The sequence below is a fragment of the Umezawaea endophytica genome (assembly GCF_025061645.1).
GTDB classification, from domain to species: domain Bacteria; phylum Actinomycetota; class Actinomycetes; order Mycobacteriales; family Pseudonocardiaceae; genus Umezawaea; species Umezawaea endophytica.
The window spans coordinates 56679-172021 of record NZ_JANYMP010000013.1; the positions used below are offsets into that span (position 1 = coordinate 56679).

The window sequence follows — 115343 nt, forward strand, 5'->3', positions numbered from 1 at the left end:
TGACCCACGCGCACCCGCGGAACCCCGGTTCCCGGAACCACGTCCCGAGCCAGTCGAACACGGCGAGGATCCGGTCGCGGGGATCGCCGACCCCCGCCACGTGCGCCGAGAGCGACCCGCGCCAGCGGACGTCCCGCCGCCGCAGGTACGCCTCCACGAGCTGCTCCTTGGCCGGGTACAGGGCGTAGAGGCGTTTGAGCGAGAGCCCGGAGCCCTCGCGGAGGTCGTCCATCCCGACGGCTTGGACGCCGCGCGAGTAGAAGAGCTCCTCGGCCGTGTCGAGCAGCCGGGTGCGCGCGGAGGTGGCGTCGAGGGGCATGGGCCGTCCTTGGGGCTTGCCGGGAGAACGTGCGTTCTCTACGCTACCTGGAGAACGCACGTTCTCAACCACCGAGAGGCCGACCATGAGCGACCGACCGCCCCTGCCCCCGTTCACGGAGGAGACCGCGCTGCGAAAGGTGAGGGCGGCCGAGGACGCCTGGAACACCCGCGACCCGGCGAAGGTCTCGCTCGCCTACAGCGAGGACTCCGTGTGGCGCAACCGGGACGCGTTCGTCCGGGGCCGCGCGGAGATCGTGGCGCTGCTGACCGCGAAGTGGGAGCGCGAACTGGACTACGCGCTGCGCAAGTCCCTGTGGACGTTCACGGGCAACCGCATCGCCGTCCGGTTCCAGTACGAGTACCGCGACGCGGCGGGCACCTGGTACCGCAGCTACGGCAACGAGAACTGGGAGTTCGACGAGCACGGCCTGATGACCCGCCGCGAGGCGAGCATCAACGACGTGGTGATCCAGGAGTCCGAGCGCCGCATCTTCGGACCGCGCACCGACGACGAGCCCGACCTGCCCCTCCGGTAGCTAGGGCTGGACGAACTCCGGCTGGTCCAGCAGCCGCAGCCAGCTCCCGTCCGGCTGTCGGCGGACGACCTGCGCGCGGGCGCCCGCCCCGTCCCTCGGCGGGGTCGACGTGAGGGCGATGTCGCCGCTCACCAGCGTGGGCAGCGGCTCCTCCTGCTCGAAGCGCGGCCCGTTGGCCAGCACCCGCTCCCACAGCACCTGGATCGCCGCGCGCCCGACGGTCCGGCTGCCGGGCGGGTAGGCCAGCACGGCGTCCTCCTCGTACAGGGCCGCGACCCCCGCGGCGTCGCCCGCGTTGGAGCGTTCGACGAACAGCCGGGTGATGTCCTCTGGTTTGAACGCCTTCTCGGTCATGGCGTCCAGCCTGGTAGCGGCTCGACCAGAAGTCCAACAGCTAGTTCTTCTGGGAACTAGTATCTGCGTTCATGGACCTGAGGCAGCTCGAGTACTTCGTCGCGGTCGCCGAGGAGCGCAACTTCACCAGGGCCGCCGAACGCGTGCACATCAGCCAGTCCGGTGTGAGCGCCCAGATCCGGCAGCTCGAACGGGAACTCGGCGCGGAGCTGTTCGACCGGTCCTCCCGCACCGCGACCCTCACCGTCGCGGGCAAGGCCGCGCTCGACCACGCCCGAGCGGCGCTGGCCTCCGCGAACGCGGTCAGCCAGGCGGTGGGCGAGGTGACCGACCTGATCAGGGGCAGGCTCACCGTCGGCATGGTCATCGGCTGCACCGTCACGCCGCTGTTCGACGCGCTCGCCTCGTTCCACCGCGCCCACCCCGGCGTGGAGGTGTCGCTGCTGGAGGACAACTCCGACCGGCTGGTCCAGGCCCTGCGCGACGGCTCGACCGACCTCGCGCTGGTCGGCACGGCCACGACCGCGCCGCCGGGCCTCGAAGCCGTGACGATCATCAGCGAGCGCCTGGTCGCCGCCGTGCCCCCGGACCACCCGCTGACGGCCCGCCGCCGGGTCGCCCTGCGCGACCTGTGCGCCCACCCGCTCGTGTGCATGCCGCCGGGCACCGGCCTGCGCACGGTGTTCGACCAGGCGTGCGCCGCGCAGGACCTGCACCCCGTCATCGGCCTGCGGGCGAGCGCCCCCGACGCCATCGCCGACCTCGCCGCCCGCGGCCTCGGCGTCGCCGTGCTCAGCGAGTCGATGGCCGCGCACTACCGCGACCGCCTGACGGCCCTCCCGATCGCCGACGTCACCGCGCACGCCCTGCTCTGCCTGGTGTGGCGCGACTCCCCCGGCCCGGCCCTGCGCGCGCTGCTCACCCACGCCCGCCGCGCGTTCGGGACGACGCGCTGACGTCGACCAGGACGTCGGGCGGCACGGACTGGGCGAACCGGAAGAAGTTCTCCGGGTCGTAGGCGACCTTGACCGCGCGCAGCCGATCGGCGTTGCCGCCGTAGTAGGCGGACATCCAGTCGCCGAGCGCGGGGTCGGGGAAGTTCGCGTAGGCGCCGCCGGTGCCCCACGGGTGGACGACCGCCCAGCTCCGGGCGAGCCAGTCCTCCGCCTCCCGCCCCCGCCGGGCCGCGCCGACCGGTCCCACGAGGACGGTGTGCTTGACCAGGTAGGTCGCGTCCCGGTGCGGGAAAGCGGTGGCGTGCGGGGAAACTCGGCCGTACGCGCCGCGCCACGGGGTGAAGGCGACCTCGCGGAGTTCGCCGGGTGTGCGGCCCGCGACGAGGTTGGCCAGCAGCCCGTGCACGGCGTCGTCCGGCAGCGCGCGGTCGAAGAAGCCGGTCTTGGCCGTGCACATGCCGGGCCGGTCGTGCACGAGCGGGAGGTCGACCGCGTCGTGGGCGACGGCCGAGGCCGGGGTCGCCTGGAGCAGCACCGCCTCCGCGGCGCTCAGGTGCTCGACCTCCACCAGCCGGGGTTCGGCGACCCCGTCGAGGAACTCCCGGAGCGCGTCCACGGGGGCCGCGCCGACCAGGAAGACCTCCGCCTCGCCGTCCGGGTGGTCCGGGACGAGCAGCACCAGCTCCAGCGACACCTCGTCCTCCGCGAACGGCGCCCAGCCCAGCCAGCGGCGGATCAGCTCGGGCGCGTCCCGCCACGGCCAGGCCAGCCGGACGTGGGTGCGCGCCACCGCGGGCACGGTCGCGAAGGTGGCCTTCGTGACCACGCCGAAGTTCCCGCCGCCCGCGCCGCGCAGCGCCCAGAACAGGTCGGGCTCGCGGTCGGCGTCCGCGACGACCACCCGGCCGTTCGCCAGCACGACCTCCGCGGCCACGAGCCGGTCGCAGGTCAGGCCGTGCGCCCGGCCGTGGCTGCCGAACCCGCCGCCGAGCGCCGACCCGACCAGGCCGACCGACGGGCAGGAACCGCCGGGCACCAGGCGCCGCGTCGACGCCAGCCGGGCGGCCAACCGTCCAATCCGGACACCCGCGCCGACCGTGACCCGCCTGCGGTGCACCGCGATGGAGTCGGCGGGCGAGAGGTCCAGCACCAGCCCCTCGGTGCTGGAGTGGCAGGCGTTGCTGTGGCCGCCGCCGCGCACCGCGAACGGCCAGCCGTTGCGCCGGGCCGTCGCCAGCGCCTCGACCACGTCGTCCGCGTCGGCGCAGCGGGCGACCGCGCGGGGCAGGACCTCGACCGGGCGGCCGATGAACTGGTTGCGCGACAACGAGTACCGCCGGTCCTCCGGGCCAACCAGCTCAAGCATCGGCGTACATCCTGGCCTGGAGGTCGTGGAGTTCCGCGTACCGGCCGCCGAGCGCCATCAGCTCGGCGTGCGTGCCCTGTTCGACGAGTTCCCCCTCGTGCAGCAGGAAGATGCGGTCGGCGTGGCGCACGCTGGCCAGCCGGTGGGTGATCAGCACGACCGTCCGGTCCTCGGCCAGCGCCCGCAGCGACTCGTAGACGGCGAACTCGGCCTTGGCGTCCAGCGGAGCGGTCGGCTCGTCCCAGATCAGCAGCGGCGCGTCCCGGTAGAGCCCGCGGGCGACGGCCAGCCGCTGCCACTGCCCGCCGGACAGCTCCTGCCCACCGCGGAACTGCTTGGACAGCACCGTGTCCCACCCGTCCGGGAGCCGGTCGACGACTTCGTCGGCACCCGCCTGGAGCGCGGCACCGCCCAGCGCCGTCCCGGCCGGGTCGACGCGGTCGTGCCTGCCGACGCGGACGTTGGCGCGGGCCGTGTGCGGCCACCGGATCGGGTCCTGGAACACCATCATCACCCGCTCGGCCACCCCGGCCCGGTCCAGCAGGCGCACGTCGCGGCCGTCCCAGCGGACCCGGCCGGACGTCGGCTCGTACAGGCCCGCGATGAGCTTGGCGAGGGTGGTCTTGCCGGAGCCGTTCTCCCCCACCAGCGCGATGGTCTGGCCGCGTTCCACGGTCAGCGACACGTCGTGGACCGCCGGTCGGGTGTCCGGGCTCTCGGGGTAGCTGAAGGCGACCGCGTCGAGCTGCACCCGGCGCGGCTCGTCGACGACCCCCTCCGCCCGCGGCGGCACGGCGGCCGACTCCAGGAACGCCAGGTAGTCGCCGACGTACAAACCCTGCTCCACCAACTGGTTCGCCGCGAGGACGAACCGGTTCAGCGCCGTGGTCGCGGCCCGGATGGAGATCACCGCCGTGCCCGCGACGGCGAGCGGCACCCACGAGGCGTGCACCAGCAGCCCGAGCACGACGTACGTGGCGGCGAGCCCCGCGCCCGCCAGCGCCCGGCCGATCCCGCGCACCCGCGCCTGCGCCACGCCGCGGCGGACGTCCTCGTCCCGCAACGGATCCGCGACGACCCGGTACTCCCGCAGCACGAACGGCTCGGCCTGGCACGCCCGGATCTCGGCGGCGGACTCCCGTTCGGTCGCGAGCTGCGACACCATCTGCACCCGCCGGTCCAGCACCACGGCCCGCGCCATGCTCGTGTACGCCAGCAGGGCCGCCCGCTGCACCGCCCAGCCGTCGGGCAGCACGGCCAGCAGCAGCACCGGCAGCAGGACCGGGTGCAGCACGCCGAGGCTGCCGACCGCCGCGGCGATGCCGAACACCGACCCCGTCAGCTCGACCAGGTTGTCCGTAGCCCGCTCCAGGAAGAACAGCCCCCGGTCGCGGGCGCGGTGCAGGCGGTCGTAGAACCCGGCGTCGTCGAACGCCGCCAGGTCGGCGCCGAGGCTGGCCGCGTACAGCCGTTCCTCGGCCAGTCGGCGCACGGCGGGCGTGATCCGGGCGTGCGCGTGCGCCACCCCGATGTCCATCGCCCCGCGCACCGCGTACGCCGAGCCGACGAGCAGCAGCGACGGCAGCGCCGCCACCACCCGGTCCGCGGTGGGCCCGGCGGCCAGCAGCTCCGTCAGCACCCCGGCCGTGGCGAACAGCCCGAACGCCGCCGCCAGGCCGGAGCACACCTGCATCACCGCGATCACCGCCGCGGGCCCCGGCGCCGCGTCCCGGATCATCCGCACCACCGGCCAGGTGACCGCGGGAAGCCTGCGGACCACGTGCCGCGGTGCGTCGGGCGGGCCGCCGTCGAGCTGCCAGTGCGGGGTCTCCAGCGCGTCGTCGCGCGGATCGGGCTCGGCGGTCACGAGTCCGCCCCACCGAGCAGCAGCACCGACGGCAGGTCGCACTCGGGGTGCATGCGGAGCAACTGGTAGGCCACACCGCCGGAACCGGACATCAGGCTCGGCGAGTACACCTCGCGCGCCAGCCCGGTCGTCACGCCGTGCTCCTCGACCCCGCCGAGCACCACCGCGTCCAGGCTCTCCCGGTCGTGGCCGGGAGCCGCGCCCGATTCCCGGCACGCCGAGGTGGTGAGCAGCTCCCACACCCCCAGGTCGCCGTGGCACAGGGTGTGCGTCCAGCCGAACCCGTCGCGCGGCGCGCTCGCCACGGCCCGGCGCAGCACGTCGGCGTGCCGGTCGGCGGCCGACGGGCGGTCCCTGGCCAGCAGGTCGGCCGCGGCCAGCCCGACGCCGACCGCGCCGTGGCACCACGCGGCCACCAGCGACGTCGGCTCACGGGGGTCGCGCCAGCCCTCGCGGTCGGCGTCGTACCAGGTCTCCTCGAACGCGGCCGCCGCGTCGGACAGCACGGCGAACCTGTGCTCGCCGGTGGCGACGGCGAGCCGGGCGAGCGCCCAGCCGATGCCGGTGGACCCGTGCGCGAAGCCGCCGATCCCTCCCGACCAGTTCGCCACCGACCAGGAGGCCTGGCCTGGCGCGGGCCGCAGCGCGTCGGCGACCAGCTTGTCGCCGACCCGCACGGCGAGGTCCGTCCAGCGGTCGTCACCGGTGCGCTCGGCCAGCAGGAGCAGCGGCACGATCGCGCCCGCGTGGCCGACGACGAGGTCGGGACCCTCGCTCGCGTCGATCGCGGCGGGGAGCTGGTCGGCCAGGAACAGGGCGTCGTCCAGGGAGTCCACGCCGAGGCGGTCCAGCGTCAGCCAGCACCACACCTGCGAGCCCAGCCCGATGTACCCACCGGCCGGATCGGGGCGGCGACGGGTGTGGGTGGCCTGCTCCGCCCACCACCGCTGGGTGAGGCGGGCCGTCCACAGCGTCCCGTCGAGCACGTCCGCGACGCCGTCGACGGTGTCGGCCCGGCCCGCCGCGACCTCGTGCAGGTACCCCGCCAGCAGCACGGCGACGCCGAGCGTGCCGCCGTACAGGTCCGGGGTGAGGGGCGTGGTCTGCCAGCCGTCGCGGTCCAGGACCGGCGCGAACCACGTGACCGTGCCGTCCCGGCCGCGCACCGACTCGGCCCGCACCTCGCGGACGAGGTTCGCGGCCAGCGCCCGGCGCCGCTCGTCCAGCTTCGACGGGTCCGGCCGCGGCAGGGTCATCCGGCCGAGGTCGGGTTCGGTGCCCTGGTTCAGGTACGCGCTGACCAGGGCGGCCCGCGTGACCCGGCGTTCCAGGCCGAAGTCGGCCTCGCGCCACCGCCGCAGCGCCGCCGCGACCTGGTCGACCCGCGGCCCGCACACCGTGCCCGCGGGGGTGTGCAGCCAGCCCTCGGCGGGGGTCGTGGTGAAGACCGGGATGTCACCGTCGAGCAGGTCGGCGACCTCGGCGGCGTGCACGGCCGCCTCGGCGGGGCCCCTGGTGTTCATCGAGTGCCTGGCCAGCAGCGCCACGGCCTTGCGCTCGGCCGCGACGTGGTCGTGCAGGCCCACCGGGTGCCACAGCATCCTGGCGAGCTCGGTGTAGGACTCGGAGTCGCGGACGACGACCCGGACCACGCAGTGCGCGAACCCCGCGAGCAGCGGCTCCAACTCGCCCGCGTGGTCCAGCGCGGAGATCCGCGAGGCCATCTCGTCGAAGCCGGCGAGCACTCCGCCCCAGTGCCGCCCGAGCTGGGGGCTCTCAGCAGGAAGGTTCTGCGTCGGCCGGAGCTGCTGCGGCACGATCTCGATCCGCGCCTCGTCGGTGCCCGCGCCCACCAGCTCGGGCAGCCCGACGTCGGGCTGCTGGTCGGGCAGCATCCCCATGGCCGACCCGTCCACGCCCCGCCAGCCGAGGCCCGCGCCCCGTCCGGGCAGCAGCCCGGTCCGCAGCACGGTGCCGGTCAACTGCTCGGCGACCAGGTCGGTGGCCTCGCCCGCGCCGGTCGGCGGGTGCGGCGGCAGCGGCGTGAACACGCTCTCGCAGTCCACGACCACCGGGACCGGGCCGCAGGCGATGATGTTCTCCGCGTGCAGGTCGGTGCCCGACACCAGCCTCATCACCGCGAGCCAGTGGCCGAGACCGCGGTAGAACGCGGTCAGCTCGCCCTCGTCCGCGCAGTACCGGTGGGCGACGTGCTCCGCCCAGCCGTAGGAGTCGCGGACCAGGGCCCTCGGCACTCGGATCGGGGTCCGGTCCCCGGCCGTCAGCACCTCCAGCAGCGCCGCCAGCTCGGCGTCGACCTCCATCGGCCGGGGCTTGTGGACCACGGTCCCGCCCGCGCACCGCAGCAGCGCGACCGTGTGGCCGCCGCGGTGGCTGTCACCGGCGCCGATGTCGACTGCCAGCAGCTCGCCGACGTCCCCGCCGACGAGGTCGCGGAGGTCGTCGCGGTCCGCGGCGAACCGGACGGCGAGCGCTAGCGCCGCGGCGCACCGGTTGTCGACGACGACCCGCAGCCGGTCGAGCAGCGTCGGGTAGTGCTCGGTCAGGCCGGTCCAGAACGCGGGCCCGGACGCGGTGCGGACGAACTCCTCCCACCGCCCGGCCGGGTCGGGCGCGGTGAGCCGCCCGGTGACGCGGGCGGCGTTCAGCTCCAGGACGAGCAGCCGGTTCACCTTGCGCCGCACGGCGTCCAGCACGACCGCGCGGGTGGCCTCGACGAGCACGACCGCCTCCGCGCCGTCGAGGTCGGCGATCCCGGCCAGGCTGTCGGCCAGTCGGTCCAGCGCGGGGCCGATGAGGCCTTCCAGGGTTCGGTCGAGCGCGCCGACCTCGACGGTGGTCATCACGGGTGGTCAGCAGCAGACGACCGGGCGTGACGCCGTGCACGCCGAACAACGGCTGCCGGGCGGGTTGCAGGCGACGATGTCGCCTTCGGCGAACTCACCGCTCGCGAACAGCGGACCCGCCGGGCTGTCGTCGAGACCGGCCCTCCAGCGGGCGACGGTCTCCTCGGCTTCGAGCAGGGCTGTGGCGGTCATTCGGTTCTCCTTTCCTCGTGGGAGACGGGAGGGTAGGCACGCGGCGCATACACCGGCGCATACAGACCTCAGCCGTCCGCGCCCGTGTGCCGGATCGGGTCGAGCAGCTCCGCCGTCGCCGGGCTCGGCCGGACCCCCAGCTCGACGTCGAGCACCAGGGAGAGCTGCCGGTAGGCGTCCAGCGCCTCGCTCCGACGGCCGGTCGCGACGAGCGCGAGCAGCAACTGGTGCCACAGCCGCTCCCGCAGCGGGTGCTCGACCACGAGCCCCTTGAGCACCGGGACGAGGTGGTGCTGGTGCCCGAGCGCGAGCCGGACGTCGACCAGTTCCTCCGTCGCGCACATCCGCAGGTCGTCCAGCACGATCGCCCGCGACTGGAGGGCCGCAGGGACCGACACCCCCTCCATCAGGTCGCCGCGCCACAGCCTCAGCGCCTCGGCGAGCAGGCGCGCCGCGTCGACGTCCTCACCGCTCCCGCGTCGGTGGCGACCCTCGCGCACGAGGTGCTCGAACCACAGCGCGTCGACGCCGGTACGGCCGGTGACCAGCGCGTATCCGTCTTCCAGCGTCTCGATGCCCGGCCCGGCCGCGGACGGCAGGAGCCTGCGCAGCGCGGCGACGTGGGACCGCACGTTCGCCGCGGCGGACGCGGGCGGGTGGTCCGGCCACAGCCCGTCGATGATCCACTCGACGGGCAGCCGCCGGTTCGGGCGCAGCGCCATCATCCCCAGCAGCACGCGCGCCATGCGCCGGGCCGGGCGGAGCACGCCGCCACCCGCCCGGACCGAAGGCCGACCCAGGACGAGCACAGCCATCCCCATCTCCTTGTCAGTCCACTGTGGACATAACCTCGCGTGCCCCTCACGCTGCTATGAGAGCCCCCGGCGGCGGCAGATACAGCGTTTCCGAAACCCGCTCCGGGATCACGCGGAGGTTGCGAAGAACGCGAGCGGCGAAAATTGTCGGTGCTCGTGGTTACCCTCCGGCTCGTCACCTAGAAAACCGATTCGCAGGAGGAACCGTGGGCTGGCTCGACGCCGCGTCCGGGTACCAGGTGCGGCTCGCGGAGAACGGCAAAGTCCAGTGCCGCAACGGCAAGGGCAAGCTGCTCTCCTCGACGCCCGCGTCCATCAAGGACGATCCGCAGGTGGTGCAGTTGCGCCAACTCGCCGAGTGGCTGACACGCCACGAGGCAGAGTGCCTGTCCGCCGTGGACGGATGGATGGTCCGCTCACTGCCCGTGCCCACGACGTTGCTCACCGAGGTGTGGGCCGACGCCGCGTGGGCCGCCGCTCTGCGTGACCTCGTGGTCACGGCGGACGGCGAAACCGGGTTCCTGCGCGATGTCGACGCGGAGAAGGGCCTCGGCGTCGTCACCCTCGACGGCGACACCGTGCGGATGAAGCCCGAGGTGGTGTCGATTCCGCACCCGGTGCTGCTGGAGGACCTGGAGGAGCTGCGCGAGTTCGGCGCGGAGCTGGGCGTCGAGCAGAAGGCGCAGCAGCTCTTCCGCCAGACGTTCGCCCGGCCGGAGGCGCTCCCGGCGACCAAGAACTCGGTCGACGACTACTCGGGCGGCAAGTTCGAGCAGCTCAACCACGCGCTCGGCCGGTGCCGCACGCTCGGCTACCCGGTGCGCGGCGGTGACGCGGTGTACTCCGCGTTCGAGGACGGGCGGGTCGTGGAGGCCCGCTACTGGATCGGCTCGGACTACCCCGAGGGCGAGACGTGGACCGGTGAACTGCGCTGGACGCTGGAGAACGGAACCACCGTCCCCCTGTCCGACGTCGGACCGGTCGCGTGGTCCGAGGGAATGCGCATGGCCTCGGCGATCCACGCCGGCCGCGTCGTCGAGGAAGCGGTGGTAGCACCATGAGCAAGGCACTGATCGCCGCCGGGGCCGTCCTGCCCGGCACCCGGGCCGCGGGGGAAGACCGCGACACCATCACCGCCCGGCACTACACGCACCCCGGTCTCGGCGACCGCGTGGTCGTGCGGCTGGTGCCCGCCGTGCTCGGCCGCGCCGAAGACCTGACCAGCGAGTACCTCGGGTTCGGCGCTCCCGTGCGCACCGCGGAGGTGGGCACGGGCAGACGCAGCGCGCTCGGCTTCCCGGCGTGGGCGCTGGTGAACGACCCGGCCAACGCCCACCACGCGCTCAACCTGGTGAAGGACGTCGAGCGCCTGGCCCGCACCGCCCGGTCGCGCGCCGGTGCCGCGAAGGACGGCTTCACCAGCCTGGGCGTGATGCTCGGCCGTTCCGCGCCGCACTTCCTGCCGACGTTCTACGAGCAGGCGGGCCGGATCTTCCTGGAGCACGGCAACCCGACGTACGCGGCGAGCATGTTCGGCAAGGCGAGGGAAGCGGAGGAGGTGCACGACCTCAAGGTCGACCCGGAGCGCACCCGTGACGTGTTCCTGGAGTTCGCGTTCGCCGGGGCGCTGACCGCGAAGGCCCTGTCGGCGCACGCCAAGGGGTTGGCGCGCAAGCACGACGGCGGCTCCGCGTACGAGCTGTTCCTGACCCTGTGCGTCGAGCGCACCCGAGGCGGCCTGCCGCCGTACACCGGCATGCCGGAGGACCTGCGGCGGCTGGCGAAGGTGGCGAAGCTCGACGTCGCCGCCGAGGACGAGCGGCTGCTGCGCGCCATCCTGGACAGCTCCGCGGTCAACCGCGCGGGCGTCGGGTTCTGGAAGTCCTACCGCGACGCGTTGATCTCGCTGGCGAAGCGCGACACCGAGATCCGCCACCTGCTGCTGACGTTCGTGCCCGCCTCCGCGAGCGCGCTGGACACCTGGTTCGGCATCCTGGAGGCCTGCGGCGCCACCAGCGGTCTGACCGGGCCCGCTGGCGAGGTCCCGACCGTGCCCGCCCAGTGGCTGTCGTCGGTGCTCGCGGTCCGCGCCTCGGAGTGGCGTTCCGTCGGCCGGTCGACCGTGCTGCTGGACCTGGTGGAGGCGATGGCGGGCAGGCTCGCCGCGGACGCCGTGCCCGTCGCGGCGCTGCGCGGCTGGCGGCAGGGCGAACTCGACGTGCTGGACCTGCTCGCCGCCCACGACGTCCCGTTGGGCGCGCCCGACCGCGACGACCAGCAGTACGACGTCTCCGGCTGGCTGTCCGACGACCTCCCCGGCCGCCGCGACCTGACGGCGCTCGCCGCGTCCGAGGCGTTCTGCCCCGGCCTCGGCGGCGGGGTCGTCGCCCACCTCCGCTCCAGCGCCCGGCACGGCGTGGCCGACACCGAGGTGCTGCTGGGCGTGCTCGCCGTGCCCGGTCTGCGGACGGCGCTGCGCCACTGGGTCGCCGGTAGCGCCGCCAAGATCGCCGCCACCGGTCTGCCCGGCCTGGCGCACACGCTCGAAGCGCTGTCCGTGGTGCGGCTGCCCGAGGCGTTCGCGGACGTGCCGGAGGCGGCCGAGACGATCGCCGCCACCGACGTCGCCGCCGCGCTGCACACCACGCTGCGCACCGGCCTGTTCGACGAGATCGGCTGGCCCGCGCTGGAGGAGGCCTACGCCAAGCTGTCCTCCGCGGGCAACAAGGACGACGGCATCACCGTGTGCGGCGAGGGCTGGCCCGCGCTCGTGCTCAGCCGCGGCGGCACGTTCATCGTGGTCGGCCCGGACGGGATCCTCGCCGAGCACGTCTCGCGCGTCCCCGCCGACACGAAGGTCACCTGGTCGTCCACTCCCGTCGCGTCGTGGTTCGACGGCGTGCTCCTGGTGCGCTGGCGGACGTCCGAGGGTGAGCGGGCGTACTGGAGCGACGCCCCGGAGCGGATCTTCGCCCCCACGAGCGAGTACCGCGGGTACTACAACAACGACGTCGACGCCCCGTCGATCGCGCTGCCGGACGGCGCCCGGTTCAGCGGGCAGCGGGCCGTGCACCGCGGCGACACGCAGATCCCGAACCCGGTGAAGGCGTTCGGCGACGGCGTGACGGTGTGGACCGGGGCCCGGCAGAACCAGAAGTGGTGGTGGCACGAGGTCGACCCGGCCACCGGCGAACTGGGCCGCGCCAGCCTGCCGCGCTTCCTGGAGGAGTTCACCGAGGACGGCACCAAGCTCGCGCTGCAGACCTGCGACCTGCGTCCCGCGGCCGCGGGCACCGAGTCCAGCCCGCTCGGCGCGGCCAACGGCCTGCACGGCTGGCGGATGCGCGTGGAGGCCGACGGCTCCGCGCTCGGCGAGGGGATCGACGGCCGCCGGGTCCGGCTGCCCAAGTTGACCGGCTACCCCCAGGGCATCATCGGCCTGCCGGGCGGCGGGCGGCTCGTGTTCTCCGAGTCGTACCGGAGCGTCGACCTGAGGGACGACACCGGCCTGCTGCTGGGCAACCTGAACACCAGGGAGTCGCACGCGCCGTACGCGGCGGGCACCCCGTTCCTGGTCCCCGCGGCCTGGTGGCACTCGTTCAAGGTCCGCGACGAGGCCGGGTCGACGGCGCTGCGCGGGATCACCCGCCGTGCCGTGGACGACGTGCTCGCCGTCGCGCTGGCCGAGCTGGGCCGCGAGGACCACAAGGAGCGCTCGCTGCGCGGCAGGCTCTCGTCGCTGCTGCGCGGGGAGCGCGACGACCTCGCGCGCGCCGTCGTCAAGGCGCTGCCCGGTCTCACCCACCCCGGTCTGATCGCGGGCGTCCTGGACGTGGTCCGCCGGGCCGCCAAGCAGCTCCACACGTTCCGGAGCTTCGGCGAGGTCGCCGCGGCGGCGAAGACCGTCGACCTCGCCGCGCTGGCCCCGACCGGTCCCGTGGTGACGGAGGAGGACCTGAACTCCGCGCTCGGCTGGTTCGGCGGGTACCGGTCCGGCAACAACCACGGCGCCAAGGCGACCGCGCTGCCGGAGCTGGTCTCCGCGCTCGCGGGCGTCGCGGCCGAGTCGAAGCCCGCGGGTCGCGCGCTGCCCGAGTCGTCCACCCCGGACTGGTTCGACCACCTGCCGCACCTCGGCGCGCTGGCCCACCGCGCGGCGTCGCCGCTCGTGCCGGAGGAGCACCGCACCGCGCTGGTGCTGCTGCTCCGGTCGCTCGCCGAGAGCGGCCTCGCCGACGGCACGGGCCAGTGGCGCACCGTCGGCGTGGTCGTGCCGAACGGCTCCGCCAAGCCGCTGCACCGCGTGGTGCCGGTGAGCGACGGGTTCATCGCCGTGTTCGAGGAGAACTGGCGGCACTCCCAGCACAACCTGTTCGACGGTGTCCAGTTCAGCCGGACGCCGGGCAAGTTCGCCCTGCCGGACGGCTGGTTGCTGGAGACGTCGGAGGAGGTGCGCTCGCCGTTCGACACCGAGCGGATCACCCGGTTCCTGGAGGTGCTCGCCGAGCGCGGGCCCGCGCCGTGGTTCCCCGAGGCGGTGCCCGCGCTGGTCGAGCGCACCGGTCTGGGCAGCGCGGAGGCGACGGTGCTGCTGGCGGGGCTGCCCGGCGTCGACCGGTGGGACTCGAACTACCTCAGCACGGCCGAGCGGCGGTCGCTCGACCTGTCGGCGACCGGCGCGAAGGCCGCCAAGGAACGGCTCCGGCGGCTGGGCGGCGCCTACCGCCTCCGGCTGATCGCCGCCGCCGTGCCGGACGACCCGGCCGACCTGTGGACAACCGGCCCGGCCGTGGAGGCCGTCGCGGCGGTGTGGATCGCCGCGCACGGCGTCCGCTCGCCCGTGCCGGACGACGTGCTGGTCGACGCCGCGAAGCTGCTGCCGCTGTCGCAGTCGGCCGAGTTCGTGACCGGTGTCGTCAACCCCGAGAGCACCACGTGGCTCACGACGGACGCCGACATGCGGCTGGACGGCACGGCCCTCCAGACCCAGCACACCGACGGGTTCACCGGGGCGACCCTCGTGGCCGTGCCGCAGGTGCTGCTGTGGCTGGCCCAGCGGCTCCCCGCGGGCTCGCCGCTGCGGGCCCGGCTGCCGGAGGCGCTGGACCTGGCCCGGCAGCGGGTCGCGAACCCGACGTTCGCCCTGGAGATGGGTAGCTGGCTGTCGCGGACCGACGTGGGCTCGCTGATCGGCGTCGAGATGCCTGACGCGGGTCAGGTCCTGCACCACCGCCCGTGGCTGACCGTGATCGGCGTGTCGGACCAGTACTGCCGGGTCGTCGTGAGGCCCGGCCTGCTCGGCGCGGCGGACGGCGAACTGCTGGCGGCGCTGGTGGAGCTGACGTACGCGCACAACGTGTTCCAGTCCCTCCGCCTGCTGGCGGACGAGGGCCTCACCGCGGCGTGCTCCGCGACCGCGCCCGATGGCGTCGACCCGTCGACGTACTTCCAGGACCCGACGGTGTCGGTGCCCCACCTGGTGGCGGAGGCGGCGGCGAGGTTCGGCCTGGACGAGGACGCGGCGGCGCTGTACCTGCAACTGCTGGCGCTGCCCGACCCGACGGACTCGAACGTGGCGCGGTGGACCGGGTGGAAGCCCGCCAGGCTGAAGAAGGCCCGCGCCGCGCTCGGGGCGACCGACCTGGTGCTGACGGCGAAGCGCGCCAGGGCCGGGCGCTCGCTGTTCCTGCCCGGCGGGTGGCTGCCGCTCGGCTCGCCGCACCTGCCGGTCGAGTCGTGGAAGTCGCCGATGTTCGGCTTCACCACGAACCACCCCAACGGGCTGATCGCGCCCCGCGAACCCGTCGCCGCCCTGTTCGCCCGCGCGTGGCAGCGCGTGCTCGACGGCGACGCCCCCGCCTACGAAGAGCTCAAGACCGGAGGACGCAGGTGACCGCCGTCGCCCCCAGGCAGGTAGAACCGGCCGAGGACGCCCACCACGCCGAACTGGCGTTCCTCGCCGCGTACGACGACGGTCCCCGGCCGCCCGGCTGGCGGCTCACCCCGCGCGCCGTCGTCACGTACATCGTCGGCAGCGGCGACCCGTTGGCGCTGCCCAAGGGCGTCACGGTGGACGGCGTGCCGTCGCGCATGGTGATCAGCGCGAAGTTCGTCGGGGAGCGCGCGCTCGTGGAGCGGGCCGTCGTGACGCTCGCGGGTGAACGCGGCCTGCTGCTCGTCGGCGAGCCCGGCACCGCGAAGTCGATGCTCTCGGAACTGCTGGCCGCCGCCGTGTGCGGCAGCAGCCAGTTGGTCGTGCAGGGCACGGCGGGCACGACCGAGGACCAGTTGCGGTACGGCTGGAACTACGCGCTGCTGCTGGCCGAGGGGCCCAGTCCGCGAGCGCTGGTCCCGTCGCCCGTGCTGACCGCGATGCGCACCGGCGGGGTCGTGCGGGTGGAGGAGGTCACCCGCTGCCTGCCGGAGGTCCAGGACGCGCTGGTGTCGATCCTGTCGGACCGGCGGATCGCCGTGCCGGAGCTGTCCGGCACCGCGGACGCCACCGTGCACGCCTCGCCCGGCTTCACCGTGATCGCGACGGCGAACCTCCGCGACCGCGGTGTCTCGGAGATGTCCGCCGCCCTCAAGCGGCGCTTCAACTTCGAGGCGGTCGGCCCGATCGGCGACCTCAGCGCCGAGATCGCCCTGGTCCGCAGGCAGGCCAGTGCGGCGCTGGACCGGGTCAAGGCCCCGTTCGCGGTGGACGACGTGGTCCTGGAGGCGCTCGTCACCGCGTTCCGCGACCTCCGCAACGGCGTCTCGGAGGAGGGCTGGGCCGTGGAGCGCCCGTCGACCGTCATGAGCACCGCCGAGGCGGTCTCGGTCGCCACGTCGCTCGGGTTGGCGAGCACCTACTTCCCCGGCGACCGCGACCCGCTCTCCCTGCTGCCGGGCCACCTGCTGGGCGTCGTCCGCAAGGACGACCCCGGCGACGCCGCGAGGCTGCTCGGCTACTGGGACGGCGCCGTCCGCCGCCGAGCCGAGTCGGGCTCCCGCACCTGGCGCCGCATGTGGGAACTCCGTGACGTCCTCGACGCCTGACACGTCACCGCTGGTGGGCGGGGGGGGGGGGCCCCCCCGCCCCCCCACCACGGGCCCCACCCCACTCCCCAGCACGCCCGAGGTCCCCACATGCCCTACCCGCCCGACCCCGGCCACCACGCCCCGTCTCGCACGCGGCACACGACACCGACCCGGCCGCGATCCGGAGCCACCCGCCTGAGCATCCGGATCTTTCCCTTGCTCGATAGCACTTCCGCGTCGTCCGACCGCTCCCGGCTCGGCTTCGTGGCCGAGCCGCTCCCCACCCAGCCCGAGGTGCTCACGTGACCTCCACCCCGCTCGCCACCGATCCCGCGGTGGTCGACCGGCTCGCCGACCACCGCGTCCCGCACCTGATCGGCGTCCGCCACCACTCCCCGGCGCTGGCCGCCCTGATGCCCGCCATGCTGGAGGCCGCCGACCCCGAGGTGCTGCTGGTCGAACTCCCGGAAGAGCTGGGGTCGTGGTTGCCCCACCTGGCCGATCCCGGTCTGACGGCGCCGGTCGCGCTGTCCGGCGCGGCCCGTGACGGTGGCAGTCTGGCGTTCTACCCGTTCGCCGACTTCTCCCCCGAACTGGCAGCGGTGCGCTGGGCGCACCGCAACGGCGTCGAGGTCCGTCCCTGCGACCTGCCGCTGGCGTTGCGCGGCACCGGTCACACCCGTGGTGGAGCCGGGCCGTCGCCGTTGACGGACGCGTTGCGCCGCACCATCAGCGGTCGGGACGGCGAGGACCTGTGGGACCGGCTGGTGGAGGCGGCGGCGCCCGGTCAGACCGCCGAGGCCGTGCGGCGCGCGGCGCTGCTGGTCGGCTGGGCGATGCGCAGCGACGCGGCTGGTACCGCCATCGATCCGTACGACCTGCGCCGGGAAGCCTGGATGCGGCGGGCGGTCGCGCGTGTGGACGGCAGGCGCTGTGCGGCGGTGGTCGGGTCGTTCCACGCGGCCGCCCTGCTGGACGGGCCGGAGGCCGACCCGGTCGAGGAGGTCCCGACGAGCGACGACGTGGTCACCTCGCTGGTGCCGTACGGGTTCGCGCTGCTGGACGAGCGGTCCGGCTACCCGGCGGGCATCCGCGACCCCGAGTGGCAGCAGGCGGTGCTGGAGGCGGAGGGTGATCCGGCGGCCGTGGAAGCCGCCGCGGCGGCGGTGATCGTGCGGATCTGTTCCCGTGTCAGGGAACTGGGTCATCCCGCCGGTCCCGGCGAGGCCCGCGAGACGCTGCGCCTGGCCGTCGACCTGGCCCGGCTGCGCGGTCTTCCCGCTCCCGGCCGGGGTGAGGTCGTGGAAGCGGTGCAGACCGTCCTGACGCACGCCGAACCGCTGGGCCGAGGCCGGGTCGTGGCCCGCGCGGCGGGTGACGTCCTGGTGGGCCACCGGACCGGCGTCCTGGCCCCCGGCACCCCGCGCTCGGGCCTCGCGCCCGCCGTGGAGGCGCTGTTGGCCGACCTCAGGCTCCCCGGACCGGGCAGCCGCGAACCGGCGGTGCTCAGGCTCGACCCGCTGCGGTCCACTTTGGACGCCCGCCGCGAAGTCGCGCTGCGCCAACTCTCCGTCCTCGGTGTGACGTACGCCGAGTCCACCGCGACCACGGGCGTCGGCGGCGGTGACGCGCTCACCACCCGCTGGACGGCGACGTGGACCCCGTCGACCGCCGCGACCCTGCCGGTCGCGGGCCTGTGGGGCGCGACCCTGCCGCTGGCGGCATCGGGCAGGCTGCGCGCCCGCCGGGCCGAACGGGAGGGCAAGGGCGGTCACACGCCCGCCGACGTGCTGGCCGACCTCGCCGCCGCGGCCGGGTGCGGTCTGCCGGACCTGGTCGGCGACCTGCTGGCCGACGCCGCGACCGTGCTCCCGGCCTCCGGCACCCTGCCGGACCTGCTGGCCGCGCTGGACCTGCTCGACCGCCTGCGCGCGGGCCACCTGCCCGGCACCCCCGGCACCGTCCTGGACGCCCATCCCCTGCTGGTGCGGGAGTTGGAGACCGCGGCCGTCGCGCAGCTCGACGGCCTGGCGGGGTCCGAGAACGTCGCGGACGCGCACGCGCTGGTCGAACTGGGCCAGCGCCACGACCAGCACGGCACCGGCCTGCGGCTGGCCGCGACCCTGAAGCGGCTGGCCGACGACGCGTCGCCGCTGATCGCGGGGGCGGCGGGCGCGACGCGCGTGCTGCTCGACCTCATCCCGCCGGAGGAGCTGGGCGAACGCGTGGCGTCGTGGATCGACAACGCGACCACGCCGGACCGCCGCGGCGTCCTGCGCCAGGGCCTGACCGGTGTGCTGGCGGCAGCGGCGTCTCTCCTGGAGACACCGGAGACCCTGGCACCGCTGCTGGACCGCGTGGAGAACCTGGCCGACCGCGGTTTCCTCGACCGGCTGCCCGCGCTGCGCGGCGCGTTCACGTCGATCGGCCCCACCGCGCGGGCCCGTGTCCTCGCCGTGGTCGAGGAGCGCACGGGCGACCGCGTCGAGGCGACCGGCGCCCCGGACCCGGAACTGCTGGCGATGTGGCTGAACGCCGAGCACGCCGCGCTGGCCACCCTGCGCGAGCACGGGCTGAGCCGTCCGGAAAGCCCTGTCCCACAAGTGGAATCGCCGCACGACGAGCCCAAGTCCACTGTGGACAAAGCCGAGGCGGGCTCGCTCCCCGCCGCCATCCGCTGGCGGCTGGTGCTCGGCGCCCGAGGCGACCGGCCGCAGGGCGGGGCCCGGTACGCGGCGGCCCTCGACGAGCTGTATGGCCAGGACCGGGGTGAGGGCGCGCTGCGCGGTGACGCGGGCGCCGACCGCTCCGATCCCTTCCCCGACGTGCGGGAGTGGTCGGAGGAGCTGCGCGACCTGTTCGGCGACCACGTCCGCGAGGAGGTGCTGGCGGCCGCCGCCGAGGGCGGCAGGCTGGAGGCCGCGCTGGAGATCGACCCCGGCTCGGTGCGCCCGTCCGTCGAACTCCTCCGCAGCGTCCTGTCGCTGGCGGGCGGCCTGTCCGAGGCGTCGCTGGCCCGCCTGCGCCCGCTCGTGGCGAGGCTGGTGAGGGAGCTGACCGCGCAACTCGCCACACGGGTGCGCCCGGCGCTGACCGGGATGCAACTCCCGACGCCGACCCGCAGACCGGGCGGAAAGCTGGACCTCCCGCGCACCCTGCGGGCGAACCTCGCCACCGCCCGCCGGGACTCCACCGGCCGGGTCGTGGTCGTGCCGGAGCGGCCGGTGTTCCGCACCCGCGGCCGGAAGTCGAGCGACTGGCGGCTGGTGCTCGTGGTGGACGTGTCCGGCTCGATGGAGGCGTCCACGGTGTGGTCGGCGCTCACGGCGGCGGTGTTCGCCGGGGTGCCGTCGCTGTCGACGCACTTCCTCGCGTTCTCCACCGAGGTCGTGGACCTGACGGACCGGGTGTCCGACCCGCTGTCGCTGCTGCTGGAGGTGCGGGTCGGCGGTGGCACGCACATCGCGGGCGCGCTGCGGCACGCCCGTTCCCTCGTGACCGTTCCGGAAAGGACGATGGTGGTGCTGGTCAGCGACTTCGAGGAGGGCGGCCCGCTGGCGCCGCTCGTCGCGCAGGTGCGGGAGTTGGTGACCTCGGGCGTGACGGTGCTGGGCTGCGCGAGCCTCGACGACAGCGGCAACGCCCGCTACTCGACGTCGGTCGCGGGCTCGCTGGTCGCGGCCGGGATGCCGGTGGCGGCCCTCAGCCCGCAGGCGCTGGCCCGCTGGGTGGGCGAGAAGGTGCGCGGATGATCCCCGTCGCACCCGCGGTCGTGGCGGACGTGCTCGACGCGCTCCCGCCCCGCCTGCGCAAACGGGTCGACACGGCGCTGGACCGCGCCGCCGGGTGGGAGGTGACCGTCGACGGCGACACGGCCACCGCCGTGCTCGACGGCGACACGACCCTCACCTGGACGCTGCACGGCGGCGCCCTCACCTCGGCGGCCGACCTGGTGTGCAGTTGCCTGCTCGCGCCGAAGTGCCTGCACCGCGGCATCGCCGTCGCCGCGGCCGACATCGCCGAAGAAGGCGTCAGCGAGGAGACCACCGCCGAAGGGGGCGCTCAGGAGACCACCGTCGTCGTCGCCCCGACGGCGGAGGTCCGCGAGGACGAGCGCACGGCCGCGACCGCGCTGTGGAACGCGTGCTCGACGGTGCTGCGCAGCGGCGCGACCGGCAGCGGCGCCGTCGTGCGGGCCGAACTCCTGCGGGCGGTGCACGTCGCACGGGTCGCGGGCCTGCACCGCGCGTCGGCGGGCGGCCTGCGCATCGCCGCCGCGCTCGCCGCGGCCCGCGCGGGCGACTCGTCGTTCGACCGCGAGGTGCTCACCGCCGAACTGGTCGACCTCCTGCTGCTGTGCCACGACCTGCGCGCGGGCACGGCCACGGCGGACCCGGCCGAACTGCGCGGCACGGCCCGCCGCGAGTACTCCCCCGTCGGCGCGTTGCGCCTGTACGGCCTGTGCACCGAGACCGTCCTGACCACGTCCGGCTACAGCGGTGTCGTCACGCACCTCGTGGACGACTCGGGGGTGCTCTGGACCGTCCCGGCGATCATGCCGGGCGGCTCGGAGCGGATCGCCGCCGCCGCGAGCGGGGCCGTGGCGATCGGCGAGTCCGGTCTCAGCCAGCGCGACCTCGGCCGAGGGGGGCTCCTGCTGTCCGGCGGGACGGCGTCACCGGACCGCAGGCTCGGCGCGGGCAAGGCCGTGCGGGCGGTCGCCGCGTCCGGCACGCCGTGGACCAGCGCACCGCTGGCGCCCCTGTGGGCGCAGCCGCTGGCCGAGCAGGTGGCCCGCGCGTTCCACGCCGACACCAGACCCGCGACGCACCGCCCGGCGGGCGCCGACCTGGTGTTCCTCGACGGTGCCGTGCAGGGCGCCGCCAGTGGCGCGCTGCGCGTGACCAGCGGGAACGCCCACCTGGACCTGGTCGGCGATGGCAGCCGGGCGCGGGAGAACCTGCGGGTGCTCGCGGGCGCGGGCGGCCTGCGGCTCCAGGTCGTCGCCCGGCTCCTCCCGGACCGGCCCGGCACGGCCGTGGCGCTGGCGGTCTCCGGCGAGGACCTGGCGCTGCCCGCCGACCTGCGCCACCACGTGGACCTGGGGCTGGACCGGATCCAGCGCTCGCACGTGGCGGGCGACAGCACCCGCGAACTGCCTCAACGCCCGGAGCCGACCGGCCGGGTCCCGCAGCCGGTCCGGCCGCTGGAGAACGTGCTGCACCGGGTGGCGCTCGGCGGTCGCGCCGTGGCCGCCATCGCGTCGGCGAACCGCGACGTGGCGACCCTGACCCGCACCGGCCTCACCACCACCGCGGGCCTCCTCGCCGACCTGGCGGGCACGTCCCGCGACCGGGAACGCGACGCGTTCGGCCGGGTCATCCGCGACGCGGGCGACGCCTTCCCGTTCGCCTGGCTACGGGCGGGCGTCCACGTCCGCGAGTTCACCAGGGCCGCCGCCCGCCACGCCTGGCTGGAGGTGGTCGGCTCCTGAGATCACCAACGGCGCCGAGACGGGCCTCATCGTCGAGGTGAACTCCAGCCCGGCCGGGACCACCGCGCGGCCGACGACCCGGCCCGCGGTGATCCCCACCCGGTCGAGGCCGCTCCCGAACGAGCCGTCGAGGTGCAGGACCTCGGCGGCCAGCGTCAGGTCGGTCAGGTTCGGCACGCGCCGCGGTACCTGCTCGAACCCCCAGGGGGTCGGCGGCAGGTCGGTCAGGCTCAGGCTCCGCACCTGCGGGCACGTCGCGTCGCCGGCCACGCTGAACGCCGCGCCACGGGCGACGCGCACCCGGAGCGTGCGCAGCGCGGGCATCCGGGCGAACGGGGCCAGGGCGTCGGGGCCGAACGCGCAGGCGCGGTGCTCCACGACGGCGAGGGCGGGCAGGGTGGGCAGCCCGGCCACGACGGCGGCGTCGAGATCCGCTGTCACCAGGTCGAGGAAGACCACCTCACCGGCGAACGTGGCGAGCCGGTCGACGTCCGCCCGCGTCCAGCACTCGGCGCGGTGGTGGACGCTGAACCGCCGCTCACCACCGGGCGGCAGGGTCGGGCCGACGGGGTGGAACGGCGCCAGGTCGGGGTTCGGCCCGTAGGACGACCGCCCGTCGGCGGTGAAGCGCCCCGCGGCGACGACCTCGACCACGGTCCGGTCACCGGTCTCGTCGACCACCGCGAGGTTGATCCACTCGGGGACCGCCCCGTCGCGCCACAGCGTGTCGACGACGGTGTCCGCGTCCACCGAGCGCAGGGCGAACGCCAGCGCCTCGGAGCCGTCCTCGGGGTACACCAGCCCACCCGGCCGCGGCGGGTTCCCGTCGTACGAGCTGTTCAGCCGGACCCGGAACACCCGGTCGGCGGGCAGCGCCTCCACCAGGAACTTCGCCGCGGAGGCGACGCAGCGGTCGGTCGCCTCCGCGAAACGGGCTTCGAAGGCTCCCCTGTCCACCCGCGAACGGTAGTGGACGGGGAGCGGCCGTCAGAAGTGGTCGGCCTCGGTCAGTTCGCGTTCGAACGCGTCCGCCTTCGCCACGACCAACTGGAGGGGCCGGTCGAACTCCTCCAGGACGCTCAGGTCCTCCAGGGGCACGGTGTGCTTGAGCAGGGCCACGCCGTCGACCACCGCCGCTCCGCCCACCAGCGCCTCGCCCGACAGGTCGAGCAGCCTGCGCAGGTCGATCTTGTCCGCCCGGCCGACCGGCGAGGAGATCTCCAGCCAGGCAGCGCCGTCGGCGTCGGGCACGTGGTGCACCGACACCTGCTGGGTGCGGTCGTCCGCCAGGTCGAGGCGGAAGCGCAACCAGCTCTCCGTCTCCTCCAGCACCTCGTACCGCAGCCGCACAAAGTTGATCACTTCGGTCCAGGTGGTCACCGTGTTTGTCGCCTCTCGCCCTGACCGGTCCTCACGTGGGCGAAAGCATCTCACGGCCACCAGGCGGAAGCCCGGCGGTCCGGGAACATCGGCAGGTCGAATCCGTCCGCGCCACGGGGTCGCACCGTGAGCGAGACGTCGGTCACGGTGCGCGCACGCACTCGGCGAATCGGCCTCCCACCGGCATGTCTACCGGCCGCGGACCACGCTTCGCGGGACGATTCCCACCGGCGCGGGGCGCACTTCCCCGGCTGACTAGGGTGGTCCCGGTCCGTGCTGAGCCCGCGCACCGGACGACCAAGAACCTCGGGAGGCCCTCACCGTGTCCGGCGATTCGTTCGTCCACCTGCACGTCCACACCGAGTACTCGATGCTCGACGGCGCGGCGAAGGTGGCCCCGCTGTTCGAGGAGGCTCAGCGGCTGGGCATGCCCGCGGTCGGCATGACGGACCACGGCAACATGTACGGGGCCGACGAGTTCTACCAGACGGCCACGAAGTTCGGGATCAAGCCGATCATCGGCATCGAGGCCTACGTGGCGCCGCACAACCGCCTGCACAAGAAGCCGGTGTTCTGGGGCGACCCCGGTCAGCGCTCCGACGACCTCGCCGGTGCGGGCGCGTACACCCACATGACGATGCTCGCGGGCAACGCGACAGGCCTGCGGAACCTGTTCAAGCTGCACACGCGGGCCAGCATGGAGGGCTACTACCGCAAGCCCCGGATGGACCGCGAGCTGATCGCCGAGCACGCCGAGGGCATCATCGCCACGACCGGCTGCCCGTCCGGCGAGGTGCAGACCCGGCTGCGGCTCGGCCACGAGGCCGAGGCGATCCAGGCCGCCTCGGACTACCGCGACATCTTCGGCGCCGAGAACTTCTACCTCGAACTCATGGACCACGGCCTGAGCATCGAGCGGCGGGTCCGCGAGGGCCTGCTCATGATCGGCAAGAAGCTCGGCATCCCGCCGCTGGCGACGAACGACAGCCACTACGTGACCAAGGAGCAGGCGAGCACGCACGAGGCGCTGCTCTGCGTGCAGTCCGGCAAGATGCTGTCCGACCCGGCGCGGTTCAAGTTCGACGGCGACGGCTACTACCTGAAGTCGGCGCAGGACATGCGCGAGCTGTGGGACGCCGAGGTGCCGGGCGCGACGGACTCGACCCTGGTGATCGCCGAGCGCGTCGAGTCGTACGAGGACGTCTGGGCCCACCACGACCGCATCCCGAACTTCGACGTCCCCGACGGCGAGACGCAGGAGTCGTGGTTCCGCCACGAGGTGATGGCCGGTCTGGAGCGCCGGTTCCCGAACGGCATCCCGGACGGCTACGTCGAGCGCGCCGAGTTCGAGCTCAAGGTCATCATCGACAAGGGCTTCCCCGCGTACTTCCTCATCGTCGGCGACCTCATCCGCCACGCGCGCGACATCGGCATCCGGGTCGGCCCCGGCCGCGGGTCCGCCGCGGGCGCGCTGGTCGCGTACGCGATGGGCATCACGAACATCGACCCGATCCCCCACGGCCTGCTGTTCGAGCGGTTCCTGAACCCCGAGCGCACCGCCATGCCCGACATCGACATCGACTTCGACGACCGCCGTCGGGGCGAGATGATCAGGTACGCGTCGGACAAGTACGGCAACGACCGGGTCGCCCAGGTGATCACGTTCGGCACCATTAAGACCAAGGCGGCGCTGAAGGACTCGGCGCGCGTGCACTTCGGCCAGCCGGGCTTCGGCATCGCCGACCGCATCTCCAAGGCGCTGCCGCCACCGATCATGGCGAAGGACATCCCGCTCTACGGCATCGTCGACAAGAGCCACCCGCGCTACGGCGAGGCCGCCGAGGTCCGGGCGCTGGTCGAGACCGACGAGCAGGTCAAGACGATCTTCGACACGGCTCGCGGCCTGGAGGGCCTGATCCGCAACGCGGGCGTCCACGCCTGCGCGGTGATCATGTCGCGCGACCCGCTGTCGGACTCCGTGCCGCTGTGGATGCGCGACGACGGCTCCATCATCACCGGCTGGGACTACCCGTCCTGCGAGAACATCGGCCTGTTGAAGATGGACTTCCTCGGCCTGCGCAACCTCACGGTCATGGGCGACGCCATCGACAACATCGAGGCGAACCGGGGCAAGGAGACCATCCCGGACTTCGACAACCTCGCGCTGGACGACCCCGAGACCTACGCGCTGCTCAGCCGCGGTGACACGCTCGGCGTGTTCCAGCTCGACGGCGGGCCCATGCGCGACCTGCTGCGCCGGATGCAGCCGACGGCGTTCGAGGACATCGTCGCGGTCGGCGCGCTGTACCGCCCCGGTCCGATGGGCATGAACGCGCACAACGACTACGCGGACCGCAAGAACGGCCGCCAGGAGGTGACGCCGATCCACCCGGAGCTGGCGGAGCCCCTGAAGGACATCCTGGGCGAGACCTACGGTCTGATCGTCTACCAGGAACAGATCATGTTCATCGCCCAGAAGGTCGCGAACTACTCGATGGGTCGAGCGGACGTGCTCCGCAAGGCGATGGGCAAGAAGAAGGCCGAGGTGCTGGCCAAGGAGTTCGAGGGCTTCCGCGACGGCATGCGGAACCACGAGCTGAAGTTCTCCGACGAGGCCATCAAAGCCCTGTGGGACACCATCCTCCCGTTCGCGGGCTACGCGTTCAACAAGTCGCACGCCGCCGCGTACGGGCTGATCTCGTACTGGACCGCCTACCTCAAGGCGAACTTCCGCGCGGAGTACATGGCCGCGCTGCTGACCTCGGTGGCGGACAACAAGGACAAGTCGGCCGTCTACCTCGCCGAGTGCCGCCGCCTGGGCATCAAGGTGCTGCCGCCGGACGTCAACGAGTCCGCGCTGCGCTTCGGTGCGGTCGGCACGGACATCCGCTTCGGCCTGGGCGCCATCCGCAACGTCGGCGCGAACGTGGTCGACTCGATCGTCGCCACCCGGCAGAAACGCGGCTCCTACGGGTCGTTCACGGACTTCATGGACAAGTCCGAACTGGTGGTGTGCAACAAGAGGGTCGTCGAGTCGCTGATCAAGGCGGGCGCGTTCGACTCGTTCGACCACACGCGACTCTCGCTGATCCAGGTGCACGAGGACGCGGTCGACATCGTCGTCCCGATCAAGCGCAAGGAGGCGGACGGCCAGTTCGACCTCTTCGGCGGCGGTGACGACGACGGCGAGAAGGACGACGACAGCTCGGCACTGGCGCACCTCAAGATCAGCACCGAGGAGTGGCCGCGCAAGCAGATGCTCTCGCTGGAGAAGGAGATGCTGGGCCTGTACGTGTCGGCCCACCCGCTGGACGGCACCGAGCGGATCCTGCGCAAGTACGCGCCGCGCCCGATCGCCGTCGTGCTGGACGACCCGCCCAAGGAGGGCGAGCTGATCGTCTCCGGGATGATCTCCGCGATGGAGCGCCGGGTCAACAAGAACGGCGAGCCGTGGGCGATCGTGACGATCGAGGACCTGGACGCGGCCGTGGAGGTCCTGTTCTTCCCCAAGTCGTACTCCGTCCTCTACGGCGACCTGGAACTCGACTCGGCGGTGTGCGTCAAGGGCCGGGTGAACTGGCGCGAGGACAAGATGTCCATCTTCGGCAGCGACGTCGTGCCGCTGGACATCTCCGACGCCGAGAACAACCCCGGTGTCGCCCCGCCGATCGTCCTGGGCCTGAGCACCAAGACCCTGACGCCGGAACTGGTCGAGGAGCTGAAGCAGACGCTCGCCTCGCACACGGGCGACGTGCCGGTGCACCTCAACGTGCAGCGCCGCGACCGCACCAAGGAGCTGTACGTGGTGGACAACTTCCGCGTGGCCACCACGCCGTCCTTCTTCGGTGACCTCAAGACGCTGCCGGGTGTCCTGATCGAACGCTAGCCCCGGTCGAAGGCGCCGCACCCGAGGTCGGGGTGCGGCGCCTTCGTCGTTTTCGGACGATCCAGCGGCGTGGGTCACACCGTCGACAAAATAGTTGCACCCTGGGTTTGAGTTACATAGACTCAAACCATGTTCACGAGGGCAGAGGCGCTGGAGCGGGTGGAGTCGGCCGGATCGGCCGCGGGGCTCTTCGGGCCTCCCACCGGCGATCCGGCCAAGCGCAAGGAGGCGCGGCGGCTGTACCGGGCGCTGGCCTCGGTCCTGCACCCGGACGTGACCGGTGCGGGGGACGTGCGGGCGCACGCGGCGTCCGCGGAACTGACCAGGATGCACCACGAGTGGACGCACGGGACGACCGTCGAGCTGCGCACCGCGACCGGCACCTACCGGATCGGCGAACCGTTCGCCGTCGGCAGCGTGGCGAACGTGTACGAGTCCGACGGCCCGCACGTGGTCAAGGTGGTGCGCAACCCGGCGCTGAACCCGTTGCTGCACGGCGAGTGGGACGCGCTGCGGGCGTTGGAGCGGTTCACCAACCAGAACCGCTGGCTCCAGCCCTACTACCCGCGACTGCTCGACACCTCCGGTGATGTCGGCCGGGGCGAGCGGGCGTTCACGGTGCTCGACCCGCTGGTCGACGGGTTCGTGACGCTGGCCGACGTGCGGCGGGCGTTCCCGCACGGGCTGGACGGGCGCGACTACGCGTGGATGCACCGCAGGCTGCTCAAGGCACTGGCCGGAGCGCACCGGATCGGCCTGGTGCACGGGGCCGTCACCGCCGAGAACGTGCTGGTGCACCCCGAGAAGCACGGGATCGTGCTGGCCGGGTGGTCGTTCGCCGTCGAGGCGGGACAACGGCTCCTCGCCACCAGCAAGACCATCACCTACCCGCCGGAGGTCCACACCGGACAGCCGGTCACCACCGCCACCGACGTCCACATGGCGCACACGCTGATGCTGGACCTGCTGGCGCCGAACGAGAAGCGGCAGATCACGTTCGCCCGCGGGTGCGTCCAGGACCGGCCGTCCCGACGACCGGACGCCGTCGACCTGCTCGGCGAGTACGACGACCTGCTCGAAGACCTCTACGGCAAGCGGGTTTTCCGCCCGTTCGCCCTCCCGAACCAGACAGGAGCCTGACCATGGGACACGGACGTTGGGACGACAACGCCTACGCGGCGGCCAAGACCTTCCGCGCGGCCAAGGGGATCGCCGACTTCGGCTACACCGCGGCGACGAAGGGCAAGCCGTCGTCGAGCTGGAAGGCCGCTCCCTCGATGGACCCGCTGAACGTGGCGGCCCGCGAGTGCCGCGACTCACCGGACCACGCCGACTCGACGCCGATCGCGGTGCTGTTCGACGTGACCGGGTCGATGGGCAGCGTCCCGAAGATCATGCAGGGCAAGCTCGGCAAGCTGCACGGCCTGTTGCAGCGCAAGGGCTACCTGGCCGACCCGCAGCTCATGTTCGGCGGGATCGGTGACGCCGACAGCGACCGCGTGCCGCTCCAGGTCGGCCAGTTCGAGTCGGACAACCGGATGGACGACCAGCTCCGCGACATCTTCCTGGAGGGCAACGGGGGCGGGCAGAAGAGCGAGTCCTACGAGCTGGCCGCGTACTTCGTGGCCCGGCACGTGGTCACCGACGCGTGGCAGAAGCGCGGCCGCAAGGGTTACCTGTTCCTCATCGGCGACGAGCTGAACAAGCCCCGGCTGGAGGCGCGGCACATCCGCCGGATCATCGGCGACGACATCGCGCAGGACATCGACCCCGTGTCGGTGTACCGCGAACTGGCCCGCAAGTGGAACGTCTACTTCATCCTGCCCAACCAGTCGTCGTACTACAACGACGACGCGATCGGCGAGCACTGGCGCCAGATCCTCGGCCAGAACTTCCTCAAGCTGGACGACCCCGGCGCGGTGTGCGAGCTGATCGCGGCGACGATCGGCGTGGAGGAGCGCGTGGTCGACCTGGACCAGGCGCTGGTGGACCTGGCCGAGATCGGGTCGGTCGCCGAGAGCAGGGCGGTCGGCAAGGCGCTGGTCTCGGTCGGTGCGAACGCGAGGTCGCTGACGAAGTCGGCCGCCCCGCTGGGCATCGACGGCCCCGACGACGTGGCGCTGAGCTGACGTGAGCACCGGGGAGCACGTGGTCGTCGTCGGGTTGGGGTTCGGCGACGAGGGCAAGGGAGCGGTGGTCGACGCGCTGTGCGCGGACGGCTCGGTGTCGACGGTGGTGCGGTTCAACGGGGGTGCCCAGGCCGCGCACAACGTGGTCGTGGGCGGGAAGCACCACACGTTCAGCCAGTTCGGGTCCGGCACGCTCGCGGGTGTGCCGACCTGGCTGTCCCGCCACGTGCTGGTGGAGCCGATCGCGCTGGCGGCGGAGTCGCGGGAGCTGGCGGCGCTCGGCGTCGACGACCCGTTGGGGCTGGTGTCGATCGACGCCGACGCGCTGCTCACGACCCCGTTCCACGTCGCCGCGAACCGGGCGAGGGAGGACGCCAGGGGTGTCGACCGGCACGGGTCGTGCGGCAAGGGGATCGGCGAGACGGCCTGGTACGCGCTGCTCGCCGAGCGGGGGGCCGCGCCGGGCGACGTGGTGGAGGGCCAGGAGGTGCCGGGCCCGCCCGGCCCGGCACCGACGGTGGGCGACTGCGCGAACCCGGTCGCGTTGCGGCGCAAGCTCGACGTGCTCGCCCGGTGCTACGAGCCGCTGATCGGGGACGGCGTCGCCGTCGACGACCTGGTGGTGCTCTACCGGGCGTTCGCGGACGCCGTGCGGATCACGACCGGTGACGAGGCGGGTCGGCTGGCCGACGCCGGACGGCTGGTCTTCGAGGGCGCGCAAGGGGTTCTCCTCGACGAGACGCACGGCTTCCACCCGCACACCACGTGGTCCACGGTCACGCCGCGCAACGCGAGGGCGCTGCTCGCGGGCCGGGCCGCGCGGGTGCTGGGCGTGACGCGGACCTACCAGACGCGGCACGGCGCGGGCCCGCTGCCGACCGAGGACCGCGGTGTCGCGGACCGGTTCGCCGAACGCCACAACGGCACCGGCGAGTACCAGGGCGCGTGGCGGGCGGGCCACCTGGACACCGTGCTGCTGCGGTACGCCGTGGCCGCGTGCGGCGGCGTCGACGGCCTCGCCGTGACGCACCTGGACGCGCGGGACCTGATGGCCGCCACGTCCTACCGGACCGCCGCGGGCGGGCTCACCGAACTGGGGCCCCGCCCGGACCTCACGGAGTTCGTGGCGGGCTGCGAGCCGGTCCTGGAGGCGCTGGCCGACCCGGTGGGGTCGCTGGAGGACCTGCTCGGCGTCCCGGTGCTCGTCACCGGCTCGGGCCCCGCCCGGACCGACTACGCCGTGCGGACCCCGGTCCGCCACTGAGGTGCGGGAGAATCCCACCATGATCGAGTCGACGCTGGTCTCGGTGGACGTGGTCGTGCTGCGGTTCGACCAGACCGCGCGCGCGGTGCTCCTGGGGGTAGCACCGCGCGCGCTGGCCCCGTTCGCGGGCGACCTGGCACTGCCGGGTGTGCTGCTGGGCAAGGGCGAACGCTTGCGCGACGCGTCCCGGCGGGCCGTCACCGGCAAGCTGGGCGTGCCGGACGGGGCCGTGACCGCGACCGGCCAGCTCGCGATGTTCGACGAGCCGTCCCGCGACCCCCGCGGCCCGACGCTGTCGATCGCCCTGTGGGCCACCGTCGACCCCGCCCGCCTGGACGACGGCGGCCCCACGTGGACGCCGCTGGCCACCGTGCCGCCCCTGGCGTTCGACCACAACAGGATCGTCGCGGACTGCCGTCCCCTGCTGGCCGACAAGCTGTGGCGCGACACGGCGTTCACCGCCGGTCTGCTGGGCCAGGAGTTCACCACCGCGCAAGCGCTCGACGTCACCGAGTCCCTCACCGGCGACCGGCCCTACCCGGCCAACCTCGGCCGCACGATGGACCGCGTCCCCGGCCTCGAACGCACCGCCCAGCACGCCGCCGCCCTGCCGAAGGGCGGCCGTCCGCCGCTGGTGTGGCGGTGGAACCCCTAGCCCGGTTCAAGATCCGCGAGCCGTCGGCGCCCGTTAGGATCCCGAGCGAGTTCCCAGCGACGTCCCGTCAGGAAGGCGCGCGAATGGCCACACCGGTCGAAGGCCTGGAAGACGCCCACCTGCCGGGGTTGTTCGACTCGGCGGACAGGACGTCGCTGCTGGGGCAGAAGCAGTACGGGCGCACCGTGAAGCTCAGCCTCGTCTTCGCCGTCGTCGCCGCGGCCACGGGGATCTTCTCCTGGAAGGTCGGCGCGACCGGGATCGACTTCGCCGCGATCGGCACCGCGGCCGCGCTGGTCGCCATCCTCCTGCTCGAGGTCACGGTGAACTCCAGCAGGCCCGAGGACCGCTGGTACGACGGCCGCGCGCTCGCCGAGTCCGCCAAGAGCCTCGCGTGGCGCTTCAGCGTCGGCGCCCTCCCGTTCCCGATGGGGGAAGACGAGGCCAAGGCCGAGCAGCGGTTCGTCGACCAGGTGTCGCGCCTGCTCGAAGACGCCCCGACGACGGCCATACCGCCGTCGGACCGGCCGGTGATCACCGAGCGGATGTCGGCGATCCGGGCGAGCGACCTGGCCACCCGCAAGGCCGTCTACCTGGAGTCCCGGATCGCCGACCAGCAGAGGTGGTACTCCGGCAAGGCCGCGTTCAACGGCAAGCGCGCGGGCCAGTACCGGGTGGCGCTGGTCGTCATCGAACTGCTGGGCATCGGCGCGGCACTGGCGAAGGCGTTCGGCTACGTCAGCCTGGACCTCGCGGGGGTCGTCGCCGCGGTCATCGCCGCGGGGACGGCGTGGATGAACCTCAAGCAGTTCTCCACCCTCGCCCGCGCCTACTCGTTCGCGGCGGCGGAACTGACCATCGCCCGCGCCCGCCTCGAACGCGTCGAGGACGAGGCGACGTGGTCCGCCGAGGTCGCCGATTCGGAGGAAGCCGTGAGCCGGGAGCACACCATGTGGCGCGCCTCCCGGTCACGGGCGTCGAGCTAGCCACTCCTCGACCTGGCGGGCGTACTGCGGCGCCCATTCCGGGGACCAGCGCAGGAAGTAGACGTGCATGGACAGCGCGTGCAGCACGTGCCCGAGGTCGATCCGCCACTCCCAGTCGTCCGGCACCGGGCACGCCGCCGCGTAGAACTCCAGGAAGACGGCCCGGCCCGCCGGGAACGCGTCGAAGACGTGCTCGTCGAGCTTGCCGAAGTCGCGGAACCGGTCCGCGTGCACCGCGTGCTCGAAGTCCAGGACGCAGGTGATCCGCCCATCGCGCACCAGCAGGTTCGGCAGCCACAGGTCGCCGTGCACCAGCGCCGGGACGCTCGCCGAGTCGTCCAGCCGCGCCACCGCCGCCGTGATCGCGGTCCGCACGGCCGCGCCGTCGCCGAACGCGTCGGTTCGACCGAGCAGCGACCCCACCTCCGCCTCGACCGACTCCCGCAGCGTCGCCGCGCCACCATCGCCGAACGTCGACCCCTTGATGCCGTGCACCAGCCCGACGACGTCGCCGAGGTCCCGGCACAGCACCTTCCGCCGCTCCTCGTCGAGCGACTCCCACACGTCCCCCGCCGCGTCGCCCTCCTGGAACTCCTGGACGAGCACGGGCCCGTCGACCGCCGGGTCGTGCTCCACCAGACGCCGGTACCGCACCACGGGGACTCCGTGCTCGGCGGCCAGCCGCGTGGTGGCGACCAACCGCCGGAAGTGCTCGGGGTCCCGGTTCCGCAGCGGCACCTTGACCAGCAGCGCGCCCTGGTCCGTGTCCGCGACCCACTGGTCGCTCGTGTACCCCGCGTCGAGCGGCCGCAACGCCTCCACGCGCACGTCGGGACACGCCCGTTCCAGTACCTGCCGGATCGTGGTCTCGGTCTCCGCCGCCATCGTTCGGGATCCCCCTCCTGCGCCGGGGATCGACCCTACCGGCGAAGGCTTCGGCTTCCCGCACAGCGGTGATCGGCGTCCGCTTCACCCGCCTGGCAAGGGGTTTTCCCGCCGCGCACGGCCGACAGGACGTCCCGCCGCGGCGCCGGGTGGTCCGACTGGCCCCTGGCGAGATCCGCGAATCCCCTGCCACGCTCTGGTGCCGCCGCGACCGAAGACCCGTGCAGATTCGTCCGCCCACTGGAGGAATTCACATGACGTCATCCCCTGCCCACCGGCGATTAGCCGTTCTCGGCGCCGCCGTCCTCACGCTGTCCGTCGTCACCGCGGGCCCCGCTTCCGCGGCCCCGGAGGGCACGGTCGGCCAGGCGGTCGGCGCGACCGCGGTGCCGGACCGGTACGTGGTGGTGCTCAAGGACACCGCCACCGCGAAGTCCGAGACCCGGCAGACCGCGGACGGGCTCGCGAAGCGCTACGGCGGCACGGTCCAGGTGACGTGGCGGCACGCGCTGCGGGGGTTCGCGATCAGCACGAGCGCGGCGAACGCGCGCAAGCTCGCCGCCGACCCGGCCGTCGCGTCGGTCAGCCAGGACGCGGAGGTGCACGCGGTCGACACCCAGCCGAACCCGCCGTCGTGGGGCCTGGACCGGATCGACCAGCGGGACCTGCCGCTGAACGCCAGCTTCACCTACCCGACGACCGCGGCGAACGTGCGCGCGTACATCATCGACACCGGCATCCGCACGACGCACAGCACGTTCGGCGGGCGGGCGACCTGGGGTTTCAACGCGGTCGACACGAACAACACCGACTGCAACGGCCACGGCACGCACGTCGCGGGCACCGTCGGCGGCGCCGAGTACGGCGTGGCGAAGTCGGTGCGGCTGGTCGCGGTCAAGGTGTTGAACTGCGCGGGTTCCGGCACGTTCGCCCAGGTGATCACCGGCGTCGACTGGGTCACCGCCAACGCCGTGAAGCCCGCCGTCGCGAACATGAGCCTCGGGGGCACCGCCTCCGCCGCCACCGCGCCGCTGGAAGCGGCCGTCCGCGCGTCCATCGCCAGCGGCGTCACCTACGCCGTCGCGTCGGGCAACTCCAACTCCAACGCCTGCGGGTTCAGCCCCGCGCTGGTCGCCGAGGCGATCACGGTCAACGCCTCCGACATCACCGACCGGCGGGCGTCGTTCTCCAACTACGGCACCTGCACCGACCTGTTCGCGCCGGGCGTGAACATCACGTCGGCGTGGATCGGCAGCGACAGCGCCACGAACACCATCAGCGGCACGTCGATGGCCAGCCCGCACACGGCCGGCGTCGCGGCCGTCTACCTGGCCACCCACCCCGGTGACACACCCGCGGCCGTGCAGAGCGCGCTGATCGCGGACTCGACGCCCGACCGGATCACCGATCCCGGCCCCGGCTCGCCGAACCGCCTGCTGTACCTGGGTTCCGGCCCCGGCGGTCCGTCCACCGTGGACGTCTCGCGCTACTACAACGGCCGCGACCACCTGACCTCGACCACGGGCGCCCCCGGCGGCTACACCCGTGAGGGCAGCCTCGGCCGCGCGTACTCGACGCAGGTCGCGGGCACCCACCCGCTCTACCAGTGCCGCGTCGGCTCCGACTACTTCACCTCGGTCGACGCGGGGTGCGAGGGTCAGGTCGGGGCGGGCGTGATCGGGTACTTCCTCGACAGCGCCACGGACACGAGCGGCCCGATCCGCCGCTGCATCGTGCACGGCAGCGGTGACCACATGGACTCCAGCGACCTCAACTGCGAGGGCCAGATCATCGAGGGCATCCTCGGCTACACCCTGCGCTGACCCCTTCGGACACCGTGGGCGGGTTTCGGGGCCCGCCCACGGTGTCAGAGGTTGGCGTAGGCCGTGACGACCGACTGCTCGGCGTTGGCGTCGCGGAAGTCGAACGCCGAACCGTCGGTGAACTCGACGCGCACGAACCACTCCGGCCTGACCTGCCTGCCCAGCGGCACGGCGCGGAACCTCGCGGTCACCGGCGACTCCCACCACGTGACCAGCGGTGGCGTTTCCCGGCCCTGGCCGAGGATCCGCACCCGGCCCCGCAGTCCGGCCACCGGCGCGGGTTCGGTGAACGCTCCCTCGACGACGAGCGCGAGGCGTCGGTTGCTCAGCAGCAGCCAGCACTCGTCCCGACCGACGGCGAAGAGGTCCGCCCAGGTACCCGCGGTCGCGGAACCCGTCGCCCAGCCCCACATCGCCGGGTCGTGCACCCACTCGTCCCGCCGGAACCGGCCGCTGCCAACGGCTTCCGTCGGCAGCGGCCAGTCCGGTTCCGGCACGACGACGGAGGGAACCCGTCCACCGGGCTGGTGCGGCGCCCCGGTCGCGGAACCGACGTGCCCCTGGGCGTTGACCGCCCAGACGATCTGCTCGCCCGCGCCCGCCCAGTGCTTCTGGGCGATCTCGGCCAGCTTCGTCCTGCTCTTCGGCACTGACCCCTCACCTCTGGCCGTTGGCCATGTCGAGCAGCCGCCGCGCGTGCTCGGGCTCGGGCCCACCGACGAACTCCACACCCGACCCGTCCGCCAACGTCACCCTGAGCACGTGCACCGTCCGGGTGGAGTAGTCGTACGGCAACTTGCGCTCCGCCGTGGTGACCGACGCGATCATCCCGCGCGGCGCCTCCACGACCGGCACGACGTCAACCGTCTCGATCGGACGGTGCGCGGGGTACGGGCTCCTGCCGGCCAACGAGTCCCGCGCGTTCTTGGCGAACCCCTTGACCTGATCGAAGAAGGACCCCTCCGGTTCGGGCTCCGGCAGCTCTTCGACGGTCCTCACCCAGGCGAGCCGACGCTGGGTCAGCACGCACCACAGCAGAGCGGTGTCAGGCAGGTCCGCGAACACCGAGGCGGAGCCGAACACCACGAGCGACGGCGCCGATTGCCCCTGCTCGCGCGGACCACCGGCCGCCACCGCCGCGGTCGCCGTTCCCAACGCCCGCAACGCCTTCCCGCCCAGCCCGCGTTCGGTCTTGCCGAACCAGTCCAGCCCGGCGACGTCGAACCCGATGCCCGCGCGACCGCTCGACGCGCACAGCAGCACGTCCTCGTCCGGCAGGCACCAGGACGTCCGCAGCGCGAGGACGCCGTCGAGCTTGGGCGTCACCAGTCGAACCCGCGGTCCTGGGCGGCTCGGCGCTCCTCTTCGGACGGTGCGTTGCGAGCGGCCTGGTCGGCGGCCTGCGCGCCGAACTTGATCCCGCCGTCCACCGCCGTGTCCGCGCCCGCGCTGAAGACCGCGCCACCGACCCTGGTCTGCCCGCCCAGCGCGCCGGTCAGCACGGTCTGGGCGATGTTGCCCGCCAGCGCGCCCTCGCCCGTCACGCCCTGCATGAACCGGTTGGCCGTGGTCGAGGCGAGCGTCGTGCCGTCCGCCCTGGTCACGATGTTGACCAGCGGGTTGGCCCCGAGCTGCCTGCCCGCGAACTGCTGGGCCATGTTGCCGCCGCGCAGGGTGTTCATCCGCTGGATGACCTGGCGCAGCGGGCCGCGCACGACGCGTTCCAGCAGCTTCTCCAGCTTCTGCACCAGCTTGAACAACTGCATCTGCAACTTGCTCACCCGCATGGTGATCCGCATGCCCGTGCTGCCGACCTGCACCGTCGTCGTCGCGCCCGCCGCGGCGACGGAGCCGCCCGCCGTGATCCACGACGCGGCCAGCGCCGCCAGCCACTGGACGATCAAGCCGATGATCAGCTCGGTGAGGATCTGGATCACGAACTCGACGAACATGTCGAACAGCTCGGCGATCATGTCGAGGGTCTGCTTCAGCCCCCGGACGTCCTCGGCGAGCGCGGACACACCGCCGCTGAACTCGCCGACCTGCTTGCGGAACGCGTCACCCGCCTCGCCGACCCACAGCCCGGCCGTGGCCTCGCCGCGCTTCGCCTCGGACTCCGCGACCCCGTCCAGCCACTGGGCGACCTCCTCCCAGCCCTGACCGGTCGCGCGCATCTGCTCCGGGTCGCCGATCGCCCACTCGGCCAGCTCGATCAGCGGGCTCAGCACGATGGACACCAGGAAGCCCAGCCCGTTGTCCATCAGGGCCTGGCCGGGGCTCGCCAGCGTCTGGAGGAGTTCCAGCCTGCCGGAGACCGTGGCCGCCGTCATCTGCGGCGCGGTCGTGGCGTCGGCGAGGTCCTGCATCGCGCCGACGCCGGAGCTGCCGCGGCCCGCGGCCTGCTCGAACCAGTTCTTCCGGTCGCCGTCGTTGAGGTCGGCGAACGTGCCGGGGGCGCTCACTTCCCGCCACCGATCTGGCCAAACGCGTCGGCCACACCGGTGTCGATCCCGCGGTACACCTCGAAGCTCGCGTCGAGCTGTTCGCCGGTCTGCTTGAGGAAGTCCCTGGCGTCGTTGGCCAGCGTCCGGCACTCGTCGAGGCTGGAGAAGTAACCGCTGCTCAGCCCGACCGCGTCCCCGATGGGCCCGAAGCACTGGTCGTCCACCCGCGCCTGCTCCAGCAGGCCCGCCAGAGCCCCGAACTTCTCCGCCAGGCTGTCGCTGCCACGGGCGAAGGCGGTCAGCGCCTCCGGCATCACCTGGAAAGTCACGTGCGTCCCCCTAGGACAAGAACGAGTTGGGCGGTTCCTCGTCTCCGACGTCGATCTTCGGTGGACGGTTCCCCTGAGGTGGCGCGGCCGGGGCGGGCGCGGCGGACGGCATGATCGGCTCGACGCCGGAGGCCGCCATGCCCTGCTTGAACTCCGCGAGCCGGTCCCCCAGGATCGGCGCGACGGCGGCGTCGAGCTGCTGCGCGGCGTTCTGCGTGGCCAGCCGGATCGCGTCGAGGATCTCCTGCTGCAACGCCACGTGCGACCGGTCCATCGCGCCGGGCAGCAACTGGAGCCCCAGCACCGCCCCGGACGGCGCGGTCGTCACCGTGACGGACCCGTCCCGGTTCCGGCCGGTCCCCCGCAGGTCCTTCATCACCTGCTGGAGCTCGGCGGCCTTGCCCGCCTGCTCCTGGAAGGACTTCATCATGCTCTGCAACCGCTCTTGCCGGTCGACCACGCAACTCACCCCAAGAAGATCGACTCTGGTCGGTGCCAACACCGTACAACGAGGCCACGCCCGTCCGTGGCGGTTCACCTCACACCACCCCGACCGAACCGCCGAGCCCGCTGAACCGTATTGAAGGCATGAGCCCCGTCACACGCCGCACCCTGCTCGTCGGCGGCCTGGCCCTGACGACGCTGAGCGCGGCGTCGTCACGCCCGGTGGACCCGTTCACGCTCGGCGTGGCCTCGGGCGACCCGACGCCCGACAGCGTGCTCCTGTGGACCCGCCTGGCCCCCGTTCCACTGGCCGAGGACGGCTCGGGCGGCATGCCGCCACGACCGGTGGAGGTCGCGTGGGAACTCGCGCACGACGACCGGTTCCGCCACATCGCCCGACGCGGCACCGAGTGGGCCAGACCGGAACTGGGCCACAGCGTCCACGTGGACGTCACCGGCCTCTCCCCCGGCCGCGAGTACTTCTACCGCTTCGCCACCAACAACCACCTCTCCCGCACCGGCCGCACCCGCACGACACCACAACCGTGGACCCTGACCACCCCGCTGACCATGGCCTTCGCCTCGTGCGCCCAGTACGAACACGGCTACTTCACCGCGTACCGACGACTGGCCGAGGACGAACCGGACCTGGTGCTGCACCTGGGCGACTACCAGTACGAGTACGAATCGGGCGTCCACGTGGCCCCCAACGGCAACGTCCGCGGCGTGGAAGGCCCCAGAACCGTCACCTTGGCCAACTACCGCCAGCGCTACGCGCAGTACAAATCGGACGCCGACCTCCAAGCGGCACACGCGGTGGCCCCGTGGTCGGTCGTCTGGGACGACCACGAGATCGACGACAACTGGGCAGGCGAGATCTACGGAAAGCCGGAGAAGCCACAACCCGACTTCATGACGAGGCGCAAGGCCGCTTTCCAGGCCTACTACGAGAACATGCCGATCCGCCAAGCACCACGAGGCGTGGGCCTACAGCTCTACCGACGCGTCCACTGGGGCCAACTGGCCACCTTCCACATGCTGGACACCCGCCAGTACCGCGACGACCAGGCGTGCGGCGACGGCATAAAACCCTGCGACGAACGCCTGAACCCCACCAGGACCATCCTCGGACCAGACCAGGAATCCTGGCTGCTCAAGGGTTTCCAGGACTCGACAGCAAGATGGGACGTACTGGGCCAACAGGTGTTCTTCTCCCAGTACGACCACACCAGCGGCCCCGTACAGGAAACCAACCTCGACGCCTGGGACGGCTACGCAGCAGACCGCGACCGCGTGGTCACCGGCTTCAAGGACACCAGGAACGCGGTAGTACTGACCGGCGACGTACACGCCTCCTGGGGAGTCGACATCAAGGAACGATGGGACGACCCAACTTCAAGAACAGTAGCCACCGAGCTAGCAGGAAGCTCCATCACCTCAGGCGGCGACGGCTCAGAGGACTACCCGGAAACACCACAGTGGCTAGCAGAAAACCCACACATCAAGTACTTCAACAACCGCAGAGGCTACGTACGAACACACCTAACCCCCACCACCTTCCAAGCAGACTTCAGAGGCCTGAACCACGTCTCCACCCCCGGCGCAACAGCAACCACCAAAGCAACTTTCCTAATAGAAGACCGCAACCCAGGCCTAAACCGCCTTTAAAGCAACCCGCACCCCACCCACCGCCACGACCCCACCCACCGCCACGACCCCACCCACCCGACCCGACACACAACTCCCCCGCCGCCCCGATCCGAAGCGCCCTCATCGCCGAACTTGTTTGTCAAGGCATCTTTCCCGCCTTGACAAACAAGTTCGGCGATGGAGACAATCGCGCGAGCGGGGTGTCGGGGGCCCACCCCCAACACACCCCCCGATGCGAAGCGAGCCACCCCCACCGCGCCGCAGCCACCCCCCACCGTCACCTCGCCGCAGCCTCCCTCCCCACCGGCTCCGGATGCCCCAGATACGTCAACCACCCCCGCACCACCCGATGCAAAGCCTCAGCCCCCACGATCTCCCCAGGCGCGGGCAAATCCGCCGGGTACACCAAGAACCCCCGCGACTGCCCCCCTCCCAACCCCCCGTGCGACCCCACGTGCACCTCAAACGGTGAAGCATCATCCGTAACCGCGCTATACCGCGAATTGATCAACAAATCCGGACAGTGCAAGAACCCATCAGTCCTCCGGATCAACGCAGCCGCGTGTTCCCCATACCCAGCAAGCGGATCCTCCCCCCGAACCTCCCCACTCTCCAGCCACAACACCCCATCCCGCCCCAACACCACCGGCCCATCACCACTCCTGACCAATACAAACCCCACCCCAGGATGATCGACCAGAGCTGGCAACAACTCCGGGAACTCCGCCTCGACGGTCTCCAACCCCACCCGCCCGCCATGCTCGGTGAACGACACCATCGCCACATGCCCGGACACCACCACGACAACCCCCGGAGCCACCCTCGCCACCGCCCCAGGACCCCCCTCCGGAGTCCGATGACGATCAGACGTCCCAGCCCTCACCCGCAACGCCCGACCGATCGGCCCACCAGCCTCCGCCAAGGCAGCGTCCAACTGCCACCCATTGGCCGGCCCCGCCTTCTCCCGACCTTCCCGCCCCTCCCCACCCCCAGACGCCCCACCACACAACCGCCCCACCAACGCCTCAACCGACTCCCCGAACCGATCCGCGAACGCCCACCCCTGCGTAACCCCGTGATCCGACAACACCACCAACCGGTACCTCCGAGGCGCCAACCGAGCCGCGCGGTGCAACCTCCCGATCTGCTGGTCGATCGCCCGCACCACCGCCAACGCGTCGTACCGCTCGATCCCCGTGTGGTGCGCGACCTCGTCGTACCCGAGGAAGTCCGCGTACACCACCGGCCGCCCGGCCAACATGTCCCCGATGATCGACGACACCACCAGGTCCCGCGTGATCACCGTCGTCGCGGCACGGGCGAACGGGTACACCCCACCGCGCTTCACCCTGGGCCGCACCCCGGCCCGCCGCTGCCGCACCGAGGCCGTCACCTCCCGCAGGACGTCCACGACAGCGGCTCCGACGGTCCGCACCAGGTTCACCGGGTTGGCGAAGTACACGTAGTACCCGGCCGCGTTGCGCGACCGCCCCCGCCGAGCGGGCGTGAGCAGCGGCACCGCGCTCATCGTCATGCTGGTGTGGTCGGCGTCCCCGGTGAACAGCCCGCTGCGCGCGGCCCCTCCCCCGGCCAGCAGCCCGCGCCCGTCCGAGTGCCGCCTCTCGATCTCCGCCGCGTCGGCCGGGTGCGCGCACGCCATCACGTGGTCGCGGTCCTTCTCGTACCAGCGGAACCCGAGGATGTCCTCGTTCGACCCGTGCAGCAGCCCGCACACGCTCGCCCCGGTCTGCGAACTCCAGTCGCAGTGCCAGTCCGTCACCACGTGGCTGCCCTCGACCAGCCACCCGGCCATCGTGGGCAGGTCCCCGTCGCGCACGGCCCGGCGCACCGTGTCGTACCCGAGCCCGTCGATCTGGAGCAGCAACACTCCCGGCGGTTCGGACTCGTCACCGCCGCCCGCCCGGCGGAACCGCCGCGCGGCCCGGCGGAAGAACAACTCGTCCTCGTCGATCGCCAGCACGCTGCTCACCAGCGCGCCGACGGCCGACACCGCCACCACGACCAGCACGGCCGTGCGCAGGTTCGCGACCACCACCCCCGGCACCACGAACGACAGCGCCAACAGTCCCGCGCCCAGCAGCAGGAACGACCCGATCCCCAGCGTGAACACCGCGACCGGCAGCGCCACGCGCAGCACCAGCGGCCACACGACCGCGCTCAGCACGCCGTAGAGCAGCGCGAACACTGTCGGCTGCCACCACTCCGGCAGCGCGAAGTCGGCGAGCATCCCGTCCAGCACGTGCAGCACGACGGCGACGAGCACCCACACCAGGAACAGCCGCGCGACGACCCGTCCGCCCCGCAGCAGCCGTCCGCTCTCCTCCTCCGTCACGACGGCCTCCGCTCTCGGCGTTTCGCGACCAGCGCCGACACGGCGGTGACGACGAGCACCAGGACGGTCGCGATCACCGTGGCCACGACGGGGTGGTCGAACAGGCCGCCGCTGACCACGCCGAGCGCCGAGTAGGCCACCGACCACAGCAGGCACGCCCCGGCCGCTGCGGGCACCAGGCGGCGCCACGGGTAGCCGAGCGCGCCCGCGGCCAGCAGCGCCGGGATGCGGCCCGCGGGCACCATCCGGCCGATCACGACCACCTGCCACCCGCGCGCGGCGAACTTCTCGCGCGCCGACTCCAGCCTCTCCGCCGACTGGCGCCGGGAGAACCAGCGCACCACCGCCGTCCGCCCACCGCTAGCGGCCGCGAACGTCACCAGGTCGCCGATCAGCGAGCCGATGGTCGCCACCAGCACCACCCACACCAGGTCCAGCCGGTCCGTGCTCGTGGCGATGGCCGCGGCGGCCCCCACCACCGCACCCGTCGGCACGACCGGCACCACCGATCCCAGCAGCACCCCGCCGAACAGCACCGGGTACCCGATGCTCGACGGGTCGGCCCAGTCCACCGCCAGCGCGGTCACCCGACCTCACCCCGGCGCAACGCCACGTCCGTCCCCGGCTCGGTGACCAGCACCCGAGTGGCCGAGCCCGCCTCACGCACCGCGGCGGCGAACTCCCGCGGCGGATCCACCAGCAGCCGCCTCATCCGCGCACCGACCCGGCCGGGCGCCTTCACCAGCCCCGGCAGCGCCAACGTCCCCCAGTGCACCGGCACGGCGACCCGCGGCCGCAGCACCCGCACCGCCTCGGCCGCCCGTTCCGGCGTGAGGTGCCCAGGCCCCAGCGTCGGCCCCCACCCCCACACCGGCAGCAGGGCGACGTCCACGTCGGCCAGCGCGCTCATCCCGTCGAACAGGTCCGTGTCCCCGGCCGCGTACACCCGCACCCCGCCGCCCTCGATGACGTGCCCCATGGCCACCGCCTGCGGCCCGCGCGTCGACCGCGGCCCCCACCGATGCCCGGAGTGCTCGGCCGCCACTCCAACGACCCGCAGGTCCCCGTCCACCAACTCCTCACCGGGCGCCAACTCCTCCACCCGCCGAATCCCCCTGGCCCGCAACCACGCCCCGGCCCCGCGCGGCACGACCACCCGGACATGACCACCCAGCAGCCGCAACGACGGCAGGTGCAGGTGATCACCGTGCAGGTGCGACAACAGCACCAGGTCGACGTCCGCCCGATCACCGGCGGTGCACGACGGAGCCACCCGACTCAACACCGACACCCGATCGGTCAACACCGGATCGGTGAGCACCACCCGCCCGGCCAACTCCACGCGCACGGTGGAGTGCCCGACGAACCGCAGACCAAGACCGTTCACGCCCGCCAGTATCACCGCCGCCGACGATCACGGCCGGGCGTGACGACCACGGGGACTCGGCTCACATGCGGTCGGCGCCCTTCCTGATCGCGGTGCGGATGCGGGAGTACGTGCCGCAGCGGCAGATGTTGCGGAGGCCGTCGAGGTCGGCGTCGGTGATCTGCCTGCCCTCGGCCTTGGTCTTGCGGACCAGTGCCACGGCGGCCATGATCTGGCCCGGCTGGCAGTAGCCGCACTGCGACACGTCCTCCTCCAGCCACGCCTCCTGCATCGGGTGCAGGTCGCGGCCGACGGTCGCGGGCAGGCCCTCGATGGTGGTGATCTCGTCGGATTCCTTGATCTTCGAGACGGGCACCGAGCAGGGGTTGAAGGCCTTGCCGTTGATGTGGGACGTGCAGGACTTGCAGACGTTCAGGCCGCAGCCGTACTTCGGGCCGGTGACGCCGAGGATGTCGCGCAGCACCCACAGGAGCCGCACGTCGTCGGCGACCTCCACCGTCACCCTGCTGCCGTTGAGAACGAAAGTGTGCTGTGACAAGGGAAGGCTCCTCAGAACGCGCTGTCGAGGCCGTTGGTCGGCGAGGCGGGCGTTGACGGCTGGAGCGGGAACGGCTCGAAGCCGAGTTCGCCGTGGTTGATCGGGAACGTGGTCGGCGTCGTGCCGGTCGCCCTGGCGTACGCGCAGGCGACGGCGGCGAACGACGGCGCCACGGCGATCTCACCGGCGCCGCTGGGGGTCCCGGTCGTCGGCGGCAGGACGACCACCCGCACGTCCGGCGGTGTGTTCCACTGCCGGGTGTAGAAGTAGTTGTCCCAGCTACCTTCCAGCGGGATGCCGTCCTTGATGTGCAGGCTCGACGTGAGCGCCAGTGCGATGCCGTCGTTGAGCCCGCCGATCATCTGCGCCTCCAGCCCGCGCGGGTTGAGCGGCAGGCCCGCGTCGATCACGATCGTCGCCTTCGTGACGCGCGGACCCGTGACGCCGTCGGAGATAGGCCGGTTCACGGTCTCCGGGCGGCAGTCGACCTCCACGAGCACCGCGACCGCGCCGCGGTACTCGGCGTGCAGCCCGATCCCCTGCGCCACTCCCTTCGGCAGCGGCCGCCCCCACCGGCCTTCGACGACGACCTCCTCCATCACCGCGCGCAGCCGGTCGTCCTTGAGGAACTCGCGGCGGAACGCGACGGGGTCCTTGCCCAGCTTCGCCGCCAGCTTGTCGACGACCAGCTCCTGCGCGCAGACCACGTTCGGCGAGTAGATGTTGCGCATGCTGCCGGTGTTGAACTTCAGCGGGATCTCGTTGAGCAACTGCGTGACGACGCCGAAGTTGTACGGCACGGACTGGCTGAGCAGGAAGATCGTCTGGGCGAAGGTGTAGTTGCCCGCGATCGGCAGCTCCGCGGCGGTCGACGTGATCATCTCGCCGAGGCCGTGGCTGAAGCTGGTCTCCGAGCTGGTGTGCCGCTGCTCGTAGGTCAGCACGTTGCCCAGCAGGTGCGTGGCGCGCACCCGTGACACGCACATCGGGTGCGCGCGGCCCTGGCGGAAGTCGTCGGTGCGGGACCACGACAGCTTGACCGGCTTGCCCATCTTCTGCGAGATCTCCGCGGCCTCCGCGGCGACGTCGTGGAACAGGTGCCTGCCGAACGAGCCGCCGCCGGTCACGACGTGGACGACGACCTTGTCCACGGGCAGGCCGAGCTGCCGCGCGATGTCCTGCCGCGCGATGTCCTGCCGCGCGTCGATCGGGACCTTCAGCGTGGACCAGATCTCCGCGCGGTCGGGCCGCACGTCGGCGATGGCGTTGTCCGGTTCCAGCGGCGCGTTGCTGGCGAACGCGAAGGTGAACTCAGCCTCCACGGACAGCGCGCCCAGCGGTGGCACGGCGAGCGGCAGCCGCGCCTTCCTCAGCTTCGCGAGCACGGTCGCGTCCGACTCGCCGTCGACCGTGCCTGGGTTCCAGTCCACGTCCAGCGCCCGCAGCCCGTCGACGCACTGGCCGAACGTCTCGCCGCGCACGGCGACCCCGTACCTGATCACGGCGACGTCGGTGATGCCCGGCATCGCCTTGACGGCGTCCGCGTTGCGCACGGCCCTCACCGTGCCGTTGATCGTCGGCGGCCTGCGCACCATGCAGGGCTTGGCGCCCGGCACCTGGATGTCCATGCCGAACCGCTTGCGGCCGGTGACGATGTCGAGCGCGTCGATCCGGTTCTGCGGCTTGCCGAGCACCCGGAAGTCCTCGACGGCCTTGAGGGACACGGAGACCTGGACCGTGCGGTCGCTCGCCGCGACTTTCGCCAGCGAGCCGTAGGTCGCGGACTTCCCGCTGCGGTGCGAGAGCACGCCGTCCCGCGTGGCGACCTCGTCCTCCGGCACGTCCCACCGCGCGGCGGCCGTGCGGACGAGCTGCTGCCGGGCGAGGGCGGACGCGGTCCGGACGGGGGTGAAGATGCTCCGTACCGAGTTGGAGCCGCCGGTGAGCTGGTTCATCAGCAGTTCGGGGCGGGCGTCGGCGAGGGTGATCCGCACCTTGTCGATCGGCAGGTCCAGTTCCTCGGCGATCATCATGGCGACCGCGGTAGTGATGCCCTGGCCGACTTCGGTGCGGTGCAGCGCGAACGACGCCGTGCCGTCCTCGTCGACCTGCACGCTGATCAGTCCGGACGTGGGCAGCGCGGCCAGGTTTTGCAGGTCGCCGAGGTCGAAGAGGTCCTCGGGCTGGGGCAGCGACGGGATGGACGCCTCGGCCTCGTCGGCGCCGAGGGCGGCGTCGGCCCACGTCACCCCGACGGCGAGCGTCGGGGCGGCGAGCAGGTAGCCGAGGAAGCGGCGGCGGGTCGGGTCTTCCGGCGAACGACGGTGTTCGGCCATGGGTGTTCCTCGCAGGCGCACTCTGAGTGGTGGTGTGGTGGCGTAGCGCAGTTCGAGCCCGGAGTGTGCCACGTCACATCCCCCAGGAGAAGGAACGCCTGCCTGCTTCTGGCCTACCGCCGCCGTGCCGGGTGCGCGGCGGTCGCCCGGCCGAACACCCGATGACCTGGATTCTTGATTGATTCCAGAAAGCAGGGCAGACTCCGGGGCGTGCCATCGCCAACGGACTTCGAGCGCCTGCTGCGAGGGGCCGCCCTGCGCGTGACCCGCCCTCGGCTCGCGGTGCTGTCCGCTGTGCACGACCACCCGCACGCCGACACGGATTCGATCATCGGTATCGTTCGTGAAGGACTCGGCGGGGTGTCCCACCAGGCCGTTTACGACGTCCTGCGGGCCCTGACCACGGCAGGCCTGCTGCGCCGCATCGAGCCCCAGGGCTCCGTGGCGCGCTACGAGGCGCGTGTCGGGGACAACCACCACCACGTCGTGTGCCGGTCGTGCGGCGCCATCGCCGACGTCGACTGCGCCGTCGGCGAAGCCCCCTGCCTGACCGCTTCCGACGACCACGGCTTCCTGGTCGAGGAGGCCGAGGTCATCTACTGGGGCCTGTGCCCCGAGTGCACCACCACTGCCGGTTAGTTCCTTTTGATCCTGGAGAATCCCGTGTCTGACAGTCCTGACGCCGTCGTTGGAGAGATGAACGAGGAGAGCGCGGGCGGCTGCCCCGTCTCCGCCGGGCGCCTCAACCACCCGACCGAGGGTGGCAGCAACCGGAGCTGGTGGCCGAACCAGCTCAACCTGTCGATCCTCCGCAAGCACTCCGCCGCGTCCGACCCCATGGGCGGTGACTTCGACTACGCCGCCGCGTTCGCCACCCTCGACCTCGACGCCCTCGCGCGCGACGTCGACGAGGTGCTGACGTCGTCGCAGGAGTGGTGGCCCGCCGACTTCGGCCACTACGGCCCGTTCATGATCCGGATGGCGTGGCACAGCGCGGGCACGTACCGCGTCGAGGACGGCCGCGGTGGCGCCGGTGCGGGCATGCAGCGCTTCGCGCCGCTGAATAGCTGGCCGGACAACGGCAACCTGGACAAGGCGCGCAGGCTGCTGTGGCCGGTCAAGAAGAAGTACGGCCGCACGATCTCGTGGGCCGACCTGATGATCTTCACGGGCAACCGCGCCCTGGAGACCATGGGGTTCAAGACCTTCGGCTTCGCAGGCGGCCGCGCGGACGTGTGGGAGCCCGACGAGGACGTGTACTGGGGCCCGGAGCGCACCTGGCTCGGCGACGAGCGCTACACCGGTGACCGCGAGCTGGAGAGCCCGCTCGCGGCCGTCCAGATGGGACTCATCTACGTCAACCCCGAGGGCCCCAACGCGAACCCGGACCCGCTGGCCTCGGCCCGCGACATCCGCGAGACCTTCGGGCGCATGGCGATGAACGACGAGGAGACCGTCGCGCTGATCGCGGGCGGCCACACGTTCGGCAAGACCCACGGCGCGGCGGACCCCGACCAGTACGTCGGCGCCGAGCCCGAGGGCGCGGCCATCGAGGAGCAGGGCCTCGGCTGGAAGAACACGTTCGGCAGCGGCAAGGGCCGCGACTCCATCACCAGCGGCCTCGAGGTCACCTGGACCGGGACGCCGACCCAGTGGGGTAACGGCTTCTTCGACAGCCTGTTCGGCTACGAGTGGGAGCTGTCCAAGAGCCCCGCGGGCGCCAACCAGTGGGTGGCGAAGGACGGCGCGGGCGCGAACACCATCCCGGACCCCGAGGACGGCACGCTCAACCGCCCGCCGACCATGCTGACGACCGACCTCGCGCTCCGGATCGACCCGGTGTACGAGCAGATCTCGCGGCGCTTCCACCAGAACCCCGACCAGTTCGCGGACGCGTTCGCCAGGGCGTGGTTCAAGCTGACGCACCGCGACATGGGCCCGATCCAGCGCTACCTCGGGCCGCTGGTCCCGCAGGAGACGCTCATCTGGCAGGACCCGGTGCCCGCCGTCGACCACGAACTGGTCGACGCGGACGACGTCGCCGCCCTCAAGGCGAAAATCCTCGACTCCGGCCTGTCGATCGCGCAGCTCGTCTCCACCGCGTGGGCGTCGGCCTCGACGTTCCGCGGCAGCGACAAGCGCGGCGGCGCGAACGGCGCCCGCATCCGCCTGGAGCCCCAGCGGAGCTGGGAGGTCAACGAGCCCGACACGCTCGCGCAGGTGCTGCGCGCGCTGGAGGGCGTGCAGGAGTCGTTCAACAGCGCCCAGACCGGCGGCAAGAAGGTCTCGCTGGCCGACCTCATCGTGCTCGGCGGCACCGCCGCCGTGGAGAAGGCCGCGAAGAACGCGGGCCACAACCTCCAGGTCCCGTTCACGGCCGGTCGCACCGACGCCACGCAGGAGCAGACCGACGCCGAGTCGTTCGCCCCGCTGGAGCCGACCATCGACGGGTTCCGCAACTACCGGGGCAAGGGCCACCGCCTCCCCTCGGAGTACCTGCTCGTCGATCGCGCGAACCTCCTCACCCTGACCGCGCCGGAGCTGACGGTCCTCGTGGGCGGCCTGCGCGTGCTGAACGCGAACCACCAGGGGTCCCAGGCGGGTGTCCTCACCACGACGCCCGAGTCGCTGACCAACGACTTCTTCGCGAACCTGCTCGACATGGGCGTCGAGTGGAAGGCGACGTCGGAGGACGCGGAGACCTTCGAGGGCCGCGACCGCGTCACCGGCGAGGTCCGGTGGACCGGGACCCGCGCCGACCTGGTCTTCGGCTCGAACTCCGAACTCCGCGCCGTCGCCGAGGTCTACGCGAGCGACGACTCGAAGGAGAAGTTCGCCCGTGACTTCGTCGCGGCGTGGACGAAGGTCATGGACCTCGACCGGTACGACCTGGTCTGATCCCCCGAGGTGGCCGGGTCGCCCCGGCCACCTCGACCCCCGTGGAGCAGCGGGCACGCCCGTCTAGATAATTGCCGTCGCTAGACATGTCTAGCGACGTGCGACATGCTAGACAGGCGTGCCCACCACTCCACGGAGGAACAATGCCCCGCGACAACGCCGCGCCCGTCACCCCGGACCTGCTCACCGCGGTCACCGCGTTGGCCGAGGCCGAGCGGAACCTGACGGCTCAGCTCGACGCGCTGGCCGTCGCCAGGACGGTCCGCCACGACGCCCACGCCCACCGCGACGCCCTGATCCACGCCGAACTGGACCGCAACGTCCCCGTCGTGGAGCTGTGCAAGGTGACGGGCCTGACCCGCGCCCGGATCTACCAGATCCGCGAGAACCGCCCCTGACGGCTCACCCGGCGGGAGGCGGGCACTCGGCGGCCAGCGCGGCGTCGACGTGGTCGTGGGCGGCGGCCGTCGTGAGCGCTCCGGTGAGCCACCGGTTGCTCAGCCCCTCGACCAGCGCGGTGAGCCGTTCCGCGGTCGAGTGGGGGTCGACGCCGGGGCGGATACCGCCGTCGGCCAGCCCACGGGTGATGCCGTCCGCGACAGCGGTGTTCCAGTGCTCGGTCGCGGTCCTCGCGATGGCGCGGAGGTCGGCTTCGAACACGGCCGACGCGCGGAACTCGTTCCACACCGCGGAGTTGTCCCGCACCTCGTCGGTGTCCTGGAACTCGCCGACCAACTCGTACCGCAACCGCTCCCTGCCGGTCAGTCCCGGCGGCGCGGTCGTGTACTCGTCGGCGCGGTCGCTGACGAACCGCATCGTCGCGGCCAGCAGGCCCGCCCGGCTGCCGAAGTAGTGGTACAGCAACGTGGTCGACACCCCGGCCCGGTCCGCGACCTCGTCCACCCGCAGGCCGCGCACGCCTCGCCGCGCGATGACGTGGCAGGTCGCGCGCAGCAGCGACGCCTTCCGCTCGGCGGGGCTCATCCGGGTCCTCACGCGACGGGCTCCTGCTGGGTCGCGCAGTGGATCCCGCCCCCGCCCTCGGCCAGCACGTCGATCCGCACCTGCACGACCGCCCGTCCGGGGTGGAGCGCCCCCAGCACGTCGGCGGCGTCCCGATCCGCCGCGACATCACCGAAAGCGGGCGCGATGACGGCGCCGTTGACCACGTAGTAGTTGATGTAGGAGGCGAGGAAGTCGTCCCCGCGCGGACCGAGCGCGTCCAGGTCCGGGTCGACGAGGTCGACCACGTCGAGTCCGTGGGCGGCGCAGACCTCCTTCATCGCCAGGTGGAGCGCGGTGTCCTCCGGCCTCGCCCACGGCCCCGGATCGGCGAGCACCACGGCACCGGGACCGGTGAACCGGACGAAGCCGTCGATGTGCCCGTCGGTGATGTCGGCCCCGCGAACGCCGGGGAACCAGATCACCTCCGAGACGCCCAGCAGGGCCTTCAGGTCGGCTTCCAGCTCGGCACGGGTCCGGCCGGGGTTGCGGTTGTCGTTGACGATCGAGCTCTCGGTGGCGATCAGCGCGCCCCGGCCGTCGACCTCCAGGCTGCCGCCCTCGGTCACCAGCGGCGCGACGATCCGCGGAACTCCTTGGTGCTCAAGGATTCGACGCGCGACCCGGCCGTCGGCGCGACACGCCTGCTTGCCGCCCCACCCGGTGAAGTTGGTGTCCACCCCCGCCAAGCCACCGGGCGTGCGCACGAACGTCGGCCCGGTGTCCCGCATCCACAGGTCGTCGACCGGGATCGGCAGCACCTCGACCGCGCCACCGCACACCCGACGCGCGCCGCTCACGTCCGCCGGGTCGACCACGAGCACGACCGGCTCGAAGTCGGCGACCGCCCGCGCGATCCCGGCGACGTCCCGCCGCACGGCGGCCAGGTCGGCTCCCCACGGCCCGCTCCGCGACGGCCACGCCATGAAGGTACGGGCGTGCGGCTCACCTTCCGCGGGCATCCACGACGGCACGTCCGGCCCGAGGCCCTGGGGCACCACTACCTCCGTTGTTTACTGAATTTTCAGTAAGTAAGGCCACCGTACGGCATCCGCGGGAGCCCGTCCCCCTGCGGCGAGGACCTGGCAGGCACCGGCTATGAGCCTTGTCACACCACGCGCGGCCCTATAACGTGACCCCGTGCCGCTCGACTGAAACGTTTCAATCCATCGGACGGCGCGCCACGACGGAGGAGAAGTGCGATGCGATCTCGGGTGGCTGGAGCACTGGTCGTGCTGGCGGTCGTGCTGACCGCACCGGTGCTGGCGACGGCTCCGGGCCTGGCCACCGGTGGTCACGTCGGCAGGTCCACCGGGCTGGAGGTCGGGCACCTCGCGGTCGAGCACCAGGAGAACCCCCTCGGCGTCGACGCGGCCGTGCCCCGGTTGAGCTGGGTGTCGAAATCGGACGACGTCGGCGCGCGGCAGTCGGCGTACCAGGTGCAGGTGTCGTCGTCGCCGAACGGCGGCGGCGACGTGTGGGACAGCGGCCGGGTGTCGTCGGCGAAGTCGTTCGACGTCGAGTACGCCGGGCCCGACCTGCGCTCGCGCACCCGGTACCACTGGCGCGTCCGCGTCTGGGACGCGAACCGGCGGGCGTCGGCGTGGAGCGGGGCGGCCTGGTTCGAGACCGCTTTCCTGAAGCAGCAGGACTTCCACGGCGACTGGATCGGCGCACGCGCGGAGCGGGCCACCGTCTCGCTCCAGGGCGCGAACTGGATCTGGTACCCCCAGGGCAATCCCGCCGAGTCCGCCCCGGTCGGCACCCGGTACTTCCGGCGGACGTTCGACCTGCCCGCCAACGCCGTCGTCACCGCGGCGAACTTCCAGCTCACCGCCGACGACAGCTTCTCCCTCCACGTCAACGGAACGGACGCCGCGCGCTCGCCGCAGGTCAACGACTCGTGGCGGTCGGCTGTCGACGTCGACCTCACGGCCGCACTGCGGCCGGGGCGCAACACCATCGCCGTCCAGGCCGCCAACGCCCAACCCGGCCCGTCCGGGCTCGTCGGCAAGCTCCACGTCGAACTCTCGGGCGCGAACCCGGTCGACATCGTCACCGACGCCGCGTGGAAGTCGTCCGAAGTGGACGAAGCGGGGTGGCGGCAGGCGGACTTCGACGACTCGGCGTGGCCACCGGCACTGGTCGCCGCGGCGTACGGATCGGGCCCCTGGGGGAACTCCGTCACGACGGCGCCTCCGGCGGAACCGCTGCTGCGCAAAGACTTCACGGCGGTGAAGCGGATCAGGTCCGCCCGCGCCTACGTCATCGGCCTCGGCTACTACAAGCTCTACCTCAACGGCAGGCGGGTGGGTGACCACGAGCTCGACCCGGCGTTCACCGTCTACGACAAGACCGGCCTCTACGCGACGTACGACGTGACCAAGGAGCTGCGGGCCGGGGGCAACGCGATCGGCGTGAGCCTGGGTCGCGGCTACTACGCCATGACGAACCCGGACGAGTGGCTGACCTCGCCGTGGAGCGGCGAGCCGAAGCTGAAGCTCCAACTCGACATCACCTACGTGGACGGCACGAGCGCACAGGTCGTCAGCGACGGGAGCTGGAAGACCGCCGACGGCCCCACCACGTCGGAATCGCTGTGGTTCGGCGAGACCCACGACGCCCGCCTCGACCAGCCGGGCTGGAACCGGGCCGGGTTCGACGACTCCGCCTGGCGCCCCGCCCGGCTCGTCCCCGCGCTCGCGGGTGAGCTGAAGGCCCAGTCGTTCCCGCCGATCAAGGTCACCGACACGCTGAAAGCCGGGAAGGTCACCACCCCCGCCACCGGAACGACGGTCCACGACTACGGCACCCCGACGGCGGGGTGGGCGGGCGTCGCCGTGAACGGCCCGGCGGGCTCGCAGGTGACGATCACCTACGGCGAGAAGCTGAAGGCCGACGGCACGGTCGACAACGTCGGCGGCTTCGGCATGCAGCTCCAGAAGTACACCTACGTCCTGAAGGGCGGCGGCCCGGAGTCGTTCACGCCGAGCTACACCTACGCCGGGTTCCAGTACGTCCAGGTCACCGCGCCCGCGGAGGTCGCCGTCACGTCGGTGACCGCGCAGCGCGTCCACACGGCGGTCGCCAAGACCGGTGACTTCACCAGTTCGAGCGACCTGCTCAACCGCTACCACGTCGCGCAGGCGAACACGATCCTCAACAACCTGCACTCGGTGCCGACCGACACCCCGATGTACGAGAAGCGGCCCTACACCGCCGACGGCCTGCTGGCCGCCGACTCGGCCATCGCGAGCTTCGACATGCGGGACTTCTACGAGAACTGGATGCGCGCCCACCGGGACGACCAGACGCCCGAGGGGAACATCGGCCAGACCGTGCCGGGGACCGTGGGGGCGAAGGAGGTCGTCGACCCGGTGTGGACCGCGAGCTTCGTGCTCGTCAACCGCGACCTCTACTGGTACTACGGCGACATCCGGCCGCTGCGGGACAACTACGAGTCGATGAAGGCGTGGCTCGGGTTCTTCGAGGGGAAGATCGCGGGCACCGGCTACGTCTACACCGGCGGCAGCTACGCCGACTGGCTCTCACCGGGTTTCGCCATGCCACCCGAGGGCGCGCGGCTCGCGGGCACGGCGTACCTCCACAAGACCACCACGGCGATGGCGGAGATCGCCCGCGCCCTCGGGCGCGACGCCGACGCGACGCGCTTCGACGGCTTGGCCACCACGATCGCCAACGCCTTCAACGCCACGTTCTTCGACGCGGCGAAGGGCGCGTACTACGACGACCCCGCGGCGGGGTACCGCCAGACCTCCAACCTGCTGCCGCTGAGCCTCGGCATCGTCCGGGAGGAGAACCACGCCGCCGTGGTCGCGAACCTCGTCGCCGACGTCAACGGCCGTGGCGTCCACCTGAACACCGGCGCGCTGGGCACCAAGCTCATCCTCCCGGTCCTCACCGACACCGGGAACTCCGACCTCGCCTACCGCGTCGCGACGAACCCGACGTACCCCGGCTGGGGCCACTGGTTCCAGGCCCTGGGCGCCACCACCATGTGGGAGGAGTGGCCCGCCGGGTCGCGTTCCCGGCAGCACGCTTTCATGGGCACCGTCGACGACTGGCTGTACCAGCGCGTCGCGGGCATCGAGCCCGCGGCACCGGGCTACACCGCGGTCAAGGTCCAGCCCTTCCCCGTCGGCGACCTGAAGCGCGCCTCCGCCGAGGTCACGTCCCCGCTGGGCCAGGTGCGCTCGTCGTGGACCCGTGACAGGGGCCTGTTCACCTTGCGGGTGACCATTCCCGTCGGCGCGACGGGCGAGGTCCTCGTGCCGGTCCGCGACGGGCAGCGGGTCACCGCTCCGGCCGGTGCGGCGTTCGTCGAGAAGCAGAACGGCTACGCCGCCTACCGGGTGGGCTCCGGGTCCTACGAGTTCAAGTCCTCTTAGGACACCCGCTCGGCGGCGGCCATCGCGACCAGTGCCGAGGACCGCGCTTCCTCCACCGCGAGGGGATTGGCCCCCGCGGTGAGGACGACGAGCGTCCCCTCGTAGAGCAGGTGCAGGTGAGCACCAAGGGCGGCGTCGCCCGCGAGGGTGTCGAACAGGGTGCGCATCCACGCCTTCTCGGCGCGGATGACGGGCACGGCCGGGTGGTCGCCGTCGCCGAGTTCGGCGTAGGCGTTGACGAAGGCGCACCCGCGCCGCTGCGTCCCCATCCACGTCCGCACCACGTCGAAGACCAGCAGCACCTGCTCGCCGCGGTCCGCCGCGTCCGCGTCGGCGAGCCGGGCCAGCAGGTGCTCGCGCCACCGGTGGGCCCGCCGCAGCAGGTACAGCGCGACGAGGGTGTCCTTGGAGCCGAACCTGTCGTAGAGGGTCTTCTTGGTGGTCCCGGCGGTCTCGGCGATCAGGTCCACGCCGACGGCGCGCACCCCGCGGTCGTAGAACAGGTCGCTGGCCGCGTCCAGCAGCCGCGTGCCCGCGTCGGTCATCGCGGGCAGCGGCCGCAACACCGGGCGCAGCGCGGCGGGCGTGGTCTCGTCGAGCGTGGTCGGCATCAACGGCACGGGTCCTCCTCGGTCGGTGCACTGCGAGTATACCAACCGGTATGGTTACCTGGCGGCCATGGACACGACACCCCGAGGACGAGGGACCGCCCCGCTGCGCGGTGCCGCCCTGGTCGTGGTGTGGAGCTCGGGCTTCATCGGCGCCGAGCTGGGCGCCCGGCACGCCCCACCGGACACCCTGCTGACCTGGCGCTGCCTGGCGACGGCCGTCGTCCTGCTCCCCTGGGCGGTGCGCGCGGCCACCCGCCTGAGCCGACGGGACTGGCTGCGCCAAGCCGTGTTGGCCCTGCTGTGCCAGTGCTTCTACCTGGGAGGCGTCTTCTGGGCCGCCGCCGCGGGGGTCCCCGCGGGCACGTCCGCCCTGATCGCCTCCCTGCAACCCGCCCTGGTGCTCACCGCCGCCGTCCTGCTCGACTCGCGGCGGGTGCGGCCGGTCCACCTCGCGGGCCTGGCACTCGGCACGACCGGCGTCGCACTGACCGCGGCCGGGGACCTCAGCTCGGGGGTCACCGCCGCGGCGCTGTTCCTCCCGCTGGCGGCCATGCTGTCCCTGACCGCCGGAACGCTGCTGCGCGAGCGCTGGCCCACCCCACCCCTGATGCAGACCCTGGCCGTCCAGTCCGCCTTCACCGCGGTCTTCTTCACCACCGGCACGGCCGCGGCGGGCCACCTCGCTCCCCCACCGACCACCGGCTTCTGGACGGCGGTGGCCTGGGCGACCGTGGCGGGCATCGGCAGCTACGGCCTCTACTACCTGGTCACCACCCACGACGGGGCGACCCGCGCCAGCACCCTCCTCTACCTGACCCCGGCCGCCACCGCCCTGTGGGCGGCACCGATGTTCACCCAGCCCGTCCGCACCACGACGGTGGTCGGCCTGCTCATCAGCGCGGTCGCGGTCACCCTCCTCCGCACGCCCCCGTCCGGACGGGAGGAGGCGGGTGGACCAGACCCGGTTCGTCCTGGGCGCGCCGCGGGAACGGGCGCCTGACCGTCCTCAGGAGAGCGGCCAAGTGCTCAGGGCGGCGTCGGCCATGTCCTGGAGTTCGTCGCGGCCGACCCCACTGGCGGCTTGCACGGCGATGCCGAACGACAACGTGGTGATGTAGCGGGCGAGCAGCGCCGGACTGGCCCCCGGAGGCAGGTCGCCCTCGTCGACGGCCCGTTGGAACCGCTCGCGGATGCTGGAGAAACCGTTGTCGCGCCAGGCGATCAGGACGTCCCGGACCTCACTCCCGGAGTCGCTGGTGGCCAGGGCGCCCTGGACGCCGAGGCACCCGTGGGGATTCGCCGGGAGCGTGGTGGTCCGCACGGTGCCCGCCAGGATCGCGGTGGCGACGCCGAGCGAGGTCGACTCCTCCAGCGCTTCGGCCAGGTACGCGCTGGGGCCCTCGGTGTAGCGCTCCAGCACCTTGCGGAACAACGCCTCCTTGTTGCCGAAGGTCGCGTACATGCTGGTGGTGGAGATGCCCATCGCCTCGGTCAGCGCGGCCAGGCTCGCGCCCTCGTAGCCGTGCTGCCAGAACACCAGCATGGCGCGCTCGAGGGCCTCGTCGGCGTCGAACCCCCGCGGTCGACCGGTCGGACGGCGCTGGTTGGTCTCCACGCCGTCAGCCTACGCTTCCGCAGCGATCGATGCGGAACGTGCTGCCGAGCGCCGTGCGGCCGGTGGCACGCACGTGGTCGTCACCGAAGAGCGCTCCGACGCCCTCTTCGACATCGACGAACATCAGCCCCGCGGCCGGTACGAGTCGTTGACGGCCACGACTGCGGCGCCGCCGCCCGCGGTCCCACCGCCGGGGACGTAGATCGTGTCGCCCACGGCCACGGCCGCGGTGCCGTGGCGGGGAACGGGCATCGGGGCGAGCCGCTGCCAGCGGTCGTGAGCGGTGTCGTAGGCCTCGTTCTCGGCGAACACGCTGCCCGACCCCGGCGCGGGGTTGCCCTCGCCGCCGAGCGCGTAGATCTTCGTGCCGACGACGGCGGTCGCGATGCCCCCGCGGGCGGTGGGCATCGGCGCGCGTTCGGTCCACCGGCGGGTGGCCAGGTCGAGCGCGTAGACGGTGTCCCGGACGTTGACCTGACCGCGGTCCCGGCCGCCGAGCACGTAGAGGGCACCACCGATGACGGCGCCGCCGACGTGGTCCCTGGCCTGGGGCAGGCTGGGCAGGGTCTCCCAGCGGCCGGTCAGCACGTCGTAGGACGACACGGTGTCGACCGTGTCCTGCACACCGCCGGGTCCGGGGGTCAGCGTGCGCATCCCGCCCGCCAGGTAGATCTTCGTCCCCCGCGTGCCCACGGCGGCGCTGCCCCTCTCGGTGCCCTCGGGCATCGGCGGGAGCGCGGTCCACCTGTCCGTCGCGGGGTGGTAGACGAAGCTGTCGCGGGCGGCCTGCCACGACGCGCCGCCGCCCAGTCCACCGAGGACGTAGATCCGGCCGCGGATGGTGGCGACGTTGGGGTGGTTCAGGACGACCGGCAGCGGTGCCGCCTCCGACCACGTGCCGCGCCGGGTGTCGTAGACCTCGACCCGGTCGGTCGTGGTGACCCCGCCCGCGGCGTCGGGGACGATGCCGCCCAGGACGTAGACCTTGCCGTTGACGGCGGTGACGCTGTGCTCCTGCCGGGGCCCGGTCCCGATCGGCGCCAGCCCGCGCCAGCCGTCGGTGTACGTCGGCGTGGTGACGACCGGACCGCTCACCGGCGGCGCGACCGGGTGGTCCGGATGGGCGTGTGCGGTCCCGGACGCCATCAGCAGGGCGATGGCGAGGGGCAGGACTGGTCGCAGTCGCATCATGTCCTCCAGTGAGTGGATCAACGCGTCCAGCCTGTCGCGAACCCCGCTATCCGTCCAATGCATACTGGTTACGTGAATTATGCGCCGCACGCATACTCGGCGTAGCCTGGAATCGTGACCGACCTGCGCAACGCCGACCTGAACCTGCTCACCGCGCTGGCGGTGCTGCTGGAGGAGCGGCACGTCTCGCGCGCGGCCAACCGCCTCCACCTCAGCCAGCCCGCGATGAGCCGCACCCTGCACCGGCTGCGCGACACGTTCGGCGACGAGCTGCTCGTCCGCACCCGCCACGGCTACGAACCCACCGTGCGCGGCCACCAGCTCCAGTGGGAACTGGCCGACCTCCTGCCGCGCCTGGAAACCCTGTTGCGGGGCAACGGGTTCGACCCGGCGACCGCCACCGCCGCGTTCCACGTCCACTGCACGGACTACGCGACCAGCGTCCTCGGACCCGCGGTATTCCAACGGGTCTCTCGTGAAGCGCCGCGGATCTCGTTGACCGTCGAGCCGCTGAGCGACCGCTCCTTCGCGGACGTGGAGCAGGGCCGGGTCGGACTGGTGCTCTCCGGCGTGGTGGCTCCCGAGTCGCTGCACTGGGAGACCTTGTTCGAAGAGGACTTCGTGTGCCTGCTCGCGCACGACCACCCCGCGACGGGCGACCGCCTCACGCTCGCCGACTTCGGCCGCTACCCCCACGTGGTCGTCGTGGTGCTCGACGGCGAGCAGACGATGGTGGACCGGCGGCTCGCCGAACTGGGGCGGCGCAGGTTCGCGGGGCTGCGCGTGCCGTACTTCTCCGCCGCGCCCGCGGCCCTGCCGGGCACGGACCTCGTCGCCACCCTGCCGAGACGGGGTGCCGCGCCCTACCTCGACGACCCGGCGTACCGCGTGGTCGAGGCACCGGTGGAGATCCAGCCGTTCCCGTACGGCATCGCCTGGCACCCGCGCGTCGACGGCGACCCCGCGCACCAGTGGCTCAGGAAGGTCCTGCGCGACGCCGCCGCGGAGACCACGCGGACGAAGCCCGCGCCGAGGCGACCGAGCTGACCCCGACGCTACCGAGATCGAGGCCGCCCGCGCACGCCCGACGCCGTGGAGCCCGGAAATCGCGCCCGATCCGTTGCCGGGCAAGGAAAAAGCAGGAGCCCCCGTGATCGGGGACTCCTGCCGGTGGTCGGTCGAGCGGGCCGTCGTCACGGAGGTTCCCGTGACGCGGCGCGCCGTTCCTCAGTCGCGGGCCAGTCTCACCGCGACCGCGTCCACGATCGCGTCCGCCTTCTCCTGGTTCTCCTCGCCCAACTCCTCGCGCACGGCCACGCGCAGCTCCGCCACGGCCTGCTGCGCGATCATCTTCGCCTGCGTCGAGGAGTTCGCCTTGACGGCGTCGTCCACGATCCGGCGGAGCTCTTCCGCGGACACGTCCTTGTCCGCGGTCACGACCGCCGCGAGCGCGTCGAGCTTCGCCAGCAGCGCGGCCGTGTTGGCGGCGCTCTGCGCGGCGTACTCGTTGCTCCACGTCAGCCACTGGCCTGCGGAGAAGGTCACGCCCTCGTGGTTCGTGATCTGGTCGTTGAAGCTCACGTCGTCTCCGTTCGAGTTGTCGACACCGGGCCAGTAGTCGAGCACGGCGCTGAGGTCGTAGTGCTGGCCCGTCTCCCAGGGGCCCGCGGGCTTGCCGGGCACGGCGCCGGGGTGGGCGTACTGCTTCGCGACAGCGCCGTCCGGGACCGCCACGACGCCGTCGTAGTGCGCCACCCACCAGTGCGGGTGCGGGACGCCGGCGCGGTCGAACTCGGCCCTCGTGGGGCCCCAGTCGTTGTGCTGGTTCACGTACACGGTCGGATCGATGCCCGCGTTGCGCGCGGCCACCACCAGGGGGACCACGTTGCGCGGCGGCCAGATGCAGCCGACCTCGACGTCGAACACCTCCGCCACGTGCGTCGCCCCGATCGCCGAGATCCGCACCCGGACCGAGTTGGGGAAGCGGGCCCAGTCCGCCGAGGACCAGGCGAAGCGCCCGTCCACGTAGCCCGCGACCATCTCGGCGTCGGTCGGGATGGCGCCGGCGCTCACGGAGTCGTACATCCTGCGCATGTGTCACTCCTCGGATCTTGGTCGGCCTCATCGGCGGCGTGGAGAACTGGTGGACCACCCGCACGAGTGCGGTGACAGAGAACGGAACCAGCGCGCACTATTGCGGTCCCCGTCCGAAGTGGACATCAACGACCTCGATTCTCGTTGGTGGGCAACACGGGTTCTCATCGGATCCGCGCACAGCGCGTTACCAGTGGCGCCACGCCGGGAGCGCGGCCGACCGCTGCTGGACCGCGACCCGCATCCGAGCGATCAGGGCGCCGTCGTCGACCACCAGGGTCCCGCGGCGACCGGCCCGCCTGCCGAGCCGCAGCCCCTGGCGTAGCTGACGATCACCTCCTGGGTACCAGGACGTGGCCGAAGTAGCCAGCGGTCTACAACAAGTCGCTGGTGGGGAATGCCCTCGCGATCAGCTCCGGAAACTTGACGGGAGCTTGAGGAACGGCGGAGGGAGGCCAGAGGTCCGTCTCGGATGCTCATTCCAACGCACCGCGACAGGCGAGGCAGACCGACAAGGACACAGCATGGCGAACCACGCCCTCCCCGCTCCCCGCCGCCGCCGTTCCGCCTGGCGGCCGGTCGCGTTCGCCGCCATCGCGGTGGCCGCCGTCGTCGCGGTCGGAGGCGGTGTCTGGGCCACCCTCAGCGCCACGACGGCCAACGGGACGCCCGAGCAGGTGACCACCGGCACGCTGAAGCTGACGATGGCGGCCAACGGCTCCGGGTTCGACCAAGCCATCGCCAACATGGCGCCCGGCGACACCGTCAACCGGTACGTCGACCTCACCAGCGGCGGCACGCTGGACGCGCAGGCGCTGACGCTCCAGGTAGCGGCGACCGGCTCGGCCAACCTGGTCACCGACGGCGCCACCACGAAGGCGCTGCGGGTCACCGTGCGGCAGTGCACGAACGGCACGTGGACCCCCGCGACCGGCGTGTGCGGCGGAACCCCGACGACGCTGCTGGCCGCGACCCCGCTCAGCACCCTGACGGGCGCGCAGTCGCTGATCCCCGGCGTGGTGGCCGCGGGCACCGTGCAGCGCCTCCAGATCTCGGTGCAGTTGCCCGACCAGACCGAGACCACGGTCAACGGCGTCCGGCCCGCCGCGACGATCCAGGGGCTGACCGCGAACCTGACCTACACCTTCGCCGAGGCCCAGCGCACGGCCACCACCACCAACTCCTGATCGACGAGCCCAGGGGGAGCAGGCAGATGTCGAAGCGGGTCGCGGTGGTGATCGGGACGGCCGTCGCGCTGGCCGCGGCCGTCCCCGGCGCCGCCGCCGCGGGCACCGGCGCGGCGAGCGCGGGCGCCCCGGTCGGCTCCGGCAGCCTCTCCTGGTCCGCGGTGCTGGTCGACAGCGCCGGCGTCGCCCAGACCGGCAAGCCGCTCACGGCGGCGTGGACGGCGCTGGGTGACCGCGCGCCGCGGTTCGGCAGCGTCCGCAACACCGGCACGGCGGCGCTGACCGGCCAGACCTACACCGCGTCGGTCAGCGGCCTGCTGCCGAGCCCGGTCCGGGTGGACGCGTGCGTCGGCGCCGCGTGGAACACGGCCGCGAACACCTGCGCCGGGACGGTGACCACCCTGGTGCTCTCCTCGGCGGGAACCGCGTCTCCTGCCACGGCCCTAGCGGTCGGCGGCCAGCTCGGCATCCGCGTCAGCCTCACGGGAGGCCTCAGCGGCAACACCAACGCCACCATCGGCGTCTCCGTCGCCAACAACGCGCACATCCGCACCGCCACCACCACCAACTCCTAGGAGACCCGAAATGGCCGGAGCACACGCCGCGACCGAACGCCGCACGTCGAGGCGCCTACCCGGTGTCGTCCTCGCGGTGCTCGCGCTGGCCGCGGTCGCGGGTGCCGTGCTCGTCGTCGGCTTCCGGGTCGGTTTCGCGCCGGTGCTCTCGCCGAGCATGTCCCCCGCGTTCGATCCGGGAGCCCTGCTCGTCACCCGTCCGATCGATGCTCGATCGGTTGAAGTTGGCGACGTCGTGGTGCTGCCCCGACCGGACGCCCCCGGCGAGCGGTTCGCGCACCGGGTCGTCGAGGTGGACCTGTCCCGCGCCGAGCCGCTGCTGCGCACCAAGGGTGACAACAACACCGCCGCCGACCCCCAGCAACTGCGCATCACCTCGGAGACCGTGCCCGTCGTGCTCGCCGACGTGCCGTGGATCGGCCGGGTCGCGCTGCTGGGCCAGTACGCCTGGCTCAAGGTCGCGCTGATCGTGTTCGCGGGCCTGTGCGTGCTCGTGGCGGCGAAACGAGCGCTCCGGGACCGGCGGTGACCGGTTCCGCGGCCGAGCCGAGGTCGGGAGGTCTGGGCAGAATCCCGTCCATGGCGAGGGTACTGGTCGTGGAGGACACGGAGAGCATCCGCGAGATCGTCGAGATGGCGCTCACCGATGCCTGCTTCGACGTGCGCTCCGCGGGCGACGGCGACAGCGCGCTGCTGGAACTGCGCGCCTGGCAGCCGGACGTGGTGGTCCTGGACCTCAACATCCCCGGCCCGAACGGGCTGGAGGTGTGCTCGCGGCTGCGCGACTTCTCCAACGCCTACGTGCTGATGCTGACGGCCAGGGTGGACGAGGTCGACAAGCTCGTCGGGCTCTCCACCGGCGCCGACGACTACCTGACCAAGCCGTTCTCGCCCCGCGAGCTGGTGGCCAGGATCCAGGCCATGCTGCGCAGGCCGAAGGCCCTGGGCGCCACCCCGGCCGCGCCGGTCCCGACCGAACGGGTCGTCGGACCGGTGCGGCTGGACGTGCAGGCGCACGAGGTCACGGTGGACGGCGCGCACGTCGAGCTGACCAAGCTGGAGTTCGCGCTGCTGGACCTGCTGACCGAGAACGTGCGCCTGGTCCGCACCCGCGACCAGCTCCGACGGCGCGCGTGGGGTGAGCCGTGGCTCGCCGACGACCACGCGGTGGACGTGCACCTGTCCAACCTGCGGCGCAAGCTCGCGAGCGCGGGCGCGACCGGGTTCATCGCCACCGTGCGCGGCGTCGGCTACCGGGTGAACCGGGACGCGTTGTGAAGACCCTGCTGGTCGTGGACGACGACCCGGACGTGCTGGAGGTGCTCAGCCTGTCGCTGGGCTTCCGGGACGGCTGGCTTGTCGAGACGGCAGGCGGTGGGGAGGAGGCGCTGCGCCGGTGCCTGACCGGAGGGGTCGACGCGGTGCTGCTGGACGTGGAGATGCCGGGGCTGGACGGCCGCCGCACCCTCCGCGCGCTGCGGGAGGCCGCGCAGCTCGGCGCGCTGCCGGTGGTGTTCATCACCGCCGCGCCGGACCTGGAGTCGGAGCTGCGGGAGCTGGGCGCGCTGGCCGTGCTGAGCAAGCCGTTCGACCCGCTGCGGATCGCCGACGACCTGGCCCTCGTGCTGGACTGGGTGGCCTAGGCGGCTACCACCACGGCCGGTCCGTGTCGGGTCCGGCCACCGGCAGCACCACGGTGAACGTGCTGCCCTCCCCCACCGTCGAGCGGACCCCGACGCTGCCGCCGTGGGCCTCGGCGATGCCGCGGGTGATCGACAGCCCGAGCCCGACGCCGTTCGCGCTCGCGCCTTCGAGCTGCACGAACGGCTCGAAGATGCGGTCGACGTCGTGCTGCGGCACCCCCGGTCCCGGACCGACACCTCGACGCGGTCGTCCGCGCGGGTGCAGCAGACCGAGACGGTGCTGCCCGCGGGCGCGAACTTCACCGCGTTGGCCAGCAGGTTCGTGAACACCTGCACCAGCTTGTCGAGGTCGCCGCGAACGGCGCACGACACGCACTCGGCCTCCAGCGCCACCCCGGCCCCGTCGGCGACGCCCTCCACGGCGTGCACCGCGTTCTCGACCGCCTCGCCCACCTCCACGTCGGCCAGCGTGAGCCGCAGACCGCTCTGCACCCTGGTCAGGTCCAGCACGTCGTTGGACAGCCTGATGAGCCGGTCGGTGTTCTTCGCCGCGATCGTCACCAGCCGCTCCACGCGCTGGTCGAGCGTCCCGAACCGCCCCGAGCCCACCAGCTCCAGCGACCCGTGGATCGACGTCAGCGGGGTGCGCAGCTCGTGGCTGATCACCGAGATGAACTCGGCGCGCACGTCCCGCGCCTGCGCGCTGTCCCGGTGGGCCGCGGCCACGGCGTACTCCACCTCGACCCAACTCCCCAGGTCGCGCAGCCGCTGCCTGCCCTCGACACCGAGTTCCCGCGGCCTCCGGTCGACCAGGCACAGCGTCCCCACCCGGTGCCCAGACGGCCCCCTGACCGGCTGGCCCGCGTAGAACCGGATGTGCGGCGGGCCCTGCACCATCGGGTTGTCGGTGAAGCGCGGGTCACACGTGGCGTCCGGGACCTCCATCAGGTCCGCGCTCTCGATCGCCTTGGAGCAGAAGGACTCGCTGCGCGGCCCCCCGCGGGCGTCCAGGCCCAGCCGCGACTTGAACCACTGCCGGTCGAGGTCCACCAGCGACACCAGCACGATCGGCACGTCGAACAGGTGCTGGGCCAGCCTGGTGATCCGGTCGAACCGCTCCTCGGCGGGTGTGTCCAGCAGCTTCGACGACCGCACGGCGGCCGTGCGCTCCAACTCCGCGTCCCACGCCGTCCTGACCACGACGCGCACCTCCCGGATCGCGCTCGGCCGCGACACCCGATGCCCGCAGACCGCCCGCGACCGCGCTCACGCCGTGATCGCGCGGCAGGCCGCAAACCACACCTTCGGGTGACTTCACCACCCGTGCGCCTCGTCAGGTCGATCGCCAGTTGAACGGGTTCCTGGTGAGCGCCAGCAGGACAGCGCTGGCCACGCCCAGCGCGCCCGCGGTGAGCAGGACGCCGGTGGTGCCGACGAGGGTGGCGGTGGTGCCCGCCAGGGCGGTGAAGACGATGATGCAGATGTCCTGGCCGCTGCGGGTGAAGCCGATGACGCGGCCGTGGAGGTGCGGTGGGGCGCCCTCGTGCAGGTTCGTCATCAGGATGATGTTGAGGATGTTCCACGCCCAGCCGCCCGCGGCGCGCAGGATCGCGGCGAGGGCGAGCCAGGGGACGGTGGGCAGGAGGCCCATCGCCAGCCCGATGACGGCGAGGCAGAGGACGGTGGACCACTTCGCCGAGACCCGCCTGCCGAGCAGGCCGACGGTGAAGCCGCCGAGGATGGCGCCGACGGCGGTGAAGGTGTTGATGATCCCGTAGCCGCGCGGGCCCGCGTGCAGGATTTCCGTGGCGTAGACGACCACGAGGGTGTTGCCCGTGCCGACGATGATGCCGATGACGCACTGCACCAGGAAGGACGTCCGGACGGCGGGCGTGCGCCGGGCGTAGGCGAGGATGCCGGTCGCCGGGGCGGTGCCCGACTCGTCGTCCGCCCTCCGCCCGTGGACCCGGCTGTGCGCGGGCAGGGCGGCGAACGTGGCCGCGGCGGAGAGGACGAACGTGGCGGCGTTGATCAGGTAGGCCTCGCGGGTGTGGCCGAGGGCGACCATGGTGCCGCCGAGGAACGGTCCGGCGAGCTGGCCGAGCCTGCGGCTGGACATGACCACGGCGTTGGCCCGCAGCAGCGCGACCGGCTCGGCGAGCGGGACGCAGGCCTGCTGCCCGACCAGCAGCGCCCGCCCGCTGAGCCCGACCACCAGCGAGAGCGCGGCGACGGCCGGAAGCGCTGTGGCGTAGGCGAAGACGACGACGAGGGCCGCGGTGACGAGGTTGCCGAGGACGAGCCAGGCCCGTGCGGGGAGCCGGTCGATCAGCGTGCCGCCGAGCACCGCGCCGACCAGGTTGCCGATGCTGAAGGCGACGAGGACGAAGCCGACGGTGCGCGCGGACCCGGTCGACACGTACAGGCCCGCGGTGAACGCCACGAGGAACAGCACGTCGCCGAACTCGGACAGGCCCGCACCGACGGCGAGCGCAGCCAGGCGGGAGTTGACGCCCCTGCGGGTCCGCCGGGTGGTCGGCGCGTCAGGCGTTGTCATGACGGGACTCCTGACCGGCTAGGTGGCCTGCCGCGTGTAACCGAACCTCAGCTCGCATGAACGCCTCTCCTCGTCGACGGCAAGCCACCAATTCTGCCGTTCGGGCAGCATCTCGGTGAACAGGGCTCCCCCGCCCCGACGTCGCCAGGTCTTGAGCAGGGCCCACACCAGGTGGACGCTGTCGAAGTCGACGTAGGTGACCTTCGTTTCGCCGTCCACCTTCACGTAGACCCGCTTCGGCAGTCCCGACTCGCGCGCGAGTCGGCGCGCGGCGGCGAACTCGCCCGCGCTCCAAGCCTGGTGCGCGAACAGGTCGCTCCAGTCGTCGAACCGGAGGCGCCACGCGCGGCGCTGCACGACGGTCCTGCCGTACTCGACCCGTGGCAGGTGGCGGACGCCGTCCGGCATGGGGAGCGCGAACTCGCGGGACGGGAACGCGAACGGCCGCAGCGCGCTCCGGCGCTCCGGGAAACCCACGGGGGCCGACGCGGTGGTCAGCCGCAGGTACCGGCGGAGCTGCGGGGAGTGCAGGCGCAGCCGTCCGCCGACCCGGCGCACGTGCAGATCGGCGAGCTGGAGGGTGGGCTGGTGCCCGCGCAGCGCGCTGCGGCCCTGGACCTCGACGTGGGGGATGGGCAGGTGCACCTGGACGTTGGTCTTGCGGTCGTGGGACCGCACGAGTTCCGCGACCAGTTCGTCGGCCTCCGCGGCCGCGGCGTACCCGCTCCCGGCGTACTCGACCACGGCCTCCCGTTCGGCGTCGTCCTGGAACACGGACAGCGCGCAGTGGCTCAGGAGTTCGCGCTGGACCTGGAGTTCACCGAGGACGAGCCGGTAGTCGCCGGAGCGGATCGCGTCGACGCTCGGCGAATCGATCATGAGGTCCACGTTGAGGACGGCGCCGCTGGAGGACACGCCGCCGAGTTCGTCGACCAGGCGCCTCACGTCGTCGGGGGACAACGTGACGCGGTCGGCCGATCCGCTGTTCCCGAGGACGGCCGCGAGGAACTCCCGTTGGTAGGCGAGGATTTCGTCGTCGGCATCGTCGAACGCGGCGTCGAGGACGTCGGTGTCGTCGACCCACGCGCGCGCGTAGTCGAGGAACGGAACGCTGGTGGCCGCACCGAACCGGTGGTCGAACCACCGCTCGGCGGCCCGCGAGGTCAGCCGGTGGTCGCGTTCGGTGGGCAGCCACAGCAGGTCCCACAGCGGCCCGAGTTCACTCAGGTCCTCGCGGAGTCGCCCGCCGATCGTGAAGGTGTCGAAGGGTTTGCGGGAGTCTTCGTAGAGGAGGCTGCGGTCGGTGTAGAACCGGCCCGCTCCCCGCGTGGCGGGGTGACCGGTGAAGCGGGTGAACGCCTCCCCCATCGTGGTGAGCAACTCCTGGCGGCGCGCCAGGTCCGCGGTCTCGAAGTCGGCGCGGTCGCGCTCAAACCCGTCGAGCACCGTCAGCACCTCGTGATCACCGGTTCCGGCCAGCAGGTCGCGCAGGTGGCGCAGCGGATCGCTGATCCCCGTCGGCACGTCCAGGCCGTGCGTGACGACCTCGCGGTCGAGCAGCTCCCGCAGTGCCGAGTCGAAGCCGGAGTGACCATGGGCGGTGAAGCGGACCCGCAGCGCCGCGACCGCGGTGTTGCCGTCGACGAGGTCGAACAACGCGGTCGCGGCGGGGGAAACCAGGGTCGGGTCGGTGGCGGGCGACCACCGCCCTCCGCCGAGCAGCACCCCCGTGACCCGGCCGTCGCGGATTCGGAGGGTGGGGACGCGCCGGGGCCGCGCGGCGTCGAGGACACCCGGCCGCGTCGCGAACGCGTCGGCCAGTGCGGCGACCGCCCAGTGGGTCAGGAAGGTACGGCGGCGCAGAGGGTCCGAACCCGGTTCGACGGTGATGTTGGGCGCGTCCTCGTCCGCCAGCCGGGCCCAGGTGCTGGGGCCGAAGAAGCTCGCGCTGTCGTTCTTCATGCAGAAGCGCTGGAGGTAGTTCGCGATCGTGATGGCGGCCTGCCGGTCGTTGCCGCTGCGCCGGGCGTGCCCGTCCAACCAGCCGCTGAGCGCGGGGAAACCCGCCTGGTTGGACAGGAAGACGGCCTCGCGGAAGCGCGGGTCGGCACCGAGCAGGCGCAGTCGACGGCTCGCCTCGCGGACCCGCTCGTCGAACGCCGCCTCGCTCTCGCCGTCGACGGGCGACTCGACCGGGTGCGCGGACCGGATGAGGTCCGAGGGGAAGCCGGTCATCCGCAACAGGAAAATGGTGCTGACGCGCCACCGGTCGCGCTCGATCCAGGGTTTCGCGCGGGGGTCCACGTCGTCGACGTCGAGTGCTCGTGCCGGCCTCATCGTCGCCCCTCCAGCAGGTCGGCCGCGGTGTCGAGGGCGGTGCGCAGCCGCCGCAGCATCTCGCGGAGGTCGTCGGGCGCGGTCACCAGCGGGGGCGCCACCGTCAGGTGCGCGGCGGGAACGCCGTGGACGAGGCAGGCGCCGGGGAGCACCACCACACCAGCGTCCAGTGCGAGGTCGGCGACGGTCCGGGCCCACGTCCCGGCCGTGCCGGTGGACGGTCCGGGGACGCGCAGCTCCACCGCCGCGAGCAGGCCTTCCGACCTGACGTCGCGGACGGCGGGGCAGTCGCGCAGCCCGGCCAGCTCGCGGGCCAGGTCGACGCCCAGGTCCCGGACGTGGTCCCGGAGGCCGGGTTCGGTCAGTCGGCGCACCGCGGTCAGCGCGACGGCGACCCCGATGGGATGGCTGTTGTAGTTGTGGCCCAACAGGTTCGCGCCGGGCGGGAGCGCCGCGACCACCTCGCCGGAGGCGAGCGTGGCGCTGATGGGCGAGTAGCCCACCCCCAGGCCCTTGCCCACGCAGACCAGGTCGGGGCGCAGGCCGACGAGCGTGGACGCGAACGGCGGCCCCACCCGGCCCAGCGCGGTGGTGACCTCGTCGGCGATGACCAGGAACCGGTGGCGGCGGCGGAGGTCGTGCAGCGCGGCGACGAACTCGGCGGGCACCCGCCTGCACCCCGCGGCGTGCGCCGCGATCGGTTCGACGACCACCGCCGCGACGGTTCCGCCCTCGGGGCCGACGAGGAGGGCCTCCAGCGCCTCGACGGCGCGGGTGGCGCAGTCGTCCTCGCCGTGCGGGTCCGCCTGCCGGTGGGGGCAGAACGGCGTGGGCACGGACAACCGGTGCAGCAGTAGGCCTTCGAACGGCTCCAGCGCCGCGGAGGCGCCGGTGCAGGTGAGCGCTCCGGGCGTGGAACCGTGGTAGGACAGGCCCAGTCCCACCACCCGGCGGCGCTCGGGCAGGCCGCGTCCCTGCTGGGCCAGCACCGCCAGCCGGATCGCCGCCTCGACGGCGTTGGCGCCGTTGCTGGTGAAGGAGGTGTGCGTGATCCCTTCGGGCGCGAGGGAGACGAGGAGCCGGGCGAGGTCGACGGCCGCGGGCGATTCCCCGATCGCCTCGTGCAGGTAAGGCAGGGTGGAGGCGGCACGGGTCATCGCCTCGACGATGTCGGGGTTGGTGTAGCCCAGCGCGGTGGTCATCGACCCCGACGCGGCGTCCAGGTAGACCGTGCCGTCCGGCGCGAACAACCGCACCCCGGCGGCGTGGCTGAAGACCGGGCGGGGCGCCTGACCGGGCACCCGCCGCAGCAGCGGGTCCGTCCGGGTGCTCGGCGACGCGGTCACCGGTCCACCTCCAGCAGGCTGCTGTGGAAGTCGAGGAAGAAGTACGCGCCCCGCTCGTGCAGTTCCGGCAGGGACCGGAACCAGTCGAGCACCTGGGGCGTGGAGGTCTTGGTGAGGAACGTGCTGGCGCCGCGGTCGGCCGCCAACCGCCACGCCGCGCGGATCATCGTCGTGGAGATCCCGCGACCCCGGTAGGCGGGGTCGACGATCATCATGTCGCCGCGCGCGTGCAGGTAGGTCGGGGCGAGGATCGGGGTGATGTCGAAGAAGCACAGGCCGACCACCACTCCGCGGTGCCGGGCGACGACGGCGCCCTTGCCGTCGCCGTCGCAGTACCGCTGGACGACCTCGCGGCAGCGCGGGTCGTCCGCGGACGACCGGTAGCGCGGTCCGAGCGCGCCGTTGACGAGTTCGACTATCCGGGCGAGGTCGTCGACGTGGGGCGGGCCGTACTCGATGTCGGTGTCGCTCATGGCTCCTCGACGGGGTCGTGGGTGGACGGGACGGCGCGGGTGGAACCGGTCGACGAACCGAGGCTTCGGAGGCCCTTCGCGGGCGCGTTCACGAGGACCGCCATGTTCCCCGGCGGGTGGGCGTTGTCGCGCATCAACTGGTGCGCGAACCCGACCTCGTCGAGGTCGCCGCACCAGGACAGGCACGGGTCGAGCCTCCCGTCGGCCACCAGCGCGGTGACCTCGCGGCACTCCCGCGTGTTGGCGTAGTGCGAACCCTGCAAGCGCTTCTGCCGCATCCACAGGTGGCGGAGGTCGACGTCGCCGTTGTAGCCGCTGGTCCCGCCGCAGATCACCACCATGCCCGCGGTGTCGCACACGTACATCGAGGTGGGGATCGTGTCCTGCCCGGCGTGCTCCAGCACGATCCTCGGCGACCTGCGTTCCCCGAGCACCTCCCAGAACCGCCTGCCGAACGCCCGCGCGCCGGACGTCCACCGGGCCATGGCGGCGCCGTCCGCCACGTCCGGCAGACGACCCCAGTGCTCGAACTCCCGACGGTCGATGACCCCCGCCGCGCCGAGCCCCACGCAGTGCTCGGCCCGCGAGTCGTCGGACACCACGGCGACCGGGATACCCCCGAACGAGCGCACCACCTGGATGGCCATGGAGCCGAGACCACCGGACCCGCCCCAGATCAGCACCGGGTCGCCGGGCCGCACGACGTGGGGCGGCCACCCGCGCAACTGCCGGTAGGCCGTCGCGCCGGTGAGCATGAAGCACGCCGCCTCCTCCCAGGTGAGCCGCGGGGGCTTGGGGTGGCACTGGTACTCGTCGACGACGGTGAACTGGGCGAACGAGCCGTAGTTGTTCTCGTAGCCCCACACCGCCTGCGACGAGGAGGTCATGGGGTCGGCGCCGAGCCTGATGTCACCGGCGGTCTCGTCCCACTGGCACCCGGCCAGGACGACCTCGGCCCCGACCGCGACGCCGCGGACGTCCCGGCCCACCGCCCAGACGACGCCCGCGCCCTCCGAACCGCCGATGTGGAAGTCCGTCGGGTCGCCCCTCTTGCCGCGAGCCGCGATCACGTCCAGCGGCGACCCCAGCGCGGCCCAGACGTTGTTGTAGTTGATGCCTGCCGCCATCACCAGCACCAGCACCTGGCCGGGGCCGACGGGTGGCACGTCGACGCGCTCGACCCGGAAGGCGTCCTTCGGCGGACCGTACCGGTCCCGTCGGATCACCGAGGCGTACATCTGTTCCGGCACCACTCCGAGCGGTGGCACCTCACCCACTTCGTACCAGCGTTTCGCCATCGGCGAGTCCTCCCCACAACGCGGCTATGTCCGTCCTGACAGGAATTCGCGGAACCGGCGCGCCACCTCGGACGGCGGCACGGTGGGCCTGCCGAGGTCGGGCAGCGAACCGGGCTGGACGCGCAGGTGCACGAAGGACGGTCCGGGTCGTGCCTGCGCGGACTTGAGGGCCTCGGCGAACCCGCTGAGGCCACGGCACTCGTAGACCTGGCGGTACCCGCACGCGCTCGCCAGACCGGGGAAGTCGACCTGCGCCGAAAGGCTGCGCTGGCCGCCGGTGGAGTCGTGGACCTGGTTGTCCAGCAGCACGTGGACGAGTCCGGGCGCGGCGTGGGCGCCGATGGTCGCGAGCGTGCCGAGCCGCATCAGCGCGGCACCGTCGCCGTCGACCACCACCACGGGCCGGGAGCTGTGCCGCGCGACGCCGAGCCCGACGGCGGAGGCGGAACCCATGGCGCCGACCAGGTAGAAGTGCTGCGGGCGGTCGGCGAGGGTGAACAGCTCCCGGCTCGTCTTGCCGGTCGTCGAGATCACCGCGGCGGTGTCCGGGATCGTGCCGAGCAGGCATTCGACGCTGTCGACGCGGCGCGGCGCGGCCGAGTCGGGTTCGCCGCAGCGCACGACGTCCGGCCGCACGGGAACGGCCGGCTCGGGTTCCGACAGGGCCGTGGGTTCGACGGTGCCGCGCCGCAGCACGAAGGCGTACGGCAGGTCGTCGCGGCGCATGGCGGCCCAGCCCGCGTCGAGCGCGGCGCCCAGCCGATCGCCGTCCGACGGCAGCACGGCGTGGCCGACACCCATCAGCGACAGCAGGTCCGGGGTGACGGCGCCGAGCAGCTCGTGCTGCGGTTCGTCCGCGAGACCTGGCTCACCGCGCCAGGTGACGATCAGCGGCACGGGGATCCGGCAGGGGTGCGTGAGCGAGGTCAGCGGGTTGACCATGTTGCCCAGCCCGGAGTTCTGGCTGATCACGCACGTGGTGGCGCCCGCGAGCCAGGCGCCCGCGGCCAACGCCAGCGCCTCGCCCTCGTGCGTGGCGGGCACGTACCGCACCGCGGGGTCGGACGCGACGCGGTTGATCAACGGGGTGAGGTACGAGCAGGGCACGCCGGTCAGCTCGACCACACCGCGCGCGGCCAGTTCGTCGAGCAGCGCGTGGGCACCGATCATGGCGTGTACCGCGCCTCGTCCTCGGCGAGCTGCGCGTAGCCCATCAGGGCGAAGACCTCGTCCAGGGACGCGATCGTCGGCTCGACCTCGGCGGGCCCCTCGGTGCGCAGCACGCGGCAGGCCTGGCGCATCGCGGTCACGGCGGCGCGCATCGTCTGGTTGGCCCAGATCACCCCGCCGATGCCCAGCTCCGCGTACACCTCGGGGGCGGTGTCGTAGTAGGTGGTCGGGGACACCACGAGCGGCAGCTTGCCGCCCCACTCCCGCGCGAACTCACGGATCTCGTCGATCGTCGACTGCCGCGAGTGGATGAAGATGGCGCCGGCGCCCGCTTCCCGGTAGGCCTCGGCGCGCCGGAGCCCCTCCTCGACGCCCGCGCCCGCGATCAGCGCCTCGACGCGTGCGGCGATCACGAAGTCCGGGTCGCGCACGGCGTCCCGGCACGCCTCGACCTTGCCGCAGAACTCGCCGATCGGGGCGAGCGCGTGCCGGTCGCCGACGAAGGAGTTCATCTTCGGGAAGACCTTGTCCTCCAGGCACACCCCGGCCGCGCCGATGCGCTCCGCCTGGGTGGCGAACCGCCGCGCGGTGTTGAAGTTGCCGTACCCGGTGTCGCCGTCCACGAGCACCGGCAGGTCGGTCGCCTCCACGACCCTGGCGACCAGTGCCAGCAGGTCGGTCCACGACGCCTCGTCGCTGTCGCGCAACCCGAGCGCGGTCGACATGCACAGCCCCGACGCCCACAACGCGCCGAAACCCGCCTCCACGGCGATCCGCGCGCTGAGCCCGTCGTAGGCGCCCATGATCGGGGTCGGCTCGGGCCCCGCCAGCAGTTCGCGCAAGCGCGCACCGGGACTAGTGCTGGTGACCGTCATCAAGTTCTCCCCTGGTCAGGGATCGCACCACGCTCGCGATCCGTTCGGTGGTCAACCCGTAGAGCTGGAGCAGTTCCCCGTGGTCGCCGGAAACGGTGAACACGTCGGGCACGCCGATCCGCAGGTGGGTCGCTCCGGACCCGCTCGCCGCCTCGGCCACCGCGCTGCCGAGTCCCCCCGTCGTGGAGTGCTCCTCCACCGCCACGACGGCGCGCGCACTCCTCGACACCTCGCCGAACGCGGTGTCGGGGAAGGGTTTGACCGACACCACGTTCAGCACGCCGACCCGCTCCCCCGCGCGGGGCACCGCGTCCAGCGCCGACGGCAGCAGCGGCCCGGTGACGACGACGAGCACCTCGGGGTCGTCCGCTCCCCAGTACCGCCACCCCTCGGCCAGCGAGCCCCGGTCGTGGTCGGGCACCGCGGCGGAGGGGTTGCGGCTCAGCCTGAGGTAGGCGGGTCGGCCGCGGTCGACGGCGAGCCGCAGCAGCGGCAGCACGTCGGCGTCGCACGCGGGCACGAGCACGGCGAGGTTCGGCACGGCGCGCAGCACCGCGACGTCGCTCGTCGAGTGGTGGCACGCGCCTTCCCGGCCACCGGAGAGCCCGGCGTAGTGGCCCACGAGGACGACCCCTAGGTCCTGGTGGGCGACGGAGTGGGTGATCTGGTCGAGCGCGCGGTTCACCAGCATGGAGGCGAACGCGCAGGCGACCGGTCTGGCGCCCGCCAGGGCCAGGCCCGCCGCCACGCCGACCAGGTTCTGCTCGGCTATCCCCACGTTGAAGAAGGAGTCCCCGAACCTGTCGGCGAACAGCCGCGTCCGCGTCGACGTGGCGTTGTCGCCGTCCAGGACGACGAGGTCCGGAACGTCCTCCGCCAGCTCGACCAGTGCCGCACCGAACGCGTCACGCACCGCGTGCTCCTCCCACGAGCTGCCGCACGTACCCGCGCAGCAGGGCCACGTCCTCCACCGAGTGCCAGGGCGAGTCGCCCTCCATGAACGGCACGCCGTACCCCTTGGCGGTGTGGGCGATGACCGCGCGGGGACGGTCCGCACGGGTCAGCAGCGCGTCGTGGACCTCCTCGACGTCGTGCCCGTCGATCTCGTCGACCTCCCAGCCGAACGCGCGCCACCGGTCGGCGAGGGGCTCCAGCGCGAGCACCGACTCGGTCGGCCCGTCGTGCTGGTGCCGGTTGCGGTCGACCACCGCCGTCAGGTTCGCCAGGCCGAAGTGGGACGCCGCCGCGGCGGCTTCCCACACCTGGCCCTCCTGGAGTTCGCCGTCGCCGAGCAGCACGTGGACGTGGGCGGGGCTGCCGCGCCTGCGCAGGCCCAGCCCGAGCCCCACCCCCAGCGACAGGCCCTGGCCGAGGGAGCCGGAACTGGCCTCGACACCCGGTGTGCGGAGCCGGTCGGGGTGGCCCTGCAACACCGAACCGATCTCGCGCAGGTCGCGGGCGAGTTCGGTGGGCAGGACCCCCACGTCCTCCAGCAGGACGTACAGCGCGGGCGCGCCGTGGCCCTTGGACAGGAGGAACCGGTCGCGGTCCGGATCACCCTCGACGACACCGCGCAGCACTCGGCGGTACGCCACGGCCAGGATGTGCAAGCAGGACAGCGAACTCCCCGGATGTCCGGAGCCCGCGTCGGCGATGAGCCCCAACGTGCGCAGGCGCAGTTCGGCGATGTCGTCCTCGAGCCCGCTCACCACCGCACCTCGGTGAGGAACTCGTCGTCGGGCCGCTCCAGCGGCAGGGCGGAGTACCAGTGGCACAGGTCCGCGGCGAGCCCGTCCTCGGCGAGGGGCCGGTCGCCGATCGACCGCGCCGCGACCACGCCCAGCGACGAACTGGTGAGCAGGATCGAGTCCGCGCCCCCGAGTTCGGCGAGGTCGATCGGCCTGCTTTCCCAGCGCACGCCCTCGCGGAGCGCCAGGTGCCTCAGCACCTTCTTGGTGACACCGGCCAACGCACCCTCGCTCGTCGGCGGCGTCACCAGCACGCCGTCGCGGATCATGACGACGTTGGCCCGCGATGCCTCCGAGACACGGCCGTGCTCGTTCCACACCAGCACGTCGTCGAAACCCGCCGTCCTCGCGGCGGCGACCTCCCGCCGCACCCGCAGGTAGCCGCTCGGGCTCTTCACCGCCCGCGGCAGGTCGCCGGACACCCGGCGCGCGGCCGTCGCGGTGGTGAGCCGTGGCCGCGGGCTCGCGTATCCCGCCACCGGCAACGAGAACACCGCCACCGCCGCGCGCCGGTCGCACAGTTCGGGGTCCACGCCGTAGGCGAGCACCCGCACGCGGGCGAACCCGTCCTCGGGGCAGTCCCGGAGCGCGTCGGCCACCCGCCGGAGGAGTTCGCCGTCGTCGACCTCCAGGTCGAGCAGCGCGAGGTCGGCCGATCTGCGGAACCGGGCCACGTGGTGCGCCAGCCCGTACACCAGCGCGCCGCGCCGCGTCCTCCACGCCCGAAGGCTGTCGAAGACCGAGGCCCCGTACAGCACGGCCGACGACAGCAGCGGGATCTGCGCGGTCGCACCGGCCACCGCGGCTGAACCACCCTTGCTCATCTCGCTGACACCTCATTCGTCCCAGTTCTCGGCAACCACCTGAACGGGTCGGCGGTGCGCGCGAGCACCGCCGCGCACAACGCGGTCACACCACCGACCCCGACCAGCACCCACCGCACACCGACGACGGCGACCAGGAACCCGGACACCATCGTGAAGGTGATCATCAACGCGTCCAGTCCGCTGCGGGTCGACGCGATCATCCGTCCCCGCAGGTCCTCTGGCGCGCCCTCGTGCAGGTTGGCCATCAGCAGGATCATCAGCACGTTCAACGACCAGCCGCTCGCTACGCGCAACGCCGCCGCGACGGCGAACCGGTCGGCGAACGGCAGCGCGATCAGCGCGACCCCCGCGACCGCCACCGTGGCCACCACCGCCGTCCTCAACTCGACCCTCCTGCCGACCGCTGTGGCCGTGAAGGTCCCCAGCACGGCACCGACCGCCGCGAACGTCGCGAGGAGGCCGTACTCGCTCGGACCGCCGTGCAGCACCGTCGTCGTGTAGACGATGAGCGTCACGGTGGTCGTCCCGGTGACCACGCCGACGACGCAGTTGACGGCGAAGGCCGTCCGCGCGGCCGGGGTGCGCGCCGAGTACGCCAAGGCGCCTTCCCGCCGCTCCCCCACCCACCGCGCCCGGACACGGCCACCCGCGGGCACCGCGAGGAACCCGATGGCGCCGTTCAGCACGAACGTCGCGGCGTTGACCCAGTACACCGCCGTGCCGCTGCCCAGTGCGACGAGGCCGCCCGCCGCGGCGGGCCCGAACAACTGACCGACCCGGCGGCACGACATGACCACCGAGTTCGCGCGCAACAGGCGGTCCGGCTCGACGAGCGGCAGGCAGGACTGCTGCGCCACCAGCATCGCGCGGGACGCGAGGCTGATCACGGCGATCAGCGCGACCACCACCGGCAGCGCGGCGGCGACCGTGAAGCACGCCAGGAGCGCGCCGCCGGAGGCGTTGCCCCACAACAACCACGGCCTGGGTGGCAGCGCGTCGATCAGCACGCCGCCGACGAGCGCTCCCACCAGGCTGCCGACCCCGTAGGCGGCCATGCCGAACCCGACGACGGCCGCCGATCCCGACAGGCCGTACAACGACGTCGCGATGCCGATGAGGAACGCGATGTCGCCGAACTCGGCGACCCCCGCGCCGAGCGCGACCACCGCAAGTCTCGTCCGCACTGCCACCTCCTGGAGCGAATCGGCTGCCACTAAGGGGTTCAAGTCCTCGACGGAGGGCGTCTCACGGTGCCAGCACGCGGATCAGCTCGTTGACCTTCATGATCCTGTCCATCCTGGACGGTCCGCCGACCTTGACGTACGCGGCGTTCACCGCGATGGCGAGGCTGCTGAGGAAGGAGTCCTCGTTCTCCCCGCTGCGCTGCGACACCACCAGGGAGGAGTTCGCCGCACGCGCCGCGCCCGCCGCGGTGAGCGACTCGGTGACGGTTCCGGCCTGGTTCGGTTTGACCACAACGGTGTTCGACCAGCGGGCGCGGGCACCCTCGGTGATCCGGTCGCGGTTCGACGCGTAGAGGTCGTCACCCGCGATCATCACCTCCCCGCCCACCTCGGCGGTCAGCGCGGCGAAGTCCGCGGTCTCGGTGGCGGCGAAGCCGTCCTCGACGTAGACCAGGCCGTACGCGGCGATCCACTTCCGGTACCGCTCGGCGACGGCGGCGGGCGTGAGCGGCTCGTCGGCCCACGGGAACGCGTACGCCCCGTCCCGCCACACGTCCGACGCGGCCAGGTCGAGGCCGAGCTTGAAGCCGTCCGCGACGCCGAGCCCCACCAGCGCCGCGGCGAGGAGGTCCAGTCCCTCCTCGCACGAGCGGAGCGGTGCCGACACCGCGCCCTGCTGGCTGTCGGCACCCTCGTACCCCGCGGCGTGGCACAGCGCCCGCACCCGGTCGCGCACGCGGACACCGACCTCGACCACGTCCCGCAAGTCCTGCCCCGTGACGGGGAAGAGCAGGAACTCGATGTGCGGAACGCGGGACGACGGCCCGAGCCCCCCGTCGACGATGTTGAACGCGGGCAGCGGCGTCGTCGGCGTCCCGGCGGACGCGAAGGTCCGCAGGTGCTCGTGCAGCGGGACTCCCCGCTGGAGCGCGCCGAGCTTGGCCGCCGCCATCGACGTCGCGACCGTGACGTTCCCCCCGACCGAACGCCGAGCCGTCGTGGTGTCGAGTTCCCGCAGCACGCGGTCCACCTCGACGACGCTCGCGGCGTCGACACCGGCCAACGCGGGTGCGACCCGGTCCGCCACGACCCGCAGGGCCGGGTCGACGGCGGCCAGCCGGGGCTGGGCGCCCTCGTCCTCCACCTGCACTGGTTCGAACTCGCCGACGCTGGACCCACGCTGGGCCATCGAGCGCGCCTCGCGCCCCGCCCGGTCGACCACCGTCACCTCGACCGCGGCACGACCGTTCGAGTCGTAGAGCCCCCGCGCGGTGACCTCCGCGATGGCGCGGTCAGACACGCCTACCAGTCCCTCCGACCGCCATGACGTCCCCCTGGTCGACGGGCTTGTAGAAGTCCGACGGGTGGACGTGCTCGCCGAAGTCGCCGAACATGCGGCGCAGCCGCGGCGACATGCGCCCCAGCACCCCGGCGGGCTGGGTCAGGTAGTCGTGCGGCCGGTGCCAGAGGTGGCCGTAGCGGAAGATGAACGTCTTGCGCACGCGCTTGGTGTTCGGCGCCACGGCGTGCCACAGGGAGTACGGGAACAGCAGGACGTCACCCGGCTCGGCCTTCACCTCGACCGCGTCCGGCGGCAGGACGCCCCGGCGCAACGGCTCGTCCAGTTCCTCCATGTAGCACAACGCGTTCTGGTCCGCGGGCAGCTTCCGGTGGCTTCCCGGCACGAGCAGGAAGTTCCCGCAGTTCGACTCGGTGACGTCGGTGAGGAAGACCTGCGCCTTCACCTGGAGGTCGGGGCTCCCCGGCGCGAGCTGCACGCGCTGGAGGTACTCGCCGCCGTCCGTGTGCCAGTACTCCAGCGCCTGGTCCCGCAACGAGCGCACGAAGACCTCGGTGCCCAGGACGTGGACGCTGTTGTTCAGCACGGTCATCAGCGGCCCGACCAGTCCGGGGTGGTCGAGGAACTCGTCGAGCCCCGCGGACCGCGTGACCGCGTTGCGCACGCGCACCGTGTGGTCGAAGTCCGCGAAGCTCGGGTGCTCGTCGATCGTCAGCACGTCGTCGGCCAGCACCTCGTCGACCACCGCCAGGCCCCGCTCGACCTCCGCCGCGGTGAACACCTCCTTGAGGTGCAGGTACCCGTTCTCGTCGTAGTCGCGCACCTGGTCCTCCGTGAGCGGCAGCCAATCCTGTCTGCGACTTGTTCGCATCGTCGACTCGCGCGCTGCGGTGATCTCCACGAGAATCCTCCTCGGCATGTCCGACCTGGTGCGAGAACGAATGTCGAACGACGGGTCGCACTTCACTTCCACACTTGTCCCACCGCGTTCACCCCGCGCCGGTCAACTCGATTCCGCCACTCAGGTCTAACCAACGAGCGCATCTCCGTCAAGGCCGAAAAACGAACGCGAAAACCCTGCTAAACCACGCCTGAACTGCGCCTATGCCCTCAATTACCACTCGCGACCATGTCCACGACCCGACCAGGTCACCGGAATGACCCCGTCAATTCCACGAATTCGACACGCGCGGCCGTGGAACGTGATCCCGAGCGCGTGACACGCTTATCGAGCGGGTGAGAGAACCACCCGCTCCACACAACCCGACGGAGGTAGTGATGGCAATTTCGGTTATCGTCGAGGAAGACGGCCTGACGGTGCGCAACATCGGCGGCGGTACCGCGGTGGCCACCGAGGAGAGGCCCGGCACCGCGGCCCTCCACGTGGACTGCGACGACTTCCGGCAGTTCCTGAGCGACGCCAAGACCGGCAAGTTCGACGACCTCGTCTGATCTCCTGCGCTGACGAGCACGCGAAGGTGACCGTCCGGGGTGGCCGGAGCACCGCTTCGGCCACCCCGGACCTCCGGCGGTGGACCGGGCAGGCGACCTAGCCGAACACGACCCCGGCCGCCGCCGCGGCGGCGAGGAGCGCGGACCGGGAGTTCACCTCGAACGCGGCGAAGAGCCCCTGGATCTCGCGCTTCACCGTCGACTCGGAGATGTGCAACTGGTCGCCGGTGGCGGCGTAGGAGCACCCGGCCGCGAGCTTGGCCATCACGGCCATCTTCCGCTCGGACAGGCGCGGCATGTGCTCGGCCGCGTCCCTGATCCGCAGCGAGACCGGGGCCAGACCGGTGGTAACCGCGGTGATCGCCTCGGGGAGGTGCTCGAGTTCGTCGGTGGCCACGATCCCGTTCACGGTCCCGGCGGTGAACGCGTCGATCGCCCTGCTGGCCTCGGCGGGCTGGAGGGGCACCACGAGGATCACCGCCGCCGCGTGGTGGGACCACCGCTGGCCGCCCGTGCCCGTGAGCCGGACGTCGGCGCCGTCGGAACTCCGGCACAGCGTCCAGCGCGGGTCCGCCTCCACGATGTAGTGGGCCGCCTGCGACACCACCAGATCACTGACGTCGATGACGATCCTGGTTTCCTGTTTCACCGCGTTACCCCCTGGAACGGTCCAAGTGCGCGCGGCGGTCGCCCCGGTGCCGCGCTCCCGGACGTCTCGCGCGGCGACCACCGGTGCGGTGGTCGCCGCGCGGCCCATCGACCCCCCGGTCCGTTCCACGCTGGCAGAGGCCGCTACCGGTCGACTACTCGACGGCACCGCGGGCGCCCGAATGGCGGGACAGCGCCGGTTTCCCGGTCCTGGGTAGGGTGCCAACGGGAGGATCCGTTGATGAACCGAGCGCGCGCTGCCGCCGCGTGGATCGCCGGGACGTTGCCCGGTCTGGTCGAACGGCACGACGTGCCGGGCGCCCAGGTCGCGGTGCTGGTGGACGACCAGGTCGTCTGCGGCTCGGCGGGCGTGCTGAACACCGCGACGGGAGTGCCCGTCACCGACGACGCGCTGTTCCAGATCGGCTCGATCACCAAGGTGTGGACGGCGACCCTGGTGCAGGAGCTCGTCAACGACGGGCTGCTCGACCTGGACCGGCCTGTGCGCGACCACCTGGCCGACTTCCGTCTGGCCGACCGGTCCGCGACCGACACCGTGACCGCCAGGCAGCTCCTCTGCCACACCGGGGGTTTCGAGGGCGACCTGTTCACCGACACCGGGGCCGGTGACGACGCCGTCGCGAAGTACGTGGCCACGCTGGCGGACGCCGCCCAGGTGCTGCCGCCCGGCGAGCGGTTCTCCTACTGCAACAGCGGTTACGTGGTGCTCGGTCGCCTGGTCGAGGTGCTGCGCGGGAAGCCGTTCACCGCGGTGCTGCGCGAGCGGCTGGTCACACCGCTGGGTCTGCCGGACGTCGCGACGTCGATCGGCGAGGCGATCCTGGGGCGCCCGGCCGTGGGGCACGTCCGGTCCACGGCGACCGATCGTCCCCGGCCGGTGCGCGTGTGGTCCGCGGCCCCTTCCACCGGTCCGGCGGGCGCGCAGCTCGCCATGAGCGCCCGCGACCTGCTCGGCTTCGTGCGCGCGCACCTGGCACGCGACGACTTCCACGCGATGCGGGTGCCCCAGGTCGCCGTCCCGGACCTGGGGATGGTCAGCGGCCACTGGGGCCTGGGGTGGGCGCTGCCCGACTACGGCGGGCCGCTCGTGCTCGGCCACACCGGCAGGACGGCCGGGCAGCGCGCGTTCCTGCGGGTGGTGCCGGACGCGGGTGTCGGCGTGGCGGTGGTGGCCAACGGCGGCGACGTCTACCCGGTGTTCGCCGAGGTGTTCGGCCACCTGCTGAGGGAACTGGCCGGGGTGGTCCAGCCCGACCTGCCCGTTCCACCGTCGGATCCCCGCCCGGTCGACGCCGGTCGGGTCGCGGGGACGTACCGGTCGCCCGTCGCCGACAACGTGCTGCACGTCGACGCGGACGGGCGCGCGTGGCTGCGGATCTCACCCCACGCCACGCCGTCCGACCCGACCCCCTTCACCTCGGACCCGATCGAGGTGGTCGCGCTGGGACCGGACTCGGTGATCACCGTGGCACGGGAGGAGGGCGCGCACTCGGTGATCGGGCTCGTCGACGACGAGAGCACCGGCCGGGTCCGGTTCCTGCACACGAGCCGCGTGATCCCCCGCGTGCCCGGATGACCTCGGCCGCGGGCCGGGCGCCGGTCACCTCGTGGCGAGGTCGGCCTCCAGTTCGGCGAGGTCGCGGTTGACGGCGATCATGGTCCGGACCGTGGTGAACCCCAGTTGGTGGTTGACCCTGCTCATGTGCGCGTTGCCCGCGCCGGTCGTCGTGTAGATCCGGTCCAGGTCGGGGCGGTCGGCCAGCAGCCAGTGGATCAGGTGCGCCTTGACGCACCGCCCGAGCCCGTGCCCCCGGTGCGGCGGCAGCACCGCCGTGTCCCGCTGGAACCCCCAGAACGGCCGGTGCGGGTGCAGTTCGAGTTCGGTCAGGCCCACGACCTCGCCGGTGGCCTCGTGCACGGCAACGACCGTTCGCGACTCGATGTTGTTCTCCCGCAGCTCGGCCTCGCGAGCGCGGACCCGCTCCGCCGTCCACGCGGGCTCCTGGTAGCCCAGGTCCCCCACCGGCGCGTCGCGCATGGCGGTGCGGGCGGCGGCGAACGACGCGACGAGGTCGTCCGGCGCGACGTCCGCCCAGCGGCGCAACCGGTAGCCCGCGGGGACGTCCTCGCGCCACAGGGCCCGATCGGTCTCGGGGATCACCAACGCCTGCGTGAGGACCGTGTGCACGGTGTGGAAGTCCAGCGACTTCGCCCACCGCTCGCCGTCGCTCCCCTTGGTGATCTGCCAGGTCTCGACGAGGGTGCGGTCTCGGGCCCGCAGCTCCGGGACGACGGTCTTCAGCACCGCCGTGCCGATGCCCTGCCCGCGGACGCGCGGGTGGACGACCACCTCGGTCAACCCGATGTGGCTGCTCTCGTCCTCCAGGAAGTAGACGATCGCGAGCCCCACGACCTCACCGCGCAGGCGCGCCACCCAGTAGGCCACCGGCCCGAAGCCGACGAACGGGTTCTCCAGGCGCCCCAGCACGTCCTCGTAGGACAACCGGGGTTCGTCCGGGCGGTCCGTCTCCTGCCTCGCCACCATCACCTCGTAGTAGCCGCGGAGATCGCTCTCGGAGGCGTGCGCGGGATCGAACGGTTCGACCTCGGGACCTGCTGTCACGAACGTCTTCCTTCCTCGATCGCGACGCCCTGCCGATCAGCGCGCCGCTGGGGGGTCGTGGAGGCGGAGCCGATGACCAGCACCGCGATCATGACCATGCCGAAGCTCATCAGGCTCATGAAGAACATGATTCCCAGGTGGAGAGCGATTCCCAGCACGAGTGCGACCACCCGGACCTGCCGCGGCCCCAGGATCGCCAGCGCCATCACCACCTGGACGCCGATCACCGACCACGACAGGGCGGCGACGAACCAGTACGAGGTCGACATCGGCGCGAGCAGGTCGCGGGCGGAGGTCGGGAACCCGTACTGGGGGTGGTTGACCACGACGGACATGGCGCTGCCGTGCTGCCACAGGGGATCCATCAGCTTGGCGGTCACCGCGCCGAGGTAGATCAGGCAGACCTGCACGCGCAGACCGAGGTGGGCGGCGAACGCGCTGCCGCGCCACGACGGCGCGAGCGGGCGGCGAACGGGATGCCAGTGCGACGGGCGGTCGTCACCGAGGCACACGGGGACCAGCAGCATCGTGGCGACCTGCGCGATGGTGTCCCCGCCGTTGGCCATGTCCATGGCCGCCGCGAGGCTGAACGAGACGTACCAGTGCGGCACGCAGGTCCACCTCGGGCTGACACCGAGCAGCACGAGCACCAGCACCACGACCACGACGACCCGGCTGGTGAGCAGACCGGACCCGGTCGGCCCGACCAGGCACCAGAGCGAGGCCGCGCGGACACCCGCGCACCGCAGGCCGTCCGGCAGCTCCGCAGTGCGGATGAAGAGGTCCGAGTCCGAGCTGAAGAGGATCGTGAGCAGGGTGGCGGCGGCCAGCAGGCTCCGGCCGACGGCCAGGGGCGCACCCCGTGGCTCGAACTGGTCGATCGCGCGGGAGAGCCGCCGCGCCACTCCGTTCACGTCGGGCATTCGAGGTCCACGAAGGCGATGCGGTACACCTGCCTCGGATGCTCCGGGAGCCGGTGGGAGACCAGCGTCGACGAGCGCTCGACCGTGATCGCCAGGCGACCGCACAGCACCGGGTCGCGGAACCGGTTCTCCGCGCGGTGCGGGGTCACCCCGCCTGCCATCCTCCCGCACTCCAGGACCTCTGGTTCGTCGCACGGAAACCAGTGCTGATCGGGTATTCGACGCGCGACCGCGCGCAGTTCCGCCGCTTCCGCGTACCCGGCTCGGCTGAGCCCCCACGACCACGTGCTCCACCGGCGGCGCTCGGTCAGCGGGACCAGCCGTGGGCTACCGGGGTCGACCCGGTAGCCCACGAGCAGATCCCTGTCGAGATCCACGAAGAACGTCCAGCGCTGCGGCCAGACCTCCAGGTAGCCCTGGAGCCGATCGCGCAGCCCGGAGACGTCCAACGCGGCGAGCCACGTGAGCACGAGGCTCGTCACGAGCACCGTCGCGGTCAAGGTGAACCCGTGCAGACCACGCGCGTCGCCCCCCTCGGGCTCTTCACCCGGCCCACGAGCGGCATCCTCGCGGATCACGTCCCCTGACTGCACACTTCCTGGCCGGAGCCTTCGTTCACCACGCTGTTGTCCGCGTACGGTCCGCTCACGTCGGCGGAAGAACCACCCGCCGTCAGCACCACGACGAACACCGCCGCGGACAGCGCGAACCCCACTGATAGCGCCTTCTTCACGTATCCCCCTACTGGTGAAGTCGTCGACAACGCGCCGTCGGCCCTTCCCCTTCATCGGGCCTTCCGACTTCATCCACTATGGCAGCATGGACTACCTGATCGCTATCGAGTCGCTACTCGCCGCACACGCCTTCCCCTGTGGCCCGAGTCGAACCGAGGAGAGTCGTCACGGTGGAGTTCCGGATCCTGGGGCCGTTGGAGGCGCGGTCCGGCGAACGCCCGGTCCGCGTCGGCGGCGCACGGCAGCAACGGCTCCTCGCCCTGCTCCTGTTGTCCGTCAACCGGGTCGTCCCGGTCGAGCGCCTCGTCGACGAGCTGTGGGACGCCGCTCCCCGGTCGGCGCGCCAGCAGATCCACAACGCCGTGGCGAGCCTGCGGCGCACGCTTTCCCAGCACACCAACGATGTGGGCATCAGGTGGATCGAGGTCGGCTACCGGCTGGACGCACCGGAGGCGTCCATCGACGTGAACCGGTTCCTCGGTCTCCTCGACGAGGCCCGGCAGGCGGAAGCCGGTCAGCGGTGGCCGGAAGCGGTGGCGGCGCTGCGGGTCGCGCTCGACCTCTGGCGGGGTGACGTGCTGGCGGGGCTGGGCGGGGCGACGATCGAGAACGCGGCCACGAGGCTGCACGAGCAGCGGCTCACCGCCGTCGAGGACCTGATGTCCCTCCGCCTGCGGACCGGCGAGACCGGGTCGGCGGTCGGCGAGCTGCGGCAGCTCGTGACCGAGCACCCGTTGCGCGATTCCCTGCGCATCAGCCTGATCCGAGCGCTGCACCGCAGCGGACGGCAGGCCGACGCGCTGGCGGTGTACGACGACGGCCGGAGGATGCTGGCCGAGGACCTCGGGCTCGACCCGAGTCCGGAACTCCAGCGGATCCACGCCGACGTGCTGCGCGGCACGGCGGAACCAGCGCCCATCGCGACCCCGTCCGAACCGGGCGGGGACTCGCCCGACCGCGGCCGGACCAGGTCGTCCCTCCCCTACGACACCAACGACTTCTCCGGCCGGTCCGCCGAGCTGGCGCGGCTGCGCGCCGCCACGAGCGGCACGTCGGCGACCGCGATCACGATCTCCGCCGTCGACGGCATGGGAGGGGTCGGCAAGACGACGCTGGCGATCCACCTCGCGCACGAGGTCGCCGCGAACTACCCGGACGGCCACTACTTCGTCGACCTGCACGGCTTCACCGCCGGCATGAGCCCCGTGCCCCCGGAGCAGGCGCTGGACGTGCTGCTCAGCGCCAGCGGGGTGGCCCCGGAACTCATACCGTCCACTGTGGAGGGTCGGAGCGCGCTCTGGCGCTCGGAGATGGCGGGCAAGCGGATTCTGCTGGTCATCGACAACGCGGTCAACGCGGCGCACGTGCGGCTGCTGCTGCCGGGAGCCGCGGGCGCGCTCGTGATGGTCACCAGCCGCAGGAAGCTCACGGCGCTGGAAGGCGCGTTGCCGCTGTCGCTCGACGTCCTGCCACTGGAGGACGGGGTCACCCTCTTCGCGAAGGTCGCCGGGGCGGAGCGCGCGGCGGCGGAACCCGACGCCGTCGCCACCGCCGTCGAGCTGTGCGGTCGCCTGCCGCTGGCCATCCGGATCGCCGCGGCGCGCTTCCGGGACCGCGCGGGCTGGACCGTCGGGGAACTGGTGAACCGGCTGCGCAACCACGCGCAGCGCGTCCGGTTCCTCGAGGTCGACGACCGGGGCGTCATGGCCGCGCTCAGGGTGTCCTACCGCTACCTGCCCCCGGCGCGGCAGCGGTTGTTCCGACTGCTCAGCCTCCACCCCGGCGGCGATTTCGACGCCTGCGGCACCGCCGCGCTGACCGGCCTGCCGTTGGACGAGGTCGAGCAGCACCTCGACTCGCTGTTCGACGACAACCTGTTGAAGCAGAACACGACCGGGCGCTTCTACTTCCACGACCTGGTCCGCGACTGCGCCCGCCAACTGCTCACCGAGGAGGCCGACGACGCGGCGGAGCGCACCGCCCTCGGTCGGCTCCTCGACTACTACCTGCACGCCGCGCACACGTGGTGCGGGCACCACCACAACGCGATCTACGGCGACGCGCCGCTGGTGGACCACGTGCCCGAGCACCTCCCGGTGCCGTCGACCGCCCAGAAGGCCGTCGCGATCCTCGACGTGGAGTACGACAACCTCACCGCGGTCGCGCGGTTCGCCGCGGAGAACGGCTGGCACCGGCACGCCTGGCAGCTCGTCTGCGCCCTCCAACCCCTGCTGAAGCTGCACAACTACGGCGGGCGGTCTTACGACCTGTTCGAGGCCGGCGCGCGGGCCGCCCTCGCGTCCGGCGACGTGCGGGGCGAATCCGCCTGCCTCCAGGGCTTGGCGGCCGTCTGCCGTGATCACCGCTCCACCGCCGAAGCCAGGAAGCACATCGAACGGGCGCTCGACCTGAGCAGGCGGATCGGGGCGACGGACAGCGAGACCGCGCAGTTGATCGACCTCGGCAACCTGTACCTGCACGAGGACCGGCTGCTCCAAGCCCGGACCATCTTCCAGCAGGCCGAACCCTTGACCGAGCGGGGCTCGACCACCTTCCCGAGCCTCGCGGTGGCGAACAACCTGGGCGTCATCTGCGGCGACCTGGGGGATTTCGAGGAGGCCCTGGTCCACCTGCGCCGCGCGGAGGCACTGGTGACCAAGGAGGACACGCGGTCGGCGCAGTTCATCTCGTGGAGCACCGGGTCGGTCCTGCACGCCATGGGCGCGCACGAGGAGGCCCGGCGGGAGTTCACCCGCGGCCTGGAGATGAGCACGGCCTCCGGGAGTTCCCACGGCGAGGCGTTCGCCCTGCTGGGTCTCTGCGGTGTCAACCGGTCGTCCGGCCACCTCGCCGAGTCGCTCGACCAGGGCCGCCGGGCGCTGACCACCGCCCGGCGCTTCGAACTGCACGTGGTCGAGTGCGAGGTGATGAACTGCCTGGGCGAGACCGCTCTCGCCCTGCGGGACGTGGACCGGGCCGAGCGGACGTTCGAGCTGGCGAGGGACGTCGCCGACCGGTTCGGCATCGCGCGCTACCGGGCTCGCGCGCTGGAAGGCCTCGCCCACGTCGCTTTCCGGCGCGGGCAGCGGGCGGAGGCGAGGCAGTACTGGGAACAGGCGGCGGCCACCTATCCGACGGGCATGGTGGACGTCGAGTACGCGCGCCACCACCTCGCCGCGCTCGACGACGAGGCGGCGGTCTGCTTCCGTTGCGCCGTCTCGGGGAAGCCGCTTTCCGCCCGCCGGGGCTGACATCGCGGCGCGTCGTCAGTCCACCGCGCGGACGTAGCGCCTGCCGAGGACGCGGAGGTGCTCGACCAGGCCGGGCGGTTCGGTGACGTGGAAGTCGAGGCCGAGCATCCCGATGTAGACGGCGATCAGCTCCAGGCTGTCCGCACCGGTCAGGAGCACCGACGTCGACTCGTCGACCGCCTCCACCACGCCGACGGTCGGGTTGATCCGCGCCAGCACGGCCTCCGCGGGCGCGAGCACGGTGATCCTCGCGTGCACCTTCCAGCCCGCCGTGGCCACGTCGCGCAGGACGAAGCCCGTGTAGTCCCCGCCGGGCAACGGCACCGGGGTGAAGCGGCGGCCGGTCGCCATCCGCAACGAGAGCCAGTCGGCGCGGTACGTGTGCCACGAGCCGGTCTCCGGACCCCGTGCGACGAGGTACCAGTGCCGCTCCCAGCTCACCAGCCGGTACGGCTCCACCAGCACCGGCCACTCCCCGAACGGCGCCGAGGCGTCGTTCCGCCGCGGGGCGTCGTCCGAGCGGGCCGGGGCGGTGTAGTCGAACCGGAGGAGTTCCGAGTCGCGGACCGCCGCCGCGATCGTCGCCAGCACGGCCGCGTCCACCACCGGGTCCACGACGTTGCTGCCGGTGTTCGCGGGCCCTTCCGCCATCGCCTGGTGCAGGGCGGTCACCTGCCGCCGCAGCCGGTGCGGCAGGACCTGCTGGAGCTTCGTCAACGCCCGTTCCGCGCTGTCCTCGATGCCCGCGACCCCGCGTCCGGCCCGCAGCCCGATCGCGACCGCCACCGCTTCCTCGTCGTCGAGCAGCAGCGGCGGCAGCTTGGCCCCGGCGCCCAGCCGGTAGTGCCCGGAGGGTCCGCGCACCGCCTCCACCGGGTACCCGAGTTCGCGCAGGCGGTCGACGTCGTTGCGGATCGTCCGCCCGGTGACGTTCAGCCGTACGGCGAGTTCCGAGCCCGGCCACGCCGGTCGTGACTGCATCAGCGCCAGCAGGGCGAGCAGCCGGGACGAGGTTTCCAACACCCGTCGAACATAGAGGAACCAACCGTTCCTATACAGCTCCTACCGTGGTGACCATGACGAACACCGAGATCCGCCCCTTCCGCGTCGACATCCCCCAGGCCGACCTGGACGACCTCGACGAGCGCCTCGCCCGCACCCGGCTGCCGCGGCCCGCCCCCACCGACGACTGGGAGTACGGCACCCCGAACAGCTACCTGGGCGAGACCGTCGAGCACTGGCGCACCGAGTTCGACTGGCGCGCGCAGGAAGCCCGGATGAACGAGTTCCCGCAGTACCTGACCGAGATCGACGGGCAGACCGTGCACTTCGTCCACGTGCCGTCGAAGGTGGAGGGCGCGACCCCGTTGCTGCTCCTGCACACCTACCCCGGCTCGTTCGCCGAGTTCCTCGACATGATCGGCCCGCTCACCGACCCCGTCGCCCACGGCGGCGACGCCGAGGACGCGTTCTCGGTCGTAGTCCCGTCGATCCCCGGATTCGGCTTCAGCACGCCGCTCGTCGGCCGCGGCTGGACGATGCGGAAGGTGGCGGAGACGGTCGACGCGCTGATGCGGCGCCTCGGGTACGACTCGTACGGTTCGCACGGCAGCGACGCGGGCTCGATGATCTCCCGCGAGTTGGGGCTGATGCGGCCCGAGGGTTTCCTCGGGCTGCACGTGCTCCAGTTGTTCTCCTTCCCCACCGGCGACCCGGCCGAGTTCGAGAACCTCGGACCGAAGGACTACGCCGCGCTCGAGCACATGCGGTGGTTCCAGTCCGTCGGCGGCTACAACCAGATGAACGCGACCCGCCCGCAGACCGTCTCGGTCGGCATCGCCGACTCACCGGTCGGGCAGCTCGCCTACAGCGAGCTGTTCAACAACTTCGGCGACGGGACGAGCCTGGTGACGCCGGACCAGATCCTGACCCAGGTCTCCCTGTACTGGTTCACCAACACCCAGGCGACCGCAGGGCGCTACCACTTCGAGGAGGCGAAGGCCGAGCGCGAACCGGAGGTGAACCGGTCGCGGACCGGCGTCGCCGTCTTCGCGGACGACTTCAAGTCCGTCCGCGCGTTCGCCGAGCGGGACAACTCCGCCGTCGAGCACTGGTCCGAGTTCCCCGACGGCGGGCACTTCGCGGCGCTGGAACGCCCGGACGTGCTCGTCGGCGACCTGCGGACCTTCTTCCGCGCCCCTACCGGTCGGTGACCACGAAGTCGGCGCCCGCGGCCAGTGCCACCTCGGGGCCGAACAGCCTGGCCGGGGTGAACGCGCCGGGGCGGCCCTCGCCCTTGGCCAGGCGCAGGGTGACCTCGGTGGCGGCGCCGACCGTGAACTCCATGCCCTCGCCGGTGCGCAGCCAGCCCTCGCGGACGCGACCGGACGGCCACTCGACCCTGGCGCGGCCCCAGGACGACCGGCGAGGGCGGGGCCTGGCCGTGGTCGTCGTGATGCCCGCGAGCCGTCGGGTGGCGAAGCCCGCCAGTCCGGGCAACCGCAGCGCGCCACCCAGCGCGGGCAGGAGCGCACGGACCGCGGGGTTGGCCGGGACGAGGGCCGAGGCGCCGATCACCGACGGGGCGCCGCTGGCCCGCCAGGCCGCGAAGAGTTCACCGCCACCCAGGGAGGCGGTGGTCACGACGTCGCCGTCAGGCGTGGTCAGCCGTTCAGCGGCACCACCGGCCCTGGCCCGCACCAGCCGTCCCTCCCGCACCTCGCGGCCACCGTCGCGCAGCGCTTGCACGATGGTGGCGGCCAGTGCCTCGCCGAGGGCGCCGGGTTCCAGCGCGACCGACGCGACGGCGTCGACGCGCACCCGTGAGGGCTCCTCCTCCCCCGCCAGCAGGTGCAGCAGGACGCCCTCGGTCGCGAGCGGGCCGAAACCCGCCCCGGAGACCAGCGTGCGCCTGGTCGCCACCGCTTCGCGGTCCATGCCGTGGAGCAGCTCGAACGCGCTCAGCTCGTCGGACACGTCGACGTAGTGCGTGCCCGGCGGGCAGGCCCGCGCGACCTTCGGCGCCGTGACCGCGAACGGGCCCACCGTGTTGACCACGACGGCGGGCCCCTCGGTCGACAGCCGCGCGCAGACCTCGTCGAGCGAGCCGACCACCGCACGGGCGTCCGGCCCCACCTCCGCCAGCCGCTCCCGATCACGACCGGCCACCACCACCTCGGCGCCCGCCCGCCACAGGCGCTCCACCACCTCCCGACCGACCCGTCCGGTCGCGCCGAGCACCCAGATCTCACCCGTCATGGTCGCCTCCATCATCAACGGCACGTCGTGTCATCACTATGGCATGGCACGACACGACGTGTCATCAGTAGGATTCGCCGCATGGGTCGATGGCAGCCGGGCGCGCGGGAACGACTCGAACAGGCCGCGCTCGACCTCTTCCTGGAGCACGGCTTCACCGAGACCACCGTCCCGCAGATCACCGCACGGGCCGGGCTCACGACCCGCACGTTCTTCCGGCACTTCGCCGACAAGCGCGAGGTGCTGTTCGCGGGCGAGGAGTCGGTCCCCGACCAGGTGACCCGCTTCATGGCCGAGGCCCCACCGTCACTCGGCCCGATGGACCTCATCACCGAGGGCCTGGCCCCCACCGCGACCGAGATCTTCAAGGGCCGCGACCTCACCTACCTCCTGCGCCGCCGCGCCGCGATCGACGCCGAACCAGCCCTGCGCGAACGCGAACTGCGCAAGTTCTCCCTCATGGCGGAAGCACTGGAACAGGGCTTCCGCACCCGCGGCGCGGACGACCTGACCGCCAGACTGGCGGCCGAGATCGCCATGACCACGTTCCGGATAGCGGTGACCCGCTGGCTGGACCACCACGGCGACCCAGACCTCCCGACCACCATCACCCAGACCCTGACGGCGATGAGAAACCTGACGAACACCGGCCCGACCCCGTAGCCACGACAGATCCGACCGCCGCGCGATCCATCACCCCACCTCGACGCATCCGCGATCTTCCGCAGTTCTGCGGCCCGCACTCGAATCCGCGCGGTTAGCCTTTGCCACTTCGATCGACAAGCCCGACGGCCGTGAGCGGTGGAGTGGAACGACAAGGCACCCCTGACGGGGCGAGCAGCACCTCGAACACCGTGCACGGCGTCGTCCACGGATCCGTGTGGCAGGCCGGGAACGTCTACGGCGACGTGCACCTCCACCACCAAGCCGCGCCACCACCGGCGGTGCCCGGTCCTCCACTGGTCGACCACCGACCGTCCGGACTGGGGCCGGAGGTCGAGGTCGGCGATGTCCTGCACCTCGTGCACGACCAGCCCGGCGACGCCTCGTCGACGGGTGACGGCGGTGCCGTCGTGCGGCAGGCCAGGTGCCTCCGGCTGACGGACCGCGGCGGGTTCGGCTGGCTGCGCCGGGTGGAGGTGCGCCAGGCCACGCCCCTCGCCCTCCGAGCGCGACGAGCGCTGACGGCGGAGCACGACCTCCTGCGCAGGCTGTCGGGCGTAGTCCCCCACCTGCCCGCGGTGCTCCAGTTCGCCGAGGGACCGGGCGACACCGCCACGCTCGTGACCGCGTGGCCGGAAACCCGATCGCACCGGGCCTGCGACCCCCTCGACGTCCTCCTGCTCCGTGGACCGGTGCGGGACGCGGGGGTGCTGGCGCGCGTGTGCGACGCCTTGGCCAGCCTGTGCGCGACACTCGGCGCGCTGCACGCTCACCGCACCGTGCACGGTGCGCTCACCCCCGCCCGGTTGATCATGCGCGACGACGGCGCGCTCTCGCTGCGGGACCTGGCTCGAACCGATCAGGAACCGCCCGAGTACCCGGCACCCGAACAGCTCGCGCGCGGCGTCGCGGGACCGTGGACGGACGTCCACCAGGTCGGGGCCATCGCCTACCACCTGGTCACCGGTCGGCAGCCGAGTCCTCGTGCTCCGCTGCCGGTCCGCGCGTGGGCACCCGAGGTGCCCGAAGACCTCGCCGACACCATCGACTCGGCCCTGGTCCCGGAGTGCGCGGAGCGCCCGGACACGGCGACGCTCGGAGCGCGGTTGCGCGCCCTGGCACACCCCACCCGCTGAAGGAGCACGGTGCGTTCCGTCCAGTTGCCCCTCAACGGGGTGATCCACCTCGTCGCGTCCGCCGAGGACGACCACCGGCTGCGCGAGAAGATCCGCAACCACCCCGGTCTGCCGCAGAGCGTCGAGCAGCTTGTGACCGAGCTGTCCACCACGTTCGGGGCTGGCGTGCCAGCGACGGTGGAGGAGCCCAACCGGTTGAACGGCGGCCGCACGCTCCTGGTCCACGGCAGCGCATGGTCGGCGCGCCTGGAACCGACCCACTCCGGGCGCGGGTACAAGGTCAAGCGGATCGACCCGCTCCGCATCAGGGACCACCACCGACTCGCCCGGCACTTCCTGTCCCTGCACACGAACGGTTGGCGGCGCGTGGAATCCCTGTACGAGCTGGGCGAAGGCGCGCACTCGTTCTGGCCGCACATCGAGCAGCAGTGGGAACGGCTGGTGAACTCGCGGGCCGAGGCGTCGGCGACGCCTGCTCCCGAACCCCACCACACGGCGTTCCTCGACACCGTGGGGCAGGTCGTCGACGCGAGCGAGCGGATCGCCGCGGCCGCCGCGAGGAGCGCGCGGCCCTACCCGTACCGCGAGATCACCCCGGTCGGTGAGCAGCGGCAGGGTACGCACGCCGTCTACGGCTTCACGATGGTCGGAGAGGGAGCACCGGAGGAAAGCGCTTTCGTCCAAGTGAAGGGCTACGACGAGCACCGGGGCCAGGTGGTGCGGCTGGACGGCCGGTTGGTGACGGTCCGGTTCGACGAAGCCGTGGACTGGCAGTCGTTGCCGAAGACCGGTGAGCTGGAGACCACCACCAGCACCGTGGTGTTCAAGAAGCAGAGGGAGGCCATCACCGCGTTGCGGGACCGGCGAACGCGCAACCCGCGCCTGCTGCCCGCACTGGTCGACGCCCGCACCCTGTGGCTCAACGCGGCCAAGGACACCCCGACGGAGGCACTCGACCCGGACCAGACGCAGGCGTTCCGCCGAGCCGTGGCCGTCGAGGACCTGATGCTCGTGCTCGGACCACCGGGCACCGGCAAGACGCGGGTGATCAGCCAGGTCGCGAACGCGGTGGCGAGGGGCGACGGGTGGACCCGACCGCCGCGGCGGGTGCTCGTCACCTCGCACTCCAACCGCGCCGTGGACAACATCCTGCCCAGGCTGCCGCCGGACCTGGTCGTGGTGCGGGTCGGCAACCCCGGCACGGTCACCGACGAGGGCCGCCCCTACCTGCTGGACGAGCAGGCGCGGCAGTTGCGCGGACAGATCATCGCGGGCGTCGACCGCGGGCTTCGCGAGTTCACCGACCTGGAGGTCGCGCAGAGGTGGGCCGACGAACTGGCGGACCGGGTGGACGGCCTGGTGGCCGCGTTCGCCGGCGCGGACGCCGCCCGCGCCGCCGTGGCAGCGGCTCGGCGTGCCGTCGGGGGCCCCGCCCAGGCTGCGGTGGACGGGCTGGAGTGGACGCTGGCCGATCTCGATCGGCGGCTGGCCCGCGTCCACCGGGCGATCGACCGCGCCGTGCGCGTCGGGCGGGTCCCGCTCCTCGGGTGGTGGGGCAGGTGGCGGACGGCGGCACTCCGGTCACGGGCGCACCAGTTCGACGTGACCCGGCACGGGCACGCCGAAGGGTTGCGCCACGCCCAGCAGTACTTGGACGCCGTCACCAACGACTCCCCCGAGGTGCGCCACGCGGTCTCGGCACTGGCCGACCGGTGGGACAGGACGGAGAAGGCGAGGGACGCCGCGCTCACCGCCGCGCACGCGTCCCGTGCGGCGGTCGGCGGTTCCGAGCCACCTCCCCTGGTCCGCGACACCTCGGACATGACGGCGACCCGGCAGGACCTGACAGGCCTGGTGTCGTGGCTCAGGGTGCGACTGCCCCTGTTGCGGGTCCGCGCCCGGCTCCTGGGCGAGTGGCACCAGGAGGTGTCCGGCGCCACGACGCAGTTGCACCCGGAACTGATCCGCTACGCCCACGTCATCGCGGCCACCACCATCGGCACGGCGTCCCGGCCGGAGTTGTCGGACGTCGACTTCGACTTGGTGGTCGTCGACGAGGCGGGGCAGATCGGCACGGCCGACCTGCTCGTGCCGCTGGTGCGCGCACGACGCGCGGTGCTCGTCGGCGACCAGCAGCAACTGCCGCCGTTCCTCGACTCCGAGGTCGAGGCCTGGGGCGAGGAGGTGGGTGACCCGCGCGTTCGGGAACTGCTCACCACGAGCGCCCTGGAACGCCTGGCCGACCGCCTGCCCCGGACGAACGTCGTGCCGCTGACGTGGCAGCGGCGGATGCCCGCGGTGATCGCCGACTTCAGCTCGCGGATGTTCTACGGCGGCAAGCTGCGCACGGCCGGCGCGCACGTGCACGACGACGACCTGTTCGGCAGCCCGATGGTGTTCGTCGACACGGCGCGCCTGCCCGCGCGCCAACAGCGTGAACTGCCCGCCCGCGACCTCGACCACCGGCAGAACGGCTACTGCAACCCGGCCGAGGCGCTGCTGCTGTCGCGACTGGCCGCGCACTACGAAGCGGCGGGCCGCGACTGGGCGGTCATCGTGCCGTACACCGCGCAGGTCAAGGCGATCACCAGCGCGATCGTCGGGCTGATCGGCGACGAGCCGCGGGTGAAGCTCAACGTGGGCTCCGTCGACTCGTTCCAGGGCGGCGAGCGGCAGGTGATCCTCTACGGCTTCACCCGCAGCAACCGGGACGGCAACGTGGGGTTCCTGCGCGAACTGCGGCGCGCCAACGTCGCGTTCACCCGTGCCAAGGAACAACTCGTGCTGGTCGGTGACCTGGACACGCTGACGATGGCGAGGGACTCCGGGTTCCGCGACCTGGCTCGGGCGCTGCGCGACCACGTGGCGACGGTGGGCGAGATCAGGCAGTACGACGAGGTCCTCAACCGGATCGGCGGACGATGACCACCAGGACGAAGTTGTTCACCTACCCCGAACAGCGGACCTTGGAGGACGCCGCGTTCGAGCGCGAGGTCGTCCCGACGCGCATCCACTCGCTGCTCCTGCCGGTGTGGAAGGTGACCGTGCGGGCCACCGTGGTCGTCGCCGAGGACTACGACCTCATCGACCGCTACCTCTCGCGCGGCATCGCCGAGGCGGGTCTGTCAACCACGGCCGCCCTGGCCGAGTTCTTCGCGCTGGACCCACCCCTGGTGGACCGGGCGCTGCGCGCACTGGAGGCGGTCGGCCACGTCGGGCAGGCGGACGGCCATTGGCGGCTGACCGAGGTCGGGCTGTGGTCCGTGCGGGACGGCAGGCGGTACGAGGTCGCCAACGAGGACCGCCGTGAGCTGTACTTCGACGGCTTCGCCAGCCGTCCGCTGACGAAGGTCTGCTACGACCCGAGCAAGGTGACCATGCTGTCGCCGGACGACCTGACGTCCACCGCCGGACGGTTCACCCCCTTGTTCTCGCGCTGGAGCTTCGACCCGGAAGCCCTGCGCACCTTGTCGGCCCACCCCGACCGCGCCAGGTTCAACCTGCCCGAGCGGATCGACAACGCGAACCCGATCGGACCACCAGAACTCACGTACCTGCCCCTGATCGTGGTGAGCGGGGTCTCACGATCAGGCAGGCCTCAGCACCTGGCCTACTCCCAGGCATCCGGCGAAGCCGACCTGGACCTGAGCGCCCTGGTCGAGTCGACCCCCGACATCACCCGGAGCCTGGAGAACGAACAGCACGCCGCGAATCCGGACCAGGAGGAAAAACGAGCACGTGAATGGGTCGACAGGTACGACCTGACCGGCCACCACCTGCTCCGACTGCGCAGCGGCCTGCTGCGGATCGTCCTACCGGGCAAGCACTTCAGAACGGACGGCCCCTTGCGGATGCACCAACTCGGCTCGTTCGTCGTACGCGGCAACAGCTTCTTCCAACCCTGGTGCGACGACCAACACCTACGCCGCCAGGCCCTGCTCAGCCGCGTGAAATCCCTACTGGGCACCCGCTCCCGCACCAGTACCGCACGACTGTGGCCGCGGATCGAACGAGTAGCCCGCCAACTCGACGTGGGCACCATCGACCAGACCGAACTACGCGCCCTGGCAGTGCGAGCGGGCGACACCACGCTGGTAACCCAACTGGACGAACTGGCGCGCAACACCTAGGCACATCTGTACGTGCTCTCGGTCGATGCTCGAATGTCGTTTCCACGGGATGCGGTATGGATCAACGCCACCGGCGTCCGCTCTTCTGGAGTGGCATCCCTTACCTTTTGCCGCAGCACTTTTTGTACTTCAGGCCCGTGCTGGGGGAACAGACGCACGACTGGTTTCGACCGGGCGGCACAACGACGAGTTCCAGGGCCGCCGCCACCACGTTTCCCCGTCTCATGGCCTCCACCAAGTAGCGGTCGCTGTCCGCGACCATGCCGCGCAGGTCGTGGCCGAACATGGCGATGACCGCACCCTTACGGGCAGCTTGGTACCACCGCGGGTAGAACGAGAGTGGCAGCGCGACCAGTTCAGCACCGTCGGCGATGATCTCCATTCGGTTCCCGACGAGCCGTGCACCGGCTCTGCTCCTGGTGACCTGCTCGATCGCCGAAGCATCCCCGAGACTCGTGAAACCCACCTGGCGGAGCGATTCTATGAAGATGTCGGACACCACCCCGTCCTCCCTCTGCGCCCAAGGACCGCGGGCGTCGACGACGACGCCCGCCACGTCGTCACCCCAGACGGTGCACTCGATCTCTAATCTGACCCGCTCGTGCCGATCGGGCAACTGCTCGACCCGCACGACCGAGGGAGGCGCGCACGTCGGGTGTGCCAGGGTCATCCCGTCAGGTCCATCGCCCTGATTGCTTAGGAGCACGACGTGCGCGACCCCGTTCGCGGCCAGCGGCAGACCGCAGGACACGCAGTGGCGCCGGTCCGTGCCGAGTCGGGCGAGCACTTGGTCGAGGGGTACGTCGCCGTACCGGTCGACAACGTCCTGGCTGACGACGATCCGGCGCCGGTCAAACTGCGGCTCGGATTCGGGCTGGGGCGCCGAGTACTCCGCCCGGACGTACTTCGACCTCATCGTGGCGAGCACCATCGGTGCGACGTCGTCCGGCAGCGGAACTTGGTCCGGCTCCTTACCGGCGGCAACGGCAAGGGCTGCGAGCGCCGTCGCCTCCACCTTCAACGCGTTCGCGGCGGGTCGCCACTCCTCAGCCTCCTGCCGGAGCAACCTCGCCTCGTGGGCGCACCGCGCCGCCTCGTCGAACCTCGTCCGGGCGAGGTGTGCTCGGGCGAGGTTCAGGAGCGCGTCCGCGATCAGGCTCTTGTTGCCCAACTCGCACGCGATCGTGCGTGCGTGTTCGAACTCCACCACGGCAGCGTCAGCGTCGCCCTGCTCGGCGAGGATCGCACCGAGGTTGTTCCGTATGGAGGCTTCGAGGTCCTTCACGCCCACCTTCCTCGCCGACTCCAGGGAGGCTCGCAGCGTCAGGACGGACTCCTCCCCTGACCCGGCGCGGTGCAGGCACGTCGCCAGATTGCCCTGGACGACGAGTTGGGTGTGCACCGCTCGGCGTTCAACGGCCAGTGCCAAGGCGATCCGGTACGCGGCGACGGCCTCCTCCCAGTGGGACATTCGAGCCAGCACTGTGCCTTTGGTCAGCAGGCAGTCCATCCGCTCCTCCTCCACACCGGACTCGTCGGCCAGCACGAGTGCCCGCTCGACGGAACTCACCGCTTCATCCCAGAGTCCACGACGGGAGTACAGGGTGGCGAGGTGGCGGAACGCGGACGCCCTCGTGCGCGCGTGCGTGATCTCATGAGGTGCGTCCGCGACAGTTCGCAACACCCTCGCGGCTTCCTTCCAGTCGCCGTGGTGGATCAGCGCTTCACCCAGGAGTGCTCTTGCGGTGGAGAGGGCTGGAGATTCCCCGTTCCGCTCGAAGATCGCGACGTTGCGACGCAGGAGTGGCACCGCCTGGTCGACCCGGCCCGTGTGGCGGAAGACCTTCGCCCGCTCGTGCGACACTTGCATGAGCAGGAATTCGTTGCCACTGTGTTCGGCGACGTCCACCGCCCTCCGGAAGCAGTCCTCGGCCTTGAGGTGATCCCCCGCGGCCGCGTGCAGTCCACCTAGTTCTGCCAGGGCGTTCGCCAGGTGCACGAGGTCGCCCACGGTCGTCGCGCGCTCGACGCACTCGCCGTAGTACCGCGCCGACTCGGCTTGGTCGCGGTGTCCCACCGCTTGGCCGAGCATGTGCAGGGTGGCGATCTCGCCCTTCACGTCTCCGCTCTCCCGGTAGATCGCCAGGGCATCGGTCAACGGGTCGATCCTGGACTCGGTCTCGTCCACGGCTTGCCGGATGAGGGCGACTTGACGTAGGGCGTCCGCCTCGGCCGCCCGATCGCCCACCGCGCGGGCGCGATCGAGTGCTTCCTCGCATTCGCGGCTCGCGCTGGTGAGGCGACCGGCCAGCCGCAGCGACTCAGCGAGCAGGACCCCGAAGGACGGGAGGAGCGCGCCGAGCCTGCCGCGCCGAGCAACCGCCTGCGCGTTTCGGAAGTACTGCTCGGCTCGGCGCCACCTCGCCATTCCAACGTTGGCCTTGCCGAGGTCGCTGAGCGCGGTCGCGAGGCGCAGGTCGTCCCCAGCCCACCGCCAGATCGGCAGACCTCCTCGGATGACGTCGATGGCGTCGCGGGAACGACCTGCGTCGAGGAGAAGTCCTCCGTACGCGCTACGAGCCAGCGCCATGGTCGTGTGCTCTCCGGCCGCGGCTGCGGCCTCGAAGCACTGCCGGTACCGGTCAACCGCGAGGTCGATGTCACCTCGATGGCTCGCCGCACTGCCGAGATTGAGCAGGCCAGCCGTCAACCACTGCACGTTGCCGGTGCGCTCACCTGCCACTCTCAGGCAGTCAGCGGCCCGGACCAACCCGTCCCACCGACCGAGGTGCTGGAGAACCGGGATCATCGCGGAGGCCAGGGAGACGGCGTCAGTCCACAGCTCGTGCGCGATGGCCGCCTCGATCGTGCTCACCGCACCGACGTGATCCCGTTCGAGGGCCGCGAGGGCCGCGGCGTTGGTCGGCGAGGGATTCCTCGCCTGGTCGTCGAGGAATCCGATTGACCTGGCGGCCGAATCCACCCTGGCCAGGTAGGCCAGGCACGTGTGCTCGACGGTCCGGTTCCGCCACTGCTCGTCCGAGGGCGCTCGGTGTCGAGCGAAGCGGTAGAGGACGTCGTGCATGCGATACGCGTCCGCCCCGGTCCGCTCGACCAGGTTCAACTCGTGGAGGTCGTCGAGCAGCCGCCGGGTCCGGCGGACGTCGTCGGGCGACAAGGTGTCGAGTTTTTCGACGAACGCGATCGAGACCACGTCGACCGTCACGGTCGTGTTGGGAGCATCCCGAGGGTGGCGAACAGGGCTGTCTGCCCCGATGTCAGCTCGCGATGGCTGTATTCGATGATCCGTTCGACCGACCGCGCTCCCGCGCGTAACTCCTCCAGGCCGTGGTCCGGGTGAGCGAGGTCCTTCAGGTACCGGTCGACATCGAGCGACGCGGTCCGGTTGATGCGCGCGGACGCCACGCACAAGGCGATCGGCAGACCCCCGCACACCTCCGCGAGTTCCACGCTCTGCTGCGGCGTGAGCCGCTCGGCGATCGAGACCGCGAGCCGCGAGCTGTCACCCACCGGCAGCGAATCGAGCTCCAGGAACGAGACGTCCTGGTCGCCCAACCCTGTCAGCCGGTTCCTGCTCGTGCACAAGACGGCGAGTCGGCCGCCCAGTGCCAACACCTCGCCCAACGAGTCCTCGTCACGGACGTTGTCGAGCACGACCAGCACGTCGAGCCTGCTTGCGAGCGCGGAGAGCGCCGCGATCCGCTGATCTCGTTCACCCGGCAACCGCTCGCCGGGTGCGAGCGCCGACAGCAGGTCCGCGACGAGGTCACCACGTTCGGAGACCTCGACGAACACACAACCGTCGGCGAACCGATCCGCCACGGACCACCCGAGCGCGACGGCGAAGGCTGTCTTCCCGACACCTGGTGTTCCGTGAACGAAGAGCACGTGACGCTGGTCGGGATCCGTCAGCATCACGACCCCCGACTCGAGTTCGGCGTCCCGCCCGACGAGGTCGATGCGGCGTGGAAGTCCTCGGCGCGAGGGTTTCGCAGGAACCGGCGGCACCGCGGACGCGATGTGGACGTGGACGCCACCGTGCACCGTGCCCGCCTGCACGGACGTGCCGGTGACGTGGCCGATCAGGTTCCGAGTACCGAACTCCGGGGATCCGTTCGTCGGCTCCGACGCAGCGCGCATGCAGACTCCTGTGATCGTTGCCAACAGGTCAGTGGGTATACCGGAGTCGGGGGCGGAACTATGCGTCAGGTGACGCAGAAGGGCGAGATCGGTCACGGACTTAACGGGTGGGTGGTGCACGGGGTAAACCGCGCCGAAAGGTCCTTTCAGTCACTGTTCAGTCCCCACCAGGAGTCCGAGATCGCGAAAACCCACAGCAGGCGGAGCACCGGCCGGTAGGGTCGGTCGCGTGGATCTGGACGACATCGCTGCCCGGCTCGGCGTGCCCGTCGAAGACGTCGACCGCGTGCACCGGCTCGCCGGCGACCGGCCGTCGGCTCCGTTGCCCGCCAAGGCCGACGCGCCCGCGCTCCTGGACCGGCTCGCGGTGCGGCCGGACGACGTCGCCGAGATCATGGCCGGGTGGCCCGACCCCGACTCTCCACTGTGGACTCCCGAGCTGCGCTGGCTGCTCGACCGCTCGATCGCCCTGGTCCGCGCCGACCTCGGGGGCCACGAGTGGCTGCCGCCCGGCCCGGAGTTGCCGCGTGAACGAGGTCCCGCCTGGCGCCATCTCTACGTCTACGCGTACCTCGCCCTGCTCGACGTCGTCACCGCCTACCACCGCGACCACGGCATCCCGGACGACGTGACCTGGACGACCCTCGCCGACCTCGGCCGCAACCTCGCGGTCGACCGGCGGATGAACCGCGAGGGCTGGCCGGTCATGCAGAGCTGGCTGACGCTGCACGCCCGCGGCGGTGTGTACGAACTCGGTCGGCTGCAACACCAGCGCGGCGGCACGGCCATCGGCCTGCACGTCCCCGAATCCGGACCGCTGGCCCCGGAAGCGGTCACGGCGTCACTCGACGAGGCCCGCGCGTTCTTCCCGCGCCACTTCCCCGACGAGCACTACACGGCCTTCTCCTGCGGCTCGTGGCTGCTCGACCCGCAGCTACTGGAATACCTGCCCGCGGACTCCAACATCGTCCGGTTCCAGCAGAGGTTCGAGCTGGAACCCCACGAGGAACAGGAAGGGCTGGACGCGGACGTCGAGGCGCGGCGGTTCGTGTTCCGCGCGCTGAGCACGCCACTCGACCAGCTACCGCGACGCACCGTGCTCCAGCGCGCGATCATCGACCACCTGAAGTCCGGCCGTCACTGGCAGTGGCGCAGCGGCCGCTTCCCGATCGAGCCCGAACGACCGTAGACCGCAGTAACACGCGCCGTCCCCCGACCGACAAGCGGAGGTGAGGACATCGGTGCCGGACGACCGGCCGGTCAAGCTGGTCAACGTCGGCACGGGGCAGGTCCTGGAGGCCGGGCCGGGTGGCACGCTGGCCGACACCTGGCGCCGGTCCGCGAACGACGCGTCCCAGCGGTGGCGGTTCAGCCGGGTCGACGGGCGCGAACACCTGTGGGAGCTGACGAACGTCGACACCCGCGTGGCCCTGACCGAGGACCTGACGCTGGCCGCCGACGGGGTGACCGGCCGGTGGCGCGTGATCCCGGTGGCAGATCAGGAGTTCGCCATCGTCTCGGCCGCGAGCGGACGAGCGTTGAGCAGCGCCGTCGACGACTCGTCGTACTTCCACGACCCGCGGCAGCGCTGGAAGATCACGGCGGGCAACGCCGAAGGCCCGACGCGCGCGGTGTTCACGCTGGTGCGCGACGAAGAGGTCTTCCTGCCGATCTGGTTGCGCTACTACAGCCGGTTCTTCGCGCCGCAGGACATCCACGTGCTCGACCACGGCGGCGCCGACCGGTTCGCCGACGAGTACGGGTTCACCCGGATCCCGGTCGACCAGCCCGTGTTCGGCGCGGAGTGGCAGCGGGAGGTCATCCAGCGCAGGCAGCACGACCTGCTCGACCGCTACGACGTGGTGGTGTTCGCCGACGCCGACGAGATCATCGCGCCCGAGCCGCACACCGGCGATCTGGGCGACTACCTCGACAACTTCGACGACGACTTCGTGACCTGCCAGGGGTACGAGCTGCTGCACGTCACCGACAGCGAACCGGCGTTCGACCCCGAACAGCCCGTGCTGGCGCAGCGGAAGCACTGGTACCGCAACGAGATCTACTCCAAGTCGCTGATCGCGCGGGTCCCGTCGCTGTGGAACCTGGGCTTCCACCACCGGCTGGACCAGCGCACGAACGTCGACCCGCTGCTGCACCTGCTGCACCTGCACCGGATGGACTACGGGATCTGCCTGGACCGCCACAAGAACCGCGCGGCCTTCCCCCGCGCGGAGAAGGATCGGGCGCGGGGCTGGGGTTACCAGAACCGGATCACCGACCCGGCGGGCTTCCGCGAGTGGTTCTACCAGGATAGCTGCGGCGGCGGCACGATCCAGCCCGAGGAAATCCCGCCCCGCTGGCGCACCGTCGTCTGAGGCTTGGTCGACACGGCTCCCGGTGATCAGGTGCGATCACCGGGAGCCGTGCTCGTCCCAGGGGCGCTACGTCGTGAACACCACGTCCACCCAGTAGTTCAGATCGCGGTAGGTCTGGTTCGGGAAGCTGCCGCTGACGTTGTACACCCCGTTCCCGCCGCTGCCGACGGAGGACGGCGCCGTGAGCGGACCGCTGGTGCGGGCCTGCGTGAAGTAGTCGTAGTCGTACGAATACCTCCCACCGGGACAGGAGTACGACGCGACGTACGTGCTGCCGGCGACGACGTCGACCGGCGTGGGCAACTGCACCGTCTGCCAACCGCTCGGCGTCTCGTTGGTGGCCGTGGCCGTGCCGAGGCGGACACCGGTCGACGACCACACGCTCACCGCGTGCGTGCCCAGGTTCTGCGGTCCTTTGTGGAACTTGACCGCGGTGATCCTGCCGTTGACCGCGGGCGTGAACTTGAAGCCCAGTTCACCGGCGCTGGTGTCGGTCGTGGTGGTGTTCGACGGCGTGGTGGAGTTCGACCAGAACGAGGCCGGGACCGTGTGCGGCGCGTAGGCCGCGCTGAAGTTCCCCGTGGTGACCGGGAACATCGCGTACGTGACGCCCTTGATGGTCTCCTGCGTGTGGACGACCGCCGCGCCGTTCCTGGTGATGCCCGTGAGTGCGCCCTTGATCGACTGCATGGGCAGCATTCCGCGCAACATCCCGTTGGTCCGGGCGTCCACCGTGGCCGTGAACGTCAGGTTGTTGCCGTTCCAGGTGATCTGCGAGAAGAACGAGTTGTTGCGGCCGTCGGTCCAGTCGAGGATCTGCTGCCCGGTGATCATCGGCACGCCGCGGGCCTTCGCCGAGGTGATCACCTGCGCGCCGAAGTTGTCCGAGAGGTAGTAGTGCGTGCCGAAAACACCGTAGTAGCCCTCGGGACCGAGGGCGCGGTCGAGCATCGTGTCGATGCCCGCCGGGTAGGTCAGGCCGTTCTCGTCGACGAGCTGCGACACGACCTGGTAGACGTCGATCATCGTGCCGTCGACGTCGGCGAACCGCATCGGCAGGCCGGAACCGGTGAACATGCCGGGCCGGTTCTGGACCCACCAGTACGGCGCGTAGTAGTAGTTCAGGTCCATCCGGATGCCCTTGCCCAGCTCGACCTTGGGCTGGGTCGCCCAGTCGCTCCACGCGATGCAGTGCGTCCGGTTCCCCTGCTGCGGCGGCAGGCCGGGGAAGCTCGTGGCCCACGCCGCCAGCTCCGACGTGAACGTCGCCTCCAGCGAGGCGGGCGTCCAGTTGGCGCAGCCGGTGTTGACGTGGATGCCGAGGTCGAACCCCTGCGCCGCGTAGGCCACCGCCTGCGCGTTGGTCATGGTCGTGCCCTCGATGAACATCCAGGACGTGGCCCGCAGGCACTCCCACTTGTCCAGCGCCGCACCGGCGGGTGTGGCGGTCTTGAGCTGCTCGAAGTAGTCCCGCGTCCCGGTGGGGGTGCCGTGGTCGTCGAGCGCCATGACGATGGCGGCCTTGAGCCCCTTGGGCAGGTACCACGTCTTCGGGATCGGCTTCTTGGCGCGGTTGACGGACGCGAGGACGTTCACCAGCAGGCGCTGCTGCTCGTCCGCCTGGGGGATGGCCACCTTGGCGAAGTCGATCCAGTCCGCCCGGACGTCACCGACCTTCGGGCCGAAGAACAGGTCCACCGGCCGCAGCGGCGGGTCCGCGTCGCGTTCGTCACCCGCCCAGGCCGGATTCCCCTGCCGGGTCTGGACGATCGAGCGCGCCAGGTCGTAGGTGAACGCCACGGCGTGACCGCCGTTCGGCACCTGGCGCATCGTGACGGCCGGGCTGGCCGTGGCCGTCGTGGCGTTGCTGTAGAGCGTGGCCACGGTCGTCGTGTTCGTTGCCGTGTAACGGTCCGCGGTGCCGTGGTACTGCATGGTCACGGTCGGCAGCCCCGGCACCTTCGCGCTGTCGATCAGCAGGTAGCCGTTGTCCAGCGTGGTCCCCAGGTCGGTGAGCCCGAGCAACCCGTTGAGCTTCTTGTCCGGGCGGGCCGCGATGAGGTTGCCGCCCGCGTTGACCCAGTCGGTGAACATCGTGACCTGCGCCTGGGTCAACGGGATGTCCCCGAGGATCGCCACGTCGTGCTGGCCGAGGACGGCGGCGTCGACGGCGGCCAGGTCGACCGTCGTGAACGAGCCAATGCCCTCGGCGCGCAGGATCTCGCTGTAGTACCGGCTGTACGGCCGCGCGTCCGACTTGATCAGCAGGACGGGTCCGCCGAACCCCTGGTCCAGCGGCGCCGGTTGGAAGATCACGTCGACCCAGTAGTTGGCGCTCGCGTGCGTCGAGGCGGGGAACCCGCTCGTCGCCCCGTAGCGGAACACGCCGTTCGGCTCAGCGGTGGTCGACGCGGGCGCCTGCAAGACCCCGCTGAGCCTGCCGGTGGTGAAATAGTTGTAGGTAGCGCTGTAGTGGCTCTGCGGCGCGAAGTACGAGGCGATGTAGCTCGTGTTGGCCTGGATCGGGACCGGCGTGGCGAACATCGCCGTCTGCCACCCCGTCGCGGTCTCGTTCGTGAAGACCGCGCTCGCCAGCCGTGTGCCGCTCGTGGTCCACACCGATCCGGTGTGCGTGCCGCCGTTCCCGGCGCCTTTGTAGAACTTCACACCGGTGACATGACCGGATCTGCTCGCCCGGAATCGGACCCCCAACTCGAGAGGGTCGACGTCCGTCTCGGAAATGATCGCGGGCGTGTCAGTTGGTCCCCATATGCTGTATGGCCCGTTGGCGGCGACCAGGCTCTCCCCCTGGACGGCGGCCACTGAACCAATCAATTGATCAGCTCCCATGACCGACTCTACCTCGGGAAACGCGCTGGTCGGCCGCACAGTTGCACGACTGTCACCGATTAATAAATCAGTTGGGCCAGATAGGTGACAATTGGCCACAGTATGGTGACAACACCAACGGTGATTGTGATTGGAAGAATGACGAAGTAAGCGGAACACGTGGCCGCGCGATCCGAGGAACCATTATTCCGGAGAGCGATCAGTCAGTTACCGCACGTTCCGAATGAGCATCACGCACACCGCGCTGAGCGAGACCAGCACGATTCCCAACGGGAACAGGACGGCGTAGGAACCGACGGCGCCGATGAGCGCGCCCGCGACACCGACCCCCAACGTCTGCGAGAGCGTGGTGGTCATGTTGATGATGCCGAGGTCCTTGCCCGCGTCGTCCTGGGACGGCAGCACCTTCGTGATCAGCACGTAGTCCACCGCTCCGAAGGACGCGAAGCCCAGCCCGACCAGGAAGCTGTAGGCGAGCAGGCCGAGGAACGTCGGGAACACCAGCGGCAGCACGAAGGCGACGACCATGATGGCCGAGCTGAGGTAGATCAGCGGGCGGGTGGCGCCCAGCCGGTCGGTCAGCCAGCCCGCCAGCGGTGTGCCGATGAGGGACCCGATCATGCTGGCGAGGCTGATCGCGGGCAGGCGCGACACCGCCGCCTCACCGAGGCCGAGGTAGTCCTGCAACACGTAGAGCAGGTACACGGTGGTGGGGAAGAACCCGGTCATGAACAGGAACCTGCCCAGGAACACCAGTCCGAAGGCGGGGTGCTTGACGGGGTTGACCCAGAACGTCTTCAGCAGCGGCACGAGGCGGAAGGCGGGGGTGGGCACGCCGACGTTCGAGCGGCGGTTCACCAGGACGAAGACCGTGACGGCGACGACCAGCAGGACGCTGACCACGAGGTAGCCCACGACGAGCCTCTTGGCGAAGACCGCGCCGACCGCCGAGCCAAGCAGCATGCCCGCGAGGTGGCTGAGGCCCAGGCCCGCGGAGAAGATTCCCCTGCGGGCCAACGGGACCCGCTCCGGGATGTGCACGAGCAGCGGGGTGAAGATGAAGTTCGTGCTCGCCTGGACCAGCGTCCAGTAAACCATCAGTTCGGTGGTGCTGGAGGCGCGGCCGATCAGGACCGCCAGCACCAACGTCACGACGGCGCCGCCGAGCATCCAGGGGCCGCGTCCGCCGATCCGGCTGCGGGTCCGGTCGCTCAGCGCACCCGCGAGCGGTGCGGAGACCAATGCGCCGATCGCGCCGACGGCCAGCACCTTGGCGAGTCCGCCCGCGGCACCTTCGGGGTCGAGCTGCTTCACCTGCAAGGCGAGGAACACGGAGGACAGCGCGGACCAGAACAGGAACAGCACGACCGCGCTGAGGACGAGCGTGGAGAGCAGCGGGAGCAGGCGGTGCTCCCGCAGTCCGGGAAGACCTCTCCCGCCGGGGGGATCGGTGGTGGTGGCTTCGGGTCCAGGCGACGCGACGGACATCGGTACTCCTTCGTACGGCGGTCCGGTGACTGGTGGGGGGTCGGTTCAGGCCATCGCGGCTTCGAGGACCGCGGCCGCCGCGATGGCACCTCGGACCGACATGGCGACGCTGGTGAGCGTGGGGTTGCAACTCAGCTCGGCCGGGATCACGCCGTTGCACGCGACGTGGAGGTTGTCGTACCCCCACACCCGTGAACCGCTGTCGCAGACCGAGGTCCCGTCGTCCTCGGCACCCATCCGCACGGTGCCGAGGTAGTGCAGCGACATGCCGTTGGGTTGCCTCACGGGCAGCACGTCCGACGCGCCGAGCGCCTCAGCGGCGCGGACCACGTTGGCCGTCGCGAGGTCGGCCAGCGCGCGGTCGCGTTCCGTCAGCGAGTAGTCGAACTCGATGGCGGGCATCCCGTACCGGTCGCTCTTGTCGGCGCGGAAGCGCACGCGGTCCTCGAACCGCGCCTGCTTGGGCAGCAGGTAGCCGAACATGGTCACCCCCACCGGCCGTCGCCCGCCTTCGCGCTGGACCGCGGCCTGGCCGAACTGGCTGTGCAGGGGGTGGGTGACGGGGTTGAACGGGATGGTGCCCAGGCCGTTGGACGCGGTTCCGGTCGTGTTGTTCAGGCTGCGGCCCGCTCCGAAGATCTCGGAGACGTCGTCGGGCGCGTCCAGGTACTCGGGGGTGAACGCGCCGGCGATCACGAGGTGATCCCCCAGGTAGCGGCCCAGTGCCGGTGGCCGGATGCCGGAGTTCCACAACAACTGCGGGGTGCGCAGCGAGTCCGCGGCGACGACCACGACCGAGGCGGCCACCGTCGTCGTGGAACCGTCCACAAGGGACCGCAGGGTCGCGGCGCGGACGCGACCGCCCTCCTCGTGCAGGGTGGTGCAGAGGGTTTCCGCGGCGATCGTGAACGTCTCGCGGGGTTCGGTGGCAAGCACGCCGAGGATGGTGTCGCTGCCCGACCAGAGCACGGTGCCGTCCGGCGCGCTTCGCCGGGCGACGGGCATGTTGCCCGAGCGGCGGTCGTCGGGGAGGGACGCGTCGAACGCGGCCGAGACCCTGCGGAGGCATTCCGCCCAGTGCGCCGCGTCCGTCAGGGGCCGGTCGTTCGACCGGAGCAGGCGGCGGCCCCGGCCGAGGAGTTCGGCCCACTCCCCCGGCGGGACGAACCGCGGCAGTTCCGACGGGTGCGGGGTCGGTGTCGCGCAGGCCCAGTGGCGTCCCATGCCGCCGACGTTGGAGGAGAGGGCGGCGGCCGGGAGCGTGCCGTCGTCGTCGCGCGCCGCCGCGTCGCGGTCGACGAAGAACGTGCCCGCCGCGGGGACGGCGCCCGCGCGTTCCTGGCGCAGGTGCGTGCCGACCTCGGCGGAGTCCGTCGAGTCACCGCCCTCGGAACCCCGGACGGTGCGGCGCTGCTCGTCCGGGTCGGTGATGTTGCGGGTGTGCAGGCCGGGGACGGTGGTGAGGCGCGGCCCGGCCTCGACCATCAGGATGCGGGCGCGGGGGTGGTGTTCGCTCAGCACGCGGGCGTAGGTGGCCCCGTTCGGCCCGGAGCCGACGATCAGCACGTCGACCTCCGCGGGGATCGGCAGAGCGGTGCGCGGTCCGGCGAAGACGGGGCCGGTGGTCGTCGTCGCGCTCATCGGCCGTGCTTCTCCAGGAGGGCGAACAGCGTTCGCGCGGTCTTCTCGGACGGCACGTCCTTGATGAACCAGCCCTCGTACTCCCCGGCCACCGAACCCTCGAACCCGTGGTCGGCGAGCATGCCCAGCAGCTCCTCGTACGGCGTGTTGGGCTCGTCGCCGTTCTCGTCGAACATGTGCGCCTTGGCGTGGCAGTGCACCGTGTACTTGAGCAGCGGCTCGAACGTGGAGAGCTCGTTGGGGTGGATCTGGCCCGGCGCGTTCGGGCCCTGCCAGCAGGAGAAGTCCGGGACGAGCCGGAACCACGGCGAGTCGACGGCCTCCAGCGCCTCCTGGTAGTACTCGGGAGGGTGGGGAGCATGCAGTTCGACGCCCCAGATGACGCCGTACTTCTCCAACGTCGGCAGGACGCTGGTGACGTAGTCCACCAGGACGCCGACCGGGCTCGCGTTGAACGCGGGCCGCATGATCTTCGCGCCGAGGTAGCTCGTCATGGCGATCATCCGCTTGGCGTGGTGCGTCATCTCGTCCGGCGTCTGCGGGCGGTCGCTTCGGACGTTCCTGCCGAAGTAGCAGCTAAAGCAGAAGATCTCCATGCCCAGCGACGCGACCAGCTCCCGGATGGCGGTCAGGTCGTCCAGGCTGGGGTTCGGCCACCCCGGTATGTGCTGTTCGGCGATGATCTCGACGCCGTCGCAGCCGATCTCCGCGGCCGCGCGAATGGCGTCGTAGATGTCCATCCGGCCCGAGTGGACGTCCGCGCCGAACGAGTACAGGCTGAGTCCCAGTTTCATTTCTCGAACTCCATTTCGACGGTCAACCGGTACGGCAGGGTGTCGTCGGGAAAGCCGTAGCTGAACGTGGTGCGCATGTCGATGTCGACGTGCACGGCGTTCTTCTCGGCGAGCACCCCACCCAGGGCGGGGTCGGTCAGGAGCACGTCCGCGACCTCGCCCATTCCCCACCAGAGTTCATGCATGGTCTTGGCGTAGGCGATGGGGATCTGCTGGCCGCGCAGCGAGATCACGGTGTTCTCCTCCGGCACGGCATGGCCGTTCACCTCGATCTTCATCGAGGACACGGTGGACAGGTGCGTGCCGGTGTACCAGGGGTTTCGGATGAGCATTCGCCAGCCGGAACCCGCCGCCTCGATCCGGTTCGAAGCGAGCAGATCGCGCTGACCGAGTCCGGAGAAGACGCGAATCCCCTGCTTGGCCCGGTCGGCCTGGTTCCGGTTGGTCTCCGGCGCGTGGTCGGACGTCTCGATGGGCATCTACCTGGCCTCCAGCAACTGTACCAACTGGTTGGTCTAGTGAGTGTGGAAGCTAGCACCGGACCTTTTCGGTGTCAACAGGATGGTGAACGCGAAGTCGGGACCGATCGGTTTGACAAGCGTTCAAATCGGGCAATACGATCGGTCCAGCTTTTCGCAAAAAACGATCTGGAGGACTATTTTGACTGGCGCCGCAGAACTGGGGGTAAGAGGAAAACGCACTCGCGAGCGACTCGTGGTGTCCGGTTTCTCGCTGTCCATCAAGAATGGCGTTGCGAGTGTTTCACTGGACGACATCCTGCGGTACAGCGAGGTGAAGAAAGGCGCCTTCTACTACTACTTCGAGACCAAAGAGCAGTTCATCAAGGCGTGTTTCGAGGAGTGCTACCTGAAACCGGTCTCGGACGCGTTCGCCGAGTTCGAGAAGAATGAGGCGAACTCCACCGAGGACATCCTGCACTTCTTCACCACCTTCACCTCGAAGGTCAAGGAGAAGATGGACGCGCGGCTGGGCGAGCACGCCGTGGAACTGGAGGACGTGTTCTCGAACATCGCCTACATGTCACGGCAGGACAACTTCATGGCCGGTCACTTCCTCGAGTTCCACGAGAAGCAGCGGGAGTTCGTGGAGAGCTGCCTCGTCAGGATGCGGGACCGCGGCGAGGTCGCCGACGGCGTGGACTGCGCGGAGATGGCGAGCATGATGTGCTGCTGTCGCGAAGGCGCGCTGACGATGTCCTCGCGCGGTATGGACATGGACTTCGAGACCGTGATGGCGGGTTTCATGCGCCACTTCGTCCAACTCCTGGCGGGCCCGCGGTAGGAACCGCGGGGCCGCGGCCGTCCGCCACCGCGCGCAGCAGCTCCAACGCCCGCGCGCTGGGCGTGCCCGGCTCCGCCGAGTAGACGATCAGCACCTGGTCGTCCTGGTCGAGGCGCAGGTGGTCGCAGTCGAGCACGATCTCGCCCAGATCGGGGTGGTGGATCGTCTTGCGCTCGCTCTGGTGCTCCTCCACGTCGCGCCGCGCCCAGAGGTCGGTGAACCGCGGGCTTCCCGCCAGCAGAGCGCCGATCAGCCCGCGCAGCCCCGGATCGTCCGGGTAGCGCGCGGTGGCGCGACGCAGGTCGGCCACCAGGTGCCCGCTGATGCGCTCCCGGTCCGCGGTGTCCATCCACGTCCTGCCGCCACCGCCGAGGAACGCTTGCCAGGCCACGTTCCGCTCCGCGTGCGGCACGGCGGAGTAGTCGCCCAGCAGCGCCGCCGCCACCGGGTTCCAGGCCAGCACGTCGGTCTTCGCGTCGACCAGCATCGCGGGCACGTCGGCGAACCGGTCGAACAGGCGTCGCACGCTGGGCCTCACCGCGCCGCGGATCCGCCCGGCCCCCGGCGGGCTCACACCGGCCAGTCGGAACAGGTGATCGCGTTCGGCCTCCGACAGCCGCAGCGCGCGGGCCAGCGTCCCCAGCACGACCTCGGACGGGTACGGGCCGCGCGCCTGCTCCAGCCGCACCAGGTAGTCGACCGACACGCCCGCCAGGTGGGCGACCTCCTCGCGCCGCAAACCGGGCGTGCGGCGGCGCAACCCGGCGGGCAGCCCGACGTCGGACGGGCTGATCCGCTCCCGCCACATCCGCAGGGTGGCGGCCAGTTCTGTCCGGTCCATGGGTTCAAGCATGGCCCACGGCGGCCTCCGAAGCCTGGTACCACGGATCCCTGGCACCGCGCCGAAGCCCGTTCGATGGTGGGGACCATGACGAACACGACGATCGCGCTGATCACCGGAGCGAACAAGGGACTCGGCCGCGAGACGGCCCGGCGGCTCGCCGAACTGGGGTGGACGGTGCTGCTCGGCAGCCGGGACCCGGAACGCGGGTCCGCCGCCGCGTCGGAGATCGCGGGGGACGTGCACAGCGTCGTCATCGACGTGACCGACGACGACTCCGTCGCCGCAGCGGCCAAGGAGGTCGAGCGGCGCTGGGGCAGGCTGGACGTGCTGATCAACAACGCGGGCATCACCGGCGAGCGCGTCGGGCCTCGCGACACCACCGCCGACCACATGCGGATCGTCTTCGACACCAACACCATCGGCGTGGTCAGGGTGACGCACGCGCTGCTGCCGTTGCTCGATCTCTCGGCCGCGCCGCGGATCGTGATGGTCACGAGCGGCATGGGCTCGTTCGCCCTGACCGGCGACCCGCGCCGGGAGGAGTCGACCATCGTGGCGCTGACCTACCCCGCGTCCAAGGCCGCGCTCAACATGATCACGACCCAGTACGCGAAGGCCCTGCCGCGCTTCCGGGTCAACGTCGCCGACCCCGGCTACACCGCCACCGACCTCAACGGGCACAACGGACTCCAGACCGTCACCGAGGGCACCGACGGCATCGTCGCGCTGGCCACCGTCGCGCCCGACGGACCCACCGGCACGTTCATCGGGCGCTCAGGTCCGCTGCGGTGGTAGGGACGCGGCCCGGCGGAACCTCGTCGCGAGGCGGTCGAACGCCACCGCGAGTTCGGCCCCGTCGAGCACCTCGACGTCGAGGTCGAGCTGTGCCATCCACAGCGCGAGCCGGTCCGGGTCGTCGGAACCCACCTCGACCCGGCACGTGGACTCGTCGACCACCTCGACGTCCACCGGGATGTGGATCTTCGCGGCGACCGTGGCGGCGGAGGCGTGCACGAGCAGCCGTGCGCGGTACTTCCAGGCCCCCTTGCTGACACGGCGGACGACGTACTCGACGGCGCTGTCCTCGGGGATCACCCGCGGCCGGAACCGCGCGCCCGTCGGCGCGCGCGGGGCCATGCGGTCGACGCGGAAGACCCGCCAGTCGTCGCGGTCGAGGTCCCACGCGAGCAGGTACCAGAGCGCTCCCCAGGTCACCAGCCGTTGGGGTTCGGCGTGGCGCGCCTCCTCGTCGCCCCCTGGTTTCGTGTACCCGAACCGGAGCCGTTCGTGGCCGCGGATCGCGGCGGCGACCGCGCCGAGAACGGAGAGGTCGAGCGGCTTCCCGGCCCCTGGGACGACGCTCATCGCCTCGCGCACCGCTTCCACGCGCCGACGCAGCCGGGAGGGCAGCACCTGCTCCAGCTTCGCGAGCGCGGTGAGCGACGTCTCCTCGACCCCGAGCCTTTGGGTCGCGACGGCGCCCAGTCCGACCGCGACGGCGACGGCCTCGTCGTCGTCGAGCAGCAGCGGGGGCATCGCCGTCCCGGCGGCCAGCCGGTACCCACCCGCGACGCCGGGGCGCGCGTCCACGGGGTACCCGAGCGACCGCAGCCTGCCGATGTCGGCGCGCACGGTCCTCGTGCTCACCTCGAGCCGGGTGGCGAGTTCGGCGCTCGTCCAGTCGCGCTTGAGCTGGAGCAACGACAGCAGTTCGAGCAGGCGGGCCGAGGTCTCCAACATGGTTGGGATCGTGCCGGCAATTGCGGAAGCAAGCCTGCCGCATTGCCTGAGAATGTCGGCGTCATGAACGAGAACAACGCACTCACGCCGTTCCGCGTCGACATCCCGCAGGCGGACGTCGACGACCTGCGCGACCGGCTGGCACGCACGCGCTGGCCGATCCCCATGCCGGGCCGGGACGATCGCGCCGACTTCAGCCGCGGCATCCCGTTGGTGTACCTGGAGGAGCTGGCCGAGTACTGGCGCGACGGGTTCGACTGGCGGGCGCAGGAGGCGAAGCTCAACGAGCAAGAACAGGTCACGACGGTCGTCTACGGCCAGACGTTCCACGTCGTCCACGTTCGATCGGCGAACCCGACGGCGACCCCGCTGATCCTGAACCACGGCTGGCCGGGGTCGTTCGTCGACTACCAGCGGCTCGTCCCGCTGCTGACCGACGAGTTCCACGTGGTCATCCCGTCCCTGCCCGGCTTCGGGTTCTCCACCCCGCTGTCGGGGACCGGCTGGGAACTGGCGCGGACGGCGGACGCCTGCGCCGAGATCATGACGCGCCTCGGCTACGCGAGGTTCGCCGCCCACGGCACCGACATCGGCTCGGGCACCACCGGCCGCCTCGCGGCGATCTACCCGGAGCGCGTCATCGGCACGCACATCGGCAGCGACCCCCGGCTGCTCGGGTTGCTCGGCGA

At 71.8% G+C, this 115343-nt stretch carries 94 protein-coding genes and 1 pseudogene (2 of these 95 cut by a window edge); 39 read left to right on the forward strand and 56 right to left on the reverse strand.

Features of this window, described 5'->3' with window-relative positions; translation table 11 throughout:
- Nucleotides 1–319 carry the 5' portion of a TetR/AcrR family transcriptional regulator gene (locus tag NZH93_RS25825; RefSeq protein WP_259625784.1) on the reverse strand. It extends 236 nt beyond the left edge of the window, so 319 of the gene's 555 nt are visible here — the first part of the coding sequence; its start codon is at nucleotides 317–319; its stop codon lies off the left edge, out of view.
- Nucleotides 320–404: 85 nt separating this feature from the next.
- Here NZH93_RS25825 and NZH93_RS25830 point away from each other — a divergent pair, with 85 nt between their 5' ends.
- Nucleotides 405–857: a nuclear transport factor 2 family protein gene (locus NZH93_RS25830; protein WP_259625785.1), complete on the forward strand. Its 453-nt coding sequence runs from the start codon at nucleotides 405–407 to the stop codon at nucleotides 855–857.
- On the opposite strand, the gene NZH93_RS25835 is transcribed toward NZH93_RS25830, so the two are convergent.
- On the reverse strand, nucleotides 858–1211 hold the full coding sequence (locus tag NZH93_RS25835; protein ID WP_259625786.1) for a YybH family protein: 354 nt from the start codon (nucleotides 1209–1211) through the stop codon (nucleotides 858–860).
- Nucleotides 1212–1282: 71 nt separating this feature from the next.
- Between NZH93_RS25835 and NZH93_RS25840 the strand changes: the two genes are divergently transcribed.
- Nucleotides 1283–2167 carry a LysR family transcriptional regulator gene (locus NZH93_RS25840; RefSeq protein ID WP_259625787.1) on the forward strand — a complete coding sequence of 295 codons (885 nt, stop codon included), beginning with the start codon at nucleotides 1283–1285 and terminating at the stop codon, nucleotides 2165–2167.
- Here NZH93_RS25840 and NZH93_RS25845 read toward each other — a convergent pair.
- From NZH93_RS25845 to NZH93_RS25865, 5 genes are all read right to left on the reverse strand, one after another.
- Nucleotides 2130–3533 (reverse strand): FAD-binding oxidoreductase, encoded by a 1404-nt coding sequence (locus tag NZH93_RS25845; protein WP_259625788.1) that lies wholly within the window; start codon nucleotides 3531–3533, stop codon nucleotides 2130–2132. The two genes, NZH93_RS25840 and NZH93_RS25845, sit on opposite strands and share 38 nt — an antisense overlap.
- Nucleotides 3526–5400 (reverse strand): ABC transporter ATP-binding protein, encoded by a 1875-nt coding sequence (locus tag NZH93_RS25850; protein ID WP_259625789.1) that lies wholly within the window; start codon nucleotides 5398–5400, stop codon nucleotides 3526–3528. Before NZH93_RS25850 ends, NZH93_RS25845 begins: the two co-directional genes overlap by 8 nt.
- Nucleotides 5397–8264 carry a type 2 lanthipeptide synthetase LanM family protein gene (locus tag NZH93_RS25855; protein ID WP_259625790.1) on the reverse strand — a complete coding sequence of 956 codons (2868 nt, stop codon included), beginning with the start codon at nucleotides 8262–8264 and terminating at the stop codon, nucleotides 5397–5399. The genes NZH93_RS25850 and NZH93_RS25855 overlap by 4 nt, the downstream gene beginning before the upstream one ends.
- A gap of 9 nt (nucleotides 8265–8273) precedes the next feature.
- On the reverse strand, nucleotides 8274–8459 hold the full coding sequence (locus tag NZH93_RS25860) for a DUF6229 family protein (RefSeq protein WP_259625791.1): 186 nt from the start codon (nucleotides 8457–8459) through the stop codon (nucleotides 8274–8276).
- 68 nt (nucleotides 8460–8527) lie between these two features.
- Nucleotides 8528–9274, reverse strand: coding sequence for an AfsR/SARP family transcriptional regulator (locus tag NZH93_RS25865; RefSeq protein ID WP_259625792.1), 747 nt, complete (start codon nucleotides 9272–9274; stop codon nucleotides 8528–8530).
- A 206-nt stretch (nucleotides 9275–9480) separates the two neighbouring features.
- On the opposite strand from NZH93_RS25865, the gene NZH93_RS25870 reads away from it, so the two are divergent.
- The 5 genes from NZH93_RS25870 (at nucleotide 9481) to NZH93_RS25890 (ending at nucleotide 21791) form a co-directional block, all read left to right on the forward strand.
- A complete protein-coding gene (locus tag NZH93_RS25870) occupies nucleotides 9481–10335 on the forward strand; it encodes a DUF4132 domain-containing protein (protein ID WP_259625793.1) in 855 nt (284 codons plus the stop codon).
- Entirely contained in the window at nucleotides 10332–15167 is a 4836-nt protein-coding gene (locus NZH93_RS25875) for a hypothetical protein (protein ID WP_259625794.1), read from the forward strand. Before NZH93_RS25870 ends, NZH93_RS25875 begins: the two co-directional genes overlap by 4 nt.
- Nucleotides 15164–16315 (forward strand): ATP-binding protein, encoded by a 1152-nt coding sequence (locus NZH93_RS25880; RefSeq protein ID WP_259625795.1) that lies wholly within the window; start codon nucleotides 15164–15166, stop codon nucleotides 16313–16315. Before NZH93_RS25875 ends, NZH93_RS25880 begins: the two co-directional genes overlap by 4 nt.
- A 284-nt stretch (nucleotides 16316–16599) precedes the next feature.
- A complete protein-coding gene (locus NZH93_RS25885; protein ID WP_259625796.1) occupies nucleotides 16600–20049 on the forward strand; it encodes a DUF5682 family protein in 3450 nt (1149 codons plus the stop codon).
- The gene (locus NZH93_RS25890) at nucleotides 20046–21791 is read left to right on the forward strand and encodes a hypothetical protein (RefSeq protein WP_259625797.1); all 1746 of its coding nucleotides are present in this window, start codon (nucleotides 20046–20048) and stop codon (nucleotides 21789–21791) included. The genes NZH93_RS25885 and NZH93_RS25890 overlap by 4 nt, the downstream gene beginning before the upstream one ends.
- Here NZH93_RS25890 and NZH93_RS25895 read toward each other — a convergent pair.
- Both NZH93_RS25895 and NZH93_RS25900 read right to left on the reverse strand, forming a co-directional pair.
- The gene (locus tag NZH93_RS25895) at nucleotides 21714–22748 is read right to left on the reverse strand and encodes a hypothetical protein (protein ID WP_259625798.1); all 1035 of its coding nucleotides are present in this window, start codon (nucleotides 22746–22748) and stop codon (nucleotides 21714–21716) included. The genes NZH93_RS25890 and NZH93_RS25895 overlap by 78 nt on opposite strands.
- A gap of 30 nt (nucleotides 22749–22778) precedes the next feature.
- The gene (locus NZH93_RS25900; RefSeq protein WP_259625799.1) at nucleotides 22779–23171 is read right to left on the reverse strand and encodes a hypothetical protein; all 393 of its coding nucleotides are present in this window, start codon (nucleotides 23169–23171) and stop codon (nucleotides 22779–22781) included.
- Nucleotides 23172–23493: 322 nt separating this feature from the next.
- On the opposite strand from NZH93_RS25900, the gene dnaE reads away from it, so the two are divergent.
- The 6 genes from dnaE to NZH93_RS25930 all read left to right on the forward strand — a co-directional run bounded on the left by dnaE (nucleotide 23494) and on the right by NZH93_RS25930 (nucleotide 32091).
- A complete protein-coding gene (gene dnaE / locus NZH93_RS25905) occupies nucleotides 23494–27057 on the forward strand; it encodes a DNA polymerase III subunit alpha (RefSeq protein ID WP_259625800.1) in 3564 nt (1187 codons plus the stop codon).
- A gap of 129 nt (nucleotides 27058–27186) precedes the next feature.
- Entirely contained in the window at nucleotides 27187–28197 is a 1011-nt protein-coding gene (locus tag NZH93_RS25910; RefSeq protein WP_259625801.1) for a protein kinase family protein, read from the forward strand.
- Between the two features lie 2 nt (nucleotides 28198–28199).
- Nucleotides 28200–29186, forward strand: coding sequence for a hypothetical protein (locus NZH93_RS25915; protein WP_259625802.1), 987 nt, complete (start codon nucleotides 28200–28202; stop codon nucleotides 29184–29186).
- A gap of 1 nt (nucleotide 29187) precedes the next feature.
- Nucleotides 29188–30450: an adenylosuccinate synthetase gene (locus NZH93_RS25920; RefSeq protein WP_259625803.1), complete on the forward strand. Its 1263-nt coding sequence runs from the start codon at nucleotides 29188–29190 to the stop codon at nucleotides 30448–30450.
- A gap of 19 nt (nucleotides 30451–30469) precedes the next feature.
- Nucleotides 30470–31105 carry an NUDIX hydrolase gene (locus NZH93_RS25925; RefSeq protein WP_259625804.1) on the forward strand — a complete coding sequence of 212 codons (636 nt, stop codon included), beginning with the start codon at nucleotides 30470–30472 and terminating at the stop codon, nucleotides 31103–31105.
- A gap of 83 nt (nucleotides 31106–31188) precedes the next feature.
- A complete protein-coding gene (locus NZH93_RS25930) occupies nucleotides 31189–32091 on the forward strand; it encodes a DUF4231 domain-containing protein (RefSeq protein WP_259625805.1) in 903 nt (300 codons plus the stop codon).
- Here the strand turns inward: NZH93_RS25930 and NZH93_RS25935 are convergent.
- A complete protein-coding gene (locus NZH93_RS25935) occupies nucleotides 32074–32976 on the reverse strand; it encodes a phosphotransferase family protein (RefSeq protein WP_259625806.1) in 903 nt (300 codons plus the stop codon). The two genes, NZH93_RS25930 and NZH93_RS25935, sit on opposite strands and share 18 nt — an antisense overlap.
- Before the next feature lie 254 nt (nucleotides 32977–33230).
- Here NZH93_RS25935 and NZH93_RS25940 point away from each other — a divergent pair, with 254 nt between their 5' ends.
- The gene (locus NZH93_RS25940; protein WP_259625807.1) at nucleotides 33231–34799 is read left to right on the forward strand and encodes a S8 family peptidase; all 1569 of its coding nucleotides are present in this window, start codon (nucleotides 33231–33233) and stop codon (nucleotides 34797–34799) included.
- A gap of 44 nt (nucleotides 34800–34843) precedes the next feature.
- Here the strand turns inward: NZH93_RS25940 and NZH93_RS25945 are convergent, their stop codons facing one another.
- Genes NZH93_RS25945 through NZH93_RS25965 form a run of 5 tightly spaced genes read right to left on the reverse strand, consistent with a single transcriptional unit; the run spans nucleotide 34844 to nucleotide 38032 of the window.
- The gene (locus NZH93_RS25945) at nucleotides 34844–35449 is read right to left on the reverse strand and encodes a hypothetical protein (protein WP_259625808.1); all 606 of its coding nucleotides are present in this window, start codon (nucleotides 35447–35449) and stop codon (nucleotides 34844–34846) included.
- 7 nt (nucleotides 35450–35456) lie between these two features.
- On the reverse strand, nucleotides 35457–36125 hold the full coding sequence (locus tag NZH93_RS25950) for a hypothetical protein (protein WP_259625809.1): 669 nt from the start codon (nucleotides 36123–36125) through the stop codon (nucleotides 35457–35459).
- A complete protein-coding gene (locus NZH93_RS25955; protein ID WP_259625810.1) occupies nucleotides 36122–37261 on the reverse strand; it encodes a WXG100 family type VII secretion target in 1140 nt (379 codons plus the stop codon). The genes NZH93_RS25950 and NZH93_RS25955 overlap by 4 nt, the downstream gene beginning before the upstream one ends.
- Nucleotides 37258–37572: a hypothetical protein gene (locus NZH93_RS25960; RefSeq protein WP_259625811.1), complete on the reverse strand. Its 315-nt coding sequence runs from the start codon at nucleotides 37570–37572 to the stop codon at nucleotides 37258–37260. The genes NZH93_RS25955 and NZH93_RS25960 overlap by 4 nt, the downstream gene beginning before the upstream one ends.
- A gap of 10 nt (nucleotides 37573–37582) precedes the next feature.
- On the reverse strand, nucleotides 37583–38032 hold the full coding sequence (locus NZH93_RS25965; protein WP_259625812.1) for a YbaB/EbfC family nucleoid-associated protein: 450 nt from the start codon (nucleotides 38030–38032) through the stop codon (nucleotides 37583–37585).
- Nucleotides 38033–38160: 128 nt separating this feature from the next.
- On the opposite strand from NZH93_RS25965, the gene NZH93_RS25970 reads away from it, so the two are divergent.
- Complete coding sequence (locus NZH93_RS25970) at nucleotides 38161–39684, forward strand: alkaline phosphatase D family protein (protein ID WP_259625813.1); 1524 nt, start codon at nucleotides 38161–38163, stop codon at nucleotides 39682–39684.
- Nucleotides 39685–39943: 259 nt separating this feature from the next.
- On the opposite strand, the gene NZH93_RS25975 is transcribed toward NZH93_RS25970, so the two are convergent.
- The 5 genes from NZH93_RS25975 to NZH93_RS25995 all read right to left on the reverse strand — a co-directional run bounded on the left by NZH93_RS25975 (nucleotide 39944) and on the right by NZH93_RS25995 (nucleotide 46280).
- Nucleotides 39944–42019 carry a phage holin family protein gene (locus NZH93_RS25975; RefSeq protein ID WP_259625814.1) on the reverse strand — a complete coding sequence of 692 codons (2076 nt, stop codon included), beginning with the start codon at nucleotides 42017–42019 and terminating at the stop codon, nucleotides 39944–39946.
- Nucleotides 42016–42606 (reverse strand): DedA family protein, encoded by a 591-nt coding sequence (locus NZH93_RS25980; protein ID WP_308214239.1) that lies wholly within the window; start codon nucleotides 42604–42606, stop codon nucleotides 42016–42018. Before NZH93_RS25980 ends, NZH93_RS25975 begins: the two co-directional genes overlap by 4 nt.
- Entirely contained in the window at nucleotides 42603–43406 is an 804-nt protein-coding gene (locus NZH93_RS25985; protein ID WP_259625815.1) for an MBL fold metallo-hydrolase, read from the reverse strand. The genes NZH93_RS25980 and NZH93_RS25985 overlap by 4 nt, the downstream gene beginning before the upstream one ends.
- 61 nt (nucleotides 43407–43467) lie before the next feature.
- A complete protein-coding gene (locus tag NZH93_RS25990) occupies nucleotides 43468–43944 on the reverse strand; it encodes a (2Fe-2S)-binding protein (protein ID WP_259625816.1) in 477 nt (158 codons plus the stop codon).
- An 11-nt stretch (nucleotides 43945–43955) separates the two neighbouring features.
- Complete coding sequence (locus NZH93_RS25995; protein WP_259625817.1) at nucleotides 43956–46280, reverse strand: molybdopterin cofactor-binding domain-containing protein; 2325 nt, start codon at nucleotides 46278–46280, stop codon at nucleotides 43956–43958.
- Nucleotides 46281–46490: 210 nt separating this feature from the next.
- Here NZH93_RS25995 and NZH93_RS26000 point away from each other — a divergent pair, with 210 nt between their 5' ends.
- The 3 genes from NZH93_RS26000 (at nucleotide 46491) to NZH93_RS26010 (ending at nucleotide 49576) form a co-directional block, all read left to right on the forward strand.
- The gene (locus tag NZH93_RS26000) at nucleotides 46491–46919 is read left to right on the forward strand and encodes a Fur family transcriptional regulator (RefSeq protein ID WP_259625818.1); all 429 of its coding nucleotides are present in this window, start codon (nucleotides 46491–46493) and stop codon (nucleotides 46917–46919) included.
- 24 nt (nucleotides 46920–46943) lie between these two features.
- Nucleotides 46944–49178, forward strand: a complete 2235-nt coding sequence (katG, locus tag NZH93_RS26005) for a catalase/peroxidase HPI (RefSeq protein WP_259625819.1) — start codon at nucleotides 46944–46946, stop codon at nucleotides 49176–49178.
- Between the two features lie 143 nt (nucleotides 49179–49321).
- On the forward strand, nucleotides 49322–49576 hold the full coding sequence (locus NZH93_RS26010; RefSeq protein ID WP_259625820.1) for a hypothetical protein: 255 nt from the start codon (nucleotides 49322–49324) through the stop codon (nucleotides 49574–49576).
- A gap of 4 nt (nucleotides 49577–49580) precedes the next feature.
- Here NZH93_RS26010 and NZH93_RS26015 read toward each other — a convergent pair whose 3' ends face one another.
- The gene (locus tag NZH93_RS26015; RefSeq protein ID WP_259625821.1) at nucleotides 49581–50174 is read right to left on the reverse strand and encodes a TetR/AcrR family transcriptional regulator; all 594 of its coding nucleotides are present in this window, start codon (nucleotides 50172–50174) and stop codon (nucleotides 49581–49583) included.
- On the reverse strand, nucleotides 50171–51178 hold the full coding sequence (locus NZH93_RS26020; protein ID WP_259625822.1) for an agmatine deiminase family protein: 1008 nt from the start codon (nucleotides 51176–51178) through the stop codon (nucleotides 50171–50173). Before NZH93_RS26020 ends, NZH93_RS26015 begins: the two co-directional genes overlap by 4 nt.
- A 204-nt stretch (nucleotides 51179–51382) precedes the next feature.
- On the opposite strand from NZH93_RS26020, the gene NZH93_RS26025 reads away from it, so the two are divergent.
- Nucleotides 51383–54589, forward strand: coding sequence for a family 78 glycoside hydrolase catalytic domain (locus tag NZH93_RS26025; protein WP_259625823.1), 3207 nt, complete (start codon nucleotides 51383–51385; stop codon nucleotides 54587–54589).
- Here NZH93_RS26025 and NZH93_RS26030 read toward each other — a convergent pair.
- Nucleotides 54586–55200 (reverse strand): TetR/AcrR family transcriptional regulator, encoded by a 615-nt coding sequence (locus NZH93_RS26030; protein WP_259625961.1) that lies wholly within the window; start codon nucleotides 55198–55200, stop codon nucleotides 54586–54588. The two genes, NZH93_RS26025 and NZH93_RS26030, sit on opposite strands and share 4 nt — an antisense overlap.
- A gap of 67 nt (nucleotides 55201–55267) precedes the next feature.
- Here NZH93_RS26030 and NZH93_RS26035 point away from each other — a divergent pair, with 67 nt between their 5' ends.
- On the forward strand, nucleotides 55268–56200 hold the full coding sequence (locus NZH93_RS26035) for a DMT family transporter (protein WP_259625824.1): 933 nt from the start codon (nucleotides 55268–55270) through the stop codon (nucleotides 56198–56200).
- A 6-nt stretch (nucleotides 56201–56206) separates the two neighbouring features.
- Here the strand turns inward: NZH93_RS26035 and NZH93_RS26040 are convergent, their stop codons facing one another.
- Entirely contained in the window at nucleotides 56207–56815 is a 609-nt protein-coding gene (locus NZH93_RS26040; protein ID WP_259625825.1) for a TetR/AcrR family transcriptional regulator, read from the reverse strand.
- A gap of 123 nt (nucleotides 56816–56938) precedes the next feature.
- Nucleotides 56939–58003, reverse strand: coding sequence for a Kelch repeat-containing protein (locus tag NZH93_RS26045; protein ID WP_259625826.1), 1065 nt, complete (start codon nucleotides 58001–58003; stop codon nucleotides 56939–56941).
- Nucleotides 58004–58120: 117 nt separating this feature from the next.
- Between NZH93_RS26045 and NZH93_RS26050 the strand changes: the two genes are divergently transcribed.
- Nucleotides 58121–59053: a LysR family transcriptional regulator gene (locus tag NZH93_RS26050; protein WP_259625827.1), complete on the forward strand. Its 933-nt coding sequence runs from the start codon at nucleotides 58121–58123 to the stop codon at nucleotides 59051–59053.
- Between the two features lie 180 nt (nucleotides 59054–59233).
- Here NZH93_RS26050 and NZH93_RS26055 read toward each other — a convergent pair whose 3' ends face one another.
- Complete coding sequence (locus NZH93_RS26055) at nucleotides 59234–60100, reverse strand: hypothetical protein (RefSeq protein WP_259625828.1); 867 nt, start codon at nucleotides 60098–60100, stop codon at nucleotides 59234–59236.
- A 524-nt stretch (nucleotides 60101–60624) separates the two neighbouring features.
- Here NZH93_RS26055 and NZH93_RS26060 point away from each other — a divergent pair.
- The 5 genes from NZH93_RS26060 to NZH93_RS26080 are packed head-to-tail and all read left to right on the forward strand — an operon-like array spanning nucleotide 60625 to nucleotide 63505.
- Nucleotides 60625–61287, forward strand: coding sequence for a TasA family protein (locus tag NZH93_RS26060; RefSeq protein WP_259625829.1), 663 nt, complete (start codon nucleotides 60625–60627; stop codon nucleotides 61285–61287).
- A 26-nt stretch (nucleotides 61288–61313) separates the two neighbouring features.
- The gene (locus tag NZH93_RS26065; RefSeq protein WP_259625830.1) at nucleotides 61314–61862 is read left to right on the forward strand and encodes a hypothetical protein; all 549 of its coding nucleotides are present in this window, start codon (nucleotides 61314–61316) and stop codon (nucleotides 61860–61862) included.
- A gap of 10 nt (nucleotides 61863–61872) precedes the next feature.
- Nucleotides 61873–62391: a signal peptidase I gene (locus tag NZH93_RS26070; protein WP_259625831.1), complete on the forward strand. Its 519-nt coding sequence runs from the start codon at nucleotides 61873–61875 to the stop codon at nucleotides 62389–62391.
- A gap of 50 nt (nucleotides 62392–62441) precedes the next feature.
- The gene (locus NZH93_RS26075) at nucleotides 62442–63140 is read left to right on the forward strand and encodes a response regulator transcription factor (protein WP_259625832.1); all 699 of its coding nucleotides are present in this window, start codon (nucleotides 62442–62444) and stop codon (nucleotides 63138–63140) included.
- A complete protein-coding gene (locus NZH93_RS26080; RefSeq protein WP_259625833.1) occupies nucleotides 63137–63505 on the forward strand; it encodes a response regulator in 369 nt (122 codons plus the stop codon). Before NZH93_RS26075 ends, NZH93_RS26080 begins: the two co-directional genes overlap by 4 nt.
- Nucleotides 63506–63509: 4 nt before the next feature.
- On the opposite strand, the pseudogene NZH93_RS26090 reads toward NZH93_RS26080, so the two are convergent.
- From NZH93_RS26090 to NZH93_RS26155, 14 genes and pseudogenes are all read right to left on the reverse strand, one after another.
- A pseudogene (locus tag NZH93_RS26090) lies at nucleotides 63510–64741 on the reverse strand (GAF domain-containing sensor histidine kinase).
- 97 nt (nucleotides 64742–64838) lie between these two features.
- Nucleotides 64839–66062, reverse strand: a complete 1224-nt coding sequence (locus NZH93_RS26095) for an MFS transporter (protein ID WP_259625835.1) — start codon at nucleotides 66060–66062, stop codon at nucleotides 64839–64841.
- 18 nt (nucleotides 66063–66080) lie between these two features.
- The gene (locus NZH93_RS26100) at nucleotides 66081–68399 is read right to left on the reverse strand and encodes a lantibiotic dehydratase (protein ID WP_259625836.1); all 2319 of its coding nucleotides are present in this window, start codon (nucleotides 68397–68399) and stop codon (nucleotides 66081–66083) included.
- Entirely contained in the window at nucleotides 68396–69745 is a 1350-nt protein-coding gene (locus NZH93_RS26105) for an aminotransferase family protein (RefSeq protein WP_259625837.1), read from the reverse strand. The genes NZH93_RS26100 and NZH93_RS26105 overlap by 4 nt, the downstream gene beginning before the upstream one ends.
- Nucleotides 69742–70218 carry a GNAT family N-acetyltransferase gene (locus tag NZH93_RS26110; RefSeq protein ID WP_259625838.1) on the reverse strand — a complete coding sequence of 159 codons (477 nt, stop codon included), beginning with the start codon at nucleotides 70216–70218 and terminating at the stop codon, nucleotides 69742–69744. Before NZH93_RS26110 ends, NZH93_RS26105 begins: the two co-directional genes overlap by 4 nt.
- On the reverse strand, nucleotides 70215–71516 hold the full coding sequence (gene ccrA, locus NZH93_RS26115) for a crotonyl-CoA carboxylase/reductase (RefSeq protein ID WP_259625839.1): 1302 nt from the start codon (nucleotides 71514–71516) through the stop codon (nucleotides 70215–70217). The genes NZH93_RS26110 and ccrA overlap by 4 nt, the downstream gene beginning before the upstream one ends.
- A gap of 24 nt (nucleotides 71517–71540) precedes the next feature.
- Nucleotides 71541–72686 (reverse strand): phosphonopyruvate decarboxylase, encoded by a 1146-nt coding sequence (gene aepY, locus NZH93_RS26120; RefSeq protein WP_259625840.1) that lies wholly within the window; start codon nucleotides 72684–72686, stop codon nucleotides 71541–71543.
- The gene (locus tag NZH93_RS26125) at nucleotides 72683–73561 is read right to left on the reverse strand and encodes an isocitrate lyase/phosphoenolpyruvate mutase family protein (protein WP_259625841.1); all 879 of its coding nucleotides are present in this window, start codon (nucleotides 73559–73561) and stop codon (nucleotides 72683–72685) included. Before NZH93_RS26125 ends, aepY begins: the two co-directional genes overlap by 4 nt.
- The gene (locus tag NZH93_RS26130; RefSeq protein WP_259625842.1) at nucleotides 73542–74474 is read right to left on the reverse strand and encodes a transketolase family protein; all 933 of its coding nucleotides are present in this window, start codon (nucleotides 74472–74474) and stop codon (nucleotides 73542–73544) included. Before NZH93_RS26130 ends, NZH93_RS26125 begins: the two co-directional genes overlap by 20 nt.
- Nucleotides 74467–75270, reverse strand: a complete 804-nt coding sequence (locus NZH93_RS26135) for a transketolase (protein ID WP_259625843.1) — start codon at nucleotides 75268–75270, stop codon at nucleotides 74467–74469. Before NZH93_RS26135 ends, NZH93_RS26130 begins: the two co-directional genes overlap by 8 nt.
- Nucleotides 75267–76133: an aminotransferase class IV gene (locus NZH93_RS26140; protein WP_259625844.1), complete on the reverse strand. Its 867-nt coding sequence runs from the start codon at nucleotides 76131–76133 to the stop codon at nucleotides 75267–75269. The genes NZH93_RS26135 and NZH93_RS26140 overlap by 4 nt, the downstream gene beginning before the upstream one ends.
- Nucleotides 76130–77320, reverse strand: a complete 1191-nt coding sequence (locus NZH93_RS26145; RefSeq protein ID WP_259625845.1) for an MFS transporter — start codon at nucleotides 77318–77320, stop codon at nucleotides 76130–76132. The genes NZH93_RS26140 and NZH93_RS26145 overlap by 4 nt, the downstream gene beginning before the upstream one ends.
- A gap of 61 nt (nucleotides 77321–77381) precedes the next feature.
- Nucleotides 77382–78620 carry an enolase-like domain-containing protein gene (locus NZH93_RS26150; protein ID WP_259625846.1) on the reverse strand — a complete coding sequence of 413 codons (1239 nt, stop codon included), beginning with the start codon at nucleotides 78618–78620 and terminating at the stop codon, nucleotides 77382–77384.
- On the reverse strand, nucleotides 78613–79521 hold the full coding sequence (locus tag NZH93_RS26155) for a phytanoyl-CoA dioxygenase family protein (protein ID WP_259625847.1): 909 nt from the start codon (nucleotides 79519–79521) through the stop codon (nucleotides 78613–78615). Before NZH93_RS26155 ends, NZH93_RS26150 begins: the two co-directional genes overlap by 8 nt.
- Nucleotides 79522–79898: 377 nt before the next feature.
- Here NZH93_RS26155 and NZH93_RS26160 point away from each other — a divergent pair, with 377 nt between their 5' ends.
- Nucleotides 79899–80072, forward strand: a complete 174-nt coding sequence (locus tag NZH93_RS26160; RefSeq protein WP_259625848.1) for a hypothetical protein — start codon at nucleotides 79899–79901, stop codon at nucleotides 80070–80072.
- A gap of 97 nt (nucleotides 80073–80169) precedes the next feature.
- On the opposite strand, the gene NZH93_RS50810 is transcribed toward NZH93_RS26160, so the two are convergent.
- Nucleotides 80170–80721: a LuxR C-terminal-related transcriptional regulator gene (locus NZH93_RS50810; protein ID WP_259625849.1), complete on the reverse strand. Its 552-nt coding sequence runs from the start codon at nucleotides 80719–80721 to the stop codon at nucleotides 80170–80172.
- Between the two features lie 240 nt (nucleotides 80722–80961).
- On the opposite strand from NZH93_RS50810, the gene NZH93_RS26170 reads away from it, so the two are divergent.
- Entirely contained in the window at nucleotides 80962–82317 is a 1356-nt protein-coding gene (locus tag NZH93_RS26170) for a serine hydrolase domain-containing protein (RefSeq protein ID WP_259625850.1), read from the forward strand.
- A gap of 24 nt (nucleotides 82318–82341) precedes the next feature.
- On the opposite strand, the gene NZH93_RS26175 is transcribed toward NZH93_RS26170, so the two are convergent.
- The 4 genes from NZH93_RS26175 to NZH93_RS50815 are packed head-to-tail and all read right to left on the reverse strand — an operon-like array spanning nucleotide 82342 to nucleotide 85002.
- Nucleotides 82342–83364: a GNAT family N-acetyltransferase gene (locus NZH93_RS26175; protein ID WP_259625851.1), complete on the reverse strand. Its 1023-nt coding sequence runs from the start codon at nucleotides 83362–83364 to the stop codon at nucleotides 82342–82344.
- Nucleotides 83361–84287, reverse strand: coding sequence for a sporulation-delaying protein SdpB family protein (locus NZH93_RS26180; RefSeq protein ID WP_259625852.1), 927 nt, complete (start codon nucleotides 84285–84287; stop codon nucleotides 83361–83363). The genes NZH93_RS26175 and NZH93_RS26180 overlap by 4 nt, the downstream gene beginning before the upstream one ends.
- Nucleotides 84275–84865, reverse strand: coding sequence for a hypothetical protein (locus NZH93_RS26185; protein WP_259625853.1), 591 nt, complete (start codon nucleotides 84863–84865; stop codon nucleotides 84275–84277). Before NZH93_RS26185 ends, NZH93_RS26180 begins: the two co-directional genes overlap by 13 nt.
- Entirely contained in the window at nucleotides 84862–85002 is a 141-nt protein-coding gene (locus NZH93_RS50815) for a hypothetical protein (RefSeq protein ID WP_259625854.1), read from the reverse strand. Before NZH93_RS50815 ends, NZH93_RS26185 begins: the two co-directional genes overlap by 4 nt.
- 189 nt (nucleotides 85003–85191) lie before the next feature.
- Between NZH93_RS50815 and NZH93_RS26195 the strand changes: the two genes are divergently transcribed.
- The gene (locus NZH93_RS26195; protein ID WP_259625855.1) at nucleotides 85192–88272 is read left to right on the forward strand and encodes an AfsR/SARP family transcriptional regulator; all 3081 of its coding nucleotides are present in this window, start codon (nucleotides 85192–85194) and stop codon (nucleotides 88270–88272) included.
- 15 nt (nucleotides 88273–88287) lie between these two features.
- Here NZH93_RS26195 and NZH93_RS26200 read toward each other — a convergent pair whose 3' ends face one another.
- Nucleotides 88288–89295: a helix-turn-helix transcriptional regulator gene (locus NZH93_RS26200; RefSeq protein WP_259625856.1), complete on the reverse strand. Its 1008-nt coding sequence runs from the start codon at nucleotides 89293–89295 to the stop codon at nucleotides 88288–88290.
- A gap of 53 nt (nucleotides 89296–89348) precedes the next feature.
- On the opposite strand from NZH93_RS26200, the gene NZH93_RS26205 reads away from it, so the two are divergent.
- Nucleotides 89349–90485, forward strand: a complete 1137-nt coding sequence (locus tag NZH93_RS26205) for an epoxide hydrolase family protein (RefSeq protein WP_259625857.1) — start codon at nucleotides 89349–89351, stop codon at nucleotides 90483–90485.
- Here NZH93_RS26205 and NZH93_RS26210 read toward each other — a convergent pair.
- On the reverse strand, nucleotides 90472–91530 hold the full coding sequence (locus tag NZH93_RS26210) for a saccharopine dehydrogenase family protein (RefSeq protein WP_259625858.1): 1059 nt from the start codon (nucleotides 91528–91530) through the stop codon (nucleotides 90472–90474). The genes NZH93_RS26205 and NZH93_RS26210 overlap by 14 nt on opposite strands.
- Nucleotides 91531–91611: 81 nt before the next feature.
- Here NZH93_RS26210 and NZH93_RS26215 point away from each other — a divergent pair, with 81 nt between their 5' ends.
- The 4 genes from NZH93_RS26215 (at nucleotide 91612) to NZH93_RS26230 (ending at nucleotide 97459) form a co-directional block, all read left to right on the forward strand.
- Nucleotides 91612–92193, forward strand: coding sequence for a TetR/AcrR family transcriptional regulator (locus tag NZH93_RS26215; RefSeq protein ID WP_259625859.1), 582 nt, complete (start codon nucleotides 91612–91614; stop codon nucleotides 92191–92193).
- 143 nt (nucleotides 92194–92336) lie between these two features.
- Nucleotides 92337–93329: a protein kinase family protein gene (locus NZH93_RS26220; protein WP_259625860.1), complete on the forward strand. Its 993-nt coding sequence runs from the start codon at nucleotides 92337–92339 to the stop codon at nucleotides 93327–93329.
- A 9-nt stretch (nucleotides 93330–93338) separates the two neighbouring features.
- A complete protein-coding gene (locus tag NZH93_RS26225) occupies nucleotides 93339–96254 on the forward strand; it encodes a DEAD/DEAH box helicase (RefSeq protein ID WP_259625861.1) in 2916 nt (971 codons plus the stop codon).
- Nucleotides 96251–97459, forward strand: a complete 1209-nt coding sequence (locus tag NZH93_RS26230; protein ID WP_259625862.1) for a hypothetical protein — start codon at nucleotides 96251–96253, stop codon at nucleotides 97457–97459. Before NZH93_RS26225 ends, NZH93_RS26230 begins: the two co-directional genes overlap by 4 nt.
- A gap of 100 nt (nucleotides 97460–97559) precedes the next feature.
- On the opposite strand, the gene NZH93_RS50820 is transcribed toward NZH93_RS26230, so the two are convergent.
- Both NZH93_RS50820 and NZH93_RS26240 read right to left on the reverse strand, forming a co-directional pair.
- The gene (locus NZH93_RS50820; protein ID WP_259625863.1) at nucleotides 97560–100442 is read right to left on the reverse strand and encodes a tetratricopeptide repeat protein; all 2883 of its coding nucleotides are present in this window, start codon (nucleotides 100440–100442) and stop codon (nucleotides 97560–97562) included.
- A 239-nt stretch (nucleotides 100443–100681) separates the two neighbouring features.
- Nucleotides 100682–101620 carry an NB-ARC domain-containing protein gene (locus tag NZH93_RS26240; protein WP_259625864.1) on the reverse strand — a complete coding sequence of 313 codons (939 nt, stop codon included), beginning with the start codon at nucleotides 101618–101620 and terminating at the stop codon, nucleotides 100682–100684.
- A 229-nt stretch (nucleotides 101621–101849) separates the two neighbouring features.
- On the opposite strand from NZH93_RS26240, the gene NZH93_RS26245 reads away from it, so the two are divergent.
- Both NZH93_RS26245 and NZH93_RS26250 read left to right on the forward strand, forming a co-directional pair.
- On the forward strand, nucleotides 101850–102809 hold the full coding sequence (locus NZH93_RS26245; RefSeq protein WP_259625865.1) for an acyltransferase domain-containing protein: 960 nt from the start codon (nucleotides 101850–101852) through the stop codon (nucleotides 102807–102809).
- Nucleotides 102810–102861: 52 nt separating this feature from the next.
- Nucleotides 102862–103995 (forward strand): glycosyltransferase family 2 protein, encoded by a 1134-nt coding sequence (locus NZH93_RS26250; RefSeq protein WP_259625866.1) that lies wholly within the window; start codon nucleotides 102862–102864, stop codon nucleotides 103993–103995.
- 66 nt (nucleotides 103996–104061) lie between these two features.
- On the opposite strand, the gene NZH93_RS26255 is transcribed toward NZH93_RS26250, so the two are convergent.
- The 5 genes from NZH93_RS26255 to NZH93_RS26275 form a co-directional block, all read right to left on the reverse strand.
- On the reverse strand, nucleotides 104062–106845 hold the full coding sequence (locus NZH93_RS26255; protein ID WP_259625867.1) for a DUF4082 domain-containing protein: 2784 nt from the start codon (nucleotides 106843–106845) through the stop codon (nucleotides 104062–104064).
- A gap of 207 nt (nucleotides 106846–107052) precedes the next feature.
- On the reverse strand, nucleotides 107053–108333 hold the full coding sequence (locus NZH93_RS26260; RefSeq protein ID WP_259625868.1) for an MFS transporter: 1281 nt from the start codon (nucleotides 108331–108333) through the stop codon (nucleotides 107053–107055).
- A 45-nt stretch (nucleotides 108334–108378) separates the two neighbouring features.
- Entirely contained in the window at nucleotides 108379–109974 is a 1596-nt protein-coding gene (locus NZH93_RS26265) for a GMC family oxidoreductase (protein WP_259625869.1), read from the reverse strand.
- Nucleotides 109971–110768: a sugar phosphate isomerase/epimerase family protein gene (locus NZH93_RS26270; protein ID WP_259625870.1), complete on the reverse strand. Its 798-nt coding sequence runs from the start codon at nucleotides 110766–110768 to the stop codon at nucleotides 109971–109973. Before NZH93_RS26270 ends, NZH93_RS26265 begins: the two co-directional genes overlap by 4 nt.
- Nucleotides 110765–111247 (reverse strand): C-glycoside deglycosidase beta subunit domain-containing protein, encoded by a 483-nt coding sequence (locus NZH93_RS26275; protein ID WP_259625871.1) that lies wholly within the window; start codon nucleotides 111245–111247, stop codon nucleotides 110765–110767. The genes NZH93_RS26270 and NZH93_RS26275 overlap by 4 nt, the downstream gene beginning before the upstream one ends.
- A gap of 82 nt (nucleotides 111248–111329) precedes the next feature.
- On the opposite strand from NZH93_RS26275, the gene NZH93_RS26280 reads away from it, so the two are divergent.
- Nucleotides 111330–112070 carry a TetR/AcrR family transcriptional regulator gene (locus tag NZH93_RS26280; RefSeq protein WP_259625872.1) on the forward strand — a complete coding sequence of 247 codons (741 nt, stop codon included), beginning with the start codon at nucleotides 111330–111332 and terminating at the stop codon, nucleotides 112068–112070.
- Here NZH93_RS26280 and NZH93_RS26285 read toward each other — a convergent pair.
- Complete coding sequence (locus NZH93_RS26285) at nucleotides 112030–112911, reverse strand: helix-turn-helix transcriptional regulator (protein WP_259625873.1); 882 nt, start codon at nucleotides 112909–112911, stop codon at nucleotides 112030–112032. The two genes, NZH93_RS26280 and NZH93_RS26285, sit on opposite strands and share 41 nt — an antisense overlap.
- An 87-nt stretch (nucleotides 112912–112998) precedes the next feature.
- On the opposite strand from NZH93_RS26285, the gene NZH93_RS26290 reads away from it, so the two are divergent.
- Nucleotides 112999–113709: an SDR family oxidoreductase gene (locus NZH93_RS26290; protein WP_259625874.1), complete on the forward strand. Its 711-nt coding sequence runs from the start codon at nucleotides 112999–113001 to the stop codon at nucleotides 113707–113709.
- On the opposite strand, the gene NZH93_RS26295 is transcribed toward NZH93_RS26290, so the two are convergent.
- Nucleotides 113689–114654 (reverse strand): helix-turn-helix transcriptional regulator, encoded by a 966-nt coding sequence (locus tag NZH93_RS26295; protein WP_259625875.1) that lies wholly within the window; start codon nucleotides 114652–114654, stop codon nucleotides 113689–113691. The genes NZH93_RS26290 and NZH93_RS26295 overlap by 21 nt on opposite strands.
- A gap of 63 nt (nucleotides 114655–114717) precedes the next feature.
- Here NZH93_RS26295 and NZH93_RS26300 point away from each other — a divergent pair, with 63 nt between their 5' ends.
- Nucleotides 114718–115343 carry the 5' portion of an epoxide hydrolase family protein gene (locus NZH93_RS26300; RefSeq protein WP_259625876.1) on the forward strand. Its footprint extends 517 nt past the window's final position, so only the first 626 of its 1143 coding nucleotides appear in the window; its start codon is at nucleotides 114718–114720; its stop codon lies off the right edge, out of view.

What these genes read in the sequence shown, in the direction of transcription:
- NZH93_RS25830 (WP_259625785.1), top strand. Translation starts at nt 405, where the DNA reads ATGAGCGACCGACCGCCCCTGCCCCCGTTCACGGAGGAGACCGCGCTG.
- NZH93_RS25835 (WP_259625786.1), bottom strand. Translation starts at nt 1,211, where the DNA reads ATGACCGAGAAGGCGTTCAAACCAGAGGACATCACCCGGCTGTTCGTC.
- NZH93_RS25840 (WP_259625787.1), top strand. Translation starts at nt 1,283, where the DNA reads ATGGACCTGAGGCAGCTCGAGTACTTCGTCGCGGTCGCCGAGGAGCGC.
- NZH93_RS25845 (WP_259625788.1), bottom strand. Translation starts at nt 3,533, where the DNA reads ATGCTTGAGCTGGTTGGCCCGGAGGACCGGCGGTACTCGTTGTCGCGC.
- NZH93_RS25855 (WP_259625790.1), bottom strand. Translation starts at nt 8,264, where the DNA reads ATGACCACCGTCGAGGTCGGCGCGCTCGACCGAACCCTGGAAGGCCTC.
- NZH93_RS25860 (WP_259625791.1), bottom strand. Translation starts at nt 8,459, where the DNA reads ATGACCGCCACAGCCCTGCTCGAAGCCGAGGAGACCGTCGCCCGCTGG.
- NZH93_RS25865 (WP_259625792.1), bottom strand. Translation starts at nt 9,274, where the DNA reads ATGGCTGTGCTCGTCCTGGGTCGGCCTTCGGTCCGGGCGGGTGGCGGC.
- NZH93_RS25875 (WP_259625794.1), top strand. Translation starts at nt 10,332, where the DNA reads ATGAGCAAGGCACTGATCGCCGCCGGGGCCGTCCTGCCCGGCACCCGG.
- NZH93_RS25890 (WP_259625797.1), top strand. Translation starts at nt 20,046, where the DNA reads ATGATCCCCGTCGCACCCGCGGTCGTGGCGGACGTGCTCGACGCGCTC.
- NZH93_RS25910 (WP_259625801.1), top strand. Translation starts at nt 27,187, where the DNA reads ATGTTCACGAGGGCAGAGGCGCTGGAGCGGGTGGAGTCGGCCGGATCG.
- NZH93_RS25915 (WP_259625802.1), top strand. Translation starts at nt 28,200, where the DNA reads ATGGGACACGGACGTTGGGACGACAACGCCTACGCGGCGGCCAAGACC.
- NZH93_RS25925 (WP_259625804.1), top strand. Translation starts at nt 30,470, where the DNA reads ATGATCGAGTCGACGCTGGTCTCGGTGGACGTGGTCGTGCTGCGGTTC.
- NZH93_RS25930 (WP_259625805.1), top strand. Translation starts at nt 31,189, where the DNA reads ATGGCCACACCGGTCGAAGGCCTGGAAGACGCCCACCTGCCGGGGTTG.
- NZH93_RS25935 (WP_259625806.1), bottom strand. Translation starts at nt 32,976, where the DNA reads ATGGCGGCGGAGACCGAGACCACGATCCGGCAGGTACTGGAACGGGCG.
- NZH93_RS25940 (WP_259625807.1), top strand. Translation starts at nt 33,231, where the DNA reads ATGACGTCATCCCCTGCCCACCGGCGATTAGCCGTTCTCGGCGCCGCC.
- NZH93_RS25970 (WP_259625813.1), top strand. Translation starts at nt 38,161, where the DNA reads ATGAGCCCCGTCACACGCCGCACCCTGCTCGTCGGCGGCCTGGCCCTG.
- NZH93_RS25995 (WP_259625817.1), bottom strand. Translation starts at nt 46,280, where the DNA reads ATGGCCGAACACCGTCGTTCGCCGGAAGACCCGACCCGCCGCCGCTTC.
- NZH93_RS26010 (WP_259625820.1), top strand. Translation starts at nt 49,322, where the DNA reads ATGCCCCGCGACAACGCCGCGCCCGTCACCCCGGACCTGCTCACCGCG.
- NZH93_RS26025 (WP_259625823.1), top strand. Translation starts at nt 51,383, where the DNA reads ATGCGATCTCGGGTGGCTGGAGCACTGGTCGTGCTGGCGGTCGTGCTG.
- NZH93_RS26030 (WP_259625961.1), bottom strand. Translation starts at nt 55,200, where the DNA reads ATGCCGACCACGCTCGACGAGACCACGCCCGCCGCGCTGCGCCCGGTG.
- NZH93_RS26035 (WP_259625824.1), top strand. Translation starts at nt 55,268, where the DNA reads ATGGACACGACACCCCGAGGACGAGGGACCGCCCCGCTGCGCGGTGCC.
- NZH93_RS26045 (WP_259625826.1), bottom strand. Translation starts at nt 58,003, where the DNA reads ATGCGACTGCGACCAGTCCTGCCCCTCGCCATCGCCCTGCTGATGGCG.
- NZH93_RS26055 (WP_259625828.1), bottom strand. Translation starts at nt 60,100, where the DNA reads ATGCGCAGGATGTACGACTCCGTGAGCGCCGGCGCCATCCCGACCGAC.
- NZH93_RS26060 (WP_259625829.1), top strand. Translation starts at nt 60,625, where the DNA reads ATGGCGAACCACGCCCTCCCCGCTCCCCGCCGCCGCCGTTCCGCCTGG.
- NZH93_RS26065 (WP_259625830.1), top strand. Translation starts at nt 61,314, where the DNA reads ATGTCGAAGCGGGTCGCGGTGGTGATCGGGACGGCCGTCGCGCTGGCC.
- NZH93_RS26070 (WP_259625831.1), top strand. Translation starts at nt 61,873, where the DNA reads ATGGCCGGAGCACACGCCGCGACCGAACGCCGCACGTCGAGGCGCCTA.
- NZH93_RS26075 (WP_259625832.1), top strand. Translation starts at nt 62,442, where the DNA reads ATGGCGAGGGTACTGGTCGTGGAGGACACGGAGAGCATCCGCGAGATC.
- NZH93_RS26095 (WP_259625835.1), bottom strand. Translation starts at nt 66,062, where the DNA reads ATGACAACGCCTGACGCGCCGACCACCCGGCGGACCCGCAGGGGCGTC.
- NZH93_RS26100 (WP_259625836.1), bottom strand. Translation starts at nt 68,399, where the DNA reads ATGAGGCCGGCACGAGCACTCGACGTCGACGACGTGGACCCCCGCGCG.
- NZH93_RS26110 (WP_259625838.1), bottom strand. Translation starts at nt 70,218, where the DNA reads ATGAGCGACACCGACATCGAGTACGGCCCGCCCCACGTCGACGACCTC.
- ccrA (WP_259625839.1), bottom strand. Translation starts at nt 71,516, where the DNA reads ATGGCGAAACGCTGGTACGAAGTGGGTGAGGTGCCACCGCTCGGAGTG.
- aepY (WP_259625840.1), bottom strand. Translation starts at nt 72,686, where the DNA reads ATGATCGGTGCCCACGCGCTGCTCGACGAACTGGCCGCGCGCGGTGTG.
- NZH93_RS26125 (WP_259625841.1), bottom strand. Translation starts at nt 73,561, where the DNA reads ATGACGGTCACCAGCACTAGTCCCGGTGCGCGCTTGCGCGAACTGCTG.
- NZH93_RS26140 (WP_259625844.1), bottom strand. Translation starts at nt 76,133, where the DNA reads ATGAGCAAGGGTGGTTCAGCCGCGGTGGCCGGTGCGACCGCGCAGATC.
- NZH93_RS26160 (WP_259625848.1), top strand. Translation starts at nt 79,899, where the DNA reads ATGGCAATTTCGGTTATCGTCGAGGAAGACGGCCTGACGGTGCGCAAC.
- NZH93_RS26170 (WP_259625850.1), top strand. Translation starts at nt 80,962, where the DNA reads ATGAACCGAGCGCGCGCTGCCGCCGCGTGGATCGCCGGGACGTTGCCC.
- NZH93_RS26180 (WP_259625852.1), bottom strand. Translation starts at nt 84,287, where the DNA reads ATGCCCGACGTGAACGGAGTGGCGCGGCGGCTCTCCCGCGCGATCGAC.
- NZH93_RS26205 (WP_259625857.1), top strand. Translation starts at nt 89,349, where the DNA reads ATGACGAACACCGAGATCCGCCCCTTCCGCGTCGACATCCCCCAGGCC.
- NZH93_RS26210 (WP_259625858.1), bottom strand. Translation starts at nt 91,530, where the DNA reads ATGACGGGTGAGATCTGGGTGCTCGGCGCGACCGGACGGGTCGGTCGG.
- NZH93_RS26215 (WP_259625859.1), top strand. Translation starts at nt 91,612, where the DNA reads ATGGGTCGATGGCAGCCGGGCGCGCGGGAACGACTCGAACAGGCCGCG.
- NZH93_RS26230 (WP_259625862.1), top strand. Translation starts at nt 96,251, where the DNA reads ATGACCACCAGGACGAAGTTGTTCACCTACCCCGAACAGCGGACCTTG.
- NZH93_RS26240 (WP_259625864.1), bottom strand. Translation starts at nt 101,620, where the DNA reads ATGCGCGCTGCGTCGGAGCCGACGAACGGATCCCCGGAGTTCGGTACT.
- NZH93_RS26255 (WP_259625867.1), bottom strand. Translation starts at nt 106,845, where the DNA reads ATGGGAGCTGATCAATTGATTGGTTCAGTGGCCGCCGTCCAGGGGGAG.
- NZH93_RS26260 (WP_259625868.1), bottom strand. Translation starts at nt 108,333, where the DNA reads ATGTCCGTCGCGTCGCCTGGACCCGAAGCCACCACCACCGATCCCCCC.
- NZH93_RS26265 (WP_259625869.1), bottom strand. Translation starts at nt 109,974, where the DNA reads ATGAGCGCGACGACGACCACCGGCCCCGTCTTCGCCGGACCGCGCACC.
- NZH93_RS26270 (WP_259625870.1), bottom strand. Translation starts at nt 110,768, where the DNA reads ATGAAACTGGGACTCAGCCTGTACTCGTTCGGCGCGGACGTCCACTCG.
- NZH93_RS26275 (WP_259625871.1), bottom strand. Translation starts at nt 111,247, where the DNA reads ATGCCCATCGAGACGTCCGACCACGCGCCGGAGACCAACCGGAACCAG.
- NZH93_RS26280 (WP_259625872.1), top strand. Translation starts at nt 111,330, where the DNA reads ATGGTGAACGCGAAGTCGGGACCGATCGGTTTGACAAGCGTTCAAATC.
- NZH93_RS26285 (WP_259625873.1), bottom strand. Translation starts at nt 112,911, where the DNA reads ATGGACCGGACAGAACTGGCCGCCACCCTGCGGATGTGGCGGGAGCGG.
- NZH93_RS26290 (WP_259625874.1), top strand. Translation starts at nt 112,999, where the DNA reads ATGACGAACACGACGATCGCGCTGATCACCGGAGCGAACAAGGGACTC.
- NZH93_RS26295 (WP_259625875.1), bottom strand. Translation starts at nt 114,654, where the DNA reads ATGTTGGAGACCTCGGCCCGCCTGCTCGAACTGCTGTCGTTGCTCCAG.